This is a genomic window from Vreelandella venusta, assembly GCF_007989605.1.
Lineage (GTDB): Bacteria > Pseudomonadota > Gammaproteobacteria > Pseudomonadales > Halomonadaceae > Vreelandella > Vreelandella venusta.
On record NZ_BJUL01000014.1, the window covers coordinates 1 to 81,368 of the forward strand.

Consider the following 81,368-nt stretch of genomic DNA (forward strand, 5'->3'; position numbering starts at 1 on the left):
ATAGTGTTTTATGCAGGCACAAACCGCAACGCTACACCGTTGTTGCACCAGCGCAAGCCTGTCGGCTCTGGTCCATCACCAAAGACATGGCCTTGATGACCGCCGCAGCGCGCGCAGTGATACTCTGTGCGGGGCCACACCAGTTTGAAATCTAGCTTGCTTAATAAGTGGCCCTCAACATGCTCGTAAAAACTGGGCCAACCGGTACCAGAGTCATACTTCATTGCGCTGGTGAAAAGTACAAGATCGCATCCAGCACAGCGGTATTCGCCCTCCCTATCTTCTTCATCCAGAGGGCTTGAAAAAGCGCGCTCGGTTCCCTCTTCGCGGAGCACGTAAAATGCTTCATCAGTTAAGCGCTCACGCCATTCGTCTTCGCTTAACTCAAGCTTTTCAAGGCCAGGGGCTGCTTCAAGGTCTAATCGCGGAAAGCCAAAAGAGACGCCAGGCAAAGCACCTGCCAACCCCGTTAGTCCTGCAAGACCCAAAAAGTGACGACGTTTCATCTGCGCACTCCCCCTTTGATACGTCAAGCACATAGACACAAAAACGGGACGGCGCCTTAGCACCGTCCCGTTTTGACTACTTGACTATCCAAGCGTTCGATTCGTTATCCAAACGCTCGACAATCTTTATCCTACCGCACCTATCAGGTTAACTGCGGACCTGCTTTGACAATTGCCTCGTTAACGCCTTCAAACTTCTTGAAGTTATCTACAAACTTGGTGGCAAGGTCTTGCAGATGACGGTCGTAGGCATCTTGGTCAGCCCACGTTTCGCGAGGGTTGAGCAGGCTAGAGTCGACACCCGGCACGGCTACAGGCACTTGAAGGTTCAGGCCGTCAATGTGCTGGGTTTCAACATCACGCAGCACGCCAGCCTGAATAGCGCTGATGATGGCGCGAGTGGTCGGGATAGAGAAACGTGAGCCACCTTCGCCGTAGGCACCCCCTGTCCAACCGGTGTTGACGAGGTAAACCTGAGCGTCTTTTTTGTCTACCCGTTTGATCAGCAGGTCGGCGTATTCACGTGCAGGACGCGGGAAGAACGGCGCACCGAAGCAGGTAGAGAATGTAGCAGCCAGACCTTCGGACGAGCCCATTTCAGTAGAGCCCACTTTCGCAGTGTAGCCTGACAGGAAATGGTACGCGGCAGCTTCTTTAGAAAGAATCGATACGGGCGGCAACACGCCAGACATATCGCAGGTCAGGAAGACGATAGCGTTAGGCTCACCGGCCAGGTTCTCCGGCACACGCTTTTCAACGTGCTCTAGCGGGTAGGCGGCACGAGAGTTCTGAGTCAGGCTGTCGTCGGCGTAATCCGGCTCGCGACGATCGTCAAGAACAACGTTCTCCAGCACGGTACCAAACTTAATCGCGTTCCAGATAACCGGCTCGTTCTTCTCAGACAGGTCGATACATTTAGCGTAGCAACCACCTTCCATGTTGAAGACGATACCGTCGCCCCAGGCGTGCTCATCATCGCCAATCAGGTAACGCGCTTGGTCTGCGGAAAGCGTGGTTTTACCCGTGCCTGAAAGGCCAAAGAACAAACAGGTTTCGCCATCTTCGCCAACGTTCGCAGAGCAGTGCATTGGCAGAACATCAGCTTCTGGCAACAAGTAGTTCTGCACCGAGAACATTGCTTTCTTCATTTCGCCGGCATAGCGCATACCAGCAATCAATACTTTGCGCTCGGCAAAGTTAATAATGACACAGCCATCTGAGTTGGTGCCGTCGCGGCTTGGGTCGCACTCAAAGCCCGCAGCGTTCAGAATCGTCCACTCATCTTTAACCGCTGCGTTATATGCCTGCGGACGCACAAACATAGTGCGGCCAAACAGGTTTTGCCAGGCAGTTTCTGTGGTAACACGAACGGGTAAGTAGTGCGTGTTATCACTGCCGACATGCAGTTCAGCAACGAAATGCTCACCGCTACCCAGATAGTCTTCTACACGTGCCCACAGCGCTGAAAATTTCTCACTATCAAACGGGCGGTTCACGCTTCCCCAGTCGATGCTATCGCGAGTAGAGGGCTCGTCGACGATATAGCGATCTTTCGGTGAACGCCCTGTGCGCAGACCGGTGTTTACCACCAGCGCACCGTTAGCCGACAGGCGGCCTTCACCACGGGCCACGGCGCGCTCGATCAGTTCGGCGCTGCTAAGATTAACGTGGGCTTGGGGAGCGGCTTGAGTCGTGGTCATGTCGATTCCTGGGTCTCGAATTTACCGGGCGTCAACGACGCCTTGAGAAATCACCTCAGCCGCTTATTGTTTCCAATACCACGGGCTGAGTGCGCTGAAGTCCGGCGCATTATGGCAAAAAGAAAGCCCCCGGGAAACGGGGGCTTTCATCAAATATCTTGTAGTTAAACTACTACAATGACACTACATTTTGTGTTGCATCGCAGCAAGTTTTTCAAACAATCGTTCGACAGGCATCCTATAGGCTATGCTATGACTAGTGCGGTAGACATACGACTTCAATACCCATGCCATCATCTGCGACTACACAATCAATGAATCACTGGGGGTGGCGCGTCCGGATTTTCTAATAAAATTTCAATCTCTGCGGCTGTGTAGTGATATTTCGTATGGCAAAAGTGGCATTGCGTATCGATTGCGCCTTCTTCGCGCAAAATATCGCGCAGCTCCTGTTCACCAAGCGTGTATAACGCATGGCTCATTCGCTCCCGCGAGCAGGTGCAGCCAAAGCGTAGTGCTTTTGGCTCGAAAACTCTAACCGTTTCTTCGTGATAAAGCCGGTACAGTACTTCGCGCTGCTCTAACCCTAGAAGTTCTTCAGTCTTAATGGTGTCAGCGAGATGAACGCTACGCTCCCAGGCATCAATATCTTGATTTTGTGAGGCATCGGGCAGACGTTGCAGTAGAAGACCACCGGCACGCTCGCCGTCAGCCGCGAGCCAAAGGCGAGTTGGCAGCTGTTCTGATTGGCCAAAGTAGGCTTCCAGGCAGCCTCCCAAGGTAGCGTGATCAAGCGCAACAATACCTTGATACCGATGCCCTTCCCTGGGATCGAGGGTAATCACAATTTGACCTTCTCCCACCAGTTCTCGGAAACTGGCATGTTCGCTGGGCAGCACAGCATCTTCCGCAATTCGCGCAATTGCACGCAGCTCACCACCGGGGTTGGACTCTGCCATTAAGAGTGCCAGCGAGCCTCGTCCACGCACTTCAATGCTTAAGGTGCCATCTAGTTTTACCGTGTCGGTTAGCAAAGCGACCGCCGCCAACAGCTCACCCAGCAATTCATTAACTGCTGGTGGGTAGGCGTGGCGGTCTAGCACCTCGTGATAGGCAGTGCTGAGCGTGACGATTTCACCACGCACGTTGGTTTGGTCAAACATAAAACGCTGGATTTGATCAGACATAAGGAAACCGTCGGAGAAATAGAGAGAAGGCTTACCGCCATGACGAGTAAGCGTGTGCTTAATCGCCCTGTTGGCGCTGGAAACGCTGGATGTCACGCCGCTGTTTTTTATCAGGGCGTTTGAGTGGGTGTTGCATGGCTTCGTTGGTGAGACGACGAGCTTCTGCTTCTTTGGCTCGGCGTTGCACGCTGTCTTCCGTTTCAGCGTAGAGCTTACGCGCTTCTGGCGCGCCGCGCCGCTGATCGGAAAGCGCAACCACTTCCACCTCAAAAATATCCCACCCCTGGGGAACACGAATCAGCGCCCCTAACTCGACATTTTTGCTGGTTTTTACGCGGCCACCGTCATAGTGGACTTTACCGCCTTCTATCGCTTTTTTAGCTAGGGCACGGGTTTTGAAAAACCGCGCAGCCCATAGCCACTTATCCAAGCGAACGCTGTCGCTCATTAACGCTCTCCTCGCTGCCCTGGCAGGTTATCTGGCAGCAGTTGGGCAAACCGGTCTAGGGCAATAAACTCTTGCAGTTCTTTTTCAGGCCGCTGGCTATCTGGCTGCTTAATACCGAGTAAGTGTTTGATACCAAACTCACGGGCACTTTCAAGTACACGCGCGTTATCATCGATAAACAGCGTGCGCTGCGAATCGAACGGCTCTCGCTCTTGGAGCGCAAACCAGAAAGCCTGCTCCTCTTTGGCTGCCCCCACATCTTCTGATGAGATGATGGCATCGAGGTAGTTTTCCAACCCTGTCAGCGGCAATTTTAGCGCGAGGCTGGCTCGGTCTGCGTTGGTCGCTAGAATGACACGGGGATGGGCTTGCTTCAGCCAGGTTAAAAAGTCTAGTGCATCGCTACGCAGGCCTATCAAGTGCTGCACTTCACGTTTCAGCGCCACGATATCCACCCCAAGTTCGCGGCTCCAGTAAGCAAGGCTGTACCAGTTTAGCGTGCCCTGCTCGCCGATAATGCGCGCACGCAGCGCTTCCTGGCTCGCTGCGTCTAGCTGATGAAGCTCAACATAGCGTTTCGGCAGGTGCTCTAGCCAGAAATGACTATCGAAGTGCAAATCCAGCAGCGTGCCATCCATATCGAGTAGGACAGTATCAATCTCGCGCCAATCAATCATTGCCGCTCCAGTATGAAAGAGTAAGCATGCTATTGTAGCGTAACCCGTTTTTTGCAGCCACGGAGGCATGATGTCACTCCACGACGCTTCAACAGGCAACACCCCCCATGACTACCCGAAAAAGCCGCAAATTTTGGCGCGTACCAACGTCGCCAAAAGCCGCTTATTCCAGATTGAGTCACTTGACTTGCGCTTCTCAAATGGTGAAGAGCGCCAGTTTGAACGTTTAACCGGCGCAGACCGAGGCGCGGTAATGATTATTGCCATGCCCGATCCAGAGCACGTACTGCTTATTCGTGAATATGCGGCTGGCTTTGAAGATTATGTGCTGACCCTGCCAAAGGGGCTAGTTGACCCTGGCGAAGATATTGTCACTGCTGCTAATCGCGAACTAATGGAAGAGTGCGGCTTTGGCGCGCATCGCATTGAGCCGCTGGTGGAGTTATCGCTTGCGCCTAACTATATGCGCCACCGTATGCAGGTACTAATGGCCACCGACCTTTATCCCAAGCGCCTGCCAGGCGACGAGCCAGAGCCGTTGATTGTCGAAACCCATGCCATTGAGGAACTGCCGGCACTGCTCTTACGTGACGATTTCCACGAAGCCCGCGCCATCGCCGCGCTCTATATCGCAAGGGATAAGCTACGCGAAGAGAAACGTAATAGCGCAATGGATTTGTTGTAAAGCGTTAACGTTCAACGCCGCTGGCGTGGTCGCGGGTGCGCTGACGCTTACGCCGCGCTACAAAACTCGTCAACTCAATAAGTTATGTAGCGCGTGGTAACGAATTTCGCGAAGAACGAGCGAATGAGGCACCCGCGGAAGGTGGCGGAACGACGCCCAGCGCCTGCCGCCCCAACTGCTTACAAGTGATGCTTCAATGGTATCCAACGGCGTTGGCGGTGGCTGTCTAGGCCAGCTTCCAAGAGCGTCATGTTGCGTAGCGCATCTTCGATATCAACAGGCAGCGGTGTTTTATCGCGGATTGCGACTGCCACGCCTTGATAATAAGTCAGATAATCACCCGCCTGGGTAGCATGCTCGTGACGCACTAGCGGTGCGTCTTCACCGTCACCTTCGCGAAGGATTAACGTACCTGGTGAATCGGCACCCCACGCAGATGTTGGCACCTCCCCCGCTTTTAAGCGATTCTCTTGAGGATCTAGGCCGTATTTAAGGTAGCTGCCTTGCGTACCATTGATACGGAAGCGCGGTGTTGATTCAGCAACCAGCGTGCCAGCGCTGAGGCTAACGCGACAGCCGTCGTACTCCAACAGCGCTAAAAAATCATCATCCGCTTTAGCGTCGTCTCTGCGCACGCCCAAATCCAGCATGATGGCATTGGGCATCCCGAACAGCTCACAGGCTTGGTCAAGCAAGTGAGGACCTAGGTCATACCAAATCCCACCTCCCGGCGTGGCTTTTTCGCGCCAGCGGTCACGAACCTCAGGCCGAAAACGATCAAAACGCGACTCAAACCCAGTGACACGGCCTAACGTACCGGCTTCCAGCAGCGCTTTAACGGTAAGGAAGTCACTATCCCAACGACGGTTATGAAATACCGATACCAAACGCTCTTTATCAATCGCCAGCGCTTTAAGCTGCTTAGCTTCCGAAAGTGTGACGGTAAACGGCTTATCGACGACTACGTGTTTACCCGCCATCAACGCCGCTTTGGCGAGTGGAAAATGCGTGTCATTAGGCGTTGGGATAACAATGAGATCAATATCGCTGCGCTGACATAACGTTAGTGCTTGGCGTTCAACCTCAACATCTAAGTCAGCATGCACTTTGGCGGCATCACTGGAGGATACTGCGACTAAATCCAGGCCTTCCGTTGCCTGAATGAGTGGCGCATGAAACGTTTTACTCGCAAATCCATAGCCAACGAGGCCAACGTTGATAATCGCCTTCATTACATTCCTTAGTCGTTTTGACGGTTTGCATTGGGCATTAAGCGGTTCACATAAAACGGTTCACATAAAGCAATCCACATAAAGCAATCCACATAAAACAGTCCACATAAAACAGCCCGCTTTGCACGGGCTGCTTTACATAGTACCTACACCTAGTCGAGCTTGGAAAGGTCGCGAACCGCCCCTTTGTCTGCTGACGTGGCTAGCAATGCGTAGGCTTTCAGTGCGGGGGTTACCTTACGAGGACGCTGCTCGACGGGCTTCCAGGCGTCTTTGCCTTTAGCTTCCATCGCCTCGCGGCGCTGCGCTAATACTGAGTCAGGTAGCTGTACATTGATCGTACGGTTAGGAATATCAATCAGAATGGTATCGCCCTGCTCAACCAAACCAATCGCGCCACCTGCCGCCGCCTCGGGGGAAACATGGCCTATGGAAAGCCCAGACGTTCCGCCAGAGAAGCGGCCGTCCGTCAACAATGCACAAGCCTTACCTAACCCTTTGGATTTTAAGTACGAGGTCGGATAGAGCATTTCCTGCATGCCAGGGCCGCCTTTGGGGCCTTCGTAGCGAATAACCACCACATCGCCCTCTTTGACTTTACCATCCAATACATTGGCCACTGCCTGATCTTGGGACTCAACGACGTGGGCTTTGCCTTCAAACACGAGAATCGAGTCGTCAACGCCTGCCGTTTTAACCACGCAACCATCAAGGGCAATGTTGCCATAAAGCACAGCCAAACCGCCTTCTGTTGAGAACGCATGCGCTAGGTCACGAATACAACCGGTCGCACGATCGCCATCTAGGCTTGGCCAGCGGGCGCTTTGCGAGAAAGCGGTTTGGGTAGGAATACCGCCAGGGCCAGCTTTAAAGAACTCGACCACCTCAGCGCTTGGCGAGCGCATAATATCCCACTCTTCCAGCGCCGCTTTTAGGCTATCGCCATAAACCGTTGGCACTGACGTGTCCAGCACTCCCGCACGATCCAACTCGCCCAGAATAGCCATAATGCCACCCGCACGGTGAACATCTTCGATATGGTATTTCTGGGTATTGGGTGCCACTTTACATAGCTGCGGCACCTCACGGGAAAGCCGGTCAATATCCGCCATGGAGAAGTCAATTTCCGCTTCTTGAGCCGCCGCCAGCAAGTGCAAAATCGTATTCGTAGAGCCGCCCATGGCGATATCTAACGTCATGGCATTTTTGAACGCTGCTTTGTTACCAATCGCACGGGGCAGCAGGTGAGCTTCTTCACCTTCATAGTAGCGCTTGGCCAGCTCTACAATGCGATGGCCAGCTGTTTCAAACAGACGCCGGCGGTCTGAGTGGGTGGCCAGTACGGTTCCGTTACCAGGCAGCGCCAAGCCCAATGCTTCCATCAGGCAGTTCATAGAGTTGGCGGTAAACATACCCGAGCAACTGCCGCAGGTGGGGCAAGCACTGCGCTCAACTTCAGCCAGGGTGTCATCATCAACGCTGTCGTCAGCCGCCATGACCATCGCATCGACCAGATCTAGGCCGTGATTTAGCAGCTTGGTTTTGCCCGCTTCCATGGGCCCACCCGAGACAAAAATGACCGGAATATTGAGGCGCATAGCCGCCATCAGCATCCCAGGGGTAATTTTGTCACAGTTGGAAATACACACTAGCGCGTCGGCACAGTGGGCATTACACATGTACTCAACGCTATCGGCGATGATATCGCGGCTAGGCAGCGAATAGAGCATGCCATCGTGCCCCATGGCGATGCCGTCATCTACCGCGATGGTGTTGAACTCTTTAGCCACACCGCCAGCTTTTTCAATTTCACGTGCGACCAATTGGCCCATGTCTTTTAAGTGAACATGGCCCGGCACAAACTGGGTAAACGAGTTCGCAACCGCAATAATGGGCTTATGGAAATCGTCGTCTTTCATACCAGTGGCGCGCCAAAGGGCACGGGCACCGGCCATATTACGGCCAGCGGTGGTCGTACGGGAGCGATACTCGGGCATGGTGTCCTCTACATCTTTATCGTGGCCTGCCACATTCTTGGCGGCAGGCGAATGAATCCAGCGGCCTTAGATTGTGGCATGAGCGCGCCGTGGAGACTAGATGCTGAGACTGACCACCGCTCCCTATTCGCCGTTAGCGCTCGTTTAAGAGAGCCTAGCGGACAGCGTTAAAACGTCTCCCACTGTGCAGAGGACTCTTGGCTAGCCAGCCCTCTTTCCCCAGCGGCTTTGCCAGCAGGCAACGTCAATGATGCTTTATGCTGCGCTTGATTAACCTGCTGTAGCTTTTCTCGGGCAGAGCGAACATTTTCTTCCTGGGCACCTTCCAGACGGAAGGCATCCACTACATTCGCTAGCTCAAACGTCTCTAGCGCTAAATTATCCGCAGAAGCTGCGATGGTTTGTACCTTGGTGGCATTTTGCTGAGTCACATTATCCATCTCAGCAATCGCAGAATTAATCTGGCCAATACCGCTGCTTTGCTCGCTTGAGGCAGTGCTGATCGACTCCATCAGCTCACTGACACGGCTGACTTGCTGCATTACATTGTCAATGGCTCGCTCAGCTTGCTCAACCGCGCCACGCCCGCCACTGACCTCCTGCGTCGTACTCTCAATCATCTTGCGAATTTCTTGAGCGGCATCGGCACTACGGCTCGCCAAGTTACGTACTTCGCTAGCCACCACCGCAAAGCCTCGGCCATGCTCTCCGGCACGCGCAGCTTCGACCGATGCATTGAGTGCCAGAATATTCGTTTGGAAAGCGATTCCGTCAATGACGCTAATCATCTCCGCCATTTTTTCAGCACTTTGGGCAATACGCTGCATTCTTGCGACCAACTGCTGCATCTGCTCTCGGGTATCGCGGGTACTTGAGGCATTCTGTATCGCTAGCTCCGTCGCTTGGCGCGCATGCTCAGTATTTTGCTGCACCGTAGACGTCATTTCTTCCATGCTAGAGGCCGTTTGCTGGAGTGATGACGCTTGCTGCTCGGTGCGGGAGGCAAGCTCTTCATTTTCGGCGGCAATTTGCTGAACAGCAGGCGTGACAACCGACACCCGATGCTCTACGTCACCAACAATACTCGCCAAGCTAAAGCGCATGGTATCCAATGAGTAAAGCAACTCACCCAACTCATCTTTGGTTTCTCGGCGTTCGCGAGCAGCCAAGTTGCCTGCTGCAATTTGAAAAGTAATATGCCGCGCGCCTTCGACGCTACGCAGTACGGATCTTAAAATCACCACACTGAGGCCTACCATCAGCAGCAAACCAATCACCATCAACACCATTTGAGCAATCAGCATCTGCTGACGCCCCTGCTGTGCCTGACGAACCAACGCCTCAGCATTTGCTCGCTCATCGCTGACTAACTGGCTACTGCTCTCTCTTAGCTGCTCGGTGGTCGGTTGTACGCCGTCGTTAAAGGCTTCGAAAGCGGCAAAACCGTTTGCGTCACTAACCGCAGTCACCGTGGTATCGACACTGCTGATCCAAGTTGCTAATCCTGCACTAAACGCTTGTAGACGCTCAGCACTGGCATTACTGTCGGTAAGATACTCGTTCCAAAGCGTTTGTATTGACTGAGAATATTCGCTAACTGACGCGGCAACTGCGGCAACATCAACCCGGCGAGGGTTGCGCACAGCAGGTTCCAACTGAGCCACCACTTGGCCGATTTGGCGCTCTACTCGCTGCAGGTTGGCGACTGCTTCTAGCCCTGAGCGATTTAACGTATCGAGACGCTCGCCAGAAACCATTAAGCCGTACATACCCAGGCCGCCTGCCAATCCCATGAGAACAATGGACGCTACCACCATGCCCGTTAACTTAGCTTTTAGGCTATTAAACTGAAAGCGAGCTAAAAAGCCTCCCACACCACGGCGCCTTAGCGCGCCTTGCGCCAGCGTGTAGCGACGAGATTTGCCTTTTTCGCGTATTTCTTTATAGACGGTTTCTGCCAACGCAATACTTTGAGCAGGCGCTTTGCGCCGCAACGAGGTATACCCTACGATACGGTCGCCATCTCTGAGCGGTGCCACGCTAGCAGTAACCCAATAATGATCGCCGTTCTTGCGACGATTTTTTACCGTTCCCTGCCAGCTCGCACCTGACTGAATCGTTTTCCAGAAATCTGCATAGGCAGCTTCCGGCATATCTGGGTGGCGAATTAGGTTATGAGGGCTTCCCATCAATTCATCGCGGGTGTAGCCACTGACCTCGACAAACGCGGCGTTGGCGTAGGTTACATTGCCCTTCAAATCGGAACGTGAAATCAGCACAGTCTCATCGTCAAGCGTGTACTCACGCTGAGTGACGGGTTGGTTATTGCGCATATACAGGCTCCCCAGGGACTTTTTAATTTTGATTTACCTCTATTATCACTCGCCGCAAGGCAATTTAATCCCTGAATAACCATACAAAAGCGCCGCACTCTTCGGTGCGGCGGCTTAACTAAACGGTTGTTTAACGATTGATTGAAGCGCTTATGTGAAGACCACATTGGCCACATCACGATAGCGGTTTGCAAAATGTACTGTCATTCCCTCTTTCAAGTAGTCGGGAAGCTCTTCGTAATCGCGCTTATTGGCTTCGGGTAGTATCACCTCAAAAATATCGCTGCGGCGAGCGGCAATAATCTTTTCTCGGATTCCCCCCACCGGTAACACTTGCCCAGTTAAGGTCAATTCACCGGTCATGGCCAAGGGGCGATTAATTGCCTGATGCTTAGCCAGTGAAAGCAACGCCGTGGTCATTGTGACCCCTGCCGACGGGCCGTCTTTGGGTGTCGCCCCTTCGGGCACGTGCAGGTGCACAAACGCCGAGTCGAAGAAGTCGGCATCGGCACCATACTCTTGCAAGTGACCCAGCGTGTAGCTGTATGCGATGTTGGCGGACTCTTTCATCACATCGCCAAGCTTGCCTGTGAGTTTAAAGCCACGGTCCAGCGCATGGACTTTGCCCGCTTCGATAGGCAGTGTTGCGCCACCCATAGAGGTCCAGGCAAGCCCGGTAACCACGCCTTCGCCTTTTAGCACTTTCTCTTTGCGGAATAGCGGCGCCCCCAGGAACTCTTCCAGGTTTTTAACCGATATTTTTACCGTTTCCAGCTGCTCTTCTAGCAGCTTCACTGCTGCCTTGCGAACAATTCGATGCAACTGTTTCTCAAGCTGGCGAACGCCCGCCTCACGGGCATAGCCATCAATAACTTGCTTGAGCGCGGCATCGGTCAAATTGATGCGTTTCTTAGCCAGATTGTCGCGTTTCAACAATTTCGGCCATAGGTGGTGCTTAGCGATCTGCAGCTTTTCTTCGGCGATGTAACCCGACAGGCGAATCTGCTCCATACGATCAAGCAACGGACCTGGAATAGAATCCAGGGTATTCGCGGTGCACAAGAACAGCACTTTGGATAGATCCATGCGCACATCAAGATAGTGATCCAGGAAATCGACGTTCTGCTCTGGGTCTAACACTTCAAGCAGCGCTGATGCGGGATCGCCCTGGAATGATTGGCCCAGCTTATCAATCTCATCGAGCATAATCACAGGATTCTCGACCTCGACTTCTTTAAAGGCCTGCACCAGTTTGCCGGGCATTGCGCCCACATAAGTACGGCGATGGCCTTTAATTTCAGCCTCGTCACGCATACCTCCCACGGAGAAGCGATAGAACTCACGGCCCAAGGCTTCAGCAATGGAGCGTCCAATCGAGGTTTTACCAACTCCGGGAGGGCCGACCAGCAGCACAATCGAGCCTCCTACATCACCTTTGAAGGTACCTTCGGCAAGAAACTCAATAATTCGCTCTTTTACATCGTGTAAGCCGTCGTGATCGCGGTTAAGTACCTCCCTGGCATGGGCCAAGTCGAGCTTGTCCTGGCTGGTAATGCCCCAAGGCAACGAGGTGAGCCAATCAAGGTAATTACGAGTAGTGCCGTACTCTGGCGAGCCGGTTTCTAGCACGCTGAGCTTATTAAGCTCATCGTCAATACGTGTTTGGACGCGCTCTGGCACCACCAAAGACTCTAGACGGTTCCTAAACGTGTCAACATCGTTTTCACGGTCATCTTTGGAAATACCCAATTCACGCTGAATGACTTTAAGCTGCTCACGCAAGAAAAACTCGCGCTGCCGCTCCTGCATCTGAGCGTTAACCTGCTCACTGATCTCGCTTTGCAACTGAGCAACATCGATTTCTTTGCGTAACAGCGGGAGAACTTTATGCATACGCTCAGCCACCGACAGTGTGGCGAGCACATCCTGCAGCTCAGGGCCCTTGGCAGACGTGATTGCGGCTGCAAAGTCAGTCAGCGGACCGGGTTCATGAGGACTAAAGCGATTGAGGTAATGTTTTAGTTCTTCACCATACAGCGGATTAATTGGCAGCAACTCTTTGATGCCGTTAATAATCGCCATTGCATAAGCGCGAGTTTCTTCGTTCTCAGCGTCAACGGGTTCTTTGGGATAGCTGACTTCCACCAGGTAAGGAGGCTCTTTAGACAGCCAGCGCTGAATTTTAAAACGCCGAACCCCCTGAGCGATAAACTGGATCTGTTGATCTTCGCTCTGGAGTTTATGTACTTTGACCGCCGTGCCAATCTCAGGAAAGTCGTTGTGATCCAACGACTCAATACCCTGCTCACCTACAAAGGCGACACCCATGGTGTGGTGAGGTGTATTGCCTACCCGACGTATGGTTTCTTGCCAACGCTCACGGTTGATGACTAATGGCTGTACCTGAGCGGGGAAAAAAGGTCGATTATGAATCGGTAAAAGGTAGATGCGCTCTGGGAGCATATCGCTGGCGGGCACTAACGAGCTAACTTTCTCACCGTCCGAGCGGTACTCTTCACTGTTCACGGTATCTTCTTGCTGTGCGTCGGACTCATCATCCGTCAGCCAATCGAGGTGTTCGTGATCGCGGTCGTAATCTTGGTCGCTCATGCGCCCTCCCATAACAGTGACTAGCGGCTTGATCCGCTTAGCAATGCCTATGGAATGTGGGCACAGTGGGGGAACTTCAACCCTTGACGCTATTTGTAGCAGTGTATTCGAAGAGTGGTAACAGCTTCATGGCTCGCCACTGCCTTAGTAGAAAGCATTGATGCTCAAAACAGTGGTACTCAAAACGGTGATGCTCAAAACGCTTATGGCTAAAGCTGAGGCATCGGACGTCCATTAACACGTAACTCGCCACGAACAACATCAAACTCTAACTCTCGTGTACCAAGAGGGAGGCCTAGCCAAAGAGCAACTACGGTTGGCGCATCGTGCCAAGTGAAATCACCATCAATATAACCTAACCAGCGAGCGCGCTCTTCTGGCTTATCCAGCCCGGTCATCATAAGCTCATCAAGCCCGCTCGCATCAAAAAAGAGCGCACCATCTGCGTTAACATTGATACCTAGCAGCGGGCTTTCAATCGCTATCGTTGTAACGTCTAAACGCGGCGAATCACTCAATATCCCTTTTAAATCAGGGGCTAAACGCACCAGCAGCCCTTCTGCCATCGGTAGGCTAGCATCGCCCCATGAGGCTTCTTGGCGCAATCGCAGAATGGCTGCGCGAACAGCATCTGCATTAAGACGAGAAAGCTCTGCTTCAATCCGCCCGCTTAACAAAGGGGTGTTTGGCGCTTCACTTGGGACACTTACCTCACCAATGATTAGTTCACCATTTAAGCGAAGCTCTTGCTCGTCGAGCACCATGTGGCTGTGAACATCAAGCGGCGACAGATGAATATCATAGGCAGGATAGTGAAGCGATAGCGCCTCAACATGCAGATGGTCGCGCTGCGCAAAGTGATAGGCATCATCAATATAGGTATAACGACTTTCGAGGGAGGAAGGCCCTAGGGTTAACTGAGCGGGTCCGTCCGTTAACGTGAGCTGGTCGAACAGCCCGCGCAACCGCCAATCACCAAACACGCCCTCTAAGCGCATCCGAGCACCACGCACAGATAGCTCACGGCCACTTTGCTGGATCACAAAAGGAGCCAGTGCCAGACGCAGCTCACTGTGGCCACTTAGTGTATGGTAGCGCCCTTGCCAACGCGGGATAGACGGAGCGGAGACTTCTCCCACGGCTTTTTGCAAGACGCTATCTAAACGAGGTAATAGCGTTCCCTCAACATCGGTACTTAGCGCACCATGACGAGCGCGGTATGTAAGTTCTAACCGCCATGGCCGCCCTAATAAGGGCGATAAAAGCAGTTTCCCCTGAGACGTCAACCACCCTTGGCGGCTTTCCGTGCGACTAACTCGCCACTCCCCTCGCGCTTCCAAATCTTCTAGTGCTTGACGAAGACTGCGTTCAAACAAAATGCTCGATAGCAGTTGTGCTACCACCCACGCCACCACGAAGGCCGCGAGAATAGGCACGATCAGTCGTTCCTTGCGCATGCGATCTCCTTGAACACCCCCACGATTGGAGCCATTCACCACCGACGTTGTGTAATCAGTTTAAGGTAATCAGATAAGTCCATTTATTATAATAAGTGGCTCACCTGCCAGTTTGGGCAGGTAGGTTATTAGTGTAGCCAAAACCATAAATGCATCGTACTCCACGCGTAGATGCCCGCCATGACGTCATCGATCATAATGCCAAATCCACCGGCAACACGCCGGTCTGCCCACCGGATAGGCCACGGTTTGAAGACATCGAAAATACGAAAAACAATAAATCCCCAGAGAGCGGCCTCCCACGAGAAGGGCACTGCCGCCATGGTTATCCAGTAACCAACAAACTCATCCCAAACAATACCAGAGTGATCATGCACGCCTAAGTCATGGGAGGTTTTATCACACAGCCACACTCCCACCACAAACGCTACAAACACAATGCTGAGATACCAGACCAAAGGGAGGTCGGCCATCATCCAGTAAAAAGGGATTGCTGCTAGCGTTCCGAAAGTGCCTGGAGCCCAGGGCACCGCACCACTGCCTAGGCCAAAGGCAAAAAAATGGGTTGGCCGACGCCACACGCTCGCTGGTGCTCGGTTCATGGCGTTTCCCCGCTAAAGTGCTGCCATCCTTCGTAGTCACTGGCGGCAACGCCAGTGACACCTAGCGTTTCCGTACAGTGGCCTATAACCGTCAGCGAGAGGCCGAGATCGGCGAGTCGCTGTTGGGCAATAGCGAGATTGTTGGGTGACAGTGTCACCAGCAGCTCATAGTCATCGCCACCCGATAGTGCGGCTTTAATTGCCTCATCGCGGCCTAATGTCTCTTGCAATCCTGCGGCCAACGGTAGCGCGCCGACTTCTAGTGCACAGCCTACACCAGAGGCCTTACGCAAGTGCGATAAATCTGCCAGCAAGCCATCCGAAATGTCTAATGCCGCCGTTGCAATACCGCGCAGTGCAACACCAGCGGCTAAGCGGGGTTGCGGTAACAAATAGCGGGCGAGCAGCGGGTGCGACAACTCACGCTCCCCTCGGCGCCAGAGCGATAAGCCTCCGGCACCACCGCCCAATGCACCCGTCACGGCAATAACATCACCGACCTTTGCGCCTGAGCGAGTTAGCGCTTGACCAGTTGGCACTTCGCCCATCACCGTCACCCCAATTGTTAGTGCCCCAGAGGTGACATCGCCCCCCACCAACGCGGTGGCGTGTTGCTGACAAAGTGCGTGAAATCCTTCAGCGTACCCTGCCAACCATTGCTCAGCAGCTTTGCGGTCATTAAAGATGCTCTTGTCCAGCGTCAATGCCATCAGGCACCAACGAGGCGTCGCCCCCATGGCTGCTAAGTCGCTGAGCGCCACCGCCAGCGCGCGATGTCCTACCGCGTGAGCTGGGGCATCGTGAGGGAAATGCACGTTACTCACCGACGTATCAACGCTGACCACAAGCTGTTGACCTGCTTGGGGTATCAAGAGCGCTGCATCGTCGCCATTTTCAAGCGCTATGCCAGCTGTCGCGTGCGCCTCCTGCGGCGACATGAAGTAGCGCTGAATCAGTTCAAATTCGCCAAGCACAAAGGCCCCTTAAACGCATCATCAGGAGGCTCGCCTTACAGACGGCGAGCGCTGACCTCAGCACTTCGTAAGCGATTTGCTAGCTTATCGAGAATGCCGTTCACGTATTTATGGCCGTCGGTGGCACCAAATGATTTGGCCAGCTCAACGCCTTCGTTAATCACTACTCGATAGGGTACTTCCATCCGCCGGGAAAGCTCGTAGGCACCCAAGCGAAGGATAGCTAGCTCAACAGCATCGAGGTCTTCTAGGCGGCGGTCGAGTAGCGGCGCAATTTCACGGTCTAACTCCGCTTTAAAGCGGACCGTATTATGCAGCAGTTCATGGAAAAGCGCCTTATCAGCAATTTCCATTACTTTCACCCAGTTTTCGTAATCTTCCAGGTCATCATCTGCTACCTGGCTACGAAACTCAGCTTCGATAGTGGTGATCGATTTCCCTGTCATTTGCCACTGGTAAATCCCCTGAACCGCTAACTCACGCGCGGCGTGGCGCCCTAGCTGCGCGGCAGAGGGCTTACGCTCACGACGTTCGCTCATTGGTTGTCTCCTAGCGGCAATGCACGCAGTAACGACACCATCTCCATCGCTGCCATTGCGGCTTCCGTACCCTTATTACCCGCTTTGGTGCCCGCCCGCTCAATCGCCTGTTCGATAGATTCAACGGTCAACACGCCATTTGCTACCGGCGTATCGAACTCAAGCTGGAGGTGGTTAATGGCGGTATTACAGCCACCTGCTACATATTCAAAATGCGGTGTACCACCACGAATAACCGCGCCCAGCGCGATAACAGCGTCGGGCTTCATAACGTTAAGGACACGCTTTACTGCCAGCGGCAGCTCCCAAGCACCAGGTACGTGAACAAGATGAATATTGTCCGCATCAACGCCGTGGCGTGTCAGGCTGTCAATAGCGCCTTCCACCAGGCTATCCACCACATGGTGGTTAAAGCGACCTACAACGATGACATAACGGCCATCGACATCCACAAAAGTGCCTTCAACTTGCGAAAGGGATTGCATCAATTTATTCCTGCTGAGAAGTTGGCTCATACGCCGTGTCATTGGGTCCTAGACGCTCGACAACTTCGAGATCAAAACCGGAGAGCGCCGAGAATTTCCACGGTGAACTGAGTAGCCGCATTTTGCCTACCCCTAAATGGCGTAGGATTTGCGAGCCAGTACCAATCGTTAAGTAGTTACCTGAACCGTCCGAATCGCTGGTGCGCGGTTGACGCACGCGATCCAGAAAAATATCCAGTTGATCTTTCAAGTCTTGGTGAGGACGACCATCGTCAATCAACACAAAGACCCCCGCAGACGCATTAGCGATCTCTTCCAGTGCACGATGGGCATCCCAACGGCACTGCTCATCTTTCATTAACCCTACGATATCACGCAGCGTATCCGCTAAGTGAACACGCACTGTCGTCGCCTGCTCTGGCGTCGGCTGTCCCTTAACTAACGCCAAATGATGGGCACCTTGTATACGGTCGCGGAACACATGCAGCGCCAGTTCCCCGTGAGCCGTCATCACACTGGTTGTTTCAACCGCATCCACCGTTTGTTCATTGACGATACGGTAGTGGATCAAATCAGCAATCGTGCCAATTTTAATGCCATGCTTTTTAGCAAACACTTCAAGCTCAGGCCGACGCGCCATGCTGCCATCGTCATTCATGATTTCACAGATGACGCCGCTGGGATCACAGCCTGCTAAAGAAGCTAAATCACAGGCTGCTTCAGTATGCCCAGCTCGACGTAGTACGCCACCTGGCTCAGCCATCAGCGGAAATATGTGCCCTGGCTGTACGATATCCGTCGGCTTGGCATTCGCCGCCACTGCCGCTTGAACGGTACGCGCACGATCAGCTGCTGAGATACCGGTGGTTACACCCTCGGTCGCTTCAATGGAGAGCGTAAACTTAGTGCCAAACCCAGAGCCATTGTCACGCACCATCAGCGGTAGATTTAGCTGCTCGCAACGCTCGCGAGTCATGGGCATGCAGATAAGCCCACAGGCATAACGTGCCATGAAGTTGATATGCTCGGCCTGAACTTTTTCAGCCGCCATGATGATATCACCTTCGTTTTCGCGATCCTCATCATCCATGAGAATCACCATTTTGCCCTGGCGAATATCTTCCACCAGCTCAGCGATAGGGGACAAACCCTCTGAAGAGGAATGCGCCATGGAATCTCCCAAATAAGTGGTCGCCGCACATGCGATTTCGCGCGTCAGGGTACCTTGCTCTGGCCCAGCGCGCTAGTCAGTGCACGGTTTAGCGATGATGCGCCAGTCATTGCCAACGGCTCGAATTTCTTTAATAGTTAAGCGCTTCTGGTCGGCCATGCGGGTCATGCCGGGCAACGCAAAAAGTGGTCGAGCCTCGCCTCCCAAAAGCGTGGGAGCAACAAATAACTGTAGTTCATCCACCACATTTGCATCTAACAGCGCGCCTGCCAGGGTAGCACCGGTTTCTACGAGCAGCTCGTTTACCAGCTCATGCTCAGCTAACCAGTTCAGCATATCCGTGAGGTCGATTCGGCCTTCTTGAGCCGCGGGCAGCACCTTAATGTCTGCACCTGCAGCTTTCAGCTTTTGGCGTTTCTCTTCACTGTGGTGTTCAGTAGTAATAATTAATGTGCGGCCGGGTTCACGAAGACAAGCTGCCGCTAACGGTAACCGTAGACGCGAATCCAAAATAACGCGTAGTGGCTGCCGCTGACTTACTGTATCTGCGTTATCTAGCCCCAACTGGTCTGCGCGCACTGTCAGCCGTGAATCATCCATAATGACGGATTCAACGCCGCTCAGAATAGCGCTTGAACGCGCTCGCAGACGCTGCACTTGGCTACGAGCTTCTGGGCCAGTAATCCACTGCGACTCTCCAGAGCCCATAGCAGTGCGGCCATCCAGGCTCATGGCCATTTTTAAACGTACAAAAGGACGTTTGTGCTGCATACGGGAAATAAAGCCAGGATTCAGCACACGGGCATCCTGCTCCAGCAGCCCAACATCGACCTGAATTCCTGATTCTCGAAGTCGCTTGATACCGCGTCCACTAACGCAAGGGTTAGGATCAACCATTGCGACTACCACGCGAGCAACGTTGGCTTCCGCTAACGCAACGGCACAAGGACCAGTGCGTCCTGTATGGGAACAAGGTTCCAGCGTGACATAAGCCGTTGCGCCTTCTGCCTTTGCACCAGCGGCGTTAAGCGCGTGAATTTCTGCGTGAGGCTCACCAGCACGCAGGTGAAAGCCCTCGCCAACCACCTGCCCTTCAGCGTGCTGATCGTAGCGGACAATAACACAGCCTACTCGGGGGTTGGGGTCAGTTGTATATAGCCCTTTCGCCGCTAATTGCAACGCACGCGCCATGAATTGATGGTCAGCACGGGTGTAGCTCTGCTCCGTTAACTCTTTCATCAATCCTCTCCGCGCTGCGGGACGCTACGGGCTGATGCAGGGTGTTCGCCAGGATCTTGAGAAAGACGGTCTATTTCAGCACGAAACTCGTCTAAATCCTGAAACTTACGATATACCGATGCAAAGCGGATATACGCTACCTGATCCAGGTTACTTAATGCCTTCATGACGGCTTCACCGATATCCCGCGCATTAACTTCGCGGTCCCCGCGGGCACGAAGCGATTGGCGAATACGCTCCACAGCAGCTTCTATTTCCTCCGCACTGACCGGACGCTTCTCCAGCGCTCGCAACATGCCTGCACGCAGCTTGCTCTCGTTAAAGGTTTCGCGTGAGCCGTCGGATTTTACGACCCTCGGCATAATCAACTCTGCGGTTTCATATGTGGTGAAGCGTTCTTGGCAACTAGCGCACTGGCGACGACGGCGCACTTGGTCACCGTCGGCTACCAGCCGCGAGTCGGTCACTCGAGTATCATTAGCACCACAAAAAGGGCAATGCATGGCAGTCAACCTGTTGTCAGTACGTGCAGCGTGTCAGCTTGTGCGGATAACGGCACATATAAGCAATATTGCAAACTATTATTAGCAGCGGAGTAGCCACGCGCTACAACGGCATGCAGTTTAAGGGCGCTTGCAAGCAGAAATAGTCGCTTCTTTAAACGCGGCATTAACCTAGCATTGTAACGATTTGGCACACAAGCTGCAGCGTTTGTCGTAGGTTGTTTAAGAGGACACCCCTATGACCCCATTTGAGCAGACAGTCCACCCGCTCCTTTCGCACCTCTACGGCCCCCGCGCCAGCGAGGTACAACGCCGTCTTGGACAACACATTGAGCACTTTCGCAATACATCACAGACGCCAGCCATAACCGAAAATACCGCGCCTGAAGGCGATAATGCACCAACATGGAGCGAGAAAGACCAGTGGGTCATTAGCTACGGTGACTCCATTGTGGCAGAGGAAACACCGCCGCTTGCTGTGCTTAATGAGTTCCTTCAGCGCTATTTGGGGGAGCGTATCAGCGGCGTGCATGTGCTGCCTTTTTTTCCTTGGAGTAGCGATGATGGCTTTTCAGTCATTCATTACCGCGAGGTTAATCCAGAGCTAGGCGATTGGCAGCATATCCGTGAGCTGGCAAACCACTATGACGTAATGGGCGACTTAGTGCTCAACCATGTATCTCGCGAGTCGCTGTGGTTTGTGGATTACTTAACCGGAAGCTTGCCAGGTCGTGATTACTTTATAGAGGTAGACCCGGAAACCGATGTTTCTGACGTGGTTCGTCCACGTAGTAGCCCGCTGCTGGTGTCCATTTCCACGCGTCGGGGCACGCGCCATGTATGGGCAACCTTCTCAGAAGATCAGATCGATTTAAACTTTGAAAATCCTGACGTATTGCTCGAGTTTGTTGGCATCTTGCTGTTTTACCTCCAACAAGGCGTGCGCATAATTCGCCTGGATGCAGTGGCATTTTTATGGAAGCGTCTGGGCACGCCATGCATCCACCTTCCCGAAACCCATACGGTTGTCCGCTTACTGCGCGCCATTGTCGATGAAATAGCGCCGGGCACGCTGATAATTACCGAAACGAACGTCCCTCACGCAGAAAACATCAGCTACTTTGGCCTAGAGCGGTTAGCCAACGGGTCGCCAGACGAAGCCCACATGGTCTATCAGTTCGCCCTGCCCCCTTTGTTATTGCACACCCTCACCCGCGGTGAAGCCACTACCCTTCAAACATGGCTTGCCAGCCTGCCGATACTGCCCAGACACTGCACTTATTTAAACTTCACCGCCAGCCATGATGGTATTGGCGTGCGCCCTTTAGAAGGGCTGCTACCCGACCATGAGCGAGATGCGCTGCTCGAACTGATGCATCGCTTTGGTGGATTTGTCAGCATGCGGAGCAATCCCGACGGCAGTGACTCGCCCTATGAAATCAATATTACTTGGTTTGAGGCCATGCTCGGCACGCGCAGAGGACCAGACCCTTGGCAAATTGCCCGCTTTCTGTGCAGCCAAGCGATTATGCTCACTCTACAGGGCATTCCCGCTCTGTATATTCATACTTTGACCGGCACGCTTAACGATGTCGAAGGAGTGGAGCGCAGCGGCCGATTGCGCTCAATTAATCGACGTCGCTGGCAGCGTGATGAGCTAGCACTGTTACTCGAAAGCCCCTCAACGCCGACCCACGATGTGTTTCATGCGCTTAGCCGCCTGCTGGAACTTCGGCGCACAGAGCCCTGCTTCCACCCCAACGCCACACAACGCGTACTGACTACGCCGCCTGAAGTGTTAGCCATTGAGCGAGGCCCACTCAGCGACGGCCGCCGCTTGCTTGCCCTGTTTAATGTCACTGATACGCTACTGCCATTAGATAATGTAGGAGAAGCACTGGAGCAGGCACTTAGCCAACATGCTTGGCGTGCTTTAGATCTGCAAAATGCCCAGGAGGAGCGCGCGCTTCCCCCTTATGCAATAAGATGGATGGTGGCAGATACGTGAAAAATGCATTGCGGCATAATGTCTCAGCAATGAGGCAATATAATCGTCAAATAATCGACGACTGAGATACTGCAGCATTCAACATTGACTGAGTTAATCGTTAATTATGCTGCAACAAAGCATTGTCATTGGCCCTTTGGGTTTCAGCCTTCATCAGCTGGTTTTAATAGTGGCTTTTTTGATAGCGCTTCTGGTAGGAGCGTTACTAGGGCGGCGACACCGTGTAGCGGTCGGCGATACGCTTATAACGATATTTTTTATTGGCCTCCTGGCTGCTCGAGTCGCGTTTGTCGTGCGTTATTGGGAAGCGTATGACGGTATTATTTCCCGCTTAGATATCCGTGACGGTGGCTTTGATTTAGCAGCCGGTTTTATTGCTGGACTGAGTTACGCGAGCTGGGCTCTCTGGCGCTCTGCTGGCCAACGCAGGCCTTTAAGCGGCGCCTTGTTTGCGGGATTGCTTACATGGGGGATGCTGGTTGGTAGCACGCTGTTCATCGAACAGCAATCGCGCCCACTCCCTCCCACCGCTTTATTAGACCGAAACGGCCACCCTACCAGCCTACCCCAGCTTGCCAAGCAAACGCAGCAGCCCCTGGTTGTTAACCTTTGGGCAAGCTGGTGCCCTCCCTGTATTCGAGAAATGCCTGTTTTTGAGGAAGCTCAAAATACCCAGCAGGACATCACATTTGTGTTTGTTAATCAGGGGGAAAGCGCCCAGCACATTGAGATATTTATGAATCAGCATGACCTTTCACTTGAGAATGTGTGGCTTGACCAAAGCAATGCATTAGGGAGAGCAACGGGGGCTCACGCCATGCCCACTACCCTTTTTTATAATGCGCAAGGAAAACTCGTGAACACGCACTTTGGCGAACTTTCCCGGGCAACGCTTCAACAAGGCTTGAAACGATTACGTTGAGATAACCTCCTACCTTGCTCATAACATTACTGGCTTACACTGCGTATCTTTCAAACATAAGGACTTACTTATGAAATACTTTTCCCTGTCTCGCTTAAGCACCTTGTTACTATTAACGGGCATTGGCAACCTCTCGACAGGCTATGCCGAAGAACTGCCTGCACCGGTTCAAGCGCTCACCAACCAGGGGATAACGATTCACGGCCAGTTTGAGGCACCAGGGGGCATGCGCGGTTTCGGTGCTAGCGTGCAGGGCCAAGAGCTGGCGATTTATTTAACACCTGATGGCCAACACACCATTATCGGCACACTAATGGATGATCAAGGCAACGACCTCTCCGAAGCACAGATAGAGGAGCATGTTCGAGTTCCGCTTGAAGCGCAAACTTGGGCGTTACTGGAAGAGAGCCACTGGATTCAAGATGGCGATGAAAACGCGCCGCGGGTTATCTATACCTTTACCGATGCTAACTGCCCCTACTGTCGCCAGCTGTGGCAACAAAGCCGCCCCTGGGTAGAGGCTGGTGAAGTGCAGCTGCGCCATATTATGGTGGGCATCTTAGCCCCGAACAGTCCCGCTCTGGCGGCCACGATACTTGGTGCAGACGACCCTTCTGCCGCGCTACATGACCACAGCAGCGGCGATTCACTTTCAGCCCGCGCCCAGCCTAGAGATATTGAAGAACAGGTCTATGCCAACAATCAGCTTTTTGAAGAGCTAGGCCTGTACGCTACGCCCACCAGTGCCTTTCAGCGCGAGACAGACAGTGGCAGTTTACGTATCGACCGAATTCAAGGCTTACCCAGCGAGGAGCGCTTAATTGAAATGATGGGCGGTGAAGCGCCTTAAAGCAAACTATATAAGCAAGTTTTAAAGCTTCCATCCACTATCCTCAAACTAATCACTAGCCCGTGGGTTATACCACCACGGGCTAGTGATTTTTTCCTGACGCGTTGATTGCGATGCTTGTATCGCTGCTGCTCAGCTAGTTACTCGTCTGAGAGGTTTTCAAAACGCGGCATACCGACGTTCCATGGCTGGATATCGCCTTTTTCGCCAAAGTTCGCATGGTCGCCAAGGACATGGCCATCATGCTCACGTACTTGCCCATAAAGCGAACGCTTATGGAATGTGGGACCGAAGCGCTCTAGTGTCTCAGCAACGTCACCCGTGTAACGGGGGTCTTGCGGTCGCTCTTGGCTAGTCATGTAATAGGCAATGTCCCAGGCATCCTGGTCACTTAACGAGCGTGGCTGTCCGAGCGGCATGTTGTTGTAAATAAACCCTGCAGCGGTATCTACTCTGACTATGCCTGCGCCCCAGTTATTAGAGCCATCGCCCCAGGGGGCAGGGAACACATACTCGCCGTTCTCATAGTGCCCAGCGCCGTCGTTTTGATGACAAATGGCGCAATTTTCTTGGTACGCCGCTTCACCACGAGCGTAATCGGGGGATTCATCTGGCTCGCCTGGCGCAGGAAAACCACGCCCATAGATAGGCTGACTGGGGTACATTGGCGCACCGGTAGCCAGCCATTGGTGATAAGCGCTGAGTGCGAGCATCTCATCACTACCATAGGCAGGTGGCGTACCATTCATCGAGTAAGCAAAGCAACCTGCAATGCGCTCTTCAAGATTGTTAACGTGCTGATTTTTACCCCTGAAGTCAGGCAGTGTGACTGCTGCGGCCCAGACAGGGGCACTAAACGGCTGACGCCCTTCGCCTAAGTGGCAGCTTGAGCAGTTCATGTCATTAAAAACGTTTTCACCGCGCAACTGCTGGGTGTTGGTAAATAGGTCATAGCCATACCGAATGACCTTTTTCAGCTCTGGATGGATATCGGCGTCTTCCAGGTCTGCCATCGTCGGTGGAACATGAACGAGTTCGCCCTCTTGCGGTGCAGGAAAGCCAAGTTCTACTAACTGCTGATAGGGCGCTTCGCTCGATGATGAGTCGCCAGCATTATCAGCGAAAGCGCTGACGGCTAGTCCGGTAGCTAATGAACAGCCTGTTAGCGCTAGCACGAGACGTTTTTTATGCAAAATCATTGCGCTACCTCCCCTTCTTCACTACCGACTTGGGCACTAACGTCCTGGGTGGCATACCACGCTGACACCGCCTGGATATCCTCATCGCTCATGCGCTTGGCAATGGCTCCCATCAAGTTTTGGGGATCATTATGGCGCTGATCATTTTGCCAAGCATGCAGCTGGTTGCTTATGTAACCAGCGTGCTGACCTGCAATACCGGGGAACACCTCCCCAACGCCAGTGCCATTCGGGCCATGACAGCTCTTGCATGAGACAATGTAGGCATCCCAATCTCCACGCTCAGCTAACTGTTCGCCACGGGCCAATAACGCGTCGTCCACATCATCGCCACCCTGGCCAGGGGTGATAGGCATTGCGCTATAGTAGGCGGCAACATCTGCTATTTGCTGGTCATTAAGCATGTTAGCAAAGGGCATCATGGTGGCGTTTTGGCGACGTCCCTCTTTAAAATCGTGTAGCTGCTTAACGATATAATCAGCATTAAGCCCAGCCAAACGCGGCCACGACTCACCTCCAGGTATGTTCATCCCGCTACCGTTAGCTTGATGACACGCTGTACAGGTTGCCGCGGCGGCCTGGCCACGCTCGGCATCGCCGGCTTCGGCAAAGGCCACACCTGCGAGAGTGCTACCGCCTATAAGGCTGGCGCCCATCAACAAACTAAACTTGCCCCACGGTTTTTTATTCATATATCCCCCTGACTGCTATTCGTTATTTACTTACCTGCCTGCTAGTACTAGCCATTGCCCATTGACAAAGATGATGCAGCGAGCACTATCAAATAACCTCAGTTCGTGCTCGTTGGTCATCCAACGCCGTAGGAATGGTTAAATGGGCGCTAAATCCGCCGGTCTGGACATTTTCAAAGCTTACCCAGCCCCCAAAACGCTCAACAATTGCCGCCACAATTGCTAAGCCCAAACCGCTACCTTGCTGCTTGCTCACGCGCCAAAAACGCTGCGTTAACTGTTTTAGTGTAGCGTCATCGACGCCGCTACCCTGGTCATGCACTGTGAACGTTACGTGATGCTGATCAGCGGTATACTGTACGTTTAACGCTACAGGCTGCTCACTTGCCCCATGATGCAGTGCGTTATCCAGTAAATTACGTAGTGCGGTTATTGCCAGCTCTCTAGGCATGGCAACGCATACTTGGGGTAATTGGGAGAGAACCTGGCACTGCCCTGCGGTTGCCATGCTGTCGGCGATCGCCACATCAACAATCTCACTTACCTGACTTGGCTCGCCATCGTCAAAGCGCATGCGCCCTTCGACTCTTGCTAACGTCAGTAACTGATCTAGCGTATGTGCCAGTCGAACCACCCCCGCCTCTGCGCATCTGAGCGCTTCTTTCGCCGTTTCGCCGTCGGCTCGCTGTGCCACTTGTAGATGGGTTTTAATCGCCGTTAAGGGCGTACGTAACTCATGAGCGGCGTCGTTGGTAAAACGCTGCTCACGAACAATGGTTTGTTGAATTCTTACGAGCAACCCATTGAGCGTATCGATCAACGGTTTAATCTCTTTCGGCACACCATAGGTAGACACAGGTGCCAATGCTTCCGGATGACGACTGGCAAGCGAAGCACGCAGCCTTGTTAGCGGCGCCAAACCACGCCAAACAACTACCCAGAGCGCAATTAAACTCCCCGTTAGTGCCACTACAAACGGCACCACAGCAACGCGAAATACATCGCTAAGCAACATGTCCCGCTCATCCATCCGGTCGGCGGTAGTAATGACCAGATCGCCACGTTCATAGGTAAAGACACGCCAGGTAGTATCGCCCTCCTGCCGGTAAGCATGACCACGCTCACCCGGTGTCAGTATGGTTTCCATATTGGCATGAGTGCGGGCAATGATATCGCCACGGGGAGAGTGCACCTGACAGGCCAACCCCTCGATGGGCGGGATAGACAAAGCGTGAGATTGACTCTGCTCCCAGACATCTTCAGGCAGTTGAAGCACGAGTCCCGCGACCATGCGTGCCGACTGAGCTAGGCGCTGATCCAGTGTTTCGACGAATTTGTTTTCTAGATCATTGAGCAACCAAGCCGCAGCAACACCCCATAGCAGTCCCAGCGTCACCCCTAGGGTGAGCAATAGGCGGGCTCGTAAACTCATTGTTGCCCCTTATAAGGCATGCCGGGAATGTGGACAGCCTCAGGCTTGCCTAACCGATAGCCCAATCCACGAACCGTCTCAATGATGCCACTGCCTAATTTCCGGCGTAGGTGGTGGATATGCACGTTCAGTGCATTGCTCTCTACATCGTCACTTAACCCGTAGAGGCTATCTTTTAGCTGGTCGGCAGAAAGCACGCTGCGTGGCGAATGCAAAAAGGTCTCTAAAAGCACCAGCTCTCGGCGTGATAGCGTTACCAACTGACCGGAGACTTTCACTTCACGCGCATGAGGATCTAGCGTCAGAGCCCCATGCACCGTCATACCCTGGCTGCGGCCCGATACTCGCCGCAACAGCGCATGAAGGCGAGCCACTAACTCATCAAGGTCGAAAGGCTTTACCAGATAGTCGTCTGCTCCGCACTGCAGGCCGTCGACACGGTCTCGTACCGCATCCCGCGCCGTTAGCATTAATACCGGCGTAGCGTTGCCCTGGTCACGCCACGACTGCAGCAGTTGCAAGCCGTCGCCATCGGGAAGACCGCGATCAAGTATCACAACGTCGCTTGCCACTGACTGCATGATTTGTTCCGCGGCTTGAATCGTGGACACATGATCGACAACAAAGTCATACATCATTAAGCCGGAACGTATTCCTGATGCGACAAGCGGATCATCTTCGATAAGCAAGACGTGCATGACGGTTTTCCTTTTATTACTGCTAGCATGGCAAACGCACATTAACCCAGCATTAAGCTAACGAGCGGTGCCATAAACTGATTACAAAAGCTGATTTTTCAAAGCTCATTCACAAAAACTCATTCACAAAAAACTGCTATAAAAACGCCCTTGCCTATAGAGACAAGGGCGATAGCAGTGGTTTATACATTAACGCTACTGGCTAATACGTTTTGCGATAAACCAGCCTGCCACCATCGCGGCCAACAACGCCAATAACGGCAATGAGATCCCACCAATGGAGGCGATAGCAGGGCCAGGACAGTAACCAGATAGACCCCATCCAATGCCAAATAGCGCTGCGCCACCCAGCAGCTTGCCGTCTAACGCTTGCTTAGTTGGAAGCTGAAAATTAGCGCTAAACAGCGGCTCGCCACGGGCAAATACCAATCGATAGCTTACAAACGTGGTGCCTACTGCACTGCCCAACACAAACATCAGCGTTGGATCCCAAGCGCCAGCTACATCAAGGAAGCCAAGTACACGGGCAGGATCCGTCATACCTGAGATAGCTAACCCAAGCCCGAATAGTAAACCAGCGATATAGCCAGCAGCGGTTTTTACTGTTGCACTATTCACACCAGTGTTCTTCATATCACGCGCCTCATACACCACCTCCAATCACATGACGCATCACATAGACCGTGGCGATCGCTGTGAGCAGAAACACCCCAGTGGCGGCCATCGATCGCGGGGATAAGCGTGCTAAGCCACAAACGCCATGGCCGCTGGTACAGCCGCTGCCAAGCCCTGTGCCTAACCCAACTAACAGACCGGCGATCAACATCAGCGGCACACCGCCAGCGGGGGGCCCAATCACCACACCGGGAGCATCGGCAACGTTACCCAGCCCGCCTCCCATTGCCATCACCAGTAATGGGCCACTCACCAGCCCAACCACAAAAGCCAAGCGCCAAGCGCTGTCGCCTTTGGGGCGCTGGGTTATTAAGTTTCCAATAATGCCGCTAATACCGGCGATGCGTCCCAAGGCTCCCATCAGCCACACCGCGGATAAGCCTATCAATACACCACCAACGAGCCCTTGCAGGCTTGCCATCCAGTCCACAGGTATCTCCTTGCTGTGCTACTGATTGTTTTTACAGGTTGAGATGCCCAGCAGAGGATACAGTGGGCAAAAATTAAACAGCCCTGTGGCGAGTGGTACAACGCCAACCCACCCCCATGCACCGATGGTGCCGGTAAGCGCCAGCATGATCAGAATAAGACCAACAACGATTCTTGCGACTTTGTCGATACCACCAACGTTTGCTTTCATGTTCTGCTCCTCGATGATCAATATCAGTTAAAAACGGTTGATAGGGACTTTTAGATAGACAACGCCATTGTCGTCGGCAGGCGGCATCTCTCCCGCGCGCATGTTGACCTGTACGGAAGGAATGATGAGTTTAGGCATACCTAGCGTGGCGTCGCGCTCGGTGCGCATTTTCACGAACTCATCTTCCGTAACGCCTTCGTGCACATGAACGTTTGCATTACGCTGCTCCGCCACGCTGGTCTCGTGCTGATAAACGTCTCGACCTGGTGCTTTATAGTCATGGCATAAAAACAGCCGCGTTTGCGGCGGCAGTGCCAACACCTTTTGGATAGAGCGATACAGCGTACGGGCATCACCACCGGGAAAATCACAGCGTGCAGTGCCGTAATCTGGCATAAATAGTGTGTCGCCAACGAAGGCCGCGTCGCCTATCACATAAGTAAGACAGGCAGGCGTGTGACCCGGCGTATGCAGCACGCGCCCTTGAAGACTGCCAATGGTGAACGTATCGCCTTCGTTAAACAGCGCATCAAATTGGCTGCCGTCCCGAGCAAACTCAGTACCTGCATTGAATGCTTTACCAAAAATTTCCTGCACGTCGACAATGTGTGCACCAATCCCGGTTTTGCCACCTAATGCTTGGTGTAAATAAGGCGCCGCAGAGAGGTGATCAGCATGCACATGGGTTTCTAAAATCCATGTCACTTCAAGGTCGTTATCACGAATAAACTCAATAATCTCATCCGCAGAACGTACATCCGTATGTCCCGCGGCATAATCGAAATTCAGTACCGAATCTAAAATAGCGCAGGCATTACTCTCTGGATCTTGCACTACATAGCTAAAGGTGTTGGTGGGCTCATCAAAGAAGTGGGTAACAATAGGATATTGCATTCTGTGCCTCCCGCTAATGGCAAGTAGTGATGCTGCTATGCAATCATCATAGACCATAAAATGTTATATGTTTATACTTTTTTGGAATTTAAAGCCATTTCTTGAGCACGGTCAATATTGCTCGCCAACCAGTTGTCACGAGACAAGAAAGCACCTCGCTGACTTGCATTAGCCGATGGGCTATTTTTTGTTTAATAAGCGCCTGACTATGACTCCACCCCAGCCCTCCGAGCCGCTCTCGTCATTCCCGCAGGCCCTTAGCGGGAATCCATGTTGACCTGGGATTTCGGGCTGCTGCAGGCCAAGGTCAAGGTGGATTCCCGATAACCCCACTCGGGAATGACAGTGCGGTGAATCGAGAATGACAGTGCGGTGACTCGAGAATGACAATGCGGTGGCTCGAGAATGACAGTGCGGTGACTCGAGAATGACAATGCGGTGACTCGGGAATGACGTGCGATGCACGCTTTGGGAGGTGGCCACTTTGCTATATGGGGCTAGGGGGTAATGTCAGTTAGCCTTAACTAACATTACCCCGCTGTCTAGGAGACGCTGCGATTACATGGCGGCATTAGCGGTGAAATGAATGGTCTAAACCTCACCCTGGTTATCGAGCTCTACCGCTTCATGCATACGGGCTAGCACCTCAGGCATCGCCGCTTGCACACGGTTCCAACTGGGAATGAAGGGGCGTTCGCGAGGGTTATCTAAAAACAGATTGCCAGCTTCTAGTAAATTGCTGGCAAATAGCTCCACCGCTTGCTCTTCACAGTGGCGGTCTAAACTTAGTCCATTCATTGTCGCATCGTGATCATAGGCCTCAATGAGGTCTAAGGCTAAACGGTAGTAGGTTGCTTTGAGCGTCCGAAAGTCTTCGCTGCTAAAGCTAACCCCTTGGGTAGCCAACTTACGATACAGCGCTTTCGCGATATCCAGACTCATTCGGTTCAAGCCGCTGGTAGCGTCCTCTTCACTAATAGGCTGATGCTTATGGTCATAGGCGTCGGCAATATCTACCTGACATAGCTGACGATGGGAATAGTTACGCTGCAACTCCGACAGTACGCCAATTTCTAACCCCCAATCAGCGGGGATTCGGATGCCCTCTAGTACATCGCTGCGCATAGCAAACTCACCCGATAACGGGTAACGGAAGCTGTCTAAATAGTCCAAATAGGGTAACGGGCCACAGACAGTTTTCAAGGCACGTAGCAGAGGCGTCACCATCAACCGAGAAACACGCCCATTAAGCTTTCCTTCGGCGATACGCGGGTAATAGCCTTTACAAAAACTATAGTTGAAACGGGGATTCGCGACGGGATACATAAGGCGCGCTAGAAGGCCACGGTCGTAGGTAAGAATATCGCAATCGTGAAGAGCAACGGCGGTGGAGCGACCTGAACTCAGCACATAGCCAGCGCAATACCAGACATTTCTTCCTTTACCTGGCTCTAATGCCCCCAAACCATGACACTCTAATTCTTGGTCGATGGCGCGCAAGCGCGGACCGTCATTCCATAGGATTCGAGTGTGCTGGGGTAAGCGCGAAAAGAACTCCCGTGCATATAAAAACTGCTCCCGGTCTGCCCTGTCCAAACCGATAACAATCTCATTGAGATAAGGCACTTTCACCAGCTCATCAACAATCGCCGACAGCGCAGGCCCTTCCAGTTCAGAAAAAAGCGAGGGCAAGATCAGCCCCATTGGGCGGCGTTTGGCAAACTGACAAAGCTCCTGCTCAAGTGCCGCAACAGGACGGCGCGTTAAGTTGTGAAAATCAGTAATCACACCATTTTGATGAAAATCACTCATACGCTAGCCTCCCGTGACGGGTAAACTGATGCAGCGACGTCATCCACTGGCGTCATTTTTAGACGCCTATCATCTCGCCCCCACCAGTGGGCTACCCCCTCAGCCCAGCCTGTTGGTCCAGTTGCGTTTGTTCGATATAGCGCATGGTTTTGCGGCTCAACATTAAGTGCGTGGCAACCTCGAATCACCACAGCTTGATCGACAGTTTCCAGCATCGTGATATCGTTTGGGCCATCACCCAAGCCCAATGAAAGTGGCTGACTGCCTCGTAATGCAGTAAACCGCTTAATTAGCCACTCAACAGCACCACCTTTGTCAGACAAGCGCCCAATCACGTGCCAAAAGCGCCCCCCTTGTGTGAGTTCAAGACCATCGCCTTCAAGTGCCACGCGAAACGTTTCAAGTGCAGCTGCGGTATCTTGCCAAATAAGTGGCTCACTTCCCTCTCGCTGCCGCGCAGCTTTCGCACGGGTTTCATCAAGCCCGGTTAACGCCATTACCTGCTGAAGACTTAAGTCGCCCATTCGAGTAAACCTAACACCCAGACGCTTGCGCCAAACATTGAGTCGCGCCCTAATGAAACCACTATCAACACCGGTGTGCTTAATAACGACGCCATCTCGGCCATTACCGGGGCGGTCTAAACGCGCATGGCACCAACCTGGCGGCAGACCAATGACGGCACCATTCTCGGCAATAAAGGGAGTCGCTGTTAGCCCAAGGGCTTCCCGAAGTGGGATGAGTTCAGCACGAGTTTTACTAGTGACCGGTATAACCGGAACCCCTAACGTTTTAAGGCGGGCAAGCCAGTGCTTGGCAGGTGAAAAATCATAGCTGTGGTGATCTAGTAATGAACCGTCCAAGTCAGTGACGACTAAACGCGGTTGAAGCGCTGGGTCTAAGTCGCTTGGTAACTGAGCATCACTGGGCAACGCAGTACGCCTGTGTTGGGTCATAGCACCACCTTTTTGCGATCTTAAAGTTGTTACACACGTCCACTTTTAGATAAGCAATCAAGCAGTTTGTATGCCAATACGGTTTTATCTTTAATAATCATAAGATTAGCTACTAATAAGTAGCTGTCTTTTTATAAGCACCCAAGCAACGCAATTTTGACGCACCAAAATAGCGCGCAAATAAACTGAAAAAAGCTCGACACACCCTTGGCAAAAGCTCACAAATATCTATACTAAAGCTGTACCCACTGGCAGCCTTGTACACCCCCTCACCTGATGCCAGTGGGCTGCAGTGAGCCAAGCCCTTTCATACCCGTCCCCTCCGGCGGGTTTTTTTTGATCTATTCCTTAGTCCACGTGAATAACTACCTCAACGCGACGGTTGCGCGCCCGACCTTCCACAGTATCGTTATCTTCTAGCGGCTGGGTGGCCGCTAGCCCAACTGCTCGTAACCGCTCTGGAGCAACCCCTGCGGCTTCAAGTGCCTCTACGATCGCTATCGCACGCGCACTTGAAAGCGCCCAGTTGGACGAAAACTCTGGGGTATTAATGGATTGGCTGTCAGAGTGCCCCTCCACCCACACTTCCCCGTCGAAGCGCTGGATGGTATCCATCAAAGACCCCACTAGCGACGAACCGCCTTCTGTCAACTGGGCATCGGCAGAGGGAAATAACAACCGATCTTGTACACGCAGGCTGATCCCTTCGGCGACTCGGGAAACTTCAACACCTTCCAAGTTAGGTAGATACGTCGAGGTCTCCACGCGCTCAGACAACCTCTCATCAAGTGCTAACGCGCTATTCATCGCCACATCGGACACTGTTTGCACATTAACCGGTGGACGATCGGTGAGTACTACCATGTAATCCGCCAACGGTGAAACAGACTGACGTTCATCGCTAGGCAGCAACAGCTGTGGAAGCCTACGATTGACTGTCGATGGCTGGGTATCTATCGATGCTTCCTCAATCCGCGCCAATAAAGGAGGCACATCCGCAACAATAGAGCGAGTTTTTGGCAACCCTGCCACACCCAACGCAGCGCTAATCGCAAATGGGCTAAGCGTATCGCTACTAGGTGATATGCCTAGTACCGCGCGCTGTTGGCGGGCTTCAGCAAGCGTATCCGGCAGAGGTATCTCTATAGCAGGCGATGACTCATAGCCGTCCTCATCGGCAGCTTGTTGCTGAAACAGTGATGGGCTTGTCACATTAGCCGCAGCAATAATAATAACGAACAGGGCTACCAGTAGCGTCATGATGTCAATATAGCTAATCATCCAACCGCTATTACTTTCATCTTCTGGATAGGCGGTTAGCAATGAATCATGGCGCGGACCAGTGCGGTGGTCTTCAAGCATGTGGGGCATCACTCATTCAAGTTTTTAACCTCGTGGCCGATCTAGGGTAAGCGTGGCAAACTAGTCTATCAAAAGCCGTTTCGTAGCGAGAAGGAACAATCAGGTGCGCACCCGACCTATGTCATCAAGAGCTGCTTCATTATCGACAATGTCACCATCCATGGTTCAACTATTGCGCCCTGCCTGTATTGGACTGGCGAGCCTGATGCTAAGCGGCTGCTTTTATGCCAACACATCGCAGGCCCCCATTGCGACTACCTACCCCTATAGTGAACAGCAGCGTATGCAAGCAGCTCAGCACTGGGAAGTGCTGGCCCAACACGAAGCGACGGGCATTCTTCGCAATGAACGGGTTCGCTTTAGAGACCTCCATATTCCAGCGCAAGAGCATACGTCCGTTAGCGCCTATTACGGTGGCGAATTTGAACGTGGTTTTCGCAGGCTATTAACAAGTGAACTAGTGTCTCGTGGTGGAAGCGTGATGACACACCCCAGCACTGGCGGTGCCACCGTTCAAGTGGACGTGGAAGTTGTTGAGCATCGTGATCGCGGCTATATACGCCCACCGTTTGGCACTTACACCGCCCTTGCCGGTGGCGTAACCGTGGCTAGCATGGCATTGGGAAACTGGAGCGAACCTGCGCTTGCATTAATTCCCGCTGCGATGGTGGCAGATACAACCAGCGGCAGTTGGACGCAAGAGGGCAAAGAGGAGGTTATCATCACCACCCAGATCGTTGATAATGACCGAATCCTCTACTCCTCTTCTAATATTTATTACATAAATGCTGGTGACCGGCGTCACTATGCGCCACATCGTGTTCCTCAAGCGCCTGCAACTCCAACTGTCTCTATCACCGATACTTGGTAATTACATGCTTTCACTCTCTTCCTCTCTGTCTCCGCTGCGCGGCCTAGCAGTTGGCGCTCGTCAGCTTATCGCTGCGTTGCTTATGCTGTCTTTGGCGGGTTGCACCGCACTTGGCAATAACAATAGCATGCAACATGCTGAGCCTCAGCCAGACCTCTCTGAGCTAGCTCACGCGGCTGCCGCGCAAATGGTTGCCAGCAACCCGAACCTTACACGCTATAGCCCGATGATCGCGGCTACTTTTGTAAGTATTGATAACTTAAGCCAATCATCTACATTTGGCCGTATTAGCTCAGAAATTATGGCGTCAGCTCTTGCAAGGCAAGGCATGCAGGTACGCGAAGTCAAAATGCGTGACAGTATGTTTATTGAAGAAACCGTTGGCGAATTAATTTTATCCCGCCAAGTCCAACGTCTTAGCGCCCAGCACAATGCACGCTCAATACTGATGGGTACTTATGCACAAGGCCAGGACTATCTCTATGTGAGTGCACGAGTCGTTCGCGCTGGCGATGCGATGGTGCTTGGCAGCGCTGACTTTAAACTGCCGCTGGATAATAACACCCGCAGCTTATTGGAAGGTCAAGGCGGCTGGTAATTGATTCACCGCTTGCCGCGACACGAATGAAAAGGATGAACATGCCCACCCGCACAAGCAAACCACTTATCGTGGCCACTAGTCGCTTGATAAAACTATGCGCAAACATTACCAAGCTGCTTAGCTATATATTCCATGCCGTTCTGCCAAACAAGCGCTTCACGCTGCCAGCCTATGCCGCACCCTGGCTAAAGCCTAAACACAGTTCGACTATTCCACGTATTATTTGGCAGACTAACTTTACCAATAGAGTGACCCTTCCGGTTTATCTGAACTATTTGTTCAATCGTCTCATGGCTCCTCGCTTCGAATATCGCTTCATGATTACCGATGCGCGCAGTGATTTCATTAAGGAAAATTTCGACGACGCCCTATTCACTAGCTATTCAAAGTTACAAATTGGTGCGGCGCAGGCTGATTTTTGGCGCCTTATGGTGCTTTACAAATACGGCGGCGTTTACCTTGATATTGACGCACATGCCATCTGGCCGCTTTCCCGTGTTGTCCCTGGTGATATTGACGAACTCTACGTCACCACCCGTAAGGGCGAGCTAAGCAATTACTTCATCGCCAGCAAGCCAGGTAACCCCAACCTACGCAGACTGATTGATCAAGTGCAGCAAAACATTGAAGAGAACACTCTCACCAACGTATTTGAACTTACGGGTCCTGGCGTATTTATTCAGCTATTAGATCAACGCACCGTCCCCACAGTGTCGTACCGCCACGCCTGTAATCAAGGAAATTTCACTAACGAGCATTTCCAGTATATTGATAAAAAAGCAGGAAAATGGACTAGAGAGCAGAAAAAAGTTGCAATTGTCGCTTCTGAAACCGTAGAACAATCCACAACCTCACCGCATAAAAACGACTCATAAGTTAATAAACGTCGGCCTATATCCAGCCACAGCTGGTAATAAGCCGACGTTTAGACGCTTACGCTTTATAGCATTTTGCTAATCTTGAAGAGCTCTATTGTAAGCACTGTAACATCCCCATATAACAGCTAACCAAAACGCATAAAACATTGCACCGCTATTATGGGCTAAAAAGGTTTGGGAAAGTCCAAAATCAATGAACGCAACCGGAAGCAGCGTACCTGCCAGCGCTAATGCTCTTATCTGCAGGTTTTCGTGCACCACCCCAGAAGCAAACATTTTCAGCGGCACCATGTAGAGCATCACGAGAGCAGCTAACCCCACTACCCCCCTCTTGGCCAGCGCATCGATAAATTCATTGTGGGCATGACCAAATTGAGCCGCCACCGGAGAGATAGTTTGTTGCTGCCCCAAATTAATCATCGCCGCTTCATACCCCGATTCTCCCCAACCTAGCAGTGGACGCTGAATGATTAATTGCGATGCCCCACGCCACATTTCAAAACGTAACCCAAGAGAGGTATTACTCTCCTCGCCTGAAACATACAGGCTGATATCGCTAATCGCCGAATTAACGCGCTGCTGAACCCCCGTCTGAGGCAGTACAAATACCAACGTAGCCAGTGTCACAACCAGCCCAGCCACACTCACTTTTAGCGCCAACGGCAACTGACGCCCAAAACCACGATAAAGAACATAACCAATGACAGGCAGACCCACCCATCCACCACGGCTACCAGACATTAGCGACCCTAGCATTCCCAGCAAAGCCCCTAGTAGCAGTAAAACCACCCAAATGGCGCGTCGACGCTGAAGCACCGCCCAACCTAAACCTGCTAGACATAACACCCCCATCAACATGCTTAGGTTGCCAAACTGGATGGGATGTAAATAGCCACCAACACGCTCTATTCCATTGCCAAACCGCTGCCATAACCCCCAGCTACCTGCTCCTATGGCGCCCAGCGACAACCCGCTCCATAACCATGTCTGGCGTGGCGGAAAGCGTAAAATGAGTAGCAATACTGGAATGGCTAGCAAAAAGCGTAATGGGCGATCAAAGCCCTTAGCGCCTAGATCTATAATGGAAAGCCCCCCCACAACCACTCCGTAGACCACTAACGTCAAAATTATCCAGCGGTCTTTCGAAGAGAGTGAATAAGGCGATTGCAAAAACAATAGGGAAATGCTGACAAGTAATAACAACAGAGGGCCAATGGAATAACCCGATGGAACAATGAGGGCCAAGGCTCCCATTAGAAACACTGCAATCCCAGTAACACTTCTTAGAGACTCAGAAGGAAAAAAAAGACGACTAAACATAAAGGTAGGCGACCCAGCGGTTATATGGAAACCACGAATAGTAGCATAACCACCCACCTGAAGATGCCACAGCCATGCGCAATATAAGAGACATGACGATGGTATCGTTAGATAGCACACAGTCGGGAGCAATAGGGGGCAAATAAAGTAGGTGGGCAAGCAAAGATAGGGGGCCTGAGCATCCTCCGGCACCCTACCCCATAACGCGCATAAAGTTTCTTATATCACTGTTTGAGCAGAACATTTAAGCCATTACCCCGTTCCTGGATCAATAGCCCACTTCCAGGAACAGCGCTCGCCGAAGTGCTGCGCACAGTACAAATACGTTGCTTTATGGTTAGTGCTTGCGCTGCTCTGGCAGCTCTTTTTTGAGTGCATTTGCGTAGGCAGCGCGAGCTGTTTGAGCAATCGCAAGCTGCTGGTTAAGACGCTGAATCTCTTGATCCGTAAGACGAAGATTTATCAGTTGATTACGGGCATTTTCTGAGAGATCGGAAAGATTATATTCCTGGCCATCAATAGTGACTGATTTGGCTTCTTGCTTTTCCATAAAAGCTCCTTAGTAAATCAAAATAAAGTTTAATGCGACAATATCGCTACATCTTTTCTATTGCTTATCGGTTATAAACCGATATATAAAATTACCTATCACTTGGAGAGTGATCGAGAATTCAGCATTTCAAATAAACGACCAATATTAGCGTCACTAGGCAGACGTTGTGATGGCCTAGTAGGATGGCGAAGCGCAAACTGACTTAACGTTTTAGCCGGTATAACACTTGCCATTGACGCCACTCGACAACGCCAAGTGAAGTGACAAACTGAAGAGCTGTCAACCGTTACCGCTCCCCAACCAACAACGCCAAGCCCTTTAATATATACGACTAGCGTATCCCCCTCCTGATAGCTATGCCCACCCGGCACAGCGTGTAAAGGGCATGATACGTCAGACAGTTCAACCCACTCTCTTGGCACCGTGTGCCAATAACATCGGCCTGCAGGTAGACTGAGAGGCTTAGGTAGTGCATTTCGCAAGTGCTGCTGGCAAAGCGTTCGAGCCATTGAGTAGTGCGCCAATCGCTCACGCAGCTCAGCAATATGCGCGTCTACCTGCTGAAGGTTCATCAACTGAGCACGCGCACGCGAACTTAGTACCCACGTAGGGTATCGACGTCCTTCCAGCACGACGCTTTTGGGCATTTTAGACATTAGGCTCCAATCTCGTCGCCTTTAAAATAAGCGCTATATTCTACTGAATTCACCTCGCTTGGTAAAAAATCTTTTTTCAAAGCCCAGCAGTAACCTTATAAAGCTAAATTTATTCAGTACAAAAGGCAAAACGTCGTGACGAGCGGGATACTGCTACCCATCTAACCGTTAACTCAGAAAGCAAGAAATCAATCAACCTCAATCATCAAAACTTAGCTGTAGGTCATCACTCTCTTCAAACCACTCATCTAAGCTTTCAACATTCGGCGCAGCCGCGTGATGTAGGCGATAAAGTTCAGCTAAGTTATTTAGACGATGTTGGGATAGTAATTGCGCATAGGCAAGGCTAAGCCCTCCCGCATCACGCAAATTTGATAACGCTTCGGGGGCTAGGGCATTAAGGCGTTTTTCATCAATACGATATAAGCCTTCGACTTGCTGAACTTGCTCATTATCGCCTTGTGTTTTCAGCGGCCACGGCTGAATTAGCTTCTCATTTGCCAACGCATTGACTGCACGAGCGGCCAATGCTTGCCCCTGCATCACTTTATTCAAGAAGCTACGTAGCTGCTTTAACGTCTCTGAATCCTCACCGCTGTCATTGAAACAGCGCTTACCCTGCTCGTTGGCATTAGCCAGCCATAGGCCACTATCCATATCGATACAAAGCGACCACTGGCGCTGGTTTTGGTTAGGTTGTAAACGGAAGGGATAAGCACGATACAGCGCCGGGATATACCCCGTCAGCCAGCGACCGTTTGGCGCCACACAGAGGTTAACGTTTTGAGTCAATGATTGGACAGCCACCAGCTGATAACGACCCGCCCCCACCTCACGAAATGCAAGGGGAACCGATTTCAGAATGTGGGGCACTTCTTCCAGTGATATGGCAACTAACGTTTGATCGGAGGCAAAAAGATAATCCACATAAGGCAACCAACCGCCCTGAGCGTGCTGATTAGCATCTAGCGGTACATATCGTGACATATGCTTACCTATTTTATATTCAGACAAATGAGTAAGCCCCACCTAGCAAGCTAAGTGGGGCTTATGTGCACAACAGATGCTTATGACAGGTGACAAACTTACTTAGCAGTCACCCATCATTTGAGCAGTGTCGCTTAGGCGATGTTGGCGTCAACCAGTGCCAGAGAATCACCGAAGTCCAGAGTACCAACCAGCTCTACAGTGTAGCTAGTAGAGTCGTTTGCAGAGTTGATATCGAAGACTTTGTACATGCCCTTATTACCAGACTCAACCATTACGATGCTGTCAACACGGCCGTTGTCGACAGTGTTGCCAATCGCGTCACGGATATCATCGGCATTCAGGTTAGCGAAGGTAGTGTCCGCATCGAAGTCGGCTGCATTGAAAGACACGAGGTTAACTTCATCGTTAGCAACGTTATAGTCATTTGAACCGACAGTTGCACGATTAACACCATAGCTGGTGAAGTCAAGGATATCGTGGCCGTTAACGTCACCAACGGTGAAGTTAACGATATCGTTGTTGCCGAACTGATCAACAAGTACTAGCGTGTCATTGCTGAATTCGCCGGTACCCAATACAACAACATCGTTGCCAGCACCAACGTCAATGGTGTTGTCGCTTTCAGCTTCGCTGTCAGCGCCACCAAGCGTTTGACCAGAAACATCAGAATCTACCTTCTCACCGTAAAGTGCATTGATAGCCGCTAGGCCATCGGTAGAGGTAGTGTTGCTGTTATGATCGCGGAAAGAGATATCCAGCGCGTCAAGGTTGTTGCCATCGATCAGAGATTCGATGTTCAGGATGTTGCCATCGCCATCGAATGCTTCCAGCAGGTTGGCAAGTACGTGGTCGTTATTAACCGCGTCTTTGATAGCCTGGTTAACCTGCAGGGTGCTGATAGTATCGCCAGTGTTGCCACCGTCGGTGCTCGGTACGTCAACCCATACGGTCTCGTGGCCTTTAAAGGATACACGAACCTGGATTTCAGCACCTTCGTCAACGCTGAACGTCTGCTTAACGCCATTCGCAGTGTCGGACAGTGAAGTATCGCTGTTGGATACATCTGTCGGCATTGCGCCAGCAGCGGCAGTGGAGTTGAACTCCCAACGATCGTTACGGAAGCCAGAGTTGTCAGCGTAGACAACATCGTTACCTGTGCCTGTACCGATAACGGCATCGCCTGCACCCCAGGTGCGAACAACATCATTACCTTCGCCAGTGGCGATGGTCAGGTTAGCGTTCAGCTGCTGATCAGAAAGGTCAGCCAAGTCGTCGAAGCTTACAGAGTCTTCAAGAGTAATGAATGTCTCAACGACATCATCACCTGCGCCAGTGTCGACTACAACGTTAGCATCTTCACGCGCCATCAGCTCATCAGAAAGCGCCAGAGAAACCTGGTCGTCGCCTGCAGCGGTGGTGTAGTTGAAGGTAGCGTTGTCGCTCTTCGGATCGACGTCATCGTCCATCGCATCCAGATCACGCGCCACTACTTCTTCAGTGATGATAGCGTTCAGTTTGATGTCGCCGTTATAGCTACCACCATTGAAGTCCTGAACGTCAACCAGACCGTAAGCTGTTGTGTCAGCGCCAACCAGATCAGCTAGGCCAAGAACAGCTTCGCCATCCTGCTGACCAACGAGGAATTTACCTTCACCTTCCAGGTTGATTTCTTTCAGGAACTGAGAGCCATCAACATTAGCACCGGTATTTCCACGACCAGCAGAGTCAGACTCCAGACGCGTCAGCCAGACAGTGTTGTCTGCTGTGACGTTCATCTGCTCAATACCTTTGTCAGAGTTAGACTGACCAACCAGGTTGATAGAGCCGCCTTGTGAGCCGTAACCAATGTTATCCAGATTCAGATTGGTTTCGATCAGCTCCTGAATGCTTTGCGGCGCTTCAGTGCTCTGCTCACCGTACAGTGTGAAGCCACCCGCAGAAGCGTCTTCGCTGTAGGTAAAGTTACCACTTTCGATCTGACGACCTTTGCTGTCGGTCAGTACCAGGGTAGTACCTGAAACCTGAACACCTTGGTCATCTTGAGCGCGGAACTCGCCGCCCAGAGTGGCTTGGAAGCCTTCCAGAAGCGGATCGTCGCTAGCAGCAATCGCGTTTTGTACCGCAGTCAGCAGCTCGGGATAAGTTTCTGCAGCGAAGATGTCTTCAGACTGCAGGACAACTGTTTCGCCGCCGACAGAGAAACGGAAACCGTTAACCGGCAGGTCACCCAGCGGACGGTTGGTCTGTGCGGTACGCAGGTCAAGCAGGTCAATAAACAGCTGGGAATCCGCGCTGCGGTCTTCAGCGGTCAGTACCGGGCTCAGGAACAAGCCGTTGTACTGCTCACCTGAGTGCAGTTGGTCAGCCAGATTGAAAGTGTAGTCTTTAGAGCTGGTAACTACTTGGCCAGCTTCGTCCCACTCGATTTTGCCAATGTTGCTGACGGTAGTACCACCAGTGCCATTTTCAACGGCAACGTAACCGCCATCGGCGTCTTCGGTGCCAGGAACAAACACTAAACGACCTTCATCGTCGATAATGAAAGAACCGTTACCGCCAACAGAAGTTGTATTGTTGAAGTCGATGTTAATGGTTTCGGACGGTTCGCCGCCGTCACCGTCACCGTCGCCACCGTCAGAAGGAATACCAGCAACAACCGGGCCTAAGTCCAGTGCATCAACATCGGTATCGGCGTCGACTGTTGACAAGAACTCAGCTGCGTAATCATCAGCTGCTTCGCCTGAGTGCTTATCGCCAGCGGCCACAGTGTACTTATCTGCTGCTGCTACTTTTGCTTCCAGCGCAGAGGCGTCTTTAGCGTCAGTATCTGTCGCGTTCTGAACGATTGTCAGAGCGATAGTCGCCAGATCTAATTCACCAGACTCAAGCTTTTCGGTGTAAAAAGCCAGGCCTTCAGCATCAGCATCACGACCAAACGCTTGCTGATAAATACCGTTAACCAGTTCTTCGTTGTCTAAATCACCAAAACGCTCTGTGAACTCAGCAGAGTTACCGAAAGCGCTGATGGCGGCGTCAATTCCGTTGGCTTCAATTTCTTCTGCCCAAAACTGCAAGCCAGCTGCATCAGCCGGACGGCCGTAATAAGCTACATACAGTTGTTGAGCCAAGTTCAAATTCTCTTGTGTTGCCATGGGACTATAGTCTCCTTGCTTAAGAAAGATACCACCTACGATAGGCGGCTCTTATCACCTTGAGCGCTCAAGGTATTTCTAGGTTCCTCAAATAGTGCAGTTTCAGCGTATGGTACGAACCTATACTGCTGATACTCTTACACTACATAACAGTAGCTGGAACACGCCTAATGTAATGTCACGTACCAAGATAAGTCAATCTCTCTGCGACGGTAGCAAGAACTCCACAAGCTACTTACAAAGTACGTACTCAATGTCAAAACTTACCTTAGGCCAAAGCACTAAAAGTTTTCGCGCTACCATTGAGCCAGCGGTGTCAGAACCTTTCCATGAAGTAAATTTCCGAACTTTCACGTTTTCGAACACTGGTCGCTAATAATCAGTATAAAGCGATGCGAGCAACTCTTGCAATACTAGATGGGAATGATGCCCTCTATAGAAGAAGGAGCCTACTAGTAAGAAATCACTAGCAACGCTTTAAAATCAGGCTTTCCTATGTAGATCACTGATTTTGATAGACTTATAAATAAGCGCAACAAACATCACTGTTTCTACTCATCATAGACTAACGTTGTAACAACACGATGCCATGATATGTTTGCCGCTTGGTAGGCTTCACGACCTTGTTCCCCCATCCGCTTGGCCATCGCACGATGAGTATAGGCTTCATCTAACACATCAGCTAGCGCTTGGGGGCTTGGCTCACAATGCCACCCCGTTACTCCATGCTCGACAAATCCGATAGGACCACCACTATCTGTGCAGGTAATAACGGGCTTCGAGGCTAGCATGGCTTCCAGAGTGATATAGCCATAATCCTCATCAAAAGTAGGAAACGCCACAGCCAACGAGTGCGCATACAAAGTGCGTTTTTCCTGCTCAGAAATATGCCCTAGAAACCGCACTCGATTGCTCAGCTCTAACTTATCTATCTGAGTTTCCAGCTGGCGTCGCTGACTTCCCTCCCCCGCTAGCAATAATGTTACAGGCGTTTTCGTCAACGCTAAGGCATCTATTAACAGCGACTGGCGCTTTAACGGCTCTAGGCGACTTGGGTAAAATACGTACCCCCAATCATCACCACAGACAAACTGCTCTGCCTGATAAGGTGGGTGATAAAGCGGTACTGCGGACAAACCGTTGTAGTGGCTTAGACGCTCAGCCACACGAGGCGAATTGGCATACAAACGCTTAGCAGCACCAAGGTGGCGCTGATCAAATGCTTCCACTTGCGGCTTTAAGGCTGTCAAGGCAGCGCTTGCTTGCGAGGGGTTATAGAGCTCGTAGCAAACACGGTGCTGATGCATCAACCAGATAACATGTTCGGGATGCTGCACACCGTAGGTAGGAAACTGCAGGCTGATTACACGATCAACCGCCACATCGTTTGGCGCACTGAGATCTAACTGTTCGGCGAACATCATCTGACGTTCAATTTGGGCTTCCTCGTAGTGAAATGGCAGGCGTAGGCACTCTACTTGATGACCATAGAGCCTCAATGCCGCGACTAACCCTTCTACGTGATAGTTGGCGCCGCCCGCAATAAAAGGAGTATGGTTGGCCGTCACCAAAATTTTCATGACGCTTTCTCCTCGTTACTGCTTAACTCCTGCTCAGCGCGCTTCAGCATATCCATCATCGCAACCGCTTGTTCTGCCGTTAGCCATTTAGCAGACTCAGTGCTGGATGACTGGTCATGCGACTCAGCATTTATCTGTGCCACGATACGCTGCTGAATATTTGCCATTTCTGCTAACGTCATGGCAAGCGCTCGATGCTCCTCTTGGCGCTTTCCGTGATGGGCGAGAATGTCGTAGTACTCACCCGCTTCACGCCAGCGCTGTTCATAATGGCGCCACACTAATCCCGCTACCAATCGCCAAGCCCCGCGCCCTATACCTGGAAGAGAAACGAGACGCTGCCGCAAACCACTCAGTCTTAGTAAATGACTAGGCAACTTTAACCGTTGCTGCCTGGCATACTCTTGCGCCTCATCGGACTCAAGCAATTCAATCAGCGCGGAAATTCGTCCTTCACAGGCAGCCATCTGCCGATAATAGGTAGCACCTTGTGGGTCTGACGAGCGCCCAACCAGAAAGATATAAGCACGGTCTACAAACATTTCATCATCAAGATGCACGCTCATCAGCTCAGCCAGACGCGGCTGCTGTGGCTCATAAAGTCGATGACGTGGCAGTTTAAAAATAGGTACAAGGCGCTTTTGCCATAGCGTGAACCAACTCTCGATGGCCAGTGAATTCTGTGTATCCACTAGCATTGATTCATCCTTGAGCTGCTTGATCAGAGCATCTATGTCGCGCTCAGGGTCTGTCATACCAAGGGCCCCATATCAAAAGAGCAGTCTAATCGACAGAAACCCGAAAACTTGCTGTAGCGATAGCCTGCCACTTCAAAGGTGTCAAGACTGTCATGCCACCAGTAGCAATCATCCAGATGGTGGTCACTGGAATGTAGTGCTGCAGAAAGGGTGTATTTACCTGGCGCAATATCCGCCTTAATACGCACCACAACCTCGCGCTCTTCGCCTTCTACCACAGACAACACAATCTTGTGTTGATGGGTGTTCTGACCAAACACATCCTGCCCGTAACGGTCACGCAGCAATACACCTAAAGCGACATCATCGAGCGTAGCATTTGCTTTCAGACGTAAATGAATCTCTAAAACTTCGCCACTCGCAATCATCGGGCTTTGACTATCTTGCCCCTGAACATGGCAATGGCTAACCAACACTTCTTGGGTACCAAAAGCACCAGACTCCCCGTCACGTAAATCATCACCCTCAGCCTGTTCGGCCATAATGCGATTGTAGTGATTAACGGCGCCTTCGGAGTCTCCGTCATAAATTAGACGCCCTCCTTCAAGCACAATCGCCCGATCACACAACACTTTCACTGCATTAAGATCGTGGGAGACAAACAGAATCGCCCCGCCTTCCTGCTTAAACTGACGGATACGCTGAATGCATTTTTGCTGAAAATAGCCGTCCCCCACTGAAAGCGCTTCATCCACCAAAAAGCAGGCGGGGTCAGCGTGAATCGCAATAGCAAACCCAAGCCGCATGGCCATGCCCGAGGAGTAAGTACGCAACGGCTCATGGATATAGTCACCCAGCTCGCAAAATTCAATAATTGCGTCTCGATGGCGCTCAATATCCGCGTGGCTCATACCCAGCATTAAGGCATTAATCGTAATATTATCGATGCCACTAAGTTCGGGATTGAACCCCGTCCCTAGCTCTAATAGCCCCGTGACACGGCCATCGATATGCAAACTGCCGGCATCAGGCATCAACACACCGGTAAGCAGCTTCAGCAATGTGGACTTTCCGGCACCATTACGACCTAGAACACCCAGCACTTCACCCGCAGCAACTTCGAAGCTGACGCCATCCAGCGCGATATGCTGAGTGTGATAATTTTTGCCTGTCAGGGCTTCTTTCAAACGCTCACGTGGCGAGGTGAACAGCTTGAAGGATTTATGCAAATCTTTAACAACTATCACAGTCATCTCCTGAGGCGCTGAACGCTAACAATGTGCGCTGTACCTTTATTACAATGAATCGCGCAAATCCCGTTCGGTGCGTTTAAGCAACCAGAAGGCGGCATACATCAATCCAAGGGTTATCACCAGCATTGTCGCCAGTCCTGCAACGCTTGGCAGGCGCTGATACAGTATCAGCTCACGATAGGCGTCAATAAACTGAAACATCGGATTAAGGCTAATCAACCCCAGCGCCCAAGTTGGAATAATATCGTCAACATATACGATCGGCGTTAGCCAGAACCAAACGGGTAATAGCACTGCGACGCCTTCACGAATATCCTTCAGATAGACGGCCAGAATGGCCAATGACAACCCCAGAGCATAGGTAAAGCCCAGTTGTAGAGCTAGCACAAAGGGGATCGCTAACCAGTGCCAGTCAATAGAAAACCCTATCATCAACAAAAATATCGCAAAAAAGACCATGCTGATCAGATATACCACTAATTCAGCAAACAGTACCGAGAGTGGCAACGCTGCTAGCGAGGTGTTGACTTTGGTGATCATCCCCGCTCGTTCAATAAACAGGTTGGTGATGGCGCTTAAGCTTTTTGCAAAGGCCGTCCAGGCGAGAATACCGCTGATCAGATAGATGCTATAGGTAAACCGCTCGACTTCAGCGCCGAAGCCTTCAAGCCGCGCCCCCATAATGGCCGAAAAGATCAGCACAAACACCAGGATATTAATCAGCGGTGAAAGCAGCGTCCATATCCGACCTAGCACTGAGCCTTTATGACGGTCTACCAACTCCTGACGCGTCAGCAGGACAATCAACGGCAAGTGCTGCCGCCACCAGCTCAGGGTTTGACGCAGTCGCTGCGCCAGCGCTAAGCGTGGCTTGCTGTTACCAAGCAATGCCATGAACATGGCTCCTTTGGTGGATCATCAACTTCGAAGAGTAATTAGCATCATTTAGCGAAAATGGTCGCTTAGCACTGCCGCCAGCCATTGCTGGCTACTTTGCTGCCAGTCAAGGCACGGCATACCATCAGATCCTGCCACCTGATTAGCTTGCCAGTCCCGAACCCAGTCCTGAAGTGCTTGAGCCAATGCTTGCGGCGTATCCGCATTAAAGTATGTGGCGTACTTGCCTGCCACTTCACGAAAGACGGGGATATCTCGAGCGAGGATAGCGATGCCATGATGAGCCGCTTCGATCAGTGGCAGACCAAATCCTTCCCCATAGGACGCGGCCACCAGCACATCACTGCGCCGGTAAAGAGTCTCTAATAGCGTATCACTGGCACCCTGAGCCCAGAATAACTGCGTGTTTCGCCGCGGGTGCTGCTTAATACGGCGGATCAAATCACCGACCTGCCAACCTTGCTTACCAACGATCACTAGATTGATATCGGCACCATCAGACCAACACTGCTCCAGTGCATCCAGCACCTGGCGGTGGCCTTTACGTGGCTCAATCGTGCCAACCATCAGTAAGGTAGCCCCCTGGCATTGCGCTAACGGCTCAAGCCACTGGCGCTCGACTTTGCTTAACGCTGCATCAGCGCCACTTGTAGGAGACTTAAAATCAGCGCCAAGATGAAAATGTTGAACCCAGGGCCGATGTTCTTTACCAGTTTCCCGCTGATCCAACTCAGCTTCGACTACATCAGCAACATGTCGTGATACGCAGGTAATGCCATCCGCCAGCTCACTTATAGAAGCAAACCACTCATTCATGGTGGCCGGAATATGCTCAGGAAAACACTCTGGTAGAGATAACGGTAGTAAATCATGAACGGTAAAATAGAATCTGACGCCGGAGGCACGCATCCGACGCATTACATGCCCCGCCTGCTTTAATAATGGCGGTGCCCATTCAAGTGTTACGTAGCGATCTCCGGAACGAGCCTCAATGGGTACGTCAGGTCCTGGGGGCGTAAGTCCTAGTTGCTCGCTCGCGAAGCCTCGTGCGAGATAAAAATCGTCTCCCCCCCAACGAATCAGCTCAACCCTCCAGCCAGCGGGAGGGTGGCGTAGAAGATGGTCAGCAATGCGTCGCGTGACCCGCTCGATGCCTGTCTTTAAATCTTCCCAAGCGATCGTGCTGACATCAAACAGCAGCCTTGGCGTACACTCATCGGGGGTAACATCTACATCGCTCAGTACCCGAGTCAGCTGCTTAGCCGTTTCAGGTGTTTGTAGTGCCATGTTCAGTGGCGCATGTGCCGCCAACTGATCCAGGAAGCGCTCATAGCGGTAACGAGGCGCCACTAATGGCGCGTCTATAATCGCCTGGCGATATTGCTCAGCCACTTTCTCTGGCGCCAAAGTTGTCGCTACGTAGTCGCGCCCTGCCTGCCCCAGGAGCTCACGTTCATCGTCATGAGAACACAGCTGGCAAAGCGCCTCTCGTAGCGGCGTGATCAACTGTTCTTCAGCTCCATCAGCTAATTGCCAAATACACTGCTCAGGTAGTTCTGCGCTGCTACCATGAGCATTAGCAATTACCGCAACGCCATAGGCCATAGCATCAAAAATAGCTCCCGAGGTCTCACCTCGAGATTGCGTGCGTAGCTGCACGGCAATATCCGCTGCCTGTAACCAGCACTGATACTCTTCGCGAGAAGCATAGCCAGTAACTGTCACTTGGTGGCCATTGGGGTGTTGCTTAAGTCGACGCGCCAAGGCATGCCCATATTCACCACTATGTTGAGCACCGACCAGCACCAACCGTAAGGGGCGTCCTGTTGCACTAGCCACAGGAAGCGCTTGTGCATCAGCATCACCCAGAAAAGCATCTAACAGCACGTGTGTCAGCTTTTTGGGATTAACTCCCCCAAAGCTGGCAATGACTCGCTCGTCAACAGCTATTCCTAATGCCTTACGTGTTGCTTGCTTATCAAACGGCATCGGCAACTGACGTAGATGAGGAACCAAGTAAGTGGGTGCCAGCTGCCCTAACTGCCAGCGATCAGCCAGAGAACGTGCGAAAGCGGAATGATAGATCATCCCGCCAGCCTGATGAGTGACCAAACCATTCACCGGAAACTGTTCGGCACCTCGAGCATCTCGCGCAGCTTCGGCATGGGCAAGTAACGCCGGATAACCATGATCAGTGTAGAGCTGCTGGAGCAATGCGTTGGGCTTCAGCCCGCTTTCATTAAGCCACCAAACCGCATCAAACAGAAAGTAGTCGTGAAGTACGACAATACCCGGGTGGCGTTGCAGCAAACCAAACTGGTAAGCGTGATAAAGCGAATTACCTATTTGGTAGACGGTATAATCAAACTCGCTGGCACGCTGACTAAAGGTAGCTGGATCAATGCACTCAAACGCACGACTCAGCTCAGCATCAAGCTCAGGCTGATCAACTACCAACGTAAGCGTGAAATGAGGCGCTAAATACGGTAGGAGTTCCGCGCTATAATTGGCAATGCCAGTCGCCTGCGGCGGCAAGGGTGACACAAATGCCAATGTAGGCTTAGCCGCAGTAGTTGGCGAAGGAGCTGGCGAAGCAACCGTTAATGTTTCACCGTTGGCAATATTGACGATGGCTGCGGGATTCATTGCATTCGCCATATGCTGCACGACAATATCTACCAAAGCATCACTGACTGACGCTAGTACGTCCTCCTGCTCACGTAGTAAGGCATGGCAGCGCCTTGGCGCAATGCCAATATTAAATAGGTGCCGATGACAATCGATTAACGCAGCGTGATCAAAGCCAAGCAGCAGCACATGGGCATCAGCGGTGTTTGCAGAACCATCCGGCATGAAAGCATTCGAGAACGCAGCCAACCAATCCTCAAGCCGGGTGAACCGCGTTGCATGACGAGCATCGGCAATATAAAGCGTGACATTATTATTCATGAGTGGCTTGCTTCCTACGCCGCTCAAGGCCATCCATCAACCGCTGCTGACGCTCTCCATAACCTTCGATTCGGGTTGACGCAGCAAGATCGCTATACTGGCCCGCCTGCACCAATCGAATAACCCATCCTCTTAGCCTTGGAAACGGGCTCAGCAAACGCTGCCCTAGCCGCTTAAACGTCGGGAAGCTGATCAGCTTCTTTATGATAATGCGCAGTCGCTGTTTGATGGCAGCCTTGATCACGCGTCGCTCCTTGTGCATTCAAATCGTTCACTGGATACGTTTCAGTGATTTTTTGTCGACATTGCGCTTAACTTTTCATCCACCAGCATCATTAAACGCTGAGTAAAGCAGGCGTTACTAAACTGCTCAGCATGGCGACGACAAGCAGCCGGTGAAAAGTCGCACTTTTCGAACATTTCAATCGCTTGCCCCAGGCTGGCTGTGGTTTGCTCGGCAAAGTGGATACCCGTGGCATCCTCGTTGTGCTCTAATCCTTTGACAGTTTCCAGCGCGCCACCATCTCCAAACGCAATAACCGGTGTGCCACAGGCTTGAGCCTCTAAGGGTACAATGCCGAAGTCTTCATCAGCGGCAAACACAAAGGCTTTAGCGCGCTGCATAAGATGATGCAGCTTCTCACCTTGCAGATAACCCAGCAGCTCAATATTTTCGTGACCTTCTGCGAGTCGCGTTAAACGCTTGAGCTCTGGCCCGTCACCAACCACTTTCAACGGACGCTTCATCGGGTCCTGAGCAAATGCTTGTACGATCAAATCCATGCGCTTATACGGCACCAATCGCGATGCCGCTAGATAATAAGGCTCTCGCGGCCCGGTATAGAGAGCAAAGCTATCGGTATCCACCGGAGGGTAAAGCACGTCTGACTCACGGCGATAATACTTAGCAATACGCTGCGCGACATTCTGCGAGTTAGCAAAAAAAGCATCTACTTGCGTGGCCGTAAAATAATCCCACTGACGCAGACGCTTGAGCGTTTTACGCACATAGAAGTTCATTCCCGGCAAGCGGAAGTGCGCATCTTCCAGATAAGCTTCCTTCATATCCCAGGCATAGCGCATAGGCGTGTGGCAATAACATAAATGAATCTGCCCAGGATGAGTTATCACTCCCTTAGCTACCGCATGGCTAGAGGAAATCACCAAGTCAAAGCCACGCAGGTCAAGCTGCTCTACGGCGTAAGGCATCAGTGGTAAACAGTGCCGATAAATGCGTTTAATAAACGGCAGACGTTGCAAGCCGCTAGTATGGATACGGTGTTTTGTTAGCCAAGGAGCGCTATCGTGATCAAGCGTGTGTACCAGTGTCAATATTTCTGCTTGTGGGAAGACCTCCGCCAACCCTTTTAGCACTTTTTCGGCACCACCGTTAACCACCAGCCAGTCGTGCACAATCGCAACTCGCAGGTGCTGAAAACGTAGCATAGGGCCTACTTGCATGATGACTGGCCTTTTCTATTGAACGAAATAAAGCGCCATAGCTTAAAGTAAGCATGGCGTTAGCTCCAGAAGATAAGACAAACACAGCGGTAATTAATGTGCGTAAGAAACAGAACTGATTGATTGACCGCCTTTCAGTTTATTCGCGCCCATACTTATCGTTGTAACGCACAATATCGTCTTCTCCCAAGTAAGAACCGGTTTGCACTTCGATAAGTTTCAGAGGAATAACGCCAGGGTTTTCCAGACGGTGAACGGTGCCCAGTGGGATATAGGTGGACTCATCTTCGGAGAGTAGGAAGCTCCGAAGATCGGAAAGATCGCCATGCCCCTCACCCTGCGTAACCCTAGCAGTACCTTGCACCACAACCCAATGCTCTGCGCGATGGTGATGCATTTGCAAAGACAGTTTCCCCCCAGGAACCACGACTATCTCTTTCACCTGGAAGCTGTCAGTCAACACCATAGTGCGATAATGCCCCCATGGTCGATATACTTGTTGGTGCGATTGGGACTCTTTGCGACCTGCCGCTTTTAAAGCATTGACGATTAGCTTGGTATCTTGCGCTTGGCGGCGATCGGCAACCAATACGGCGTCATCTGTTTCTACAATAATCAGGTTATTAACGCCCACAGCAGCCACTAAGCGAGACTCACTGTACACCAAACTATTTTGCGTTTGGTGGAGCATGACATCACCATGAATGGCATTGCCATTTTCCTTATCTTCGCTTGAACGCAACGCGTGCAATGCGTCCCAAGCGCCAACATCACTCCAGCCGGGCGACATCGGCACTACCGCCGCCTGACGAGTATGCTCCATAACGGCATAGTCAATAGATTCACTACGGCACTGCTCAAAAGCTTCTTCGGAAATGCGCAAGAAATCCATATCTTCTGCCCGCTGCTGATACGCCGCCTGACAGTTAGCCAAAATATCGGGCGCATGAGTCTTAAGCGCTTCTAAATAGCAGCTGGCTTTGAATAAAAAGATACCACTATTCCATAAATAGTCACCGCTAGCTAAGTAGGCTTCAGCAACTGCTGCATCAGGTTTTTCGACAAATGCGGCAACTGAGAACCCCTCGCCAAGCTCCTCGCCACGCTTAATATAACCATAGCCGGTGTGAGGCGCCGTGGGGGTGATGCCAAATGTGACTAACTTATCTTGCTGACTAAGTACTTGGCCTTTTTTTACAGCCTCGGCAAACGCCTGAGTATCCTTGATAACGTGATCGGCAGGCATCACCAACAGCTCAGCTTCTGGAGTGGTTTCAACTGCAGCCAGCGCCGCCAGGGCTAGTGCTGGAGCGGTATTGCGACCAATCGGCTCAAGAATAATCTTACTTTTCTTAAACCCAAGTTGCTGCATTTGCTCGGCGACTAAAAATCGATGCTCTTCGTTACATACAATAATAGGCTCGCCGGCACCTGAGACATCATTGAGCCTTAAGGCAGCTTCCTGCAGCAAACTAACGTCCTGTTTATGCAGGTTTAGAAACTGTTTGGGATAGTGCTCGCGTGATACGGGCCACAAACGCGAACCTGAGCCTCCAGACAAAATCACAGGTAATATCATCTTTCCTCCTTGAGATAAGCCAGTGGTTAGCGCTAACCATCCCGCCTCAATATCATTAACTATTTGTGCAGCCTATCGTTAAACAAGGCTGCAAAATTATGAACCATTAATGGTGTACAAATGCTCAGACTGACTTAATTAGGGCTGACCATTAATAAAACCACGTGTCAGCGTCATAATCAGTATTTTAAGATCAAATCCCAATGACCAGCGTTCTATATAATACAAATCATATTCCACACGCTTTTCCATCAGCTTAACGTCTTCTGTGATACCACGCAGACCGCTCACCTGAGCCCAGCCGGTCATACCTGGCTTTACACGGTGCCGTTGCATATAGATATCAATATGGTCTTTATAATGGTCGTTATGATCCATCGCATGGGGACGTGGCCCAACAAGCGACATCCGCCCCTGCAGCACATTGTAGAGCTGAGGCAGTTCATCTAAGCTGGTACGTCGTAAAAAATGCCCGATAGGCGTTATACGATCATCCCCATAGGTAGCTTGCTGAGTTTTACTATCTTCATGCTGGCGCATGGTTCTGAATTTATAAATTTTGAAACGCTTACCGTCTAAGCCGTGTCGCTCCTGCTTAAACAGTACAGGCCCCCCCATTTTCCAACGTATCGCCAGGGCAATGGCTAACATGACGGGACTAAATACTAAAAATAGAATAAGCCCCAACACACGATCTTCAAGCGCTTTCACGAAACGCATGGGGCCATTGAGAGGCGTGTAATTTAGCTCTAGCGAGTAAAGCCCTGCCACTTGGGTAATACGATGGTTAAGCAGGCGAATATCAGGCAAATCAGGGAAAAAGCGAATGCTGGTAGGAATACCTGCCAGTAGGCGCATTAGATGACGAACACGATTTCCCTGAACAAGCGGATAGCCCAGCCATATTTCATCAAACTCACGCTGAAAAACGTTGGCCTTTGCAAAATCTGCCATTTCATGAAAGAAGGTCGCATCATCTTCGTCGATATAGTGACCAACGACGACATAGCCAGCTTGGGGAGTATCCGCAACTCTCTTTTCAAGCAGCACAACATTGGCCTGTTTACCAATTAACAGGACACGCTTTAAGTTGTGCCCTTTGGCACGCAGACGTTTTAAATAGCTGTATAAAAAAGTACGCATAAGACTGCCCGTTAACAACACGGCCAGCGATGCTCCCCCCATCCACAAACGCGAAAAACTTTGGGTACCCTGTATGGCCACTAGTAATAAGCTAAGCAAGCCAATCGTCGCGAGCCACGTGACTGCATAAATGCCTAGCATGGTATATAGGCTGCGGCCCCGCCATGGCTGATAAAGCCCTATCAGTTCACCGACGGCAGGCAAGAGGAGACTACCGATCAATATCAGAAACAGGTAGTCATTAGTTTTAGGGTTAATGTGCGGCATTAACCACAGCGCAATAAGCGCTACACTGGTGGCAATTGCCGCATCGAAACAACGCATAGCACGCCGTAACCATTCACTACCCTGGTTTGTTTTAATAACGGCCATAGTTACTGACTACCGCGCTACCTGCGATGAAGTGGACAACGAGGCCAATAGCGACATAGTGCGATTAAGGTCGTCGCTCTCTAAGCTACCCACTGCGATATGCAGTGAGATCATATCCAAAGCGTAGTTACCAACAGTATCAACGTACTTGATACGCTGATCGTATAAGCTGGCCCGAGCATCCAGCACATCAACTAGATCCCGCAGTCCGAGTTGTTCGCCACGTTCAGCCGCGTCAAGGAATAGCTGACTGGATTCAATGGATTGGTTAAGTGCTTGCAAACGGCGCTCTCCGCCATTTAAGGCTCTTATGCGCTTGCGCACTTCTTGGATAGCAAGATTTCGCTCATTGTCGACTGCAGCCAAGCTAGCCTCAATACGTTTTTCTGCTTGCCGAACACTGGCGTTGGTATAGCCGCCGCGATAAATCGGCACGCTCAATTCGACGCCCGCACGATAATCTTCGCTCTCCCTCAGCTCATCGTCGCTTACTCGGTCAGAATAGCTAAGGTTTAGATTTATCTCAGGGTAGTAACCCGAACGCCTAACGCTTGTATTAGCTTGCGCAACTTGTTGCTCTTGCTGGGCTAATAAGACTTTTAGGTTTTGACCAGTGCGTGAAATCCATTCATCGGGATTACCAATGTCGCCATTGAGAGTAACAGTGGTCAGCTCACCAGGCGCTGAGCTTTGAAAGCTGGGCGTAACACCCGTAAGGCGTTCCAACTCGCTAAGCGCATTGTCTAACTCATTTTCAGCTTCAACTGCGTCAGAGACTGCCTGATCGTACCTAGATTGCGCCTCCAATAAGTCAACCCGATTGCCAACACCCAGATCAAACGCACGACTTGCTTGGCGTACCTGTAGCTCAAGGGAATCTTGTTGAGACTCTAATAAACCTAATCGCTGCGACGCTAAATAAGCTTTTATATAGGCCTCGCTAACTTGCAATGCTAGCTCTTGCTCAACCACAGCCAATTGAAGCTCGGCAGAACTTACCTGGGCGCTGGCAACATCCATCTTTCGCCAGCGTTCCAAGCTGAAAAGCGGCTGCCGCAGCTGGACTTGATAATAAGTCTCATCAATTTCACCGGGACGCTGGGCAGGCTGGTCGAGGCCAAACTCATCTGGAGACGTTTGGATATTTGTAGAGTCTTGCCATAAATACCCCCCCGAAGCGCTTACTTGTGGTAGCAGCTGAGAACGCGCCATCGGCACTTCTTCGCGAGTGGCATCTAACTCATAACGCTGACGTGAAAGGTCTGCGTCATGGCGTAGAGCCCTGGAAAAAAGGTCGGGCAATGAGGGCAACGCTTGGGAAGTCGCTTCACTATTGGCCAGCGCCTCCAACTCAGCAAGAGCCTGCTGATCAGCAGGCGTATCGCTCTGCGCGAATGCAGACTGGTTTAACAGCGCGATAGTAAGTGCAAGCGCACTAAGAGCAAAACGTGGCGTCCGTATCATTAATCCTCCCGGATAGCGCGAGCTAACATATCGGCAATTGGCTTCGCAATGTAGCTGGCAAATGTACGCTCGCCCGTCCGAATCATAACTTCTGCAGGCATACCGGATAACAGCTGCATTTGCTCGGTCATATCCTGCCGCCCATCTTCCGTTACTCTAATACGGGCTTTGTAATAGCGCTGACCAGTCGCTTCATCTTCAAAACTATCGGCACTAAGATGAATAATTTCGCCATCAATGACGTTTGTTAAGCGCTGATTGAAGGCAGAAAAACGAATTTCAGCAAGTTGGCCTATATAAAGGTTATCGATGTCGCGACTCGGTATACGCGCTTCCACCACAAAACCATCGTTAGAGGGCACAACTTCCATAATGGTGTCACCAGGGCGAACGACTGCGCCAATAGTGTGTATCTTGCGCCCAACCACGGTGCCGGAAGCAGGCGAGTGAATAACGGTGCGGTTTACTTGGTCTGTTAACGAAGTAATGCGCTCCTCTGCCTCGGCTATTTGCGTCTGCGCATCTCGCAGTAGCTCACCCACCTCGGCTTGAAACTCTTGCAGGGTAGTCTCTTTTTTCAGGCGACTTTCGCTGATCCTTGAGCGCAACTGAGCAATATTAGCTTGAAACTCCGCGTTCTCACCTTCGTACTGCAGCACTTGTCGCTCTAGTTCACGCAGGCGCTGGTTATCGCCCAGCCCTTCGCGGTAGAGCGAACGGAAGTCTTCTGCTTCGGAGCGCAACGAACGTATCCGCTGATTATTAACGCGAACACGTGATTCAAGCCCATCAATCTGCTCTTGCATTTGAATAATTTGCTGGTCCATCGCATCCATCGTGCCTTGCAGCGATTGACGGCGGGCAGCGAAGAGGCTTTGCTGAACAGCGGTGATCTGCTGGATTCTCGCATTATCAACCGACATCAGCTCTTCGGGCATCTCAAGCATTTCTGCGCCCTGCTGCTCAGCTAACAAACGTACTTCCATTGCACGGTTGATATAATATTGCGATTGGGCAATTTCTAGCTGTGAACGCACCTGGGTATCGCTCAAGATCACCAACGGCTGCCCAGCTTCTACCTTAGCGCCATCTTCGACAAGCAGCTCACGTACGATACCACCTTCAAGATGCTGTACCGAACGCTTAAAAGACTCCATGGAAACGTTGCCAGGCGCAACAACGGCGACGGCCAGTGAAGCCGTCACAGACCAAAGAACGAACCCCCCTAGTGCAATGCCCAAAATGGCATAACCTAGTTTTCGATAACCTTTATCACTCGTTGGCAAGGCCTCTTGTGCCTCGCCATCTAGGGTAACCGGACCTTGGGGCGTTACATCAATTTCCCTATTGGCTGGAACCTTATCTCTCTGCTGGCTCATGTCGTCTCCTCGCTGCCATTAGCATTTCCACGACCGCCTGCAATAGCAGAAAGGCGAGTGGCGTTTTGCTGGCTAACCTGGGGGCGCGATTTCTTGGCAAATTGCGCCAACACTTGATCACGAGGACCGAACATACTGACTTGACCTTCTTTCATTACCAACAGCTTATCCATGCCTTTTAAAACACTGGTACGGTGGCTAATAACAAACAGCGTCGTACCTTCTGTTTTCAATTGAGCAATGGCTTGGCCCAGCGCTTTTTCGCCAGCATCGTCTAAGTTAGCGTTGGGCTCATCTAGAACGACCAGGACTGGGTTGCCATACAGTGCGCGAGCAAGCCCGAGGCGTTGGCGCTGCCCCCCGGAAAGCGCGCCGCTGTTAGAGGCAATCACGGTGTCGTAGCCATTGGATAGCTCTAACACCATTTCATGAACACCTGCTTTTTGGGCCGCAGCAACCACCTTTTCAGGGTCAATGTCCCCAAAACGGGCAATATTTTCACTGATGGTGCCATCAAAGAGTTCGATATCTTGTGGCAAATAGCCGATATAGGGGCCCAGTTCGTCACGGTTGTATTGGTTAACCGCCCCACCATCTAGTCTTACGTCTCCAACCTGCGTTGGCCATATTCCCAGCAGTACGCGGGCAAGGGTTGATTTACCTGCCGCACTTGGGCCAATAATGCCAACATGCTCGCCTTTAGCGACGCTAAAGTTAATTCCCCGGATGGTAGCCATACGTGCACCGGGAGGAGCAGCCGCTACATTCTCCACATCAACAATGCCTTTCGGCGCTGGCAAAGACATATGACGCTGCTCGTCAGGTATCTGCGTCAGAAGCTCGTTTAATCGGCTATAAGAGCCACGTGCGGCTACAAAGCCTTTCCAGCCACCGATCATTTGATCAATAGGTGCCAGCGCACGCCCCATTAGAATAGACCCGGCAATCATCATACCGGGAGTCATCTCCCCTTGGAGCACTAACAGCGCACCTAAACCAAGAATTAATGACTGAAAGAGCAAACGCATTACTTTAGACGTATTGGTCAAAGCGCCCGCACGGTCACTCGCTTGTGACTGTTTAGCAAGGAATTCATGATGGCGTTTTGACCAGCGTCCCATAATGCCGGGCAGCATGCCCATAGCATGCAGCACTTCAGCATTTCTCAGGTTAGAGTTGGCTAGATTCTGTGCTTGAATTTGCTCGCTATTGGCTTCAGCAAGTAAAGCCTTAGTAGATTTTTCATTAGCCACCGCAAGCGCAAATAAAATAATGCCCGCACAGGTAGCAAACACACCTAACCAAGGGTGAAAAATAAACAGAATGCCTAAATAAACGGGCACCCAAGGGGCGTCAAAAAAGGCAAACAGTCCATTTCCAGTTAGAAACTGTCGTAAACCGGTCAAGTCATTTAGCGGCTGAGCACTTTGCGCCCCTGGAGCAACTAAACTACGGCGAAACATGGCACCATAGAGGCGCTGATTAATCGTAGTATCTAATCGATTCCCTATCCTAACCAACATTCTTGACCGAACTAGTTCAAGCCCACCCATCACCATAAAAAGGAAGATGACGACAAGCGTCAGCATGATGAGCGTATCGAGACTTTGCGTGGTAAGCACGCGGTCATACACTTGGAGCATGTACATGGGGGGAACTAGCATGAGCAAATTGACGAACATGCTAAAAAAGCCCACCGATACAAACGAACCCTTACAGGCGCTTAATGCACGCTGCAGATCCGTTGCTTCCTGTTGCTTTGCCATGGATGGGTCACCGTTGAATCAAAGAAGTCACGCGAGGATTATCGCGGCAGCATAACAGAAACGCCCCTGCCTAGGGTAGGGGCGTTGAAGGCACTGAGTGTTGAGTGAGATAAACAACGTGCTTACCCAACAGAGCTAGGTTGCTTCATTAGCCAAACAGCATCATGCTCTCTGCTGACTCAGTGAAACCAACCATAACAGCACCGCGCTCAGCTCCATTATCTAGCTTATCAAGCCAATACGCTTGACCTGCCGCATCAGAAGCCCTTTCGAGTACATTTTCATACATCAGTTCAATATAGGCATCGTTTTCTACACTGCCATATTGCCTTGCAAACTCCTCTGAACCCACAAAGCTATCAGCAATATCACTCAGGCTGACCGACTCACTCACTTCAAGCCAGTAGCCTAACCCTTTGCCATCCGCCATGCGATCAAAAGCGGCATCGTAAAGGCGTAGCAGCGGATCGACAGGAGCATCGAAGACAGCATCGCTGCGCTCACCAAGATTTTGGATTCGCAGATCTTCGCTAGCAGGGGTTTCTTGCTCGCTAAACGGTGTTTCGCTGAACATGCTGGCCATGTATTCAGCGAAGGCATCCTGCTCTGTGCCTTTTTCGGCAAAGTCGAAGAGGCCGTCATCTTCGAAGGCGCTCATAAGATCTATCCGATCTTGGTAGCTATCTTCCCCTAGCGGATAACCGTCGCCGCCGTCGGCCAAAAAGCCTAGCGTAACGACTTTAACAGTCTCTTCAGCACTGCCTACCAGGCGGCCATTGGCAGCCAGCACATCGTTGGTACTGCCATCGTCATTAACAATCACCGCATTTTGGATGCGCTCGCCTGCGGATTGGCTAAGATCATAGCTGTACTGAATACCGCCCACCTGGGCAAACTGACCTGCAGTGACACCCGGTGCCGATGCAGCAACCGCATGCTCCAGAACTTCCAGCAGTTTGCTGCGTGTGATAGTGATTATGGCTAGGTCATTGTTGAACCGGAGTGATGACGCTGCATCCAGCTGGGATACGCCGCCCTCAGGCTTACCTATGGTGGGGTTGGCACTTGGCGCTTGATAGGTTGGCTCGCTGTCGCTTCCATCTACGACAACATTACCAATCGGCTCACGGATACCACCGCCGTTTTTGAACGATACCACGACGTCTTCGTCAAGCTGCTTGGCATACCAGAGGTTGGCATCCGCGGTTAGATTACCCAAATTGGTTTCTTCGGTGCGCACCGCTGCCCGTTCACCGACCAGGTATACATCGGTCAAACCAAGGATATTGCCATCTTGCTCAGCAACAAACTCACCCACCGAGCCGACTAAATCATTAGCAATATTACCTTTAGTGCCTTCGGCGAAGGCACTTACCAGGTCTCCCCACAGCGCTTCTACCTGCTCATCGGTAGAGGCGTAAATACCAGAAGAGTTTTCATCGATGGAGTCAGCAATCACACGACCATGTTCGTCAAACTCTACCACCAGTTCGGCAACATAGCGCCAGCCCCCGTCGGTATTAACGACGACTACATCGTTACCTGCAGCATCTTGAGTAACGATGGGGTAAGTGTCATAGGGCTCGCCTGCCCCTGGGAATAAGCCGCGATCCTGGTCTTCTTGATCTGCCAGAAGACTATTGGAACCACCCGCTATCACGATATCGACGCCGTCCAGCAGTGTCGCCAACTCTTCTTCAAACTGAATTTGCTGGAGGTGCGAGCTGAGGATTATTTTATTGACGCCCTGCGCTTCAAGGTCATCAATGATGGGCTGAATAAGCTTGGCCAGAGCTTGCATGTCATTGCTGCCACCGGTCAGCACATTGACATCGCCAGGTGACGAGATGCTCTCCAGAATTTGGGTAGTCACGCCAATAATGCCGATCTTCTCTCCGCCACGCTCAGCAATGACCGCCGGAGCTAGCTTAGGCTTATTAGCGCCCGCTAACAGCTCTTCCAAGGTGGTTTGAAAGGCGTCTTGGCTTAATATTTCTTCGGTCGCTAAACCACTTAGAGCGGAATCTCCCGAGAAGTCTAGGTTGGCAGACAGATAAGGAAACTGAGCGCCTAGCCACTCAGCGTCTGCCGTAGAACCGCCGTTCACGACCGATGCAATCATTGCTTCGATCAGCCCGGTACCCAAATCAAATTCATGATTGCCCAGTGTCACGGCCGCCGCGTCAGCCAGATCCATCAATAGAGTCTCAACGCGCCCAGAAGCTGCCGTGATGCCGCTCATGGAGCCAGCGTCCAGCCCATAAATCTCTTCAACCGCTGTTTGGAAGGCTGCCTGCAGGCTTGAATCAGCGGCAGCGTTCAAGTATGGCCCAGGCAACACCAAATCTCCCGAGCTGACAAACAGCGAGTTAGCGTATTGGTCTTCTAAGTGATCCACGATAGAGATGAAATTGGGTGCATTAAGCAGGTCTCCCCCACCCCCCTCCATATCGGCTGCGTGCAGGAGTTGAAGTTGGAAGTTACTCATGGCGATTCCCTTTTTTAATCGATGGAGAAAATAGGCAAACATGAGATTACGCAGCTAGCCATTGCAAACACATGACGCTTTAAAGAAAAAGTATTTTCACGCTGCTATAAAACTGTCCTCATATAAGCATCATAAAAATAAAATATTTAAGTCATTTAATTGCTATGACTTAGTAATAAATTCAGCCCTTCAATTCATCCAGTAAGGGCTGGTTAAATGACCAATTTTGAGCTTGTTTCTACGTTATATCACGATATTTTGTTGCGTGAGCCGGATGAGGCTGGTGCTAACTATTGGACTGCCGCCCTGGATAGCGGGACTGACGATATTGCAACCACTCTTGACTCAATGGTGACTAGCAATGAATTTCAGTTGCAAATCCAGCCTATTATTACGCTCTATAGCGTTCACCTATTACGTACGCCTGACCTTTCAGGCCTCAAGTATTGGGTCAATGAGTACCGCAACGGCTTAGCATTAGAGGATATTTCCAATAGCTTTCAAGCGTCTAATGAGTTCGAAACCACCATTTCTAACTTGAACGATACCGCTTGGCTAAATCAACTCTACAACAGTGTTCTTAACCGCGAACCAGATCCAGAAGGCTTAGCATACTGGTCAGAGCTGCTGGCAGAAGGGCTGTCTCGAGAGGAGCTTGTCGCAGCATTTATGAACAGCAGCGAAAGCATTGAACAGCAACCAGCACGTGCATTAGCTTCTTTGCTCGGCGATGGCTCCGGCGTCGATGATGTTGAGTCGCTACTGAGTCGTTATATTGAGCAGCTCAAGAGCGAGCCAGAAGACCCCGAAGTACCAACAGAGCCTGAAGAGCCAACAGAGCCTGAAGAGCCAACAGAACCTGAAGAGCCAACAGAACCTGAAGAACCAGCAGAACCTGAAGAGCCAACAGAACCTGAAGAGCCCGGTCAGCCTGAGCCAAGCAACCCAAACTTCAATCTGGGAGAGCGCTACCACACGGGCACTTCTGATGCTTCAGCAGCGATTGCCGTGGGTGAGAATTTAATGCTGGTGGCGGATGACGAAGATCAAGTGTTACGTCTCTATGAGCGCGACACCGATGGCGCTCCCCTGGCGGAAATTAACCTGAATACTGCCCTGGGCTTGAATGACACCCAGGAAGTGGACTTGGAAGCGGTGGCGACTTATCAGGGCATTCACTACTGGCTGGGCTCCCACGAGAGCAGCCAGCGCTCAATGATCTTTGCCACTCAAGTGACAGGTGATAATGCTGAGAATTTGAGTATTGAGGTGACGGGCCAGTTTACCGACTTAGCCAGCCAGCTTAGCGACTGGGATGCCCAAAATGGCCATGGGCTCGGTGAAAATGCGCTGAGCCTCTCGTTAGGGGTTAATATTGAAGGCGCTGTGTTTATCGGTGATTCCCTTCACCTTGGCCTCCGCTCGCCGTTGGATGATGGCTTCGCACAATTAGTGCCTGTTGAAAATGTGAGTGGCCTCGTCTCTGGCGAGGCTAACGAAGTTTCCTTTGGCGAGCCCCTGCGTTTAGATCTGGATGGCCGCGCGGTGCGCTCTATTGAACCTGCTGGCGATGAAGGCTACCTGATACTAGCGGGCCCGGTTAATGATGATGACGACGTCGGCTTTGGTCTTTACCTATGGGATGGCGACTACACCGTTCGCGAAATAGACGGCCCGGATCTCAATACCCTACCGGATGCACTGACGGCGAAGCCGGAATCACTTTTTGATGTTTCCGTCACAGCGTCAGGCGTTACTGCGAGCATGCTGTTTGATAGCGGTACGGTGGATTGGCTAGAAGATGGTCAAGAGTCTAAGGATCTGCCCGCCGAACAGCAGCGTTTTGTGAGCACAGACATTGAATTCAGTCTGCCTGATTTTGCACCTCAACCTGGTGACATTGCGATTACTGCGCTCAGTGGTAGCGAAAAATCCTTCCAGTTCGTCGCATTGAAGGGTATTCGCGGAGGCGCAGAAATTACCTTCACTGATTCAGGTTGGGCAGGCGATGGCTTCCGCGCCAACGAAGGCGCCGTTAAGTGGACGGCGCCTGAAGGCGGCGTACCGGCAGGCACGGTTGTTACTTATACCGCAGACTCTTCGCAGTTCACGCCTGCTAATAGCAGCAACGTAGGTAATAACGGGTTCAACCTTTCGGTCGGCGGTGACCAAGTAATTGCTTTCGTCGGCGAGGCGAACGACCCAACGTTTATCTACGCAGCCCAAACAAACAGCGATGCGTGGCAAGACACTGCAGACTCCTCTAATAACTCTTCCCTGCCGCCTGGCCTTGAAGAGGGTATCACCGCGGTTGCCATTGGCAGCGCACGCAATGCCGCCTTTACCGGCAATGGCTTCGGCACGGCGGAGGAGCTATTAAGCGCCATTGGTAACCCAGAGAACTGGTCATTTGAGTACGCTGAACTACCCACCAATGCCACCACTGACTTTCATGTAGGCACGATGAAAGCTCCTTATGTACCGGGCGAGCTCGATATTGGTTTAGCCATCACTGAGATATGGTCGGGCCAAAGCGGCTCTGACGTCACCGCCGATTGGTTTGAAGTAACCAACCGCTCGTCTGAAGCGCTTGATTTCGGCGATATGCCGCTTTACTACGATGATGACAGCGCCGATCCCGTAGATGCGATTGAAATTAAGGGGCTAAGCTCGCTAGCTCCTGGTGAATCAGCGATTGTCATGGTCGATGGCGATGCCCAGTCAGTCGCGGAATTCCGTTCAGCGTGGAGCAACCTGGATAATATCGATGCCTTAAAAATTGGTTATGCCGAGAATGCTTCTGGCCTGGGTGGTGGTGGCGATGCGGTAACGCTGTGGCAAGGTGACCCACGTGTTAATGGCAACCAAGTGGCAATGGAAGCCTACCCAGATACTGACGGGTTTGACGCCGCTTCTTGGGATGTGGATTTAGGTAAATTCACCACCACTGATACCGAGGGAGCAATTAGCTCTGACGCACTAGGCGGTGATGCTAGTGATGTAGCCGCCGTAGCGTCTCCGGGCCTTGCTAATGAACCCCAGGTAGATATCACGTTGATTTCTGCCGTACAGGGTAACTCGAACACCAGCACTTTAGCAGGTGAGAACGTTACCCTTGAAGCCATCGTCACCATGGTAGCGCCTGGCTTGGATGGCTTCTTCCTGCAAGAGGAAGATAACGATAACGACAATAATGCCGAGACGTCAGAAGGTATTTTTGTGTACGCGGGTAGCGGTAGTAGCGATTGGCTGGAACAACTCACTGCCGGCGATCAAATTCGCATTAGCGGTGAGGTCTCAGAGTATTTCGATAAAACGCAGTTAACCGCCGAGCGCGGCAGCCTTGAGGTACTGGCAAACGATATTCCTCTGCCTGAAAGCCAGCGAATCGTTATGCCGTTTACCGACAAACAAGGTCTGGAAGCCTTTGAAGGTATGCGAGTCGCCATAGAAGCACTGGACGGTGAGCCATTGGTGGTCACCGAACTTTACGAGCTTGGCCGTTACGGCGAAGTCACGCTTTCGTCCGGTGGCCGTTTAGAGCAGTTCACAGAAGTCAACGAGCCTGATGTAGAAGGCTATAGCGCTTGGCTTGAAGACGCCGAAGCACGCACCATCAAAATCGATGATGCGAACGCCTCACAAAACCCCGACCCGATTATCTACGGGCGCAATGGTGGAGAGCTTTCTGGCACTAACCCGCTGCGCGGTGGCGATAAGCTTCAGACACTTGAAGGCGTACTTGATTACAACTTTAGTGAGTGGAAAGTCCAAAACGTCGAGGGAGTAGATTTTACTGGCCCAGCGCGCCCGGAAACACCTGATACGGATGCCCTGGGTGAGGCCGATATTACGGCGGCCTCTTTCAATGTATTGAACTACTTCACGACGCTGAATGAAAACGGCAATAAAACAGAGACCTTAAATGGCACTCTGCATAATCCTCGCGGGGCCAATAATGCCGAAGAGTTTGCCCGTCAGGAAGCCAAAATCGTTGAGGCGATTAATACCAGCGGTGCTGATGTGGTGGGGCTGATGGAAATCGAGAATAACGGCTATGGTGACGATAGCGCCATAGCAGCGTTGGTTGATGCACTGAATGCAGATGTGCAGGATAAAAACATTCAGGATGTCACTTGGGCTTACAGCATCCCCGAAGACGGCAGTGGCAACACCACTAGCCCTGGGGATGACGCTATTGCCGTTGGGGTAATCTACAACAGTCAGGCAGTGACGCCAGCAGGCGCGGCAGTCACTAAAACTGATGGGGCCTTCGCCACTGCCAACCGCGCACCGGTGATGCAAACCTTCGAAAACAGTGAAGGTGAAACCTTTTCGGTGGTGGTTAATCACTTCAAATCCAAAGGTAGTGTCGTCAATGGCGAAGACGCTATCGGCGACGGCCAGGCCAACAACAACCCCACACGGGTCGAGGCCGCAGAGGAATTGCTTGAATGGCTATCCACCCAGCCCACCGGTAGCGATGACAGCGACGTACTGATTCTTGGTGACTTGAATGCTTATGCCATGGAAGACCCCATCACAACCCTGAAAAATGCTGGCTATGATCTGCTTGACGATGATTACAGCTACGTCTTTGATGGTTTCTGGGGGTCATTGGACCATGCATTAGCCAGTGAAACGCTCGCAACACAGGTCACGGGCACCACGACCTGGCACATCAACGCGGATGAGGCATCGGCATTGGATTACAACACCGACTTCACCAATGATCGTCAAGATGACAACCTATACGCCGATGATGCATTCCGTAGCTCAGACCATGACCCTATCTTAGTAGGCCTGAACTTAGGCATCGCTGAAGTTTAATTAAACCTGCTTCCTTTTGAGATGGCCTCCGCTTGCGGGGGCCATTTTTTGTCTTAGCAGCCGCCTCCCTTGCCCAGTTTAGTGATCAAAGCCCTCCGTGGCGCTTCTCGCCTAGGGTGTTAAACTCACAGCAGACACTTTCTCCAGGAGATATATGTTGAGCTCTGTACGTTCCACGACCAAGATTATTCAGGACAGCGGCATCGCTTTTGGTACTAGCGGTGCGCGAGGATTAGTTGAACAGTTTACCGATGAAGTATGCGCAGCCTTTACCGTGGCGTTTATTAGCGCCATGCGCACATCCTTTCCAGTGGAACGTATTGCGTTAGGCATGGATCGCCGCCCCAGCAGCCCCGCGATGGCAGCCGCCTGCACCAGTGCTGCCCGTGCGATGGAGGTGGAGGTTGATGACTATGGCGTATTGCCAACGCCCGCCCTAGCGCTAAAGGCGATGGCAGATGGCATCCCCTGCATTATGATCACAGGCAGTCACATTCCGTTTGACCGGAACGGCATCAAGTTTTACCGCCCCGATGGCGAGATCACCAAAGCTGATGAAACCGCTATTCTTAATGCCGAGGCAGCAATGCCTACCCTACCTACACCAGCACGTGGCAAGGTCTCTGAAACAGCGAACAAAGCATACTCCCAACGCTTCACTGAATGGTTTCCAGGTGAACCATTGAAAGGTTGGCGGGTAGGTTTATACCAGCACTCTGCTGCAGGTCGTGATTTAAGCGCGCATATTTTGAGCGAGTTAGGTGCGGATGTGGTGGTATTGGGCCGCAGCGAGGACTTCGTTCCCGTGGATACCGAAGCCGTTAGCGACGAAGACCAAGCCCAGGGTCGCGCCTGGGCAAACCAGCACCAGCTACATGCTCTGTTGTCTACGGATGGCGATGGTGATCGTCCATTGCTAGGGGATGAAACAGGCACATGGCAGCGTGGCGATATCGTAGGTTTACTCTGCGCCCGAGCATTGGGAATCGACGCGTTGGCTGTCCCGGTAAGCTGCAACACAGCCATAGAAGCCTGCGGCGCCTTCCAGCTAGTTGAGCGTACGCGTATCGGCTCGCCGTATGTATTGGATAGTATGGCTGAGCTCAGTAAGCGGTTTGTGCGAGTGGCGGGATTTGAGGCCAACGGCGGCTTTCTATTGGGAAGCAACCTGGAAAGCGATGGCCGTCAGTTAGCCGCACTCCCCACCCGTGATGCGCTACTACCCGCTCTCACGTTAATGGTGATGGCTGCCCAACGCGGAGTTAATCTTTCGCAATTAATCACTGACCTACCTGCTCGTTATACAGCAAGCGATAGACTCAAAGAGTTCGCCACCGAGAAAAGCCATGGGTTACTCGCCGAGTGGCAAGTCTCGCCTGAGCTGATGCAGCAAACGTTAGGTCTTCAGTCTCGCATTTCAGCGGTGAATAGTATCGATGGCCTAAGAGCCACGCTTGAAAATGGCGATATTGTACACCTTCGCCCTTCTGGCAATGCGCCGGAGCTGCGTTGCTATAGCGAATCAACGTCGCCAGCAGACGCAGCAACCCTGGTAAAACAGAGTCTGGCTGCGCTCGCCAAACTAAACTAGTAGGAGCATACCCTCAACAAGGAACGGGCGACCCTAATGGGGTCACCCGTTCTTTGGGCTATCCTTAGCCAAGGAGTATGTTAAAGGTGCTTATTTATAAACCGGAAGCCGCGCACAAATCTCGGCCACTTTATCCAGCACCTGGGCTTCGATTGAGCTGGTGTCTTCACCTTTAGCAAGGACATCTAAGATGTCGCAGATCCAACCGGCCAATGTACTACACTCTTGCTCACTGAACCCACGCGTGGTCACTGCCGGAGTGCCAATACGCAAACCAGAGGTCACGAATGGGCTTTGCGGATCGTTAGGCACTGCATTCTTGTTCACAGTAATGTGAGCGCGCCCCAGAGCAGCGTCTGCATCTTTACCGGTCACGCCCTGCTTGATCAAAGACAGCAGGAACAGGTGATCTTCGGTACCCCCAGAAACGATATCGTAACCGCGGTCGATAAACACCTTGGCCATCGCCTGAGCGTTTTTGACTACCTGCTGCTGGTAAGCTTTGAATTCAGGCGCCATGGCTTCTTTGAAGCAGATCGCCTTGGCGGCAATAACGTGCATCAACGGGCCACCCTGGCCACCCGGGAAAACAGCTGACTGGAGCTTTTTCTCGATATCCGCATCGTTTTCAGCGGAGAGAATAACGCCGCTACGTGGGCCACGCAGGGTTTTGTGGGTGGTAGATGTCACAACGTGAGCATGGGGCAGCGGGCTTGGATAAATGCCTGCAGCAACCAAGCCAGAGACGTGCGCCATATCAACCAACAAGTAGGCACCTACTTCATCAGCGATCTCACGGAACTTAGCCCAATCGACAATTTGCGAATAGGCAGAGAAACCAGCAATGATCATTTTGGGTTTGTGCTCGCGAGCAAGCTCAGCCACCTGATCGTAATCAATCAAGCCCTGTTCATTCAGCCCATACTGGATAGCATTGTAGTGCTTGCCAGAGAAGTTAGGCTTAGCGCCATGAGTTAAGTGACCACCGGCATCCAGGCTCATCCCCAAGATGGTGTCACCCGGCGTTACCAACGCTTGGAAAACCGCACTGTTGGCCTGTGAACCAGAGTGAGGCTGAACATTCACGTAAGTTGCGCCGAACAGCTGCTTGGCATAGTCAATCGCAAGATTTTCAGCGATATCAACAAATTCACAACCGCCGTAGTAGCGCTTACCTGGATAGCCTTCGGCATATTTATTGGTCAGCTGGCTGCCTTGCGCTTCCAGTACGCGGGGGCTGGCGTAGTTTTCAGAAGCTATCAATTCAATGTGCGCTTCCTGGCGTGCAACTTCTTTTTGCATCGCGTCAAAAAGCACATCATCGAATCCGGCAATTGTCATATCGCGGCTGAACATCGGCGGGAACCTCGTTACAAAAGGATCATCATGGAGAAACTCGGTCGCTATCATAACGCAGCCTGACGCGACTTTCATCGCATCCGCGTCAGGTCGTGCATGAGCGTATTTCATGTTGCAGTCGTCATTAAAAAACTGACTGACTGGTCAACCGCGCTACTTTAGCTCAAAGGTAAGCGTAAACCGCTCAGCGCTCCTCATTGGATTCATCATGAATTGGTTAACAGTAAACGGGTTGGGCAATGCAACATTGACCGTTAAAGCTTGGGAATGACCAGCCATAATGTCGACCATCCCGGTCATTAATTTGGTTATTTGCAAGCCTAACGAAGGCTCAAGCTGGCGAACCTGCCCCATCGCCATAGAGATTGCTTGTGCCTCGGTAATACTCTCGTTCGCAGCGATCTCGGTAGTTAATCGCGGCAGCAATCCTTCATCGCTATAAGCCACAACGGCCTCACCACCATGCAACGTGGCGGATTCAAACAACTCAGGGGTTTGCATTGCCTGCTCAATGGAAACGCTTTTTGGCAAACTAATCGGTAAATCAAGGCTATATTCAATTCCCGCGGCACCGCTCAAGCGCAAATAGCCATCAGAGATCAAGCGATCGGTTTCCTCTTCTTCCTCCCAGCGAGAGTGACTGCGTCCTTCAGCCTGTAACTGACTACTGCCCCCTGTGAGTACTTTGCTGAAAGTTTCAAACCCTTGGCGTTGTTCGAGCGGCAACAAAGGCAGCAGCCCCCCAATATCAAAAAATGCACCTTCAAAACCCGCATCGCCCACATAGGAATTGCCTTCCACCCAGGCGTTATCCAACGCTACGCTCCACCCATCACCAGAAAGATTCATGCCGTTCAATGCAGCATGCTCGACGCTCTCCTCCCCAGGCGTATCGATTCCAGTTAGCTGCTCAATTCGCAAGTTAGCGAGCGAAAAAGCTGAACTAATGCCATTTTTCAAGTCATTAAAATCGGCACTGACGCCCTGTATATCGAACAGCCCAATAGCGCTACGGCTGACCTCTTCAAGCGTCAGCGTTTCAATGTGCAGCTGCCCCTCAAACGGAGGAGGGTCTAGCTCACTCAAAAACTTATCCGCTGCCTCACCTGGTAGGTTTAAGGTGATGTCATGCGCATTCATTGCCTCCAGCACCATGTCAGGCGCACTCATTTCATCCATCGACGGCACTGCTTGCGAAGCGTTAGGCAATTCAATGGAGGCAACGCTGAGAAAGGGTAATGAATCACCGGCTTCGCTAACGGCCATACCATCAATAACGATATTGTCTGGGCGATGATAGTCACCTTCAACGAGGTAACGTTCGATCGTAAACACATGGCCATTAGCATAAGTGATAGCAATATCTTCAGCGACAATCGCGTCAGGCTGCTCATACACCTGGGCAACCGTGAATGCGCTCGACTCGCTAGCTAGTCGCTCACGAAGCTCTGCTTCAAGTTGCTGAGGTGAAGCACTCACCGCACCGGAAAGTAGCAGCAACGAAACTCCAGCCGTAAGCTGGCGATGACCTACAGACACAGACATGTCATGACCTCCTTGTGAGAAGCGCTAAGCATAGCATTTGGTAAAGTTTTGTTAAGCCTCACCAAGCAACCCCAAGCTCGCCGCAGGCGCTTGACGCCGCAGGCTATAAGAGAGGGCATGTCCGATAATGCCAATCAGTAATGCGCCTCCGAAGGGCAGCACTAGCCATAAGCTCACATGTAGGCGCGGTGTTAAATCAAGCCAATAGAGATAAAGCGCGGCAGTGGCGAACTCTGCAAGGAAGGCCCCCATCAAACCGCTGGCAAAACCAAGCAGCGCATATTCAGCGCCTTGTACCCGTGAAATCATTCGGTTACCTGCACCAAATACACGCAGCAAGCCGCTCTCATGGGCGCGTACCGGCCGGCTAGCCGTCAGTGCTGCATAAAGCACACTAACGCCAGCCATCAGAACCAGCATAAGCACTAGCTCTACTGCTCGGGTGACCTGGGTAAGTACCTCACGCACTTGGCCCAAGATGGCATCCACGTTAAGCAGTGAGACACCTGGAAAATCATTGACTAGCTGTCGGATTAAGCCCTGCTCTTGTTCTGGCAAGTGAAAGGCGGTGATAAAACTATGCCCAAACGATTCAAGCACGCCCGGTGGAAAAATAACGAAGAAATTCGGGTTAAAGCTATCCCAGTTAAGGCTGCGCAAGCTCTCAATACGGGTAGTGATCGTATCACCGCCGACGGAGAAGGTTAGCTCGTCGCCTAACCCAAGGCCAAGGCGCTCTGCTAGTCCATCTTCCACGGAGATGGGCACCACGTGAGAAGCTTCCTGAGGCGTGGCCTCTACCTCACTCATCCATCCCTGAGGCTCGCTCGGTTGTGAAAACCATTCTCCGGCGACGACCTGATTACCTTCGGGCAACTCCGATTGCCAGGTAAGATTCAGTTCACGGCGTAGTGAGTTATCACCTCTGGCGTCAGGAGGAACGGCTTCTATAGGCGGCTGACCGTTAATAGCAGTGATTCTTCCACGCACCATCGGGTATAAGGTGCTTTGGGTCTCCACCCGCGGCGCAACCGCTTGTTCAAAAGCATCCCGTTCATTGGGTTGAATATTAATAGCAAAGTAATTAGGGGTATTCGCTGGCAACTGATCTTGCCAGGTGGACAATAGATCACCTCGCACAAGTACGATCATCGCCATCGCAAAAAACGTGACCGAAAACGCCAGCAGTTGCCCAAGCCCGGCCTGCTTTCGGCGAGCCAACTGCCTGCCGCCCAGCCGAAACGCTTGGCCCCACTCACTTCCACCGGAGAGCCGCTGAACAGCTTTCAACAGACCGTCCAGCAACAGCGTGCTAGCCATCCATAGAAGCCCTAACAGGGCCGCACCGCCAATGAGTAGCGCCAGGGCAAGCGAAAAGCTACCTGAGTAAAGCCACAACAAACCACCAAACACGAGACTCGCAACGCCCACGACTAGCCAAGCAGACGGCGGCAACGGGTCAAGCTCACGGCGTAACACTTTTAACGCACTGACACGCTTAATGCGTAACAGTGTGGGGCCAGCAAACCCAACCAACACCGCAAGCGCAGTAAAAATGCCCAGCCAGAGCGGCATAATCCCAGGGGGTGGCAGCGTCATAGGTAAAAAACTAGTTAACAGCCACAACAGCACAGCTTGACCAATAAGCCCCAACAGCGCGCCAATAATTGCCGCTATTAATGCGAGCCCCATTAATTGCAGGGTGAAAATAGTCACCAGCTGATTTTGGCTAGCGCCGAAGCAACGTAGCAACGCGGCGGTGTCCAGGTGGCGCTCAACATAACGGCGAGTCGACATAGCCACTGCCACCCCTGCTAACAGTACTGCGGCCAATCCGGCGAGCCCCAGATAACTTTCTGCGCGTTGAAGCGCGTTGCCTAACTGAGGACGGTCAACACGTACATCGCGTACATCTACCCCATTACGCCTTAGTTCGGCCAGCAAGGCCTGCACTTGCTCCAGTGCTGCAGGAGGCCCAGCAGCCAGTAGTTCAAACTCGAGCCGTGACCCCAACTGCACCAATCCTGTTGCATCTAAGTCGGCGGTATTGAGCATTAAACGAGGGTTGAAATTACTAAAACCAGCCGACTGATCCGCCTCGCGCTCGATAATCCCACTAATCAGCAGTTCTGTTTGACCCACCTGAACACGGTCGCCTATCGCAATATCAATCAGTTGCGCTAACCGAGGGTCTGCCCAAGCTTCCCCAGGCAGTGGGCCTGATGCAATCTGCTCAACCCCATTCCCACGATCCACATGGGAAACGCCGTAATGGGGGTAAACATCATCCACCGCTTTCAAGCTAGCTGGCTGGAAGCGCTCACCGCGACTAATCATTGACACCAGATCAACCTGATCACTCAGCGTAAAACCCGCTTGCTCTAGCGTCGTGCGTAGCTCCTCAGAGAATGGCTCGCGCTGTTCGAGAACTAAGTCGCCGCCCAGCATCTGACTTGCCTGGCGCTCTAACCCACGCTCTAGGCGGTCTAAAAAAAAAGCGATCATGGTAGAAGCGGCAACTGCCAACACTAGTGCGACAAACAGCGCGCGAACATCAGCGGCACGTAAATCACGTTTCAAACTACGTGCTGCAAGCCGCCAGTTTATATCACTCATCGCCACCCCCACCCACAGTAGCGGTTGGCTCGAACGGTATTAACTGGCCGTTAGCTAGACGCAAACAGCGGTCACAGCGGCGGGCAAGTGCGTGATCGTGGGTCACTAAAATGAGCGTCGTGCCCGCTTCACGGTTTAGCGTAAACAGTAGGTCAATAATTTGTGCGCCCGTCTCGGAATCAAGGTTACCTGTTGGTTCATCGGCAAAGACGAGTTCAGGGTCGGTAACGAACGCGCGTGCAATGGCAACGCGCTGCTGTTCACCTCCCGAAAGCTGTTTAGGCAGATGCTCTGCGCGCTCGCCAAGTCCGACCCGCTCAAGCCATTGAGTCGCCGCCTGCGTCTCTCCCGCTCGGGGCGACAACTCCAACGGCAGTAACACATTTTCCAATGCGCTCAACGTCGGTAGTAGCTGAAAGTTTTGAAATACAAAACCAACTCTTCCTGCACGCAGTGCGGCACGCCCATCTTCATCCATGCGGCTTAGCGGCTGGCCAAATAGCATCAGTTCACCATCGCTGGGGGTATCCAACCCGGCCAACAACCCAAGCAGGGTCGACTTGCCAGCACCGCTTTTACCAAGAATGGCAACACTTTCCCCCGCGGCCACGCTAAGCGAAAGGTCGTGTAAGATAGTTAACGAACGCTCACCACTTTTCACCTGTTTAGAAAGTTTTTCAGCATGTAATACGGGCTGGTGAACTTGCTTGTGAGGAACATTACTAGCGATGATAGTGTCGGTGGTAGGCTGATGCGAAGAGGCATTATCAGCGGGTAAATTAGTTGTTGGGTCCAAGTTGGCTTGTGGATCAGAGGAGTAAGACATGAAGCGTGGCATCCCTGTAGCGTGGCAAAGACTGAATCGCATGGTAACCGGAGGGTTGCTAGCACTGATAGTCATCTTTAGCGCACCCGCACTCAACGCCGACCAACGCCCCACCCTTTTAGTCATGGGCGATAGTCTTAGTGCCGCCTATGGCATAGAGCAAGAAATGGGCTGGGTCACGTTATTGGCTGAGCGTCTAGAAGATGAAGCAGACGTTATCAATGCCAGTATCAGCGGTGAAACGACGTCCGGTGGTGCACAACGATTAGCTAGCATTATCGGACAACAGCAGCCTGATATCGTTCTGTTGGAGCTTGGTGGCAACGATGGGTTACGCGGCCTACCGCCTACTCAAATGCGCTCTAACCTAGCTAGCATGATTGAACAAAGCCAGCAGGCGGGTGCTGATGTACTGCTGCTCGGTATTGATATTCCTCCCAACTATGGCCAAGCCTACCGTGATGCCTTTACCGGTGTTTTTCATTCGCTAGCTGATGAGTACGACGTACCTCTGGTGCCCTTCTTGTTGGAAAACGTAGCGCTTAATACAGAACTGATGCAAGACGACGGCATCCACCCCACCGCAGCAGCTCAACCACTTATTTTAGACAACGTTTGGCCAGCACTTGAACCACTGCTCAACAGCGTATTTCAAGCATCCGCCGAATAAGATAGCGACAGCCTCATTTCATCGTTTAACGCGAGCACTTTCTAATCAGGAGATAGCGCTAAGGAAAGAGTGCACTTCAACGCCGCAGCTTGTAGTCTAATACTTATTAACCATTGCTCTTGGCGTTTATGCCTGTACTCACTCACCCTCCATTTAAGCAACTTTCACGTCGACAGTTTTTAGCTACTGTCGGCGCGGTTGTGCTGGGGGCGGGGTTAGGTTTTCACGCTTCGCCTGCAACCGCCTTCAACCCCCAACGTTTACGGCAGAGTATGCAGCAACAGTATGGCCAAAGCGGTCTTGCTGTTTTAGAAGAGTGGTTTGCCATGTTGGAGCGTTTGCGTGGGCAAGAGGTGCAAATGCAACTTCGCGAGGTCAATGACTTTTTTAATCGCCGAGTCCGTTGGATTGATGATATCCACGTATGGGGACAAAAGGACTACTGGGCGACGCCATTAGAGGCCATGGGTAAAGCACAAGGCGACTGTGAAGATTACTCCATTGCTAAGTACATCACCTTGAAGCAACTAGGTGTTAGCGGTGAAAGCCTGCGCATGATTTATGTTCGAGCACGCATTGGCCGCAGTCAGATCACCCAGGCACATATGGTACTTGGCTACTACTCAACGCCCAGCGCCGAGCCATTAGTACTTGATAATATTGTGCCTTCTATCACCCCTGCTTCTCAGCGCACCGACCTAGACCCAGTGTTCAGCTTTAATAGCGAAGGGTTATGGGCTGGAGGCACAACGCAATCACGTGCCGACCCGTTAGCGCGGTTATCACGCTGGCGCAGTGTCGTTGAACGAATGCAATCACAAGGTTTTATTTAAGAGGATTAAGCACTATGTCGCTGATTAAACAGCTCTGGCTGGCTATTATTGCGCTACTGTTGCTTTCGTTTATCGGCAGCCTTGCGATCAGCATCACCTCGAGCCGTGACTATATTGAGCAGGAAGTGCGCATTAAAAACGAAGATAATGCAACGGCACTGGCACTCTCCATGAGTCAGCTCGATAAGGACGTGGTGACGCTCGAACTGTTAACCTCCGCACAGTTTGATACTGGCTATTATCGCCGCATTACCCTGCGAGACACCGAAGGGCAGGTGCTCATTGAGCGTTCAGCCAACGAATACAGGGGTGACGTACCTGCTTGGTTCCGCAACGTTATTCACTTTGATGTGCCGATCGGTACGGCAACTATTCAAGACGGTTGGCGACAATTCGGTACGCTTGAACTCGAAAGCCAGCACAGTTTCGCCTATGCCTCTTTATGGCGCATCATGCTTGAGCTTACAGGCTGGTTCTTACTGGCCGGTGCTATCAGTCTCGCCATCACCACCCTTGTGGTGCGCGGCATAAAGCACCCTCTTGTACGTGTTGTCGCCCAAGCAAAAGATATCAGCGCTCGGCGCTTTACCACTATTAAAGAACCCCGCACATTAGAACTACGCGAAGTGGCCCAGGCAATGAACGCTTTGTCTGCGAATGTGCACCAAATGCTCAGCCAGGAAAGCCAAAAACTGGATGAGCTACGTCGCCATCTGCAACACGACCGTGTCACAGGGGCACTCAATCGCGATGTGTTTATGGGCCGTTTGTCATCGTTACTGGGGAGCGAAGATGCCCGCGCAACAGGGCTGATGATAATGACCAGAGTGGAGTCACTTGAAATCCTTAATGAGCAGCTAGGCCACCAGGCCACTGATCAGTTACTCAGTGAATTAGTCTCACAACTCTCCCAACTGGCCCCCACGCCAGAAGAGGCGCTGATTGGGCGATTAAACGGTAGTGATTTTATCCTCATGCTGCCTTTAGAAGCAGATACCAGCGCACTCACACCGCGCCTTCACCAAGCACTCGATACCATCGCGCTCAAGGCACCCAATATCGGCATGCGTTTGCCAACCGCTGTGGTGGCCTACACCCCTCATGATGATCGAAGCGGTTTATTGGCTACGTTAGATGACGCTCTGGCTGAAGCCGAAAGCGCGAGCGCCCACACCACTGTGGCTATACGAGAGCATCAACATAACTCTCTCTTTGGCAATCATGCCGAATGGCGTTCGGCGCTAAATACTGCGATTGCAGTGGGGCCCCAGCTCGCTTATTTCCCAGTTATTGATGCCCACCATGACATACTCCATTACGAATGCCCTGCTCGCCTAGAGCTTGCCAATCACTGGCAAACAGCGGGTATGTTTATTCCCTGGATTTCGCGCTTTAACTTAGAGGCCGCGCTCGATATTGCCGTGGTTAAGAAAGCCCTTGAGCAACTCGCTTACAACCCAGAACACGCTCTTGGTATTAACCTTTCAATTGCATCAATTACTAATGCTGAGTTTGTTATTGAGCTAAGAATGTTGCTCGAAAAACAACCTCAACTTGCCAAACAGCTGTGCTTCGAAGTGCCCGCTATGTTGAACAGCCACGCTATTGGTAGCCTTCGCGGCCTATGTGCCGCGCTAAGGCCCTTAGGCTGCCGGTTTGGCATTGAACATGTCGGGGCAGAATTCACCAAGCTTGCCGATTTGCATGACACCGGCCTTGCCTATCTAAAAATAGACAGCAGCTTGATCGGGGGGATTCACACGTCTCATGAGCAGCAAGCCATCGTGCGAGGTATGGCCACCCTATGCCACTCCCTTGGCATTCAGGTGATAGCGGAGGGCGTTACTGGACAAGCCGAACTGGAAAACCTCTTCAGCGTAGGCGTTGACGGAGCGACTGGCCCAGGCGTGCGCGTGTAAGCAGCTTCGCTAAATCAACCAAAATAACACGGCGTTATCCTGTAACGCCGTGTTAGATAATACCACCATCATCACTAATCAAATTGACATCATTCTTCGCCCGCAATGATTTACGTTCCATGATTTTACTCTGCGCTGCCGAAGGTAAGTCAGTAAAACTAAGCACTCCCTTCTCTAGCAGCACTTCAAGCATATCTTCCACTACCCGTACAAACGCTAAGTCCGATGCAATAAATTGTGCTGACTGCCCCGTTTGCTCAGCTAGAAAAGCAAACACTTCTGACGAATCATCATTAATAGTGTCATTACACTCAGGCGATGGCTCCTTACTGAGCATCACGATCTCCCCTTGGGCATTGCGTTTGATGTAAAGCATAGCGGCTTCCTCTGTAAGTAAAAGCGCTTAAGTGTCGCTAAACGTAACACGTCACTGAAAACTACGAGGCCGCCCATTGGGCGGCCTGTTGGGGTAGATAAAGGTTATTCGATATCTAGCTTGCCATTTTGGATCATATGGAGGATGACATCCTGTGATCCGCCACCACCAAAGTCAGAGAAGCTCTTACCCTCCAAACGAATAACTTGATCAGCATTCTCCTTATCGCCTGCCAAGCCTCCTTCAGAGTTGACATACAGCACTGTATCACCACTGTCTTCCTCCGCGACAATATAGGCATCTAGCGAGTCACCGTTTTCATAATCCAATAACTCACCAATATCCAGTTTATCGCCTTGACTCGCATTGAAGTCCATCACTGTATCAATGGCAGGATTATCCGCAGTGCCTTTGTCGTTTAACTCCCACTTGAAGGTGTCTGCGCCGAGGCCACCGAACAGCAGATCGTTACCTTCGCCACCAATGAGAGTGTCGTTAGCGGCGCCGCCGATCAAGATGTCGTCACCAGCGCCACCGTCGATACTATTACCACCACCATCAGCACGAGCAGTATCGATTAAGGATTCCCAATTTTCCCGAACATAGTCGAGAATCTGTTCATCGTTAGGCACCGTGCCGCTATTAACTTCCCACTTCAGGAACTCTCGCAGCCCTTGATAACCCAAGCCATCGTGACTTCCTGCAGTGAAGACATCACCTGTATCCTGGTTCGTCCATTCGAGGTGGTCGGTATTGACAGTATCACCGAAGATAATGTCATTTCCCTGCCCTCCAGTAATGACGTCAGCACCTAAGGGCTCAAGTTCATCGAACTCAGAACTTCCCTCAAGGGCCGCAGCTAAATCAGCAGCGGTATTAACAATATCTACTTCACCGACTGGACCAGTAACACTCCGCCAGTTATTCCAGCTGCCAAACCATTCCGTAGCGGTTCCAGCTAAATCGGTATTATCAAAGAACTTAAGATAATCTTGCGATATCCCGGTGCCAACACCAATAGCATTCACAGAACTCAAACCAGAAAGCTCGGCAAAGGCATCCACCGAAGCTTTGAACACGTCGTAACTGGTTGAATTACCTGAACCACTCACGCCACCCCAGGAGTTATAGTAGTAGGTCGGATCACCATCGGTTAAGAAGTAGCTAAGATTCTCGAAATCAGCCGCATCAGGTTTAGCATTCTGCTGATTAAACCAATCAGCCGCTTTCTGGAAACCAGCCATATAGTTGGTTCCACCATTGGCGTCGAGATCATCAATAGCGTCAATAAGGCTCTGCACATTGCTGGCATTCAGGTTTTCAATAGTGACGCCACTTCCTGCATCTCTGGCAAAGGGAGCTAGCTGAACATTGATAGTTCCTTCATGGTCTTTCAATTGATGAGCCAATTGGGTCAATGCTTGCTTTGTCAGCTCCATTCTATCCAACCCTGGAGTGCCAGATGGCCTATCCATACTCCCGGACGTATCAACAATCAAAGAAATGTTGTAGTTAGTGGCGGGGTCTACAATCGTGACCTTCCCTCCACGGTCGCCTAGGATGACATCGTCACCGCCACCACCTTCAATGGTGTTATCTCCGTTTCCTCCTACATTGAGCGACGCAGGCGGCTGAACCTCAAACGGCCGATCAGTCTCGTCCTCATAGGTATTGCCAAATTGGTCATTTCCTACAACTTTAGCAGTCACATCTCCAGAAGATAGCCCCGCTACTTTATCGCTGGAAACATTCACTACCCACGAGCTGCCATCTGGATTGACTTGCGTGACATAAGTCTGCCCGCCAACCGTGACTTCAACCGTATCACCAGCTTTCGCATCTCCACCAACGGAACCACTGATGGAGTGCCCCTCGTTAGACTCACTATTGCTCAGGAAGTCATCCCCACCAAAGAGCGCATCTATCGTGATCGTGGCTTCTGGAGCTACGTTGGCGACGTCTTTACTGTCATCATCGCTGTCGCTATTACCCGCAGGGTCCGTGACCGTGGCACTAACGCTTACGTTAGTCGCACCTTCGCTCACAGCCACCCAAACAGTAACACCGTTATTAATGTCTTCCTGATCCAGCACTACAGTAGTCAGCGTATTACCGCCCGCATCTTTAACGACCAGCGTATCGCCAACCTTAGTACCTGCTTGGAACGTCACTAAGGCTTCGACGCTATTTGGCTCGCCAGCAGCAATTTCATCGATGTTGTAGACATCGTCGTCGCCAGCGCCCTGCAGTGCCACGTTAACCGTCGGC

64 protein-coding genes are annotated in these 81,368 nt (G+C 51.7%); 12 read left to right on the forward strand and 52 right to left on the reverse strand.

Annotated features, from left to right (window positions below):
* Positions 1-8: 8 nt before the first annotated feature.
* The 5 genes from msrB to yrfG form a co-directional block, all read right to left on the reverse strand.
* Positions 9-506, reverse strand: coding sequence for a peptide-methionine (R)-S-oxide reductase MsrB (gene msrB, locus HVE01_RS14695; protein WP_146944901.1), 498 nt, complete (start codon positions 504-506; stop codon positions 9-11).
* A gap of 143 nt (positions 507-649) precedes the next feature.
* Positions 650-2,206 carry a phosphoenolpyruvate carboxykinase gene (locus tag HVE01_RS14700; RefSeq protein ID WP_125749939.1) on the reverse strand — a complete coding sequence of 519 codons (1,557 nt, stop codon included), beginning with the start codon at positions 2,204-2,206 and terminating at the stop codon, positions 650-652.
* 311 nt (positions 2,207-2,517) lie between these two features.
* Positions 2,518-3,393: an Hsp33 family molecular chaperone HslO gene (hslO, locus tag HVE01_RS14705; RefSeq protein ID WP_125749942.1), complete on the reverse strand. Its 876-nt coding sequence runs from the start codon at positions 3,391-3,393 to the stop codon at positions 2,518-2,520.
* Positions 3,394-3,451: 58 nt separating this feature from the next.
* Positions 3,452-3,841 (reverse strand): ribosome-associated heat shock protein Hsp15, encoded by a 390-nt coding sequence (hslR, locus tag HVE01_RS14710; protein ID WP_125749945.1) that lies wholly within the window; start codon positions 3,839-3,841, stop codon positions 3,452-3,454.
* A complete protein-coding gene (gene yrfG / locus HVE01_RS14715; RefSeq protein WP_125749948.1) occupies positions 3,841-4,518 on the reverse strand; it encodes a GMP/IMP nucleotidase in 678 nt (225 codons plus the stop codon). Before yrfG ends, hslR begins: the two co-directional genes overlap by 1 nt.
* 70 nt (positions 4,519-4,588) lie before the next feature.
* On the opposite strand from yrfG, the gene nudE reads away from it, so the two are divergent.
* Positions 4,589-5,203 (forward strand): ADP compounds hydrolase NudE, encoded by a 615-nt coding sequence (nudE, locus tag HVE01_RS14720; protein ID WP_125749951.1) that lies wholly within the window; start codon positions 4,589-4,591, stop codon positions 5,201-5,203.
* 179 nt (positions 5,204-5,382) lie between these two features.
* Here the strand turns inward: nudE and HVE01_RS14725 are convergent, their stop codons facing one another.
* From HVE01_RS14725 to nrdR, 12 genes are all read right to left on the reverse strand, one after another.
* A complete protein-coding gene (locus HVE01_RS14725) occupies positions 5,383-6,435 on the reverse strand; it encodes an oxidoreductase (protein WP_125749954.1) in 1,053 nt (350 codons plus the stop codon).
* A 152-nt stretch (positions 6,436-6,587) separates the two neighbouring features.
* Positions 6,588-8,432 carry a dihydroxy-acid dehydratase gene (gene ilvD / locus HVE01_RS14730; protein WP_125749958.1) on the reverse strand — a complete coding sequence of 615 codons (1,845 nt, stop codon included), beginning with the start codon at positions 8,430-8,432 and terminating at the stop codon, positions 6,588-6,590.
* Positions 8,433-8,599: 167 nt separating this feature from the next.
* Positions 8,600-10,765 (reverse strand): methyl-accepting chemotaxis protein, encoded by a 2,166-nt coding sequence (locus HVE01_RS14735; protein ID WP_146944902.1) that lies wholly within the window; start codon positions 10,763-10,765, stop codon positions 8,600-8,602.
* 150 nt (positions 10,766-10,915) lie between these two features.
* Positions 10,916-13,375 carry an endopeptidase La gene (gene lon, locus HVE01_RS14740; RefSeq protein ID WP_146944903.1) on the reverse strand — a complete coding sequence of 820 codons (2,460 nt, stop codon included), beginning with the start codon at positions 13,373-13,375 and terminating at the stop codon, positions 10,916-10,918.
* Positions 13,376-13,584: 209 nt separating this feature from the next.
* Complete coding sequence (locus tag HVE01_RS14745; RefSeq protein ID WP_146944904.1) at positions 13,585-14,832, reverse strand: DUF945 family protein; 1,248 nt, start codon at positions 14,830-14,832, stop codon at positions 13,585-13,587.
* Positions 14,833-14,960: 128 nt separating this feature from the next.
* On the reverse strand, positions 14,961-15,434 hold the full coding sequence (locus HVE01_RS14750; protein WP_038486072.1) for a phosphatidylglycerophosphatase A family protein: 474 nt from the start codon (positions 15,432-15,434) through the stop codon (positions 14,961-14,963).
* On the reverse strand, positions 15,431-16,408 hold the full coding sequence (thiL, locus tag HVE01_RS14755) for a thiamine-phosphate kinase (RefSeq protein ID WP_146944905.1): 978 nt from the start codon (positions 16,406-16,408) through the stop codon (positions 15,431-15,433). Before thiL ends, HVE01_RS14750 begins: the two co-directional genes overlap by 4 nt.
* A gap of 35 nt (positions 16,409-16,443) precedes the next feature.
* Positions 16,444-16,947, reverse strand: coding sequence for a transcription antitermination factor NusB (nusB, locus tag HVE01_RS14760; RefSeq protein ID WP_009721754.1), 504 nt, complete (start codon positions 16,945-16,947; stop codon positions 16,444-16,446).
* Positions 16,944-17,432, reverse strand: a complete 489-nt coding sequence (gene ribH / locus HVE01_RS14765) for a 6,7-dimethyl-8-ribityllumazine synthase (RefSeq protein WP_009721753.1) — start codon at positions 17,430-17,432, stop codon at positions 16,944-16,946. Before ribH ends, nusB begins: the two co-directional genes overlap by 4 nt.
* A 4-nt stretch (positions 17,433-17,436) precedes the next feature.
* Complete coding sequence (ribBA, locus tag HVE01_RS14770) at positions 17,437-18,603, reverse strand: bifunctional 3,4-dihydroxy-2-butanone-4-phosphate synthase/GTP cyclohydrolase II (protein ID WP_125749972.1); 1,167 nt, start codon at positions 18,601-18,603, stop codon at positions 17,437-17,439.
* A gap of 72 nt (positions 18,604-18,675) precedes the next feature.
* Entirely contained in the window at positions 18,676-19,842 is a 1,167-nt protein-coding gene (gene ribD, locus HVE01_RS14775) for a bifunctional diaminohydroxyphosphoribosylaminopyrimidine deaminase/5-amino-6-(5-phosphoribosylamino)uracil reductase RibD (RefSeq protein ID WP_146944906.1), read from the reverse strand.
* Complete coding sequence (gene nrdR / locus HVE01_RS14780) at positions 19,842-20,345, reverse strand: transcriptional regulator NrdR (protein WP_146944907.1); 504 nt, start codon at positions 20,343-20,345, stop codon at positions 19,842-19,844. Before nrdR ends, ribD begins: the two co-directional genes overlap by 1 nt.
* Positions 20,346-20,583: 238 nt before the next feature.
* Between nrdR and HVE01_RS14785 the strand changes: the two genes are divergently transcribed.
* The 3 genes from HVE01_RS14785 (at position 20,584) to dsbG (ending at position 24,125) form a co-directional block, all read left to right on the forward strand.
* Positions 20,584-22,353: a sugar phosphorylase gene (locus HVE01_RS14785; protein WP_146944908.1), complete on the forward strand. Its 1,770-nt coding sequence runs from the start codon at positions 20,584-20,586 to the stop codon at positions 22,351-22,353.
* Between the two features lie 169 nt (positions 22,354-22,522).
* On the forward strand, positions 22,523-23,275 hold the full coding sequence (locus HVE01_RS14790; protein ID WP_307725262.1) for a TlpA family protein disulfide reductase: 753 nt from the start codon (positions 22,523-22,525) through the stop codon (positions 23,273-23,275).
* Positions 23,276-23,345: 70 nt separating this feature from the next.
* Entirely contained in the window at positions 23,346-24,125 is a 780-nt protein-coding gene (gene dsbG / locus HVE01_RS14795; protein WP_146944910.1) for a thiol:disulfide interchange protein DsbG, read from the forward strand.
* Between the two features lie 140 nt (positions 24,126-24,265).
* Here dsbG and HVE01_RS14800 read toward each other — a convergent pair whose 3' ends face one another.
* The 11 genes from HVE01_RS14800 to HVE01_RS14850 all read right to left on the reverse strand — a co-directional run bounded on the left by HVE01_RS14800 (position 24,266) and on the right by HVE01_RS14850 (position 34,485).
* Positions 24,266-25,324: a c-type cytochrome gene (locus tag HVE01_RS14800; protein WP_171880183.1), complete on the reverse strand. Its 1,059-nt coding sequence runs from the start codon at positions 25,322-25,324 to the stop codon at positions 24,266-24,268.
* Complete coding sequence (locus HVE01_RS14805; RefSeq protein ID WP_146944911.1) at positions 25,321-26,016, reverse strand: c-type cytochrome; 696 nt, start codon at positions 26,014-26,016, stop codon at positions 25,321-25,323. The genes HVE01_RS14800 and HVE01_RS14805 overlap by 4 nt, the downstream gene beginning before the upstream one ends.
* An 88-nt stretch (positions 26,017-26,104) precedes the next feature.
* Complete coding sequence (locus HVE01_RS14810) at positions 26,105-27,448, reverse strand: ATP-binding protein (protein WP_146944912.1); 1,344 nt, start codon at positions 27,446-27,448, stop codon at positions 26,105-26,107.
* The gene (locus tag HVE01_RS14815) at positions 27,445-28,146 is read right to left on the reverse strand and encodes a response regulator (protein WP_125749995.1); all 702 of its coding nucleotides are present in this window, start codon (positions 28,144-28,146) and stop codon (positions 27,445-27,447) included. Before HVE01_RS14815 ends, HVE01_RS14810 begins: the two co-directional genes overlap by 4 nt.
* A gap of 195 nt (positions 28,147-28,341) precedes the next feature.
* Positions 28,342-28,779, reverse strand: coding sequence for a DUF6691 family protein (locus tag HVE01_RS14820; protein WP_186808853.1), 438 nt, complete (start codon positions 28,777-28,779; stop codon positions 28,342-28,344).
* 10 nt (positions 28,780-28,789) lie between these two features.
* Positions 28,790-29,251 carry a YeeE/YedE family protein gene (locus tag HVE01_RS14825; protein ID WP_125749998.1) on the reverse strand — a complete coding sequence of 154 codons (462 nt, stop codon included), beginning with the start codon at positions 29,249-29,251 and terminating at the stop codon, positions 28,790-28,792.
* Between the two features lie 18 nt (positions 29,252-29,269).
* A complete protein-coding gene (locus HVE01_RS14830; protein WP_125750001.1) occupies positions 29,270-29,461 on the reverse strand; it encodes a YgaP family membrane protein in 192 nt (63 codons plus the stop codon).
* A 27-nt stretch (positions 29,462-29,488) separates the two neighbouring features.
* Positions 29,489-30,355, reverse strand: coding sequence for an MBL fold metallo-hydrolase (locus HVE01_RS14835; RefSeq protein ID WP_146944913.1), 867 nt, complete (start codon positions 30,353-30,355; stop codon positions 29,489-29,491).
* Positions 30,356-30,946: 591 nt separating this feature from the next.
* Entirely contained in the window at positions 30,947-32,167 is a 1,221-nt protein-coding gene (locus tag HVE01_RS14840; protein WP_146944914.1) for a glycosyltransferase family protein, read from the reverse strand.
* Positions 32,164-33,123 carry an HAD-IIB family hydrolase gene (locus HVE01_RS14845; RefSeq protein ID WP_146944915.1) on the reverse strand — a complete coding sequence of 320 codons (960 nt, stop codon included), beginning with the start codon at positions 33,121-33,123 and terminating at the stop codon, positions 32,164-32,166. Before HVE01_RS14845 ends, HVE01_RS14840 begins: the two co-directional genes overlap by 4 nt.
* Before the next feature lie 348 nt (positions 33,124-33,471).
* Complete coding sequence (locus HVE01_RS14850; protein WP_146944916.1) at positions 33,472-34,485, reverse strand: OmpA family protein; 1,014 nt, start codon at positions 34,483-34,485, stop codon at positions 33,472-33,474.
* A 160-nt stretch (positions 34,486-34,645) separates the two neighbouring features.
* On the opposite strand from HVE01_RS14850, the gene HVE01_RS14855 reads away from it, so the two are divergent.
* The 3 genes from HVE01_RS14855 to HVE01_RS14865 are packed head-to-tail and all read left to right on the forward strand — an operon-like array spanning position 34,646 to position 36,832.
* Positions 34,646-35,356: a hypothetical protein gene (locus tag HVE01_RS14855; RefSeq protein ID WP_125753689.1), complete on the forward strand. Its 711-nt coding sequence runs from the start codon at positions 34,646-34,648 to the stop codon at positions 35,354-35,356.
* A 4-nt stretch (positions 35,357-35,360) separates the two neighbouring features.
* Entirely contained in the window at positions 35,361-35,954 is a 594-nt protein-coding gene (locus tag HVE01_RS14860; RefSeq protein WP_125750016.1) for a FlgO family outer membrane protein, read from the forward strand.
* 41 nt (positions 35,955-35,995) lie between these two features.
* On the forward strand, positions 35,996-36,832 hold the full coding sequence (locus tag HVE01_RS14865; RefSeq protein WP_146944917.1) for a glycosyltransferase family 32 protein: 837 nt from the start codon (positions 35,996-35,998) through the stop codon (positions 36,830-36,832).
* 78 nt (positions 36,833-36,910) lie between these two features.
* On the opposite strand, the gene HVE01_RS14870 is transcribed toward HVE01_RS14865, so the two are convergent.
* The 18 genes from HVE01_RS14870 to HVE01_RS14955 form a co-directional block, all read right to left on the reverse strand.
* The gene (locus HVE01_RS14870; RefSeq protein WP_244973737.1) at positions 36,911-38,089 is read right to left on the reverse strand and encodes an O-antigen ligase family protein; all 1,179 of its coding nucleotides are present in this window, start codon (positions 38,087-38,089) and stop codon (positions 36,911-36,913) included.
* A gap of 403 nt (positions 38,090-38,492) precedes the next feature.
* Positions 38,493-38,705 carry a DUF6447 family protein gene (locus tag HVE01_RS14875; RefSeq protein ID WP_125750025.1) on the reverse strand — a complete coding sequence of 71 codons (213 nt, stop codon included), beginning with the start codon at positions 38,703-38,705 and terminating at the stop codon, positions 38,493-38,495.
* A 98-nt stretch (positions 38,706-38,803) separates the two neighbouring features.
* A complete protein-coding gene (locus HVE01_RS14880) occupies positions 38,804-39,364 on the reverse strand; it encodes a hypothetical protein (RefSeq protein ID WP_146944919.1) in 561 nt (186 codons plus the stop codon).
* Between the two features lie 198 nt (positions 39,365-39,562).
* Positions 39,563-40,351 carry a SapC family protein gene (locus HVE01_RS14885; RefSeq protein WP_125750031.1) on the reverse strand — a complete coding sequence of 263 codons (789 nt, stop codon included), beginning with the start codon at positions 40,349-40,351 and terminating at the stop codon, positions 39,563-39,565.
* Between the two features lie 134 nt (positions 40,352-40,485).
* Complete coding sequence (locus HVE01_RS14890) at positions 40,486-43,506, reverse strand: DUF4214 domain-containing protein (RefSeq protein WP_125750034.1); 3,021 nt, start codon at positions 43,504-43,506, stop codon at positions 40,486-40,488.
* A gap of 551 nt (positions 43,507-44,057) precedes the next feature.
* A complete protein-coding gene (locus tag HVE01_RS14895; RefSeq protein ID WP_146944920.1) occupies positions 44,058-45,086 on the reverse strand; it encodes a glycosyltransferase family 4 protein in 1,029 nt (342 codons plus the stop codon).
* Positions 45,083-45,841, reverse strand: coding sequence for a DUF4214 domain-containing protein (locus tag HVE01_RS14900; protein ID WP_146944921.1), 759 nt, complete (start codon positions 45,839-45,841; stop codon positions 45,083-45,085). Before HVE01_RS14900 ends, HVE01_RS14895 begins: the two co-directional genes overlap by 4 nt.
* Positions 45,838-47,031, reverse strand: coding sequence for an ABC transporter ATP-binding protein (locus HVE01_RS14905; protein ID WP_146944922.1), 1,194 nt, complete (start codon positions 47,029-47,031; stop codon positions 45,838-45,840). The genes HVE01_RS14900 and HVE01_RS14905 overlap by 4 nt, the downstream gene beginning before the upstream one ends.
* A gap of 48 nt (positions 47,032-47,079) precedes the next feature.
* The gene (locus HVE01_RS14910) at positions 47,080-47,931 is read right to left on the reverse strand and encodes an ABC transporter permease (RefSeq protein ID WP_244973738.1); all 852 of its coding nucleotides are present in this window, start codon (positions 47,929-47,931) and stop codon (positions 47,080-47,082) included.
* Positions 47,932-47,982: 51 nt separating this feature from the next.
* Entirely contained in the window at positions 47,983-50,883 is a 2,901-nt protein-coding gene (locus HVE01_RS14915) for a glycosyltransferase (RefSeq protein ID WP_186808854.1), read from the reverse strand.
* The gene (locus HVE01_RS14920) at positions 50,876-51,127 is read right to left on the reverse strand and encodes a hypothetical protein (protein ID WP_125750052.1); all 252 of its coding nucleotides are present in this window, start codon (positions 51,125-51,127) and stop codon (positions 50,876-50,878) included. The genes HVE01_RS14915 and HVE01_RS14920 overlap by 8 nt, the downstream gene beginning before the upstream one ends.
* A 41-nt stretch (positions 51,128-51,168) precedes the next feature.
* Positions 51,169-52,344 carry a glycosyltransferase gene (locus tag HVE01_RS14925; protein WP_240645081.1) on the reverse strand — a complete coding sequence of 392 codons (1,176 nt, stop codon included), beginning with the start codon at positions 52,342-52,344 and terminating at the stop codon, positions 51,169-51,171.
* Positions 52,345-52,483: 139 nt separating this feature from the next.
* Positions 52,484-53,923: a mannose-1-phosphate guanylyltransferase/mannose-6-phosphate isomerase gene (locus HVE01_RS14930; protein ID WP_146944925.1), complete on the reverse strand. Its 1,440-nt coding sequence runs from the start codon at positions 53,921-53,923 to the stop codon at positions 52,484-52,486.
* Positions 53,924-54,061: 138 nt separating this feature from the next.
* Positions 54,062-55,390, reverse strand: coding sequence for an undecaprenyl-phosphate glucose phosphotransferase (locus tag HVE01_RS14935; RefSeq protein ID WP_125750055.1), 1,329 nt, complete (start codon positions 55,388-55,390; stop codon positions 54,062-54,064).
* Between the two features lie 57 nt (positions 55,391-55,447).
* Positions 55,448-56,902: a TolC family outer membrane protein gene (locus HVE01_RS14940; protein WP_146944926.1), complete on the reverse strand. Its 1,455-nt coding sequence runs from the start codon at positions 56,900-56,902 to the stop codon at positions 55,448-55,450.
* On the reverse strand, positions 56,902-58,281 hold the full coding sequence (locus HVE01_RS14945) for an HlyD family type I secretion periplasmic adaptor subunit (RefSeq protein ID WP_125750061.1): 1,380 nt from the start codon (positions 58,279-58,281) through the stop codon (positions 56,902-56,904). The genes HVE01_RS14940 and HVE01_RS14945 overlap by 1 nt, the downstream gene beginning before the upstream one ends.
* Entirely contained in the window at positions 58,278-60,047 is a 1,770-nt protein-coding gene (locus tag HVE01_RS14950; protein WP_125750064.1) for a type I secretion system permease/ATPase, read from the reverse strand. The genes HVE01_RS14945 and HVE01_RS14950 overlap by 4 nt, the downstream gene beginning before the upstream one ends.
* A gap of 148 nt (positions 60,048-60,195) precedes the next feature.
* Complete coding sequence (locus HVE01_RS14955) at positions 60,196-62,535, reverse strand: DUF4214 domain-containing protein (RefSeq protein WP_125750067.1); 2,340 nt, start codon at positions 62,533-62,535, stop codon at positions 60,196-60,198.
* Positions 62,536-62,751: 216 nt separating this feature from the next.
* Here HVE01_RS14955 and HVE01_RS14960 point away from each other — a divergent pair, with 216 nt between their 5' ends.
* On the forward strand, positions 62,752-67,365 hold the full coding sequence (locus HVE01_RS14960) for an ExeM/NucH family extracellular endonuclease (protein WP_146944927.1): 4,614 nt from the start codon (positions 62,752-62,754) through the stop codon (positions 67,363-67,365).
* A gap of 154 nt (positions 67,366-67,519) precedes the next feature.
* Complete coding sequence (locus HVE01_RS14965) at positions 67,520-68,956, forward strand: phosphomannomutase (protein ID WP_186808855.1); 1,437 nt, start codon at positions 67,520-67,522, stop codon at positions 68,954-68,956.
* 90 nt (positions 68,957-69,046) lie between these two features.
* Here HVE01_RS14965 and glyA read toward each other — a convergent pair whose 3' ends face one another.
* The 4 genes from glyA to HVE01_RS14985 form a co-directional block, all read right to left on the reverse strand.
* Positions 69,047-70,312, reverse strand: a complete 1,266-nt coding sequence (glyA, locus tag HVE01_RS14970; RefSeq protein ID WP_146944937.1) for a serine hydroxymethyltransferase — start codon at positions 70,310-70,312, stop codon at positions 69,047-69,049.
* Positions 70,313-70,468: 156 nt separating this feature from the next.
* The gene (locus tag HVE01_RS14975) at positions 70,469-71,860 is read right to left on the reverse strand and encodes a hypothetical protein (protein WP_146944928.1); all 1,392 of its coding nucleotides are present in this window, start codon (positions 71,858-71,860) and stop codon (positions 70,469-70,471) included.
* 51 nt (positions 71,861-71,911) lie between these two features.
* Positions 71,912-74,476, reverse strand: a complete 2,565-nt coding sequence (locus HVE01_RS14980) for an ABC transporter permease (RefSeq protein WP_146944929.1) — start codon at positions 74,474-74,476, stop codon at positions 71,912-71,914.
* Complete coding sequence (locus tag HVE01_RS14985) at positions 74,469-75,302, reverse strand: ABC transporter ATP-binding protein (RefSeq protein ID WP_146944930.1); 834 nt, start codon at positions 75,300-75,302, stop codon at positions 74,469-74,471. Before HVE01_RS14985 ends, HVE01_RS14980 begins: the two co-directional genes overlap by 8 nt.
* Here HVE01_RS14985 and HVE01_RS14990 point away from each other — a divergent pair.
* The 3 genes from HVE01_RS14990 to HVE01_RS15000 all read left to right on the forward strand — a co-directional run bounded on the left by HVE01_RS14990 (position 75,301) and on the right by HVE01_RS15000 (position 78,724).
* On the forward strand, positions 75,301-75,972 hold the full coding sequence (locus HVE01_RS14990) for an arylesterase (RefSeq protein ID WP_146944931.1): 672 nt from the start codon (positions 75,301-75,303) through the stop codon (positions 75,970-75,972). The two genes, HVE01_RS14985 and HVE01_RS14990, sit on opposite strands and share 2 nt — an antisense overlap.
* Positions 75,973-76,100: 128 nt before the next feature.
* The gene (locus HVE01_RS14995; RefSeq protein ID WP_146944932.1) at positions 76,101-76,805 is read left to right on the forward strand and encodes a transglutaminase-like cysteine peptidase; all 705 of its coding nucleotides are present in this window, start codon (positions 76,101-76,103) and stop codon (positions 76,803-76,805) included.
* Positions 76,806-76,819: 14 nt separating this feature from the next.
* On the forward strand, positions 76,820-78,724 hold the full coding sequence (locus tag HVE01_RS15000; RefSeq protein WP_146944933.1) for an EAL domain-containing protein: 1,905 nt from the start codon (positions 76,820-76,822) through the stop codon (positions 78,722-78,724).
* 52 nt (positions 78,725-78,776) lie between these two features.
* Here the strand turns inward: HVE01_RS15000 and HVE01_RS15005 are convergent, their stop codons facing one another.
* On the reverse strand, positions 78,777-79,100 hold the full coding sequence (locus tag HVE01_RS15005) for a tryptophan synthase subunit beta like protein (protein WP_089037379.1): 324 nt from the start codon (positions 79,098-79,100) through the stop codon (positions 78,777-78,779).
* A 104-nt stretch (positions 79,101-79,204) separates the two neighbouring features.
* A partial coding sequence (locus HVE01_RS15010; protein WP_146944934.1) for an Ig-like domain-containing protein occupies positions 79,205-81,368 on the reverse strand: 2,164 nt, incomplete at its 5' end.

Coding starts and splice junctions, on each gene's coding strand:
- HVE01_RS14945 (WP_125750061.1), bottom strand. CDS start 58,281: ATGAGCCAGCAGAGAGATAAGGTTCCAGCCAATAGGGAAATTGATGTA.
- HVE01_RS14810 (WP_146944912.1), bottom strand. CDS start 27,448: ATGAGTTTACGAGCCCGCCTATTGCTCACCCTAGGGGTGACGCTGGGA.
- dsbG (WP_146944910.1), top strand. CDS start 23,346: ATGAAATACTTTTCCCTGTCTCGCTTAAGCACCTTGTTACTATTAACG.
- HVE01_RS15005 (WP_089037379.1), bottom strand. CDS start 79,100: ATGCTTTACATCAAACGCAATGCCCAAGGGGAGATCGTGATGCTCAGT.
- ribD (WP_146944906.1), bottom strand. CDS start 19,842: ATGAAAGAGTTAACGGAGCAGAGCTACACCCGTGCTGACCATCAATTC.
- HVE01_RS14930 (WP_146944925.1), bottom strand. CDS start 53,923: ATGATATTACCTGTGATTTTGTCTGGAGGCTCAGGTTCGCGTTTGTGG.
- HVE01_RS14915 (WP_186808854.1), bottom strand. CDS start 50,883: ATGAATAATAATGTCACGCTTTATATTGCCGATGCTCGTCATGCAACG.
- HVE01_RS14735 (WP_146944902.1), bottom strand. CDS start 10,765: ATGCGCAATAACCAACCCGTCACTCAGCGTGAGTACACGCTTGACGAT.
- yrfG (WP_125749948.1), bottom strand. CDS start 4,518: ATGATTGATTGGCGCGAGATTGATACTGTCCTACTCGATATGGATGGC.
- HVE01_RS14865 (WP_146944917.1), top strand. CDS start 35,996: ATGCCCACCCGCACAAGCAAACCACTTATCGTGGCCACTAGTCGCTTG.
- HVE01_RS14940 (WP_146944926.1), bottom strand. CDS start 56,902: ATGATACGGACGCCACGTTTTGCTCTTAGTGCGCTTGCACTTACTATC.
- HVE01_RS14895 (WP_146944920.1), bottom strand. CDS start 45,086: ATGAAAATTTTGGTGACGGCCAACCATACTCCTTTTATTGCGGGCGGC.
- nusB (WP_009721754.1), bottom strand. CDS start 16,947: ATGAGCGAACGTCGTGAGCGTAAGCCCTCTGCCGCGCAGCTAGGGCGC.
- HVE01_RS14985 (WP_146944930.1), bottom strand. CDS start 75,302: ATGTCTTACTCCTCTGATCCACAAGCCAACTTGGACCCAACAACTAAT.
- HVE01_RS14745 (WP_146944904.1), bottom strand. CDS start 14,832: ATGCGCAAGGAACGACTGATCGTGCCTATTCTCGCGGCCTTCGTGGTG.
- hslO (WP_125749942.1), bottom strand. CDS start 3,393: ATGTCTGATCAAATCCAGCGTTTTATGTTTGACCAAACCAACGTGCGT.
- HVE01_RS14855 (WP_125753689.1), top strand. CDS start 34,646: ATGGTTCAACTATTGCGCCCTGCCTGTATTGGACTGGCGAGCCTGATG.
- HVE01_RS14900 (WP_146944921.1), bottom strand. CDS start 45,841: ATGACAGACCCTGAGCGCGACATAGATGCTCTGATCAAGCAGCTCAAG.
- HVE01_RS14725 (WP_125749954.1), bottom strand. CDS start 6,435: ATGAAGGCGATTATCAACGTTGGCCTCGTTGGCTATGGATTTGCGAGT.
- HVE01_RS14700 (WP_125749939.1), bottom strand. CDS start 2,206: ATGACCACGACTCAAGCCGCTCCCCAAGCCCACGTTAATCTTAGCAGC.
- HVE01_RS14815 (WP_125749995.1), bottom strand. CDS start 28,146: ATGCACGTCTTGCTTATCGAAGATGATCCGCTTGTCGCATCAGGAATA.
- HVE01_RS14840 (WP_146944914.1), bottom strand. CDS start 32,167: ATGAGTGATTTTCATCAAAATGGTGTGATTACTGATTTTCACAACTTA.
- HVE01_RS14935 (WP_125750055.1), bottom strand. CDS start 55,390: ATGCGTTGTTTCGATGCGGCAATTGCCACCAGTGTAGCGCTTATTGCG.
- HVE01_RS14995 (WP_146944932.1), top strand. CDS start 76,101: ATGCCTGTACTCACTCACCCTCCATTTAAGCAACTTTCACGTCGACAG.
- HVE01_RS14830 (WP_125750001.1), bottom strand. CDS start 29,461: ATGAAAGCAAACGTTGGTGGTATCGACAAAGTCGCAAGAATCGTTGTT.
- HVE01_RS14820 (WP_186808853.1), bottom strand. CDS start 28,779: ATGAAGAACACTGGTGTGAATAGTGCAACAGTAAAAACCGCTGCTGGC.
- HVE01_RS14800 (WP_171880183.1), bottom strand. CDS start 25,324: ATGATTTTGCATAAAAAACGTCTCGTGCTAGCGCTAACAGGCTGTTCA.
- HVE01_RS14955 (WP_125750067.1), bottom strand. CDS start 62,535: ATGAGTAACTTCCAACTTCAACTCCTGCACGCAGCCGATATGGAGGGG.
- HVE01_RS14885 (WP_125750031.1), bottom strand. CDS start 40,351: ATGTCACGATATGTACCGCTAGATGCTAATCAGCACGCTCAGGGCGGT.
- HVE01_RS14750 (WP_038486072.1), bottom strand. CDS start 15,434: ATGAACCGAGCACCAGCGAGCGTGTGGCGTCGGCCAACCCATTTTTTT.
- HVE01_RS14965 (WP_186808855.1), top strand. CDS start 67,520: ATGTTGAGCTCTGTACGTTCCACGACCAAGATTATTCAGGACAGCGGC.
- HVE01_RS14850 (WP_146944916.1), bottom strand. CDS start 34,485: ATGCTTGAAGACCACCGCACTGGTCCGCGCCATGATTCATTGCTAACC.
- HVE01_RS14870 (WP_244973737.1), bottom strand. CDS start 38,089: ATGGGAGCCTTGGCCCTCATTGTTCCATCGGGTTATTCCATTGGCCCT.
- ribH (WP_009721753.1), bottom strand. CDS start 17,432: ATGCAATCCCTTTCGCAAGTTGAAGGCACTTTTGTGGATGTCGATGGC.
- HVE01_RS14875 (WP_125750025.1), bottom strand. CDS start 38,705: ATGGAAAAGCAAGAAGCCAAATCAGTCACTATTGATGGCCAGGAATAT.
- nudE (WP_125749951.1), top strand. CDS start 4,589: ATGTCACTCCACGACGCTTCAACAGGCAACACCCCCCATGACTACCCG.
- ribBA (WP_125749972.1), bottom strand. CDS start 18,603: ATGGCGCATTCCTCTTCAGAGGGTTTGTCCCCTATCGCTGAGCTGGTG.
- lon (WP_146944903.1), bottom strand. CDS start 13,375: ATGAGCGACCAAGATTACGACCGCGATCACGAACACCTCGATTGGCTG.
- HVE01_RS14880 (WP_146944919.1), bottom strand. CDS start 39,364: ATGTCTAAAATGCCCAAAAGCGTCGTGCTGGAAGGACGTCGATACCCT.
- HVE01_RS14950 (WP_125750064.1), bottom strand. CDS start 60,047: ATGGCAAAGCAACAGGAAGCAACGGATCTGCAGCGTGCATTAAGCGCC.
- HVE01_RS14925 (WP_240645081.1), bottom strand. CDS start 52,344: ATGCAAGTAGGCCCTATGCTACGTTTTCAGCACCTGCGAGTTGCGATT.
- glyA (WP_146944937.1), bottom strand. CDS start 70,312: ATGTTCAGCCGCGATATGACAATTGCCGGATTCGATGATGTGCTTTTT.
- HVE01_RS14890 (WP_125750034.1), bottom strand. CDS start 43,506: ATGGCAACACAAGAGAATTTGAACTTGGCTCAACAACTGTATGTAGCT.
- nrdR (WP_146944907.1), bottom strand. CDS start 20,345: ATGCATTGCCCTTTTTGTGGTGCTAATGATACTCGAGTGACCGACTCG.
- HVE01_RS14835 (WP_146944913.1), bottom strand. CDS start 30,355: ATGCAATATCCTATTGTTACCCACTTCTTTGATGAGCCCACCAACACC.
- ilvD (WP_125749958.1), bottom strand. CDS start 8,432: ATGCCCGAGTATCGCTCCCGTACGACCACCGCTGGCCGTAATATGGCC.
- HVE01_RS15000 (WP_146944933.1), top strand. CDS start 76,820: ATGTCGCTGATTAAACAGCTCTGGCTGGCTATTATTGCGCTACTGTTG.
- hslR (WP_125749945.1), bottom strand. CDS start 3,841: ATGAGCGACAGCGTTCGCTTGGATAAGTGGCTATGGGCTGCGCGGTTT.
- HVE01_RS14860 (WP_125750016.1), top strand. CDS start 35,361: ATGCTTTCACTCTCTTCCTCTCTGTCTCCGCTGCGCGGCCTAGCAGTT.
- HVE01_RS14990 (WP_146944931.1), top strand. CDS start 75,301: ATGAAGCGTGGCATCCCTGTAGCGTGGCAAAGACTGAATCGCATGGTA.
- HVE01_RS14805 (WP_146944911.1), bottom strand. CDS start 26,016: ATGAATAAAAAACCGTGGGGCAAGTTTAGTTTGTTGATGGGCGCCAGC.
- HVE01_RS14980 (WP_146944929.1), bottom strand. CDS start 74,476: ATGAGTGATATAAACTGGCGGCTTGCAGCACGTAGTTTGAAACGTGAT.
- msrB (WP_146944901.1), bottom strand. CDS start 506: ATGAAACGTCGTCACTTTTTGGGTCTTGCAGGACTAACGGGGTTGGCA.
- HVE01_RS14975 (WP_146944928.1), bottom strand. CDS start 71,860: ATGTCTGTGTCTGTAGGTCATCGCCAGCTTACGGCTGGAGTTTCGTTG.
- HVE01_RS14960 (WP_146944927.1), top strand. CDS start 62,752: ATGACCAATTTTGAGCTTGTTTCTACGTTATATCACGATATTTTGTTG.
- HVE01_RS14785 (WP_146944908.1), top strand. CDS start 20,584: ATGACCCCATTTGAGCAGACAGTCCACCCGCTCCTTTCGCACCTCTAC.
- HVE01_RS14845 (WP_146944915.1), bottom strand. CDS start 33,123: ATGACCCAACACAGGCGTACTGCGTTGCCCAGTGATGCTCAGTTACCA.
- HVE01_RS14910 (WP_244973738.1), bottom strand. CDS start 47,931: ATGGCATTGCTTGGTAACAGCAAGCCACGCTTAGCGCTGGCGCAGCGA.